This window comes from Cupriavidus gilardii (assembly GCF_013314895.1).
Lineage (GTDB): Bacteria > Pseudomonadota > Gammaproteobacteria > Burkholderiales > Burkholderiaceae > Cupriavidus > Cupriavidus gilardii_C.
In genome coordinates this window covers 50,611-147,363 of record NZ_JABTYE010000014.1, presented here as the reverse complement: position 1 = coordinate 147,363, position 96,753 = coordinate 50,611, and the positions used below count along the sequence as shown (strand labels likewise).

Below are 96,753 nucleotides of genomic sequence, written 5' to 3'. Positions count from 1 at the left end.
CCCACCGCCTCCGCCACCCCCTTCCCCTTGCGCAGCCGCGCGCGCAGGTCGCCGATCATCGGCCAGATCAGCACCAGGATGGCCAGCGTCATGATGGTGCCCACCAGCCCGTTGGACCAGAAGATATCGAGCGAGCCCGACGACACCAGCATGGTCTGGCGGAACGCATCCTCGGCGCGGTCGCCGAGCACCAGCGCCAGCACCAGCGGCGCCAGCGGATAGTCGAGCTTCTTCAGCACGTAGCCGATCACGCCGAAGCCGAGCATCAGCCAGACATCGAACAAAGCGTTATTGACCGTATAGGCGCCGATCGCGCAGACCACCAGGATCAGCGGCGCGATGATCGAGAACGGGATGCGCAGGATCGCCGCGAACAGCGGCACCGTCGACAGCACCACCAGCAGCCCGACGATATTGCCCAGGTACATGCTGGCGATCAGGCCCCAGACGAACGGCCCCTGCTCCTGGAACAGCAGAGGCCCCGGCTGCAGGCCCCAGATCATCAGCCCGCCCAGCAGCACCGCGGCGGTCGCCGAGCCCGGAATGCCGAGGGCCAGCATCGGCAGCAGCGCGCTGGTGCCGGCCGCGTGTGCCGCGGTCTCGGGCGCGACCACGCCCTCGATATTGCCCTTGCCGAACGAGTCCGGATCGCGAGCCATCCGTTTGGCGACGCCATAGCCCATGAACGAGGCCGCGGTCGCGCCGCCCGGCGTGATGCCGAGCCAGCAGCCGATCGCCGACGAGCGCAGGATCGTCATCCAGTAGCGCGGCAGCTCCGCCCACGTGCGCAGCACCACCTTCAGGTCGATGCGCGCCTGCTTGCCGCGAAAGGCCACGCCCTCCTCCATCGTCATCAGGATCTCGCTGATGCCGAACAGCCCGATCACCGCCACCAGGAAGTCGAAGCCGCGCAGCAGCTCCGTCGAGCCGAAGGTCATGCGCAGCGTGCCCGAGACCGTGTCCATGCCGACCGCGGCGAGCAGGAAGCCGACGCACATCGCGATCAGGATCTTGGGCTTCGCTTCCTTTCCCATGCCGACGAAGCTGCAGAAGGTCAGCAGATAGACCGCGAAATATTCGGGCGGCCCGAAGCGCAGCGCAAATTTGGCGACCAGCGGCGCCAGGCAGGTGATCAGGAGCACGCCGGCCATCGCGCCGAGGCACGAGCCGGTAAAGGCCGAGGTCAGCGCCCGGCCCGCTTCGCCGCGCTGCGCCAGCGGATAGCCGTCGAAAGTGGTGGCCACCGACCAGGCCTCGCCCGGGATATTGAACAGGATCGACGTGATGGCCCCGCCGAACAGCGCGCCCCAGTAGATGCACGACAGCATGATGATGGCCGAGGTCGGATCCATCGAGAACGTCAGCGGCAGCAGGATCGCGACGCCGTTGGGACCGCCCAGCCCGGGCAGCACGCCGACCACGATGCCGAGCAGGATGCCGACGAACATCAGGCCGACGTTCTGCCACGACAGCGCGACCGAAAAGCCGTGCATCAGCGCGTTGAATTCCTCCATGGTGCCCTCCTAGAAGCCGAGCGCCGCTTCGAGCGGCCCCTTCGGCAGCGGCACCCGGAACTGGATCTCGAAGATCCAGAACAGCACCAGATTGATCCCCGCGCCCAGCAGCACCGCGCGCCACCATTCGGCCTTGCCGACCGCCATCATGAAGCCGGCAATGAAGATCGCCGAAGCGACATAGATGCCGAGCCAGCCGATCAGTGCGACATAGACGGTCAGCGGCAGCAGAATCACGCAGACCTGGCGCAGCTGCTGCCAGCTGGCAAAGATCGCATCGGCCGGCGTGCGCCACGCCTGCCAGGCCACCGCCAGGCTGCACACCAGCACGATCGCGCCGACGCGCAGCGGAAAGTAGCCGGCCTCGGGGCCGTCGGCGGCCCAGCCCGCGCCGATGCGGTGGTTGCTCCAGATCACCACCGCGGCGCCCACCAGCAACAGCGCGGCCACCACCAGCTCGACTGCGCGCAGCGACACGCCGCGCTCGTCGCCATCACGGACAGCGTCGGCACCAGCGCCAGCACCGGCACCGGCACCGGCACCGGCTGCGGCCGCATGCTCTTCCTGTGTTTCCATCGAACCCTCTCCCAGTCGGTGCGCGCGGCCGTCCGCGTCGAGGCGGCCGCGCGTCGTTGGCGATGCCGGATCAGCGCGCGGCCATGAAGCCGGCTTCCTTCAGGATGTCGCGGTGCGCGTTCTCGTCCCTGGCGAGGAAGTCCTCGAGCGGCTTGCCGGCGAGGAATTCGCTCTTGAGCGCGTTGCGCTCGAGATATTCCTTCCACTCCGGCGTGGCGACGATCTTGCGCATCAGCTCGACGTAGTACTTCTGCTGGTCGGGCGTGATGCCGCCCGGCATCATGAACACGCGCAGCATCTGGTACTGGACGTCGAGCCCCTGCTCCTTGCAGGTCGGCACATCGCCCCAGCTTTGCGACTGGGTGACCTTGGTCGTGTAGCCCATGCGGGCGGGCGCGAACACGCACAGCGCGCGGTGCTCGCCGGCGCGCCATTGGCCGATCGACTCCGACGGGTTGTTGACGTTGGCGTCGATATGCTTGCCCGACAGCTGCGTGGCCGCTTCGCCGCCGCCCTTGTACGGTACGTAGATGAACTTTGCACCGGTCTTCTTCTGGATCAGCGTGGTGATGATCTGATCCTCGCGTTTGGAGCTGGTGCCGCCCATCTTGACCTTGCCGGCGTTGGCCTTGGCACCCTCGACGAATTCGGCGACGGTCTTGTACGGCGCCTCGGTATTGGTCCACAGCACGAACTCGTCCTGCGCCACCATCGCGATCGGCGTCAGGTCGCGCCAGCTGAACGGCAGGTGGCTGACCATCGGCACGGTGTACAGCGCCGACGAGGTCACCAGCAGCTTGTGCGGATTGCCCTGCGATGCCTTGGTGTCCATCAGGCCCTCGGCACCGCTGGCGCCGGCCTTGTTGACCACGATCACCGGCTGGCTCATCAGCTTGTGCTTGGCGATGATGCTCTGGATCGAGCGCGCCATCTGGTCGGACGCGCCGCCGGCGCTGAACGGCACGACGATCTCGACCGGCTTGGTCGGCTCCCATGCCCACGCCGCGGCCGGTGCGCCGCCGATCGCGAGCGCGAACGCGCCGAGCGCGCCGAACGCCGGCATCGAACGCTTGCCCTGCTTGCTGTGCTTGCTTTGCATTGCCTGTCTCCTCGTTGGAATGTCACATCGGTCCGCCGCGTGCCGGCCGTGGAGCGGCCTTCTGTGGTCTGCGCGGCGGACTGGTTGGTGGCCGACACGGCAACGGCGCCGGCCTGTCCTCCCTGCTTTATCGCTTCCCCCCTGCTACCCTCCTCGCCGACCGATTGCCGCCGCCCCTTCGCGGGGCGCCAGCGCCGCGGCAAGTACGCGCGCCACGTGCCACGCCTGCGCGTCGGCGCCGTCAAAGATCTGATGGCGGCAGCTGGTGCCGTCCGCAACCACGATCGCGTCGTCCGCGCGCGCCCGCACCGCCGGCAGCAGCGACTGCTCGGCCATCGCCACCGAGGCCGCGTAATGCTCCGCCTCGTAGCCGAAGCTGCCGGCCATGCCGCAGCACGACGACTCGACCGGCGAAACCTTCAGCTCGGGAATCCAGCCCAGCACCGTCTGTACCGGCGTGAAGGCGTCGAACGCCTTCTGATGGCAGTGGCCATGCACCAGCGCCTGGCGCTGCGGCAGCGGCTGCAACGCCAGCTGCTTCAGGCTCAGGCGCCCCGCCTGCCGCTCGCGCACCAGGAACTCCTCGAACAGGAAGGCGCTGGCCGCCAGGCGCGCCGCCTCGTCGCCATAGCCGTAGCCGAGGAACTCGTCCCGCAGCGACAGCAGGCACGACGGCTCGAGCCCGACGATCGGCACGCCGCGCGCGACGAACGGCTGCACCGTATCGAGCAGCCGCCGCGCCTCCTGGCGTGCCTGCTCGACCAGTCCTGCGGCGAGGAAGGTGCGGCCGCAGCAGAGCGGCCGCTCGCCGGACCGCATCAGCGGATGCACGGTATAGCCCGCGGCTTCGAGCACCGCCTGCGCGGCGCGCGCGTTCTCCGGCTCCATGTGGTTGTTAAAGGTGTCGACGAACAGCACCACCTCCCGATTTCCCCCGGCGGCCGGATCGACAGATGGATCGCCAAACGAAGCGGCCAGGGAAGCGGTATCCGTCGCAGCGCCGGCGCCGGCAGTGGCCGGGGTGGCATCGCCGCGGCCGGCACGCGCAATCGTCGACAAAAACGAACGCTGCCAGCGCGGCAGGCTGCGCTGCGGCGCGAAGCCCAGCGCGCGTTTGGCCCAGTCCGACAGCAGCGGAATCCGCTCGGCCAGCGCCATCAGCGCGGGCATGCGGCTGGCCAGCGGCGCATAGCGCGGCATGAACGCCACCAGCCGGTCGCGCAGCGTCAGGCCGTGGCGCTGCGCCCATGCGTGGCGCGCCTCGATCTTCATCCGCGCCATGTCCACGCCGGTCGGACAGTCGCGCTTGCAGCCCTTGCACGACACGCACAGATCCAGCACCGCCTTGACGTCCTCGCTGGCCAGCCCTTCCTCGCCGAGCTGACCGGACACGGCCAGCCGCAGCGTATTGGCGCGGCCGCGGGTGACATGCTGTTCGTCGCGCGTGACGCGGTAGCTCGGGCACATGGTGCCGGCGTCGAACTTGCGGCAGTGGCCGTTGTTGTTGCACATCTCGACCGCGGCGGCGAGCCCGCCGGTGCGATCGCCGCCGCTGCCCGGCGGCGTTTCCTCGCCGCTCAAAGGATCGCGGCTGACGTTCCAGGCCGACCAGTCCAGCGCCGGCTGCAGCGGCAGCCGCCGATAGCCGGGCGGGAAGCGGAACAGTTCGCGCGTGTCCATCTTCGGCGGGCGCACGATCTTGTCCGGATTGAAGCGATTGTCCGGATCGAACAGCGCCTTGATCTCGCCGAAGGCGGCGTGGATGCGCGGCCCGTATTGCCAGGCCACCCATTCGCCGCGGCACAGGCCGTCGCCGTGCTCGCCCGAATAGGCGCCCTTGTACTCGCGCACCAGCGCGGCGGCCTCCTCGGCGATCGCGCGCATCTTCTCCGCGCCGTCGCGGCGCATATCGAGGATCGGCCGCACGTGCAGCGTGCCGACACTGGCGTGCGCATACCAGGTGCCCTCGGTGCCGTGGCGGTGGAACACCTCGGTCAGCCGGCGGGTGTACTCGGCCAGATGCGGCAGCGGCACCGCGCAGTCCTCGATGAAGGAGACCGGCTTGCCGTCCCCCTTCATGCTCATCATGATGTTCAGGCCGGCCTTGCGCACTTCCCACAGCGCCTTCTGCGCGCCGGCGTCCGGCATCTTGACCACCGAGCCGGGCAGGCCCAGATCGCCCATCAGTTCGTCCAGCGCGTCGAGGTCGTTGCGCAGCGCCGTGGCATCCTCGCCGGCGAATTCGACCAGCAGGATTGCCTGCGGCTCGCCGCGCAGCGCCGACGCGATGACCGGGCGGAAGGCCGGGTTGGCCATCGACAGGTCGATCATCGTGCGGTCGACCAGTTCGACCGCGACCGGCGCCAGTCCGACGATATGCCGGGTCATTTCCATCGCCTGGTAGAAGGTCGGGAAATTGACCACGCCCAGCACCTTGTGCGCGGGCAACGGCGCGAGCTTCAGCGTGATCTGCCGGCTGTAGGCCAGCGTGCCTTCCGAGCCGACCAGCAGGTGCGACAGGTTGGCGTGGCCGTCGTCGGTATAGGCGCGCGGATTCTGGCAGTCGAACAGATCGATGTTGTAGCCGGCGACGCGGCGCAGCACCTTGGGCATGCGCTCGGCGATCTCGTCGCGCTCGCGCGTGGCGATCGCGCGCAGCTGCTGCAGCATGGCCTGCACGCGCGGATCGGTGGGCGCCTGCGCCAGCGAACCGAAATGGCACTGCGCGCCGTCGGCCAGCACCGCGTCGATGGCCAGCACGTTGTGCACCATGTTGCCGTAGGCGAGCGAGCGCGATCCGCAGGAGTTGTTGCCCGTCATGCCGCCGATCGTGCATTGCGCGCCGGTCGAGACATCGACCGGGAACCACAGCCCGTGCGGCTTGAGCCAGGCGTTCAGATGGTCGAGCACGATGCCCGGCTCCACCGTGACGGTGGCCGCGACCGGATCGAAGGCGATCACCTGGTTCAGCCACTTGCTGTTGTCGATCACCAGCGCTTCGCCAACCGTCTGGCCGCACTGGCTGGTGCCGGCGCCGCGCGCCAGCACCGGCGCATGCGCATCGCGCGCGATCTCCAGCGCCAGCAGCAGATCGCGCTGGTCGCGCGGCACCACCACGCCGACCGGCATGATCTGGTAGATCGACGCATCGGTCGCATAGCGGCCGCGGCTGGCGCGGTCGAACAGCACGTCGCCGCGCAACTCGCGCTTGAGCCGCGTCGCCAGCGGCGAGCCGGGCCCGCCCTCAGAGCGGACGAAGTGCAGCGGCTTGACGATCGGCGACGATGTCAAGGACGACGCCAACGATGGGGCCAATGATGGGGCCGACGTGGAGGCCAGGCGCGTGGACGGATCCGTCATCGCAGCTCCATCCGCTCAGGCGGCGGCCTTCAGCGCCGGCGTGTCGGCATGGGACGTCAGGTACTCCATCGCCGCCGCCACGCCGCTGCCCTGCAGCGGCACGCCCGCGAGCTTCAGCCCCATCTCGCAGCCGGACAGCGTCGCCATCAGCGTCAGCTCGTTGCAATCGCCAAGATGGCCGATCCGGAACATCTTGCCGCGCATCTTGCCCAGCGCCTGGCCCAGCGACATGTTGAAGCGTTCGTAGATCAGCTTGCGCACCGCGTCGGCGTCGACGCCCTCGGGCATCATCACGCCGGTCAGCACCGGGCTGTAGACCGCCGGATCGGCGCACTGGATCTCCAGGCCCCAGGCGCGCACCGCGCGGCGCGTGGCCTCGCCCAGGCGCTGATGGCGCGCGAAGACGTTGTCCAGCCCCTCCTCCAGGATCATGTCGATCGCCTCGGACAGGCCGTACAGCAGGTTGGTATTGGGCGTGTACGGCCAGTAGCCGTTCTTGTTGGCCTCGAGGATCTCGTCCCAGCGCCAGAAGCTGCGCGGCATGCGCGCCTCCTTGCTGGCGGCGATCGCCTTCGGCGACAGCGCGTTGAAGCTGATGCCCGGCGGCAGCATCAGGCCCTTCTGCGAGCCCGACACCGTCACGTCCACGCCCCACTCGTCATGCCGGTAGTCGGCCGAGGCCAGGCCCGAGATGGTATCGACCATCAGCAGCGCCGGATGGCCCGCCGCATCGATCGCGCGGCGCACCGCCGCGATGTCGGAGGTCACGCCGGTCGAGGTCTCGTTGTGGACCACGCAGACCGCGCGGATCCGATGGCCGCTGTCCTCGCGCAGGCGGGCCTCGATCATGTCGGGCTGCACGCCGCGGCGCCATCCCTCGATGCCGGGCAGGCCAAGAAATTCCGGCTGCAGGCCCAGGGACTGGGCCATCGACTTCCACAGCGTGGCGAAATGCCCGGTCTCGTACATCAGCACGGTGTCGCCGGGGCTCGTCACGTTCGACAGCGCGGCCTCCCAGGCACCGGTGCCCGAGGCCGGATAGATGATCACCGGGTGCTCGGTCTTGAAGATCTTGCGGATGTCCGCCAGCACCTTGCGCCCGAGCGCCCCGAATTCCGGCCCACGATGATCGATGGTCGGATAGCTGATCGCACGCAGGATGCGATCCGGTACCGGGCTCGGTCCCGGGATCTGCAGGAAGTGGCGGCCGGCGGGGTGGAAGTCGAGCGAGATCATGGACGGGTGTCTCCTTGTTGAATTTTGAATTCAAAATACTGTAGCAGCGGCTGTCGGCGATCCCAAGCGGAAATTGCCCGGCAACGGCGCTCGTTTACCCCGATTGCCCGGGCGGCGCGGGCTGCGGGACAGTTCCCGGCGACTGTGCGCTAGAATGGCCGCGACATCACGGACAAGGACTTTGAATGCAAAATTCCGCCGAAGGGGAACCGCTGCCCGACAGCGGCGCCACCCCGCTGCTGCCGCGGCTCGAGCGCCAGCGGCTGCACGACACCGTGGTCGAGCACCTGCGCAAGTTCATCACCGAGGGCGTGCTCAAGCCCGGCATGAAGCTCAACGAGCGCGAGCTGTGCGAGACGCTGGGAATCTCGCGCACGCCGCTGCGCGAGGCGTTCAAGGTGCTGGCCGCCGAGAACCTGATCGAGATCTCGCCTAACCGCGGCGCCAGCGTGTCGCGCATGACCGAGGCCGAGATCTGGGAGACCTTCGAACTGATGGCCGGCCTGGAAGCCTTCGCCGGCGAACTGGCCTGCGAACGCATCACGCCGGCCGAGCTGGCGCAGATCAAGGCGCTGCATTACGCGATGCTGGCCTGCCGCGCGCAGAACGACCTGTCCGGCTACTACAGCCGCAATCAGGAAATCCACGACCGCATCAATGCGGCCGCACGCAATGGCGTGCTGCGCCAGACCTATCTGTCGATCAATCGACGGCTCAAGGCGCTGCGCTTCCGCTCGAATCAGCAGACCGAGAAATGGGACCGCGCGGTGCACGACCACGAGGCGATGATCCAGGCGCTGGAAGCGCGCGACGGCAAGCGCCTCGCCGCGATCCTGCGTCAGCATCTGCTGGAGAAGCGCGAAGCGGTGATGCAGGGCGGGCGGGCTGTCGACCGGGCCGGCGAGAACAGCTCCGCTTCCGCGGCCTGACCGGGCTCCCGGCCGCCCTCCGGGCCCGCGTTCGCCGGGCCCGGCCTCGGGCTCGCGCGCCGGCACACCCTGCTCACCGTTCCCGCACCCGGCATGCGACTTGCAACCCTCCGCGATCCGTTGCGGGGCCTGCATCGACGGTCATGGCGGCCGTTCCGGATCCCGCGCACTTATATAATCCCGACCTGATAACAGGCATTACGCTTCCGTGATGATGCGGCGAGGCGCGCCGGCCATGCTGGCCCACGCCTTGCCGCTGTTCACTGCTGCTCGCTGCCGCCGCCCGTCGCACCGCTGCCCTGCGGTCTGCGCCGGTGCCGCGCAGTGCCGACGGACGAAGCTGCCACGACAACCAGAGCCGCCTCAGTGACATCCAATTTCCCCCCCAGGCTGGCGCTTGCCCATATCGTCAAGCGCTATCCCGGCGTGACCGCCAACGACGACGTCTCGCTGACCGTCGCTCCCGGCGAAATCCATGCCGTGCTCGGCGAGAACGGCGCCGGCAAGTCGACCCTGATGAAGATCATCTTCGGCGCGGTCAAACCCGACGCCGGCCAGATGCACTTCAACGGCGCGCCGGTCGTCATCGACAGTCCGCACGATGCCCGCGACCTGGGCATCGCGATGGTGTTCCAGCATTTCTCGCTGTTCGACACGCTGACCGTGACCGAGAACATCGCGCTCGGCCTGCCGGCGGCGCAGCGCGGCGGCACCTCGATAAAGGCGCTGGCCGAACGGATCCGCGAAACCGCCGCGCGCTACGGCCTGCCGCTCGAGCCCGAGCGCCATGTGCATACGCTGTCGGTCGGCGAGCGCCAGCGCGTCGAGATCGTGCGCGCGCTGCTGGCGCGGCCGCAATTGCTGATCCTCGACGAACCCACTTCCGTGCTGACGCCGCAGGCGGTGCAGACGTTGTTCGTCACGCTGCGCCAGCTGGCCGACGAAGGCACCAGCATCCTGTACATCAGCCACAAGCTCGACGAGATCCGCGCGCTGTGCCACCGCGCCACCGTGATGCGGATGGGCCGGGTCACGGGCCTGTGCGATCCGCGCCAGGAGAGCGCGGCCTCGCTGTCGCGCATGATGATCGGCGGCGAACCGCCGCGCGAGGCGCGCGTGGCCACGCCGCGGGGGCCGCTTCGTCTGGCCGTGCGCGAGCTGTCGCTGCCGCGCGCGCATGCCTTCGCCACCGCGCTCGAAGGGATTTCGCTGGATCTGCATGCCGGCGAGATCGTCGGCATCGCCGGCGTCTCGGGCAACGGCCAGCAGGAATTGCTGGCAGCGCTGTCCGGCGAGGACACCCGCGCCGCGCGCGATGCGATCGCGCTGGACGGCAAGCCGGTCGGCCGCCTCGATGCGCGCGCCCGCCGGCGCGCGGGCCTGGCCTTCGTGCCCGAGGAGCGGCTGGGCCGCGGCGCGGTGCCCGGCATGAGCCTGGCCGACAATACGCTGCTGTCGCATCAGGACCCGCCCTATGTACGGCGCGGCCTGGTGTCGCCGAAGGCAGCGGCGGGACTCGCGGCGGCGATCATCCAGCGCTTTCGCGTCAAGGCCGGCGGCCCGGACGCGATGGCGCGCAGCCTGTCCGGCGGCAATCTGCAGAAGTTCATCGTCGGCCGCGAGATCGAGAGCGGCCCCGGCGTGCTGATCGTCGCGCAGCCGACCTGGGGCGTCGACGTCGGCGCCGCCGCGCAGATCCACAACGAGCTGCTGGCGCTGAAGGCGACCGGCTGCGCGATCCTGGTCGTCTCCGAGGAGCTCGACGAGCTGTTCGCGATCTGCGACCGGCTGCACGTGATCGCCAAGGGGCGGCTGTCGCCATCGATGCCGGTGGAGGACGCCACACGGGAACAGGTCGGCCTATGGATGAGCGGGCTGTGGCCGGGCGGACCGGGCGGCCAGGACGAGGGCCGGCATGACGTCGCGGAGGCGCGCGTCCATGGCTAAATCGCTCGGCTTCGCCTTCCCCCTGTCGCTGTCGCCGCGCGGCCTGCCCTCGCGTCCGATGGCCTATGCCTCGCCCTTCATCGCACTGGCGCTGACGCTCGCCTTCGGCGCGCTGCTGTTCGTGCTGCTGGGCAAGGACCCGATGGCCGCGCTGAAGGTCTTTCTGGTCGATCCGGTCAAGGACAAGCGCGCGCTCGGCGAGGTGCTGCTCAAGACCGTGCCGCTGGTGCTGTGCGCGCTCGGGCTGTCGGTCTGCTACCGGGCCAACGTCTGGAACATCGGCGCCGAAGGGCAGCTGATCCTCGGCGGCATCTTCGCCGCGGCGACCGTATTGTGGTTCGATGTGCCCGGTCACAACGCCAACGGCGTGGCGGTGCTCGTGCTGGCCTCGCTCGCCGGCATCGCCGGCGGCATGCTGTGGGCCGGCATCACCGCGCTGCTGCGCGACCGCTTCAACGCCAACGAGATCCTGGTCTCGCTGATGCTGACCTATATCGCGCAGCAGCTGATTCTTTACGTGGTCAACGGCCCACTGAAGGATCCGCAGGGCATGAACTTCCCGCAGTCCAAGGTGTTCTCGTCGGAGTTCCTGCTGCCCAACCTGATGTCGGGCTCGCGGCTGCATGCGGGCTTCGTGGTGATGCTGGTGCTGGTGGCGGTGATGACGGTGTTCCTGTTCCGCAGCTTCGCCGGCTACCGGCTGCAGGTCGGCGGCACCGCCCCGTCCGCCGCGCGCTACGCGGGCTTCTCGGCGCGCGCCTCGCTGTGGATGGCGCTGCTGATCTCCGGCGGCTTCGCCGGGCTGGCCGGCGCCTTCGAAGTGGTGGGACCGATCGGCCAGCTGCTGCCGTCGATCTCGCCGGGCTACGGCTTTACCGCGATCATCGTCGCCTTCGTCGGCCGGCTGCATCCGGTGGGCGCGGTGTTCGGCGGCATCGTGATGTCGCTGTTCTATATCGGCGGCGAGATGGCGCAATCGCGCCTGGGCCTGCCGTCGGCCATCGGCTGGGTGTTCCAGGGGATGCTGCTGTTCTTCCTGCTCGCCTGCGACAGCCTGATCGACAACCGTCTGCGCTGGCGCGCGGCGGCGGCCCGATAGCCAACCGATATCCGCTCATGGAACAATTCGCTCCCCTTGTCGCCACCGCCATCAATGCCGGCACGCCGCTGCTGCTGGCGGCCCTCGGCCTCTTGATCAACGAACGCGCCGGCGTGCTGAACCTCGGTGCCGAAGGCATGATGCTGGTCGCAGCGGTGTTCGGCTTCATGGTCGGCTACCAGACCCAGTCGCCGCTGCTCGGCTTCGTCGCCGGCGCGCTGGCCGGCATGGCGATGGCCACGCTGTTCGCCTGGCTGGCGCTGGTGCTGGCCACAAACCAGGTCGCCACGGGCCTGGCGCTGTCGATCTTCGGCACCGGCCTGTCGGCCTTCATGGGCCAGCGCTTCGTCGGCTACGCGATGCCCGCGCAGGGCAGCAAGGTGCCGGGCCTGGCCGACCTGCCCTTCGTCGGCCCGGCCTTCTTCCAGCATCACTGGATGGTCTATGTCAGCGTGCTGCTGTGCGTGGCCATCATGTGGTTCCTGTTCCGCACGCGCGCCGGACTGACGCTGCGCGCGATCGGCGAATCGCCGGAGTCGGCGCACGCGCTCGGCTACCCGGTGCGCTGGATCCGCTTCGCCGCGCTGCTGTTCGGCGGCGGCTGCTGCGGGCTGGCCGGCGCCTATCTATCGCTGGTCTATACGCCGATGTGGGTCGAGAATCTGGTTGCCGGGCGCGGCTGGATCGCGCTGGCGCTGACCACCTTCGCCACCTGGCGGCCCGGCCGCGTCCTGGTGGGCGCCTGGCTGTTCGGCGGCGTGACGATCCTGCAGTTCTATCTGCAGGGCATCGGCGTCTCCGCGCCGTCGCAGATCCTGTCGATGCTGCCGTATGCGGCCACCATCGTGGTGCTGGCGCTGATCTCGCGCAATCCGGCGTGGATCCGCCTCAATATGCCGGCGTCGCTGGGGCGGCCGTTCCGCCCTGGCAACGCCTGACCCTTTTCCAGCAAGAGCCAACGCGCGTGTCAATGCGCGCATTCAACACAAGGAGAAATCGATGATCGTCACGCGCAGGAAGTCCCTCGCGACGCTGGCCGCCACCACGCTGCTGGCGGTGGCCACGCTGGCCGGCTGCGGCAAGAAGGAAGCCGAGCAGCCCGCGCCGGGCGCCGCCTCGGCTCCGGCCGCCGGCCAGGCGGGCGAGCCGCTGAAGGTCGCCTTCGTCTATATCGGACCGGTCGGCGACGCCGGCTGGACCTATGCGCACGACCGCGGCCGCAAGGCGGTCGAGGAGAAATTCGGCGACAAGGTCAAGACCACCTATGTCGAGAACATCCCCGAATCCGCCGCCGATGCCGAGCGCGTGTTCCGCGATCTGGCCAGCCAGGGCAACAAGCTGATCTTCGGCACCACCTTCGGCTACATGGAATCGATGCTGAAGGTCGCCAAGGAGTTTCCGGACGTCAGGTTCGAGCATGCGACCGGCTTCAAGACCGCCGACAACCTGGCGCAGTACGACGTGCGCACCTACGAGGGCGCGTATCTGGCCGGCGTGGTGGCCGGCAAGATGAGCAAGACCGGCAAGATGGGCGTGGTCGCCTCGGTGCCGATCCCCGAGGTGATCCGCAACATCGACTCGTTCGCACTGGGCGCGCGCAGCGTCAATCCGAGCGCGACGGTCAAGGTGGTCTGGGTCAACAAGTGGTTCGACCCGGGCAAGGAGCGCGAGGCCGCCACCACGCTGATCGGCCAGGGCGTCGACATGCTGATGCAGAACACCGATTCGGCCGCCGTGGTGCAAACGGCGCAGGAAAAGGGCGTGCATGCGTTCGGCTGGGATAGCGACATGAGCAAGTTCGGTCCCAAGGCCCACCTGGCCGCGTCGGTGATCTCGTGGGGCGTCTACTACAACAAGGTGGTCGGCGACGTGCTCAGCGGTACCTGGACCAACGGCACCACCTGGTGGGGTCTGAAGGAAAACATGATCGACCTGACCAGCTTCAACGCCGACGTGCCCGAGGACGTCAAGGCGCTGGTCGCCGAGCGCCGCCGCGGCATCATCGACGGCAGCGCGCCGATCTGGAAGGGCCCGCTCAAGGACAACACCGGCAAGGAGCAACTGGCGGCAGGCCAGGTGGCCGACGACAAGTTCCTGCACGGCATCAAGTTCTACGTCGAGGGTGTGGAGGGGCAGATCCCGGGTTGAACCCTTCGCCGGGAACTTGAACCGCGGCGCATCGGCCCAAGCTATCCTGTTGTCGTGCCGCGCATTTCAGTCGCGGGTGCACAGTGTGATGGAGGCCTCTCATGTGGAAACGATTCTCGGCGCTTTGGACGCTCGTGCGGCGGGACGGGCGCCTGCTCTGGTATGCGCTGCGGCACCCGGACGCGCCGGGCTGGCTCAAGCCGGCGGTGGTCGGCGTGGCGCTGTACGCGCTGTCGCCGATCGACCTGATCCCCGACGTGGTGGCCGGACTGGGCATCGTCGACGATCTGGTGCTGATCCCGCTGGCGGTCCATCTGATCCTGAAGCGACTGCCACCGCATATCCTGCGGCAAGCGCAAATGCGAACGCAATCGACGACGGTCAGGCCGCATTGACCGATGCCACATTGACCGCGCGGTAGCGGCAACGAAAAAGGGCGCCAGTTCGACTGGCGCCCTTTTCTTTTCTGCTCCGCCTGCAGTCTTACGGGATCAGCACCGTCGAGCCGGTGGTCTTGCGCGCTTCCAGCTCGCGATGGGCCTGCGCGACCTCGGCCAGCGGATAGCGCTGCCGCACCTCGATCCTGACCTTGCCGCTGCGCACGATGTCGAACAGCTCGGCCGCCATCGGCTCGAGCAGCTCGCGCTGCGTCACATACGTCATGATCGTCGGACGCGTCAGCTTCAGCGAGCCCTTGGCGCCCAGCACCGAGATATCGACCGGCGGCACCGGGCCCGAGGCGTTGCCAAAGCTGACCATGGTGCCGCGCGGCGCCAGGCAGTCCAGCGAATCGTTGAAGGTGTCCTTGCCGATCGAGTCGTAGACCACCGCCACGCCCTTGCCGCCGGTGATTTCCTTGACGCGGTCCAGGAACGATTCGCGCGTGTAGACGATGGTGTGGTCGCAGCCATGCGCGCGCGCCAGCGCGGCCTTGTCGTCGTTGCCGACGGTGCCGATCACGGTGGCGCCCAGCGCCTTCAGCCATTGCGACGCGATCAGGCCGATGCCGCCGGCCGCGGCGTGCAGCAGCACGGTGTCGCCGGGCTGCACCCGGTAGGTGTCGCGCACCAGGTACTGCACCGTCATGCCTTGCAGCATCATCGCGGCGGCCTGCTCGAACGAGATATCGTCCGGCAGCCTGACCACGATATCGGCCGGCATCACGCGCACCTGCGCATAGGCGCCGGTGGGTCGGCCGGCATAGGCGACGCGGTCGCCTTCGCGCAGATGCGTGACGCCCGGCCCGACCGCCTCGACCACACCGGCGCCTTCCATGCCGATCCCGCCCGGCAGCGGCTGCTTGTAGAGCCCGGTACGGAAGTAGACGTCGATATAGTTCAGGCCGACCGCCTCCTGCCGGATGCGGATCTCGCCGGGGCCGGGTTCGCCGACCTCGACGTCGACCCACTGCATCACTTCAGGACCGCCGTTCTCGAAGATGCGGATGGCTTTGCTCATGGTTCGGTTCTCCTTGGGATGATCGGATCGGGACTGCCGTTCAGGCCGCCGGCGCCGCGGTACGCCGCCGCATTTCGGCGATCAGCATGTCGGCGGTCGCCACATTGGTCGCGCACGGCACGTCGTGCACGTCGCAGGCGCGCACCAGCGCGTTGATATCGGGCTCGTGCGGCTGCGGCGTCATCGGGTCGCGCAGGAAGATCACCGCGGCGACGCGGCCCTCGGCCAGTTGCGCGCCGATCTGCAGGTCGCCGCCCCACGGGCCGGACAGCATGCGCGTGACCGTCAGTCTCACCTCGTCGATCAGCCGGCCGCCGGTGGTGCCGGTGGCCAGCAGTTCGCAGTGCACAAGGAAATCGCGATGGCGGCGGGCAAAGGCGACGATGTCGTCCTTCTTGCGGTCGTGCGCGATCAGCGCGATGCGGGGCGGAACCGCGGCGACGGGGATGGTGCTCATGCGCGCGCTCAGAAGGTGCCCGGGTAGGCGCCGCCGTCCAGCAGGATGTTCTGCGCGGTGATGTAGGCCGCCTGCTTGCTGCACAGGAACGCGCAAGTGGCGCCGAACTCGGCCGGGTCGCCGAAGCGGCGCGACGGGTTCTGCGCGGCGCGGCGTTGCGCGACCTCGTCGACGGTCAGGTTGGCCTTCTTCGCGGCCCCTTCCATGGTCTTGTACAGACGGTCGGTATTGAACGGCCCCGGCAGCAGGTTGTTGATGGTCACGCCATGCTGCGCGACCTCGCGGGCCACGCCGGCGACGAAGCCCGTCAGGCCGGAGCGTGCGCCGTTGGACAGCCCGAGCACATCGATCGGCGCCTTGACCGCGCCGCTGGTGATGTTGATGATGCGGCCCCACTTGCGCGCGATCATGCCGTCGACGGTGGCCTTGATCAGCTCGATCGGCGTCAGCATGTTGGCGTCGAGCGCGGCGATCCAGTCCTCGCGGTTCCAGTCGCGGAAATTGCCCGGCGGCGGGCCGCCCGCGTTGTTGACCAGGATGTCGAGATCGCCGAGCCTGGCCACGGCGTCGAGCGCCTGCTGGCGGCCTTCCGGCGTGGTGATGTCGGTGGCCACCGCGACCACGCGGCGGCCATGGCGCGCGCGCAGGTCGGCGGCGGCCTTCTCCAGCGCCTCGGCGCCGCGCGCGACGATCACCACGTCGACGCCCTCGGCCGCCAGCGCATCGGCGCAGGCAAAACCCAGGCCCTTGCTGGCGCCGCACACCAGCGCATGCTTGCCTCGCAATCCGAAATCCATGCTCCCTTCTCCTTGATTCGCCAGTTGTTCAAATCGATCGAGCCCGCGTTGCCGCCCGCTCAGGTCCGCGCAGCCTTGCTGCGCGACAGCAGATAGATGCCGCCCATCACCAGCGCGCTGCCTGCCAGCTGCACCAGCGTGATCGGCTCGCCCAGCAGCCAGAAGCCGAGGAACAGCGTCGACACCGGGCCGATCATGCCGGCCTGCGAGGCCATCGGCGCGCCGATGCGCGCCACCGCCATCATCGTCAGCGACACCGGCAGCACGGTGCAGAACACCGCGTTGATCGCGGACAGCCACATCACCGGCGCCGGCTGCAGCAGTTCGCCCCAGGGGCGTCCCAGCACCAGATATTGCACCACGCAGCAGGCGGTCGACACGCACATCGCATAGGCGACCAGCCGCAGCGACCCGATGCGCGCGACCAGCTCGCCGCTGGCGATCAGATAGACGGCATAGCTGACCGCGCTGCCGAGCACCAGCGCGGCGCCGAGCCAGACCTTGCTGCCGCTGACGTCCAGATCGTGGGCCAGCACCAGCAGGATGCCGGCGTAGGCCAGCAGCAGCGAGATCCACTGCTGGCGGCTGATATGGCGCTTGAAACCGAAGGCGGTGGCCAGCACCACGAAGGACGGCGTCAGGAACAGGATCAGCCGCTCCAGCCCCGCGGTGATGTATTGCAGGCCGAGGAAGTCGAGAAAGCTCGACAGGTAGTAGCCGATGAAGCCGAGCATCAGCACGCGGCCGCGATCGGCCCACGAAAGCGGTGGCAGCCGCATCGACTGCCACCAGCCGATCGCCATGAACAGCGGCACTGCGAACAGCATGCGCAACGTGATCACCATCACGGCGTCGACGTTGTAGCGGTACATCAGCTTGGCGACGATGGCCTTGCCGGAGAACAGCACGGCGCCGATGGCGGCGACGGCAAGCCCGGTGCGCTGCCGCGCGCCGGCGGAAGCGCTGGCGGGGCTGGCGAGGGATTTCTGGGAAGCGGGCACGGGTATGGTGCAAACGGCCTGTGCGCGCACGGTCGCCGACAGGCGGGCGCGACAAGGCACTACGTCGGAAAAAGGTCGGATTTGCCGCCGCGTCGGCAACGTTCGGGATTGCCGCCGGACAGACGCGAGGATTGTATGTCAAAAGGCGCAAAGACATCGGACGCCGGCCCGGCGCCGTCGCGCCCGCGCGGACGGCCGGGCGTCGATCCATGACGCCATCCATTACAATCCGGCACCACCGGGGCGATCCCCCGGATTCCGCCCTGCCCTCACCGCCAGCCGCTACCCGCCATGAAGCAAGATCCGCGTTTCCCCAATCTGTTCATCCTCGACCACCCGCTGATCCAGCACAAGCTGTCGCACATGCGCGACCGCGACACGTCGACGCGGACCTTTCGCGAGCTGCTGCGCGAAATCACGCTGCTGATGGGTTACGAGATCACCCGCAGCCTGCCGCTGACCACGCGCCATATCGAGACGCCGCTGGTCAGCATGGACGCACCGGTGATCGCCGGCAAGAAGCTGACCGTCGTGCCGGTGCTGCGCGCCGGCGTCGGCATGAGCGACGGCCTGGTCGAACTGATCCCGTCGGCGCGGATCGGCCATATCGGCGTCTATCGCGACGAGCATCATCGCCCGGTCGAATATCTGGTGCGGCTGCCCGCTCTGGAGGATCGCAGCTTCATCCTGTGCGACCCGATGGTCGCCACCGGCTATTCGGCGGCGCATGCGGTCGATGTGCTCAAGCGCCGCGGCGTCAAGGACGAGGCGATCACGTTCGTCGCCCTGGTGGCGGCGCCCGAAGGCGTCGAGGTCTTCCAGAAGGCCCATCCGAACGTGAAGCTGTACGTAGCCTCGCTCGACAGCCATCTGGACGAGCACGCCTACATCGTGCCGGGCCTGGGCGACGCCGGCGACCGCTTGTTCGGTACCAAGAACTGAGTCGGGGCGGGGCTTTCCCTCTCCCCCAACCCCTCTCCCGCAAGCGGGAGAGGGGAGCCTGCCTGCAGCCATTGAAACGCCGACGGACTTTCTCGACAACTTGACCCTGGCTGTCGGCGTTGATTCGCCGCCCGGGTTTCTCCCCTCGCCCGCTTGCGGGAGAGGGGCCGGGGGAGAGGGCGCCGTCCCTCGCTACCGGCGCTTGCGCCCCGACCCCAGCAGGCTGCCCAGCACGCCGCGGATCAGCTCGCGGCCGACCTGCGAGCCCACCGTGCGGGCCGCCGACTTGGCCATCGACTCCAGAATCGAATCGCCGCGGCCGGTCTTGCCGGTGCCGCGCGTCAGGCCGCCGAACAGATCGCCGGCCTCGTCGAGCCAGCCGCGTTCGCCGGCCGGCTGGCCCGCTGCCTGTCCTCCGTTCTGCCCGCCGCCGTTCTGCACGGCCGGCGCCTCGCCGCTCTGCGCGGCCCTGCCCTTCAGCCTTTCATAGGCCGATTCCCGATCGACCGCCTTTTCGTAGATGCCCGCCACCAGCGACGAGGCCAGCAGCTGCTTGCGCTCGGCCTCGTCGATCGGGCCGATGCGGCTGCCCGGCGCCAGCACCCACGCGCGCTGCGTGATGCCGGGCGTGCCCTTGGCGTCGAGCAGCGAGATCAGCGCCTCGCCCACCGCCAGCTCGCCGATCGCCTTCTCCACGTCCAGCTCCGGATTGGCGCGCATCGTGGTCGCCGCCACCTTGACCGCCTTCTGGTCGCGCGGCGTGAACGCGCGCAGCGCATGCTGGACGCGGTTGCCGAGCTGCCCCAGCACGGTGTCGGGAATATCGATCGGGTTCTGCGTGACGAAGTACACGCCGACGCCCTTCGAACGGATCAGCCGCACCACCTGCTCGATCTTCTCCAGCAGCGCCTTGGGCGCGTCGTTGAACAGCAGATGCGCCTCGTCGAAGAAGAACACGAGCTTGGGCTTGTCGAGGTCGCCGGCCTCGGGCAGCTTCTCGAACAGCTCGGACAGCAGCCACAGCAGGAAGGTCGCGTACAGCCGCGGCGCGTGCAACAGCTTGTCCGCGGCCAGGATATTGACCATGCCCAGACCCTTGTCGGTCTGCATGAAGTCGTCCAGGTTCAGCATCGGCTCGCCGAAGAACACATCGGCGCCCTGCGATTCGAGCGCGACCAGGCCGCGCTGGATCGCGCCGATCGACGCGGCCGAGATATTGCCGTACTCGGTGGTGAACTGGCCGGCGTTGTCGCCGACGTACTGCAGCATCGCGCGCAGGTCCTTCGCATCGAGCAGCAGCAGGCCGTTGGCGTCGGCGATGCGGAACACCAGGTTCAGCACGCCCTGCTGGGTGTCGTTGAGTTCCAGCATGCGCGACAGCAGCAGCGGGCCCATGTCCGACACGGTGGCGCGCACCGGATGCCCCTTCTCGCCGAACACGTCCCACAGCGTGGTCGGGCAGGCGCCCCAGACCGGCTCGGGCAGGCCCAGGTCGGCCAGCCGCTTGCCGAGCTTGTCGGACAGCTGGCCGGGCTGCGAGATTCCGGTCAGGTCGCCCTTGACGTCGGCCATGAAGACCGGCACGCCGAGCCGCGAGAAGCCCTGCGCCAGCGTCTGCAGCGTCACGGTCTTGCCGGTGCCGGTGGCACCGGTGATCAACCCGTGGCGGTTGCCCATCTGCGGCAGCAGGGCCAGTTCATGCTGGGCGTTCTTGGCGATAACGATGGGGTCGGCCATGCTGGGGGCTCCGGTGGATGATGAGGCGATGTGTCGATTCGCCGATGAGGCGAGGGTACGGGCGATGGTGCGGCGATAGGTTCGGCGCCAACAAGCCCGCCTCGCCCGGCGCGGCAAAGGCCGGGCCGGCGGTCTGGCGCACAGGGGCGCGTGATAAAATCCCGGGCTGATTATATCCAGCAGTGATTGCCAGCAGTCATGGCCTGCCGCTGATGATTCCATCACCCGGCGCGTGCATCGCAACCAGCCGCCTGGGCGTCGTCAAACGCCCGCCGGCCCGGCCGCCAGCCTTCGGCCATGCTGCCCTCGCCGCGCTGCACGCGCCTCGCGTACCTGTTCCGCCTCGGAGAGAAACATGGCCGGTCATTCCAAATGGGCCAATATCAAGCATAAGAAAGCCGCCGCCGACGCCAAGCGCGGCAAGATCTGGACCCGCCTGATCAAGGAAATCACCGTCGCCGCCAAGCTCGGCGGCGGCGATCCCGACTCCAATCCCCGCCTGCGGCTGGCCATGGACAAGGCCATGGACGCCAACATGCCGAAGGACAACATCCAGCGCGCGATCCAGCGCGGCGTGGGCGGTCTGGAAGGCGCCAGCTACGAGGAAATCCGCTACGAGGGCTACGGCCTGTCGGGCGCCGCGATCATCGTCGATTGCCTGACGGACAACCGCACCCGGACCGTCGCCGAAGTGCGCCACGCCTTCTCCAAGCATGGCGGCAACATGGGCACCGAAGGCTCGGTGGCCTTCATGTTCACGCACTGCGGCCAGTTCCTGTTCGCCCCGGGCACGCCCGAGGACAAGCTGATGGAAGCTGCGCTCGAGGCCGGCGCCGACGATGTCGTGACCCACGAGGACGGCGCGATCGAGGTCACCTGCCCGCCCAACGATTTCGGCACCGTCAAGACGGCACTCGAAGCGGCCGGCTTCAAGGCCGAGGTCGCCGACGTCGTGATGAAGCCGCAGAACGAAGTCAGCTTCTCGGGCGACGATGCCGTCAAGATGCAGAAGCTGCTCGACGCGCTGGAAAACCTCGACGACGTGCAGGAAGTCTTCACCAACGCGGTGATCGAGGACTGAGCCGGCGCATCCGCCCCTCCCCTCTCCCCGGCGGCCGTAGCCAATTCGATGCAGCGGCCGCCGTCCCCAAAGCTTTATCTTCTGGCAGTGGATCATGAAAGTATTGGTTGTCGGCTCGGGCGGACGTGAACACGCGCTGGCCTGGAAACTGGCCCAGTCGCCCAAGGTGCAGGTCGTCTACGTGGCGCCGGGCAACGGCGGCACTGCGCTGGACAAGCGGCTGCAGAACGTCCCCGTGACCGATCCGGCGGCGCTGGCCGAGTTCGCGCAAAGCGAGGGCGTGCATTTCACCGTGGTCGGTCCCGAGGCGCCGCTGGCGGCCGGCATCGTCGACGTGTTCCGCGCGCGCGGTCTGCGCATCTTCGGCCCAAGCCGCGCGGCCGCGCAGCTGGAGTCGTCGAAGGACTTCGCCAAGGCCTTCATGCACCGGCACCAGATTCCGACCGCCGCCTACCAGACCTTCAGCGACGCGGCGCAGGCACACGCCTATCTCGACGCACAGGGCGCGCCGATCGTGATCAAGGCCGATGGCCTCGCCGCCGGCAAGGGCGTGGTGGTCGCCACCACGCTGGAAGAAGCGCACGCCGCGGTCGACATGATGCTGGCCGACAACAAGCTCGGCGATGCCGGCGCGCGCGTCGTCATCGAGGAATTCCTCGAGGGCGAGGAAGCAAGCTTCATCGTGATGGTCGACGGCGCCAATGTGCTGGCGCTGGCCACCAGCCAGGACCACAAGCGCCTGCTCGACGGCGACGCCGGCCCCAATACCGGCGGCATGGGCGCCTATTCGCCGGCACCGGTGGTCACGCCCGCGCTGCATGCACGCGTGCTGCGCGAGATCATCATGCCGACCGTGCGCGGCATGGAGAAGGACGGCATCCCGTACACCGGCTTCCTGTACGCCGGCCTGATGATCGACCGCGACGGCAATCCGAAGACGCTCGAATTCAACTGCCGCATGGGCGATCCCGAGACGCAGCCGATCATGGCGCGGCTCAAGACGGATCTGTTCGACGTGATGGAGCATGCCGTCAACGGCCGGCTCGACGCGGTCGAGCTCGACTGGGACCGCCGCACGGCGCTGGGCGTGGTGATGGCCGCCCACGGCTACCCCGACTCGCCGCGCAAGGGCGACCTGATTACCGGCATCCCGGCCGAGACCGAGGACAGCGTGACCTTCCACGCCGGCACCACGCTGGCCGACGGCAAGCTGCTGACCAACGGCGGCCGCGTACTGTGCGTGGTGGGCCTGGCCGATACCGTCAAGGCGGCGCAGCGCGCGGCCTATGCGGCGGCCCAGCAGATCCACTTCGACGGCATGCAGTACCGCTCGGACATCGGCTATCGGGCGATCAAGCGCTGAGGTCTTCTGCCTTCTCCCGCTTGCGGGAGAGGGCCGGCGGAGAGGGCAAAGGCTTGCGCCATACCGACCGCGCCTCGAAACCACCCCTCTCCCCAGCCCTCTCCTTGGGGGGAGAGCGAGAACACCGCCGGAGCACGAACATCCCCGCGTGCCTACCCCGCCGCACCATGACGGGGCAGCGGCTACAATCCTGACCATGCTGATGATCGATTCCCAGGCAGTCCGCGCCTATCTGTTGGGTCTGCAAGACCGCATCACGGATGCCGTCGCCGCCATCGACGGGCAGCCGTTCGCCACCGATGCCTGGGAAAAGCCGCCCACCGAGCGACTGCGCGGCAGCGGCCGCACCCGCATCCTCGAAGGCGGTGCGGTGATGGAGCGCGCCGGCGTCGGCTTCTCGCACGTGCGCGGCGACGCGCTGCCGCCGTCGGCCAGCGCCAACCGGCCCGAACTGGCCGGGCGCGGCTTCGAGGCGATGGGCGTGTCGCTGGTGTTCCATCCGCGCAACCCCTACGTGCCCACGGTCCATATGAACGTGCGCTGCTTCCTGGCCGTCAAGGAAGGCGCCGAGCCGGTCTGGTGGTTCGGCGGCGGCATGGACCTGACGCCGTACTACGGCAATGCCGACGACTGCCGGCATTTCCACGCGACCTGCAAGACCGCGCTCGATCCCTTCGGCGCCGGGCTCTATCCGCGCTTCAAGCGCTGGTGCGACGAGTACTTCTTTCTGAAGCATCGGGGCGAGGCACGGGGCGTCGGCGGCGTGTTCTTCGACGACTTCTCCGAGCTCGGCTTCGACGGCAGCTTCGCGATGATGCGCGCGGTCGGCGACGGCTTTCTCGATGCCTACCTGCCGATCCTGCAGGCGCGCAAGGACACGCCCTACGGCGCGCGCGAACGGGACTTCCAGGCCTATCGCCGCGGCCGCTATGTCGAATTCAACCTGGTGTTCGACCGCGGCACGCTGTTCGGCCTGCAATCGGGCGGCCGCACCGAATCGATCCTGATGTCGATGCCGCCGCAGGCCGCCTGGCGCTACGACTGGCAGCCCGAGCCGGGTAGCGCCGAAGCCGCGCTGTACACCGACTTCCTGCCGGCGCGCGAGTGGGTCTGAACCGGGCCCGGACCTTGTCGATGAACTCCAACCGCCCCTACCGCCTCGGCATCCTCGGCGGCACCTTCGACCCGCCCCATGTCGGCCACCTGGCGCTGGCGCGGCTATGCATCGACCATCTGCAGCTCGACGAGCTGCTGTGGATTCCGACCGGCCAGTCATGGCAGAAAGGCAACGACGTGACCCCGGCCGCGGACCGGCTGGCGATGACGGAACTGGCCGCCTCGGCGCTGGCCGACGCGCCGGCGCGGGTTCACGCCAGCCGCATGGAGGTCGATCGCGCCGGCCCGAGCTACACCATCGACACGGTGCGCCACTTGCGCGAGCAGTACGGCCCCGAGGCCTCGCTGGCATGGCTGATGGGCGCTGACCAATTGCTGCGCCTGCACACCTGGCACGGCTGGGAGGACCTGCTCGACTACGTCCACCTGTGCGTCGCGACCCGGCCCGGCTTCGCGCTGGACCAGCTCGACGGCCCGGTGCGCGACGCGCTGGCCCAGCGCCGTGCCGACGCGCACCTGATACAATCCACGCCCTCCGGCCGGATGTGGATCGACCAGACGCTCGCCGTCGACCTCTCCTCCACCGCCCTGCGCCAGCGCCTTGCCGCCGGCCAGCGCGCGGATGACCAACTCCCCCCGGGCGTGGCACACTACATCGCCACCCACGGACTCTATCGCCAGGACTGAGCAGGACCGTGGAACCGGGCCGGCCCGTAGCACTGGCCCGGGACGCGGCTACGGCCACCGATCCCTCGCTGACAAAATACAAGGGCACCACCAAGGCACCATGGATATTCGCAAACTGCAACGCGCCATCGTCGATGGCCTCGAGGACGTCAAGGCACAGGACATCAAGGTGTTCGACACCTCGCACCTGACCGAACTGTTCGACCGCGTGGTGATCGCCAGCGGCACCTCGAACCGGCAGACCAAGGCGCTGGCCGCCTCGGTACGCGACACCGTCAAGGAAGCCGGCGGCCACATCATCGCGGTGGAAGGCATGGAGACCGGCGAATGGGTGCTGGTCGACTGCGGCGACGCGGTGGTGCATATCCTGCAGCCGCAGCTGCGCCAGTACTACAACCTCGAAGAGATCTGGGGCGACAAGCCGGTGCGGATCAAGCTCGGCGCGGGCGCCAAGGGCCTGGCCAAGGCCAGCGAGCCGGTGGACGAGGACGACGACGCCGAGGAAAAGGCGCCGCGCGCCCGCACGCGCCGCGCCGTCGGCGAACGCCCGGCCCTGGCCCGCCTGCCCGAAGGCATGAAGGAGCCGTCGCCGCCGATGGGCCACGAGGACACCGATCCGGACGCGATCGCGACGCAGCGCAAGCCGGTCGCTCGCACCCGCACCACCAGCGTCAGCGGCGCCGCGCCGGCGCGCAAGGCTCCAGCCCGCACGGGCACCGGCAGCGGTACCGGTGCCGCCCGCAAGACGGCCACCAAGACGGCCACCAAGACGACAAGGACGGCTGCCAAGACGGGAACCGGTACCGGCACCCGTACCGCGGCCAAGACCACCGCCACGCGCAGCGCCGCCGCCAAGACCGCGGCACCGCGCAAGCGCGCCACCCGCTCGGCCTGAGCCGGGCCCCATCCCGCAGCAGCGCGTCGCCGTGCAGTTGCTGATCGTCGCGGTCGGGCACAAGATGCCCGCCTGGATCGAGGCGGGCTTCGCCGAGTATGCCAAGCGCATGCCGCCGGAGCTGCGCATCGTGCTGCGCGAGATCAAGCCCGAGGCCCGCACCGCCAGCAACAACGCGGCGACCGTGATGCAGCGCGAGGCCGCGCGCATCGAGGCCGCGCTGCCGCGCCAGTGCCGCATCGTCGCGCTGGACGAACGCGGCCGCGACCTGACCACGATGCAGCTGGCCGAGCAGTTGACCGGCTGGCAGCGCGAGGGCGGCGATGTCGCCTTTCTGATCGGCGGTGCGGACGGCCTCGACCCTGCGCTGAAGGCCCGCGCGCAGACGCTGCTGCGGCTCTCCAGCCTGACGCTGCCGCACGGCATGGTGCGCGTGCTGCTGGCCGAGCAGCTGTACCGGGCCTGGACCGTCACGCAGAACCACCCTTACCATCGGGTCTGACCTGCCATCGCCCGCTGCCGGTCGGCGGCCCCGGTTCCTGCGTTCGTCCGAACCTCGTCCCTCCCTAGTACCACCGCGCTCCTCCGCGCCCGTGCCACCGTGCTCCACGACGTCCTCTACCTCGCCTCCCAAAGCCCTCGCCGCCGCGAGCTGCTTACCCAGCTCGGCGTGTCCTACCAGCTGCTGCTGCCCGACGACGACGAAGACGCCGAGGCGCTCGAAGCGGTGCTGCCCGGCGAAACGCCGGATGACTACGTGCAGCGCGTCTGCGCGCTGAAGGCGGAGGCCGCGCTGCGCCGCCGCGAACGCCGGGCGCTGCCCGACGCGCCGATCCTGACCTCGGACACCACGGTCTGTCTGGGCGGCCGCATCCTCGGCAAGCCCGAGCATGCCGACGACGCCGTCGCGATGCTGACGGCGTTGTCCGGCACCACGCATCGGGTGCTGACCGCGGTGACCGTGGTTTCGACGCTCGGCGCGCACCATGCGCTGTCGATCTCCGAGGTCAGCTTCCGCGCGATGCGCGAGGACGAGATCGCGCGCTACGTGGCCAGCGGCGAGCCGCTCGGCAAGGCCGGCGCCTACGGCATCCAGGGCCGCGCCGCCGAGTTCGTGCAGCGGATCGCGGGGAGCTATTCGGGTATCATGGGCCTGCCCCTGTTCGAGACGGCAGCGCTGTTGCGACAGGCCGGTCTGCGCTTCTGAAGCGCACCGCCACGCAACGCCGAGCAAGGCGCCGGTTCGCCCGCCGACCGCGCCGCACGGCATCCAGGGGACCAACCTGCTCCGCCGCGACGGACAACCGTCGGCGGAGCCAGCCAGCCGGCGACGGATCGCACACAACATGACCGAAGACATCCTCGTCAATATCACCCCGCAGGAAACGCGCGTGGCCATCGTGCAGCAGGCCGCGGTGCAGGAGCTTCATGTCGAGCGCACGCTGACGCGCGGACTGGTCGGCAATATCTATCTGGGCAAGGTGGTGCGCGTGCTGCCCGGCATGCAATCGGCCTTCATCGACATCGGTCTCGAGCGCGCGGCCTTCCTGCACGTCGCCGATATCTGGCACCGGCGCGAACCGGACCGCAACGGCAGTACGCAGCTGGCGATCGAGAAGACGCTGTTCGAGGGCCAGGCGCTGATGGTGCAGGTGATCAAGGACCCGATCGGCACCAAGGGGGCGCGGCTGTCGACTCAGGTCAGCATCGCCGGCCGCACGCTGGTCTATCTGCCGCAGGACCCCCATATCGGCATCTCGCAACGGATCGAAGGCGAGATCGATCGCGAAGCGCTGCGCGCCCGCGTGCAGGGGCTGGTGCCCGAGGACGAGCGCGGCGGCTTCATCGTGCGCACCATCGCCGAGGAGGCGACCGACGAGGAGCTGGGCAACGACATCGCCTACCTGCGCAAGATCTGGGGCGCGATCCGGCTCAACGCCACCACGCTGCCCGCGCCCAGCCTGCTCTATCAGGACCTGAGCCTGGCCCAGCGCGTGCTGCGCGATTTCGTCAACGACGCCACCGGCGTGATCCAGGTCGATTCGCGCGAGAACTACCAGAAGCTGGTCGAGTTCGCGCAGGAATACACGCCCGCGGTGCTGCCGCGGCTGTCGCACTACACCGGCGAGCGGCCGATCTTCGACCTGTTCAATATCGACGCGGAAATCGAGCGCGCGCTGTCGCGGCGCGTCGACCTGAAGTCGGGCGGGTATCTGATGATCGACCAGACCGAGGCGATGACGACGATCGACGTCAACACCGGCGGCTATGTCGGCGCCCGCAATTTCGACGACACCATCTTCAAGACCAATCTTGAAGCGGCACACACGATCGCGCGCCAGCTGCGGCTGCGCAATCTCGGCGGCATCATCATCATCGACTTCATCGACATGGAGAATGTCGAGCACCGCGATGCGGTGCTGTCGGAACTGAAGCGCGCGCTGTCGCGCGACCGCACCCGCATCACCGTCAACGGCTTTTCGCAGCTCGGGCTGGTCGAGATGACGCGCAAGCGCACGCGCGAATCGCTGGCGCACGTGCTGTGCGAGCAGTGCCCGGTCTGCCAGGGCAAGGGCCAGGTCAAGACGCCGCGCACCGTGTGCTACGAGATCCTGCGCGAGATCATGCGCGAATCGCGCCAGTTCAATCCGCGCGAGTTCCGCATCCTGGCCTCGCAGGAAGTGATCGACCTCTTCCTCGAAGAGGAAAGCCAGCATATGGCGATGCTTGGCGACTTCATCGGCAAGCCGATTTCGCTGCAGGTCGAATCGACCTTTCACCAGGAGCAGTACGACATCATCCTGATGTAGCCGGCGCGATGCGGATCGCCACTAGGGTCTGACCGCATGTCATTGCCGCCGCCATCCCCTATAACGAATGCAGGAATGGCACGGCAGGAGCGGACCATGACGGGGCGGCAAGCGAAGACGGCCGAACGGCCGTGGACAAGGCCAGGCGCGCCGTGGCTCGGCGCGATGCTGATCGCGATGGTGGGCCTGCACGGCTGCGCGCCCGTGCAGGAACTGGCGAAACGCGCGCCATCGTTGCCCCCGGCTGCGCCCGAGCGTCAGGTCACCCCCGCCCCTCCGCCACCGATTGCGGCCCGCGTGATCGAGCTGGCCGGCTATTGCAGCCGCACCGAGGACGACGGCTTTCGCGAGGAGGCGCGCGTGCGCGTGACCGCCAACGAGGTGCAGGCGCTGAACTGGAAGCTGTGGGTGCCGCGGCGCCGCGGCTCGTGCGCCTTCGATCTGAGCGAGTTCCGGCAGGTCCAGAAGGCCCCGCATATCGAACTGGTCGCGCGCGACGACAGCGGTTGCAAGCTGATGGTGTGGCAGGACCCGCGGCGCGTCACGCTGGCACATGCCAATTGCCAGAAGCGTTGCACGCCCGGGATCTACGAAGAAGCGTGGCCGGTGATGTTCGACCCGGCCAGCGGCATGTGCGCGCAGGTCAAGTAGGCCTGCCGCGCCATGTAGGAAACCGGCGCGGGCAGCCGCGCCGGCGCCCGGCGTTCAGCCGCGCTTGACCCAGACCACCAGACCGCCCGCGATGCCGAGCGTGCGGCGGTCCGGACGGTAATCCATGGTGCCGGGAAACTGCTGCGCGTCGCGCTGGCCAATGCGCCAGGCGCAGCCGTCCAGCAGCGCGATCGCCTCGGCCTCCGGCTTGCCGACCAGCGCGTCGTCGGCCATCTTGTCGGCGGCGCAGCCTTGCGGCGTGCCGGCACCGCCCATCGGCGGCGGCGGCGGTCCGGGCGGCGGTTCGCTGGCGCAGGCAGCCAGCAGGGTCACGCCGGTTGCCGCGCAGGCCAGCCGTCCCATGCCGTTCAGTCGGGGACGAAGCAGGGGAACCAGCCCGGAACGCAGCGCGGCAAGAAACGGGGAAAGAAGCGAGGAAAGAAGCGAGGAAAGAAGCGAGGAAAGAAACGATCGGTCGACGATCCGTGGCATGCAATCTCCTTGCAGGTCGGGGGCGGACGGCATCTGCCGCCCGCGGGCGAGACGGCCGGTCTCGCAACCGGACTACGGCTTGGCCTTCGGCACACGCCCCATCAGGAAGAACTCATCGTTGGGACGCATGCCGATGGTGTTGGCCATGCGGTTGGACAGGCCGAAAAAGGCGGTGATCGCGGCGATGTCCCAGGCGTCCTCGTCGGAGAAGCCGTGCGGGCGCAGCGCATCGAAATCGGCCTCGTCGATCTCGTGCGAGGCCTGGCAAACCTTCATCGCGAAATCGAGCATCGCCCGCTGGCGCGGCGGCAGGTCGGCCTTGCGATAGTTGACCGCGATCTGGTCGGCCAGCAGCGGCTTCTTCTCGTAGATGCGCAGGATCGCGCCGTGGGCGACCACGCAATAGAGGCACTGGTTGACGCCCGAGGTGGCGACCACGATCATTTCGCGCTCGCCCTTGGTCAGCCCGCCCTCCTTGTCCATCAGCGCGTCGTGATAGGCGAAGAAGGCGCGGAATTCGGCCGGCCGGTGCGCGAGCGCGAGAAATACATTGGGGACGAAGCCGGCCTTTTCCTGCACCGCCAGAATCCGCTCGCGGATATCGTCGGGCACCTGCTCGAGCGTCGGCACGGGGTAGCGGCTGATCGGCCTGTCGGCCGATGCAGTCGAGGACGGACTGGCTTGCTGCGATTCGCTCATCGATGTCTCCTCGGTAAGTTCCGGTCTATCCGGCTGCGGCATGGCCCCGCGCTGTGCGCGAGGCCTGCCACAGTATCGGCCAGCCACGGCGGCACGCCAAGCCTTGCCGGCCCGCGCCGCACCCGGGCGGCCGGCTTACTGCGTGGCGAACTGGATGCGGTGCAGCCCGGCGTACAGCCCGTTCGCGGCCAGCAGCTCGGCATGGGTGCCGTGCTCGGCGATGCGTCCCTGATCCAGCACCGCGATGCGGTCGGCGTTCTCGATGGTCGAGAGCCGGTGCGCGATCACCAGCGTGGTGCGGCCGACCATCAGCGATTCCAGCGCGGCCTGGACCTGGCGCTCGGACTCCGAATCCAGCGCCGAGGTGGCCTCGTCCAGAATCAGGATCGGCGCGTCCTTGTACAGCGCGCGGGCGATCGCCAGGCGCTGGCGCTGGCCGCCCGACAGCTTCATGCCGTTGTCGCCGATATTGGTCTGCAGGCCCTCCGGCAGCCCCTTGACCACGTCGGTCAGATAGGCGGCCTCCAGCGCGCGCTCGACCCGCGCCATGTCGATCTGGTCGGCCGAGTGCACCCCATAAGCCACGTTGGCGGCGACGGTGTCGTTGAACAGCACCACGTCCTGGCTGACGAAGGCGATCTGGCGGCGCAGATCCTTCAGCACCAGCGCGTCGAGCGGCTGGCCGTCGAGCAGGATGCGCCCTTCGGTCGGATCGAAGAAGCGCGGCACCAGATTGACCAGCGTGGTCTTGCCGCTGCCGGACGGACCGACCAGCGCCAGCACCTCGCCCGGGCTGACCCGCAGCGACACGTCCTGCAGCGCGGGGCGCCCGGCGTCGCCGTACCGGAAGCCGACGCGCTCGAACACCAGCTCGCCGCGCGCGCGGTCCAGCGGCAGTCCGCCCTGCTGCGGCTCCACCGGCTCGTCGATCAGGCGGAAGATCATTTCGGCGGCCGTCATGCCGCGCGTCAGCGGCTGGTTGATGTCGGTCAGATGCTTCAGCGGCGAGATCAGCAGCAGCATCGCCATCACGAAGCCCGTGAAGCCGCCGATCGTGGTCTGGTTGCCCTGCGCCTGCACCATCGCGATGGTGATGATCACCGACAGCGCCAGCGCCGCCAGGAACGCGGTGACCGGCTGGTTCAGCCCGCCCGCCACCGCCATCCGCATCGAATAGTTCTTCAGCCGTTCGGCCATCGCGCGAAAGCGCGCCAGCTCGTAGGTCTCGCCGCCGTGCAGCTTGACCACCTTGAAGCCGCCGGCCGCTTCCTCGACCACGTAGGCGGCGCTGTTGGTCAGCGTCTGGTGCTCGCGGTTGAGCTTGCGCAGCCGCCGGTTGATCTTCGACATCAGGTAGCCGATGACCGGCAGGATCACCGCGACGATCAGCGTCAGCCGCCAGTTCGTGTAGAACAGGTAGATCAACAGCGCGACCACCGTCAGCGAGTCGCGCACCAGCGTGATGAACACGCTGGTCAGGATCTGCAGCACCTGATTGACCTCGAAGATCACCGCGTTGATCAGCGATGCCGCGGTATTGCGATGGAAGAACATCGCCGGCACATGCAGCATCCGCTCGAACATCTGCAGCCGCATCTTGAGCAGCACGCGGTTGGAGATCAGGCTCAGCAGATAGCCCGAGGCGAACTGGGCCAGGCCCCGGATCAGCGCGACACCGGTCAGGATCGCCGGCACATGCCACAGCTTGCCGGCGTAATCGCCGCCGAAGCCCTTGTCCAGCAGATCGTTGACGACCTTGGGGATCACCCCTTCGCTGGCGGCCACGACGGCCATCGCAACGATGGCGGCGATGAAGATGCGCAACTCCGGGCGCAGGTAGGACCAGAGTCGGGCGGGCATGGTTTGCACACCTGGCGTCGATGGGCGGGACAAGAACACTCCTTCGGAATAATCAGAGGCGCCGGCGAGCCCGCACCCGAAATCGGAAACGGGCACCGGCAGGGCCGGCCTGGCATGAGCCGACCAGGGGCCCAGGCGCCAACAAGGGGGCCAACGAAGGGCCAACAAAATGGCCGGGGTACAATGGCGCCGCGCTCGACCGGGGCGATACCGTGCCGAATGCGGTCGGATCGCGGCTGGATCGCGTCATACAGCAGGCCATACGACCACGTCAATGAAACTCTCCGTCGTCATCATCACCCGCAACGAAGCCCACAATATCCAGGCCTGTCTGGAGAGCGTGAAGTGGTGTGACGAGGCGATTATAGTGGATTGCATGAGCGCGGACGCCACCCCGGCGATTGCCCGGGAGATGGGCGCGCGCGTGATCCAGACAGAAGACTGGCCGGGCTTCGGTCCGCAGAAGAACCGCGCGGTCGACGCCGCCACCGGCGACTGGATCCTCAGCATCGACGCCGACGAGCGCGTGAGCCCCGCGCTGCGCGACGAGATTCTCGCCGCGATCGCCAGCGACAGCGCCGACGGCTATGAAATGCCGCGGCTGTCGCAGTTCTGCGGCCGCTTCATCCGCCATGGCGGCTGGTATCCCGACTACGTGACGCGGCTGTTCCGCCGCGGCCGCGGCCGCTTCAGCGAGGCGCTGGTGCACGAGAGCCTGATCGTGCAGGGCCGGCTCGGCCGGCTGCGCGAGCCCCTGACGCACTACAGCTATCGCGATTACTCGGACGTGCTGCGCAAGATCGACAGCTATTCGTCGGCGGGCGCGCGCCAGGCCTTCAGCCGCGGCAAGCGCTCGACGCCGCTGGCCGCAGCGGGCCACGGGCTGTGGGCCTTCCTGCGGACCTGGCTGCTCCGCCGCAGCATTCTCGACGGCGCCGAAGGCTTCGGCGTCGCGCTGATGAACGCGCAGGCGAGCTATTACAAATATCTGAAGCTGTGGTACCTGGGCCGGCAGCAGCCCGGCGGCCAATGACCGCGGGGCGGCCCATGACTTCGGCTTTTGTCGCTTTGCTCCCGTTCCGATATCCGTGTCCATGAAGATCGGCATCTCCTGCAACCGCTTCGGCAAGGGCGGCGGCTTCGAACGCTATGCGCTCGATCTGGCCCGCGGCCTGATCGCGCGCGGCGAGCGCCCCGCGGTATTCGCGCGCCGCTTCGACGGCGACATCCCCGAGTACGGGCAGGTCGACCGGCATCTGGTGCGCGTGCGCTGGCTGCCGGGCAAGATGCGCGACACGGCGTTCTCCTGGGGCATGCGCGACGCGCATCGCCACTGCGATCTGCTGATCGGCTGCAACCGCGTGGTCGGCGCCGACCTGGCGATCTGCGGCGGCACCCATCGCGGCTACCTGCGCGCGTCCGGCCGCGCGCCGACCTTCTGGGACCGGCGCCAGATCGAGCTGGAATCGCGGCACTACGCCGCCGCGCGGCACGTGGTCGCGCATTCGCAATTGATGGCCGACGAGCTGGCCGAGCTGTATGGCGTGCCGGCCGAAAGGCTCGCCCTGCTCTACCCGCCGGTCGACACCGCGCGCTTCCGGCCGGTCGACGATGCCGCGCGCACGGCGCTGCGCCAGCGCTTCGGCTTCGGCGACACACCGGTCTTCCTGTTTCCGTCGTCGGACCATGCCCGCAAGGGGCTCGACGTGCTGGCCCGCGCGCTGGCCGACAGCGGCCTCGATGCGACGCTGGCCGTCGCCGGCCGGCCGGTCGGCAAGACGCTGCCGGGCGTGCGCGAACTGGGCTACTGCGCCAATATGGCCGAGCTCTATGCGGCGGCCGATTTCACCGTGCTGGCGTCCAGTTACGAGCCGTTCGGGCTGGTGGGGATCGAATCGGTGCTGTGCGGCACGCCGGTGCTGCTGGCCGACAATATCGCCTGCCTCGAGGTGATGGACGATGCAGTGGCGCGCCGCTTCCCGCGCAGCGACGTGGCCGCCATTGCCGCCGTCATGCGCGAGGCGGCGGCGTGGTCCAAGGACGGCGGCGCGCGCATTGCCGAGCCGCGCCGGCATTTGCGCTACAACCCCGAACCGGCCGCGCATCTCGATGCGCTGCTGCGGCTCGGCGGAGCGTGACCGCGCCGATACGTCCGCTCAGCGCGGCCGCGCTGCGGCAGCGGCAGCGGTAGAGGCAGCGGCAGCCGCTTCCAGCTGCCGCGTGCGGTTGGCGATGATGCCCAGCAGCGTCGCCGAGGTCAGCCCGAAGAAGGCGGTGTTCATCACCAGCGTGAAGACATCGATGGTCAGCCCGAACACCACGGTGCCCAGCGTCAGCACCAGGCCCATCGCGGCCGCGGTGGCGATGTCGGGATCGGGCGAATGGCGATGGCGCCAGAAATAGACGGTCGAACCGTAGTACAGCAGCAGCAGCACCGCCAGGCCCAGCAGCCCCATCTCGGCCAGTGTCGAGAACAGTTCGTTGTGCGCATGCGGATGGATGATTGCCGGCGAGGCCTCGCCGCGTTCGGCCAGTACCTGCAGGCTTTCCTTCAGCGTGCCCTTGCCGACGCCCAGCGCCGGTTCCCGTTCGAACAGCGTCCAGGCCGCCTGCCACAGCTGCAGCCGCAGGCCGATCGAGGTATCGGCATCGCCGTGCGCCAGCCGCTCGAAGTCCGAGGTGGCCGCCGCGATGCGGCTCTGCACCACCGGCGTGTTCAGCGCCGCCATCGCCCCCAGCGTCAGCGACGCCGCAAATACCAGCATCAGCCGGCGCGGGCGCATGCGCGCCAGGTCGAAGCGGCACAGCAGGACCCACAGCATCACCGGGATGGCGATCCAGCCGCCGCGGCTCTCCGACGCATAGGACGCGTAGCAGCCGGCGGCCAGACCGAGCAGGCGGAAGATCTGTTCCCAGCGCGGGCGGCCGCGTTCGGCCAGCGGAATCGCGCCCATGAAGCCCAGCACCAGCGCGGTGTCGCCGAACGGAATCGGATTGGTGAAGGGATTGCCGGCCCGCCCGGACATCACCCACTCCGCGGGCGAGAACAGGATCAGCACGGACCAGAAGCAGGCGCCCAGCGCGCCGATCACACAGCCCCATTGAAAGGGTCGCAGCCGCTCGGCCGGCACCGCGGCCAGCAGCAGGAAGATCGGCACGGACAGCAGCAGGCGCGACGGCGAATCGAAGGCACGCGACGGCACCTCGCCGGTCACCAGCGCCTGCAGGCCGATCGCCAGCGGATAGGCCGTCATCGCGACGACGTACCACTTGTAGCGCAGCAGCAGCTCGCGGCTGTGGCGGCGGTTCTCCGCCTGACTCAGCCACAGCAGGCTGAAGGCCAGCACGACGAAGAAGCAGTAGCCGGTGCCGCCCTGCAGGGTCAGCATCAGCACAGGGGACAGCGCCGCGGCACCCGCGGCGACACCGGTGGACAGACGATCAATGCTCATGGATGAAATACGAATCGGCGCCGGAACGGCGTTGGCGGGCACATTGGCCATGAGCCGGAAACAAGGGCAACGCTGGCTGCGGTGATCGCTCCGGGGCGCGCCAGCGGCGCATTATACCGTCGCCCCTTGCGAGCCCCTCCCGGCGAGGGGGGCCGGGGCGCCATGGTATCGTTCGGCCTTGCCCGAGGGGCGAAACGGCGAGCGGCAACGAGGGAGGAACCAGGATGAGCGGTACGGCGAATGGCAGCGATGTGCGGGAGGCGGCAGACACGGCCAATGCGCAGGACCGCGCGTGGCCGTCCGCAACCCTGCTGCTGATCACCTACAACCAGCAGCGCTTCATCGCCGACGCGATCGCCGGGGCGCTCGCTCAGGACTATCCGAGCCTGGAGATCATCGTGTCGGACGACGCCTCCACCGACGACACCTTCGCCGCCGCGCAGCGCGCCCTGCACGGCTATGCGGGCCCCCATCGCGTGATGCTGCGGCGCAATCCGGTCAACCTGGGCATCAGCGGGCATCTGAGCCAGCTGGTCGAGCTGTCGCATGGCGAGCTGATCTTCGTCGCCGCCGGCGACGATATCTCGCTGCCGACGCGCTGCCGCGAGGTCGCGCAGGCCTGGCTCGCGCACGGCAGCAAGCCGGACCTGATCGCCACCGATCTGATCGACATGGATGACCAGGGCGCCGACCACGGCACCATCGCGCACAGCGAGCTTGGCATCTATGACAGCCTGGAGCGCTGGATGGCCGAACCGCCGGTCGTGATCGGCGCCTCGCATACCTGGACCCGCCGTCAGTTCGAACGCTTCGGCCCGATCGCGCCGGGCATGATCTCGGAAGACCAGATCACCACGCTGCGCGCGGTGCTCGGCGGCGGCGCCATCACGCTGCGCCGGCCGCTGGTGCGCTATCGCCGCGGCGGCGTCTCCGGCAAGCGCAAATGGCGCACGCCGGCGGACTTCGTCAAGCGCATCCAGCTGACCAATCGCAGCGCGCTGGCCGAGACGCTGCAGTTCATCCAGGACGCCGAACTGGCCGGCGCCGGCGACGCGATGCGTCGTCACAAGGCCGCCAAGCTGGCGCGCGAGACGTTCACGCGCGATATCTTCGCCGCCACCAGCACCGGCGAACGGCTGCGGCTGCTGCTCGGTGCCCGCGGCGTGCGGCTGGGCCACCGGCTACGGATGTTCCTCTATGCGGCCTGCCCGGGCGTGTATGCACCGTTCTTTGCGCTGGGGAACATGGTGAAAGGGATGAAAGGCTGAGGGCTTCGGTACCCCCTCTCTCGCTTGCGGGAGTGGGAACCGATAGCGGGCGTTTTCTCGGACGCGGTCACCAGCAGCCAGCAACCCCCCGTCTTACTCGTACAACGTACTGACGCACTCCGGCGACAGCGCGGCCCGCAGCGCGGCCAGCGTGTCGTCCGACGGCACCACCTGCCACGCCTGGCCCAGCACCGCCTCGCAGACCGCGGCGGCGCTCGCGTACTGGATGCAGACCGGCAGGCCGGCGCTGCCCGCGGATTGGGCCAGATGCGGCGTCAGCAGCTCGCGCAGCATCGCGGTCGACGAATTGCCGTTCAGCGAGAGCTTCAGCGCGCGCGCATGGCGGATGCGCGCGGTCGTCAGGTCCATCACCGTTTCCGCGGTGAAGCGCACGCCGCCGGTGAAGGTGTCGTGGCGCGCATTGCCCTGCGCGATCAGCAGCTCGTCCTCACGGAACATGTGCCGATTGGCGTCGAACAGCTCGTTGAACACCGTCATTTCGATCTGCCCGGTGCCGTCGTCCAGCAGCACGATCAGCATCTTGCCGCGCTGCGTCATCTGGGTGCGGATGCCGGTGATCACGCCGGCGACCATCTTGCCGCGCACGTCGCGGCCATAGCCGCCGCCATTGCCCTGCACTTCCTTCTCCAGCGCCGCCAGCGTGCCCTTGACGAAGCGCCGCACCTCATCGCGATAGGCGTCGAACAGATGGCCGGAGAAGTAGTAGCCGAGCGCCTGCTTCTCTTCCTGCAGCATGCGCTTGGGGGTCCAGGCCGGCTCGTCGATCAGCTCCGGACGGTGCGCGTCGCCATCGTCGGCCATCAGGTCGAACAGCGACACCTGGTTGGCCGACTCGGCCTTCTGCTCGGCCGCCTCCATCGCGCGCGGCACCGAGGCCAGCAGCTGGGCGCGGTTCGGATGCAGTGTGTCGAACGCACCGGCGCGGATCAGCGCCTCGATGGTGCGGCGGTTGACCTGACGGCGGTCGACGCGTTCGCAGAAGTCGAACAGGTCCGTAAACGGCCGCTCCTCGCGCGCGCGCAGGATGTCCTCGATCGCGCCCTGGCCCGAGCCCTTGATGCCGCCCAGGCCGTAGCGGATCGTCTTCGCATCGGTGGGCGCGAAACGGTATTCGCTGGCGTTGACGTCCGGCGGCAGCACGCGCAGCCCGTTGGCGCGGCAATCCTCGTAGAGGATCTTGACCTTGTCGGTGTCGTCCATCGCCAGCGACATGTTGGCCGCCATGAATTCGGCCGGATGATGCGCCTTCAGCCAGGCCGTGTAGTACGCCAGCAAGGCATAGGCAGCTGCGTGCGACTTGTTGAAGCCGTAGCCGGCGAACTTCTCCATCAGATCGAAGATCTCGTCGGCCTTGTCGGCCGACAGCCCGTTCTTCGCGGCACCCTCGCGGAACAGCTCGCGATGCTTGGCCATTTCCTCGGGCTTCTTCTTGCCCATCGCGCGGCGCAGCAGGTCGGCGCCACCGAGCGAGTAGCCGCCGATGATCTGCGCCATCTGCATCACCTGCTCCTGATAGACCATGATGCCGTAGGTCTCTTTCAGGACGGGTTCGACGCGCGGGTCCGGATATTCCACCTTCTCGCGGCCGTGCTTGCGCGCGCAGAAGCTGGGGATCAGGTCCATCGGGCCCGGCCGGTACAGCGACACCAGCGCGATGATGTCCTCGAAGCGGTCGGGCTTGGCGTCCTTGAGCATGCCCTGCATGCCGCGGCTTTCCAGCTGGAACACCGCCACCGTGTTGGCGGACTTCAGGATGTCGAAGGCGGCCGGATCGTCGAGCGGGATCTGGCTGCAATTCCAGTCGGCCTTGCCCGGATCGAGCCGGCGGATATAGCGCTCGGCCCAGTCGAGGATCGTCAGCGTGGTCAGGCCCAGAAAGTCGAACTTGACCAGGCCGGCGGCCTCGACGTCGTCCTTGTCGTACTGGCTGACCACGCCGCTCATGCCGTCGTTCTGGCCGCCCTGCGTGTACAGCGGACAGAAGTCGGTCAGCTTGCCCGGTGCGATCAGCACGCCGCCGGCGTGCATGCCGACGTTGCGGGTCATGCCTTCGACGCGCTGCGCCAGTTCGAGCAGCTGGCGCACTTCCTCCTCGTTGTTCTCGCGCTCGGTCAGCAGCGGCTCTTCCTTCTTGGCCTCCTCGATCGTCACCAGCTTGCCCGGCTTGAACGGGATCAGCTTGGCCACGCCGTCGACGAAGTTGTAGCCCAGATCGAGCACGCGGCCGACGTCGCGCACTGCGGCCTTGGCCGCCATGGTGCCGAAGGTGGCGATCTGCGACACCGCGTCCTTGCCGTACTTCTCCTTGACGTACTGGATCACGCGATCGCGGCCGTGCTGGCAGAAGTCGATATCGAAGTCGGGCATCGACACCCGCTCCGGATTCAGGAAACGCTCGAACAGCAGCGCGTACTTCAGCGGATCGAGGTCGGTGATGCCGAGCGCGTAGGCGACCAGCGAGCCGGCGCCCGAACCGCGGCCCGGACCGACCGGCACGCCGTTGTTCTTGGCCCAGTTGATGAAGTCGGCCACGATCAGGAAGTAGCCGGGGAACCCCATCTTGATGATGATGCCGGTCTCGAACTCCAGCCGTGCGTAGTATTCGGGCCGCTTCGCCTCGCGCTCCGCCTCGTCGGGGAACAGCACCGCCAGACGGCGCTCGAGCCCCTCCTTCGACATGTGCACCAGATAGTCGTCCAGCGACATGCCATCCGGCGTCGGAAACAGCGGCAGGCGCGGCTTGCCGAGCTCGAGCGTCAGGTTGCAGCGGCGCGCGATCTGCACCGCGTTCTCGAGCGCCGACGGAATGTCGGCGAACAGCGCGCACATCTCGTCCTGCGTCTTGAAATACTGGTCGGTGGTAAAGCGGCGCGCGCGGCGCGGGTTGGCCAGCAGCTCGCCCTCGGCGATACAGACGCGCGCCTCGTGCGCGGTATGGTCGTCGGGGGTCATGAACTGGACCGGATGCGTCGCCACCACCGGCAGCTGCAGCGCGGCGGCCAGCTGCACCGCGCGTTGCACATAGGCCTCGGTGCCGGGATGGCCCGCGCGCTGCAGCTCGATGTAGTAGCGCTGCGGAAACACCGCGGCCCAATGCCGCGCGGCGCGCTGCGCGGCCGCATCGTTGCCGTTGGCCAGCGCCTGCCCGACGTCGCCGCCCATCGCGCCGGACAGCGCGATCAGGCCCGTCGACAGCGGCAGGCCATCTTCGCCGGCTTCCTCGAACCAGCCCGGCTCGAGTTCGGCGCGGCCGCGGTACTGGTTCGACAGCCAGGCGCGCGACAGCAGCACGCACAGGTTCAGATAGCCGCGCCGGTCCTGCACCAGCAACAGCATGCGCGCCGGCTTGTCGCGATCGTCGGCATTGGTCAGCCAGACGTCGGCGCCGACGATCGGCTTGACGCCACCGCCGCGCGCCTCCTTGTAGAAGCGGATCAGGCCGAAGGCGTTGGCGAGGTCGGTCAGCGCAAGCGCGCCCATGCCGTCGGCGGCGGCGGCCTTGACCGCATCCTCGAGGCGGACGATGCCGTCGACGATCGAGTATTCGGAATGGAGGCGGAGATGTACGAAGCGGGGCGAAGACATGGGCGCCATTGTACCGGCGCGAGGTGGTCGGCGGGCCGCCGGCGCGCGACGAATTCCGCAGGCGGATGCGCTTGTGCGGCTGCGCCGTGGTGGGGCGCGGTGCCGTCCGCCTGCCCGAACCGCTATAATTTCGCGTTTCCAATCAGGCAGTTAATGGCGGCAGCGCGACACGGTTCACGGACCGGTCCCGGCACTTGCCCTGGCACCGCACGGCACGACCGGCACGCCGCCACGCCATCCCTCCGCAGTCCATGCAGATCGTCAATATTTCCGCCTACAAGTTCGTCACCTTGAACGACATCGAGACGTTGCGCGCGGCCCTGCGCGAGCGCTGCGAGGCGGCCGGGCTCAAGGGCACCATCCTGCTCGCCCCCGAAGGGATCAACCTGTTCCTGGCGGGCAGCCGGGAAGGCATCGATGACGTGGTGGGCTGGCTGCGCGCCGATCCGCGCTTCGCCGATCTGGAGCCGAAGGAAAGCCTGTCGGAGACGCAGCCGTTCAAACGGATGCTGGTGCGGGTCAAGCGCGAGATCATCACGATGAAGATGCCGCTGATCCGTCCCGAGGAAGGCCGTGCGCCGTCGGTACGCCCCGCCGACCTGAAGCGCTGGCTCGACCAGGGCCATGACGACGAAGGCCGCCCGGTGGTGATGCTCGACACCCGCAATGCGTTCGAGGTCGCGGTCGGCACCTTCGAACAGGCGGTCGACTACGGGCTGCAGAAGTTCAGCGATTTCCCGGCGGTGGTGGCCCAGCACAAGGACGAGTTCGCCGGCAAGACGGTGGTGTCGTTCTGCACCGGCGGCATCCGCTGCGAGAAGGGCGCGATCCATATGCAGCAGGCCGGCATCGAGCGCGTCTATCAGCTCGAGGGCGGCATCCTGAAGTACTTCGAGGAGGTCGGCGGCAGCCACTATCGCGGCGACTGCTTCGTCTTCGACTACCGCACCGCACTCAATCCCGATCTGCAGCCGGCCGGGCCCAGGCAGTGCTTCGCCTGCCGCGCCGTCGTCACGCCGGAGGAGCAGCAAAGCCCGCACTATGTGGTCGGGGTCAGCTGCCCGCACTGCCACTCGGAGCGTGCCGCGAAGGGCGAGTCGATCGATGAAGGGAAAGCGGCACGGGCCTGATCGCCGCCGCACCCGCTAAGGACGGCAAGCGCGGCCGCGCTAGGCCGCCAGCAGGTGGTACAGGTTGCGCAGCATGCCGGCCGTCGCGCCCCAGATGAAGCGATGGCCGCCGCCTTCGCGCGGATACGGCATCGCATAGAACATCCGCTCGCCGTCGACCCAGCGGAAGAGCCGCCGCTGATGGTGCGACGGGTCCATCAGGAAGGCCAGCGGCACCTCGAACACGTCGGCCACCTCGCGCGCATCGGGGCGCAGCGCGAAGCCGTCGCGCACCAGCCCCACCACCGGGCTGACATGAAAGCCCGTGCCGGTGATGTAGTCCGGCAGCGCCCCCAGCACCTCGACGTAATCCCGGTCCAGCCCGATCTCTTCCTCCGTTTCGCGCAGCGCGGTGGCGACCCGATTGATGTCCTCTGGCTCCCAGCGGCCGCCCGGAAAGCTGATCTGGCCGGCGTGGGCGCTCAGGTTCGCGTTGCGCTGCGTCAGCAGCACGGTCAGGCCGTCGGCGCGCTGCACCAGCGGGATCAGCACCGCGGCGTCGCGCAGGCTCTGCTTGGGGTCATAGGCGCGCGACTCGTCGGTCAGCTCGGGCTGCCAGGCCGGCGGCGTCAGGAAGCGATGGCGGATGAAGTCGGGCCGCAGGCGCGGCTCGGACAGCGGGGAGTGCTGACTGTCGACCGAGACGATCGGCAGCGATTCGGGATCGAAGGCGGGGCGCATAGCGGCACAAGTATGACAGACCTCGCCGGGGCGCATCGGCGGCGCGGCCCGGCCGCGGCATCGGGACCATGCGGGACGCCATGCGGCCGCCATCAACGTCACCATCAGGGCCACCATGCAAAAAGGGCACCCGAAGGTGCCCTCGAAGACGGGGCGCGAACCCCGTCGATCGCTCCGGCCGGCGTGCCGACCGGGCGCTGCGTCTTACTCGGCAGCGACTGCGGCCTTGGAGGCCTTCGTGACGAGCTTTTCCTTGATGCGAGCGGACTTGCCCGAACGCTGGCGCAGATAGTACAGCTTGGCGCGGCGCACATCGCCGCGGCGCTTGACTTCGATGCCGGCGATCAGCGGCGAGTACAGCTGGAACGTACGCTCCACGCCCTCACCCGACGAGATCTTGCGCACGATGAAGGACGAATTCAGGCCACGGTTGCGCTTGGCGATCACCACGCCTTCGTAGGCCTGCACGCGCTTGCGGTTGCCTTCGACCACGTTCACGTTGACGACGACGGTGTCGCCCGGCGCGAATGCGGGGATGGTCTTGTTCGCGGTCAGACGCGCGATCTCTTCCTTCTCGATCTGCTCGATGATGTTCATCGTTTCTTCTCCTGTGCCATCGTGCCGGCGTTGCATGCCTCGCCTCATGGCGCGGCCCCGACAGAGGATGGGGTTTCAACTGGCGGAGGCTGGCCCCCGCCCTTCCTTCGCCGCCCACTCCGACAAGAAGTTCTCGTCGGCCTTGGTCAGCAAACCTTGACGGCGCGCGGACTCGATCAGGTCGGGCCGCTTGCGCGCCGTGTTGGCCAGCGCCTGACGGCGCCGCCATTTTTCGATCTCGGCATGATGGCCGCCGAGCAGTATCTCGGGGACCCGCATGCCTTCGTATTCCTCGGGCCGCGTGTAGTGCGGACAATCGAGCAGCCCGTTGACGAAGCTGTCCTGCACTGCCGACTGCGCGTCGCCCAGCACGCCGGGCAGCAGACGCACCACCGCGTCGATCAGCGCCATCGCCGGCAGTTCGCCGCCCGACAGCACGAAATCGCCGAGGCTGATTTCCTCGTCGACGCGGCGGTCGATCAGCCGCTGGTCGATCGCCTCGTAGCGGCCGCAGATCAGCACCAGACCGGGCCGCTGCGCCAGCTCGACCACCTTGGCGTGCGTCAGCGGCGCACCCTGCGGCGACATCAGCACCACGTGGGCGGCACCGGCACTGGCACCGGCGCCGGCCTGCGCCGCGACGGCGGCGTCGATGGCGTCCTCCAGCGGCTTGGCCAGCATCACCATGCCGGGCCCGCCCCCGTAGGGACGGTCGTCGATGGTGCGGTAGTTGTCCGTGGTGAAGTCCCGCGGATTCCAGCTGCGCAGCGTATAGCGCTGCTGCTTGGCGGCCCGGCTGGTAATGCCCCAGTCGGTCAGCGCGCGGAACATCTCCGGGAACAGCGTGATCACGTCGAACTGCATCCGTCTCACTCCTGTTCCGTTGCTCACCGTTGCCTGCCCTGCCTTGCTGCTGGCTGACAGCCCCTGCTGCTTTCGCAGCCGCTGCTAGTAGTCCAGCCCCCAGTCGACCACGATGCGCCTGGCGTCGATATCGACGTGGCGCAGATAGGCGTCGACGAAGGGAATCAGACGCTCGCCGGGCTTGCCGTCCGGCAGCGCATAGGCGACCTGCAGGATCTGGTGCGCGCCGTTGTCGATCAGTCCGGCGACTTCGCCCAGGGCTTCGCCCTGTTCGTTGATCACCGTGCAGCCGATCAGATCGACCCAGTAAAACTCGTTTTCCTCCGGCGGGGGGAAATCCTCGCGCCGGATCCAGACGCGGCGCCCCTTGAGCGCCTCCGCCAGATTGCGGTCCGCCACACCGGACGCCTGCGCCACCACCGTGCCGCTATGCTCGCGCGACTGGGCGATCTTCAGGCACAGCGGCCTCGACTCGCGGGCCGCGGACTGGGGCACCGGCCGCGAAGCGGGCGCCTCTGGCGGCAGCAGCCACCACCGCCGCGCGTGCAGCAAGCCGCCGGCGTCCTGCGCATGGGGCTGGACCTTGATCCAGCCTCGCACGCCGTAGGCCGAAGCCACATAGCCGACCTCGATCAGGTCTTCCGGCAGGGCTTGCGCGTACACCAGCGCGGCCGGGATCCGCACGTCGTGCGGCGTGCCGGTTCCTGTTCCGGCCCCCGTTCTCGACCCGGCAGCGCCAGGCGGAACGTTCAACGGCCGCCGTTGCGCGCCGCGCGCGGACGTGGTCACGGCAGACGACTGCTGGCGAAAATCAGGCAGCGGTCTTGGCGGCGCCCTTGACCAGACGGGCAACGGTCGGCGACAGTTGGGCGCCAACGCCTTGCCAGTAGGTCAGGCGGTCTTGCGCCAGGCGCAGACCCTCTTCGCCTTGCGAAGCCAGCGGGTTGTAGAAGCCGATACGCTCGATGAAACGACCGTCGCGACGGTTGCGCGAATCGGCTGCAACGATATTGAAGAACGGGCGCTTCTTGCTGCCGCCACGGGCCAGACGGATTACGACCATGAGTGAATTCCTCGAAAAACGGGGTGTTCGAACACGAAACGCAAGAGTATAGCCCAAATACTGAGGCCAAACAAACACTTAGGACGGCCGACGGCGGCGTGGGCCGATTGACGGCCGCGTCACGCCTCGGCATCGTGGCAAAAATACCAATCGCAGGAGGGGTCATGCGCTACGTCAGTCACTTTTCCACCGTCCTGGCGGGGCTTGCCGCCCTGCTGTCCCAAGCCGTCGCACCGAGCGCGCACGCGCAGTCGCTGGAGCAGATCCAGCTGCCGCCGGGCTTTCGCATCGAGCGGCTGACCGACGCCGTGCCGGAGGCGCGCGGCATGACCTTTTCTCCGGGGGGCACACTGTACGTCGGCAGCCGCGGCGCCGGCAAGGTCTACGCGGTGCAGGCGCCGTTGAGCGGCAAGCCGGTGGTCCACACCGTCGCCAGCGGGCTGACGCTGCCGATCGGCGTGGCTTGGCGCGACGGCGCGCTCTATACCTCGTCGGTGTCGCGCATTCTGCGGCTCGATGGCATCGAACAGCGCCTGTCCAATCCGCCCAAGCCGGTCGTCATCAACAACCAGCTTCCCAGCGAGACGCACCACGGCGGACGCTTCATCGCCTTCGGGCCCGACGGCTACCTGTACGTGCCGATCGGCGCGCCGTGCAATGTGTGCACGCGCGACGAGGGCCGCTACGCCAACGTGATGAAGATGAAGCCGGACGGCACGGACCTGCAGGTCGTGGCCAAGGGCGTGCGCAATACCGTCGGCTTCGACTGGCATCCGACCACGCGCGAACTGTGGTTCACCGACAACGGCCGCGACTGGCTCGGCGACGACCAGCCGCCCGACGAATTGAACCGCGCACCGCGCGCCGGCATGCATTTCGGCTTCCCGTACTGCCATGCCGGCAACCTCAGCGATCCCGAGTTCGGCAAGCAGCGTCCGTGCTCGTCGTTCGAGCCGCCGGTGGCACGGCTGGGCCCGCACGTGGCCGCGCTCGGCATGCGCTTCTACACCGGCACGCAGTTCCCCGCCGAATATCGCAACAACATCTTCATCGCCGAACACGGCAGCTGGAACCGCAGCGAGCGCATCGGATATCGCATCACGCGAGTGGTGCTCGACGACAGCGGCAAGGCGGTCAAACAGGAGGTGTTCGCGCAAGGCTGGCTGCAGGACGGCCAGCCCTGGGGCAGACCCGCCGATGTCGAGGTCGCGCCCGACGGTTCGTTGCTGGTCAGCGACGATATGGCCGGCGCGATCTACCGCATCCGCTATGCGCCATAGCGACCGGTCGCGGCCATCGACCTTCGTCCCGGCCGGTGCCCGCGCGGGCGCCGGCGAAGATGAGAACAGACCGCATTCGCAGGCGAAACAATCCGTTACACCGGTAACGGGATTGGCATAGGCGCCTGCTGGCAGCGCTGCGTACCATGATCCCAATCTTCTCGATAACGACAGCAAGCGAAGGCTCTGGGATTCCGCATGCTTTTCCGCTCTCTCCTGCGCGACGCCGCCGCAGCCACCCTGGTGGTGGGGTCGGTGCTCGGCCTTGCAGCCCTGAGCCATGCTCAGGGTGGCTGGGCGGGGCAACGCGCCGATATGCGGGACGGATTCGGCGCGCGCCTGCTGCCGGCCGGCATGGAGCGCATCGTGATGCGCGCGGAGAGCCCCGACCATGTGCGTGCGCAGATCGAGCGGATGGAAGCGCGAGCCCGCGCGGACAGCCGGCTCAACGGCCGTCCCAATCCACCTACTGACCGCGGCGCGCCGGAACGGACGCAGACCTCCGACCGCAGCGTACAGAACGTCGGCGGCGTGCCCGGCGACAACCGGCCGGCCAATGTCGGACCCGGCTGGCAAGGCTCCGGCCGCGAGACCACTCGTTAGTCCCGATATTTCCCACGCTTTATCCCGAGAGGGCGACCGCCGTGCAGGCGCTCGCCGGTGCCGCCGCGCGCGCCCGACGGCCTTCGCCGATGGCGATGGCCCGGTCGGGGCACGGTGGAACTTCGCCACCCTCGCAGAGGTCCAACAGCTTGTGGCGGCCGAAGCTGCGCCGTCACCTGGCTGCCGCCCGGCGCTGACCGGTGTTCAGCAGCGTGCCGTCGATCGCAGGCGGCAAACGCACACTGACATGCCCTCTCCTCCGTATCGTGTCGCGATGGGCGCGGCCTTCGTCCAACCAACCGACGAGGTTCGTATGCTATCCATGCTGACCGACCTGGCTCGACACGCGGGCCAGCTCACTCTGACCGTGTTATTCATGGGAATTCTTGCTGCCGTGCTGTACGGCGAAACCAATCTCGGCGTCCTGCTGGGCGTCGTGTCCAACGCGCCGCGCTGACGGCAATCGGACGCTGCTGCAAGACAGGACATCGCAGGTTTTGCACCAGCGCCCCGGGCCGGCGATCCAGTCGACGGATCGACCGGCCTTCAACCGGGTCATCGAAGCGGGCGGTGCGGCGTACAATGTGCGCTGCACTGCCCGCTTCAATCGTATGGCGGCCCGATGGCGCCGTCGTACCATGGATGCTGACCGCAGCGCCTCTGCGCAGATTGGCCTCCGCAGGCGTTCCCGTCTCCGTCTCCGTCTCCGTGTCAATGTCCACGCCCATGTCCACCGTTCCGTCCCCCGCCTCGCCCGCCTCCCCCGCTGCCGCCGGCATGGGCCGCGCACCGATGCGCAAGTCGAAGCTGCTGACCGTGGCGCTGGCCTTTCTGCTCGGCAGCCTCGGTGCACACCGCTTCTACCTCGGCGGCGCGCGCGATCGCTATGGCTGGCTGCACCTGCTGGCGACGCTGGCCGGCGCGCTGGGCATCGCTTCGATGGTGCTGCATGTCGGCGCGCCGGCGTTGAACTGGACCTTCGCGGTGGCCGGCGGCGCCTCGGTGATCAGCGCCTTTCTGGCGGCGATCGTCTACGGGCTGCGGCCCGACGAGCGTTGGGACGCGCGCTTCAATCCGGACGGCACACCGACGCGCTCCGGCTGGCCGGTCGTGATCCTGGTGATCCTGTCGCTGCTGATCGGCACCGGTCTGCTGATGGCCGGGCTTGCCATCAGCTTTCAGACGTTCTTCGAGTCCCAGGTGGAAGCGGCGCGCGAGCTGTCGCAATAAGGACGCCGGGCCGACGCGGGCACGCCCCCTCGGCCTTCCTGATCCACGTCAACCCCATTGCGGCGTTCGTCAACCATACTGAACCGGTTGTTATCGTGAGTCGCGCTGCAGCGCTTCGCGCAGCGTTCGCGACCGGCCAGTCGAATACCAGGAGTTGACATGAACGTTCCCAGCTATGAAGTGGGCCGGGTGGCCGCGTTGACCGTCAGACTGATGCGCGCGTCGGGCCTGTCGCACGACGACGCCGTGGCCGCGCTGGACCTGGCCGGCAGAATGATGGACGAGGACATGGCGCCGCGGTCCGCCGGTCCTGCTCCCATGCGGGCAGGCGGTGTGCGGCCGCCTGACACGGCAAACCCGGTCCGACCGGGGGGGCAATAAGCTAGGCCGCCGCGCCCAGCCAGTTGCGCACCGCGGGATGCACGGTCTCGCGCCAGCGCGCGCCGCTGAACAATCCATAGTGATCGCAGCGCTCGATCGTCAGCCGCTCGCGGCATCGCGTCGGCAGGCCGCTGCACAGCCCCTGCGCCGCATGCGTCTGTCCGGGTCCGGAAATATCGTCGCGGTCTCCCTCGATCGTCAGCAACCGGGTTCGCCGCAGACAGTCGGGACGCACCATCTCGCCGCCCACGCGCCACGCGCCCTTGGGCAGCAGCATCTGCTGGAACACCACGCGCAGCGTGTCGAAAAAGAACTCCGCGGTCATGTCGAGCACGGCGCCGTATTGGGCGACCGCGCGCTCGATTTCGCGCGCGGTATCGGCATCGGCCGCCTGGCGCCGGCATAGCCAGTCGTACATCAGCGTCGCGTGCCGGTCCGGCTGGGCGGCGACCAGCGCCGGATATTGCAGGAAGCCCGGATAGATGCGCCGCCCCGCGCCGGCGTAACCGCTCGGGACCACATCGATCGCGGTGGCCTCGAGCCACGGCAGCGACAGCGTGGCGGCGACGCGATCGAGCGTGGTCGGCCCGAGCCGCGCATCGATGGGCCCGCCGATCAGCGTCAGCGTCGCCGGTTCGGCGCCATCGGCTTGCGCAACGCGCGAGACCGCGGCCAGCGCCGGCACCGTCGCCTGACAGACCGCCAGCACATGCAGCCCGGCTGGATCGAGCAGCCGGATGAAGCGCTCCACCAGCAGCACATAGTCGTCGAGGCCAAAGGCGCCGGCTTCGCGCGGCACGTCGCGCGCATCGGCCCAGTCGGTGACGTACACGTCCGCATGCGGCAGCAGCGCCGCCACGGTGTCGCGCATCAGCACCGCGCGATGTCCCGCCAGCGGCGCGCACAGCAGCACGCGCGGCCGCGGCTTGCGGCGGGATCGCGGAGCGCAGTGGAATGCGCGCAAGGTGCAGAACGGCGTCGCCGACACGGTGCGTTCGCTCACCGGCGTGCGCACGCCGTCGACATCGATGTCATCGAATTCGAAACGGGCCGTGCCAAATGGCGCCAGCCAGGTCTGGAACCAGCGGTAGTAGTGCTCGAAACGGCGACGATGCGAGGCCGCGGCCAGCGGGTACGGTCCGGCGGCAAGCGCCTGCTGCGTCAGCTCGCCCCACATCACGACCGGATAGAAGGCTGCGCGGCCGCCCTGCTGCATCAGATGGATCATGGCTTCCCCAAGGCGACGCCGAGACGGGCGTGCGCGGCGGATCGAACAGCCATTATGGACAGCACGCCGGACTTGTACAAACCCGCCGATTCAGAACAGCGAACCTTGCGCATCGTCTTCCGGCTTGCGGCCACCGCGCGCGCGGCGCACCCCGGCCGGCGGGGCGGGCGGCACGAACTGCGAGGTGTCCAGATCGAAGCGGTGATAGCGGAAGCCCAGGCGATCGGCCGCCTTGTGGAAGCGCTGGCGCATCAGGTCCGCCCAGACGCCGGTGCCGCGCATCCGCGTGGAGAAATCGGAATCGTAGTCCTTGCCGCCGCGCATCTCGCGCACGCGATTCATCACGCGCTCGGCCCGATCGGGGAAATGCGCCTGCAGCCATTGCTGGAACAGCGGCGCGACCTCCCACGGCAGCCGCAGCACGATGTAGTTCGCATAGACCGCGCCGGCCTCGCGCGCGGCCTCGAGTACGCGCTCCAGATCCGGCTCGGTGATGAAGGGAATCACCGGCGCCACGCTGACCGCCACCGGAATGCCCGCCTCGGACAGCGTGCGGATGGTGCGCAGCCGCCGCGCTGGCGTGGCGGCACGCGGCTCGAGCGTGCGCGCGATCTCGGCATCGAGCGTGGTGATCGTGATCGCCGCCACCGCCAGGCGCCGGGCGGCCATCGGCGCCAGCAGATCGATGTCACGCTCGATCAGCGACGACTTGGTGATCAACGCCACCGGATGGTGGCATTCGTGCAGCACCTCCAGCACGCCGCGCGTGATGCGTTGAGTCCGCTCGATCGGCTGATAGGCGTCGGTGTTGACGCCCAGCGCGATCATCTCGCACTGATAGGACGGCCGCGACAGCGCCTCGCGCAGCCGCTCGGCGGCATTGGCCTTGGCGAACAGCTGCGTCTCGAAATCCAGGCCCGGCGACAGGTCCAGATAGGCGTGCGTCGGCCGCGCGAAGCAATAGATGCAGCCGTGCTCGCAGCCGCGATAGGGATTGAGCGAAACGCCGAACGGGATGTCGGGCGACGAATTCCGGCTCAGGATCGAGCGCGCCTGCTCCTGGGTAACGCGGGTGATCAGCCTGGGCGGCGCCGCTTGCGCGGCCGTGTCGTCGTTCCGCTCGCGCCGCGGGGCCTCGGCCGGCGCCAGGGCTTCGAGCTCGCCCCAGCCGTCGTAGAACGGCTCGCGGGCATCGCGCTCGAAGCGGCCCTGCAAATTGCTGACCGCGCCCCGCCCCTTCAGCGGGCGCGGCGGCGGCTGCAGTGGCGTGGAATCGTCCGGGAAGTCCTCCGCGGGCGACCGGTCGGATTCGCGCGGGCCGATGTGGCGTCCCTTGCGCTCGGTGTCCTTCATCTCATGCAGGCTGGCTCTTCTCGTCGACCGGGATGGCCAGCGTCTCCTTGATCTCTTCCATCACGACATAACTCTTGGACTGCGCCGCCCCGGGGAGTTGCAGCAGGATGTCGCCGAGCAGGCGGCGATATTCGCCGATTTCGCGGATGCGCGCCTTGATCAGGTAGTCGAAATCGCCGGACACCAGATGGCATTCCATCACCTCGGGGATGCGCAGCACCTCGCGCCGGAACTGCTCGAACATGTTGCCGGCCTTGTTGTTCAGCGTGATCTCGACGAAAACGAGCAGCGCGCTGCCCAGCAGGGCGGGATTCAGGCGGGCGTAGTAGCCCATGATGACACCGTCGCGCTCCATTCGCTTGACCCGCTCGATACACGGCGTGATGGTCAGCCCGACCGCCTCGGCGAGATCCTTCATCGAGATGCGGCCATCGGCCTGCAGCAGCGCCAGGATGCGGCGATCGAGGCGGTCCAGGCCGCGTACCGGCTGGCGGGTCGTTCTCATGATTTTTTCCTTTTTCCGGGAAATTTTCGGTAATTATGACTGGATTGATTCCAATACCATAGCGGATATACCTTCACACAAACGACATCCTGGTTGGGGTCCCATCGCAATGCGTGTTCTCGTTCTTGGCAGTGGCGTGATCGGCGTCACCAGCGCCTGGTATCTGGCCAGGGCCGGTCACGAGGTCACCGTGATCGACCGCGAAGCGGCGCCGGCGCTCGGCACCAGCTTTGCCAATGCCGGCCAGATCTCGCCCGGCTATGCGTCGCCGTGGGCGGCGCCCGGCGTGCCGCTGAAGGCCATCAAATGGATGTTCCAGCAGCATGCGCCGCTGTCGATCCGGCCCGACGGCACGCTGTACCAGCTGCAGTGGATGTGGCAGATGCTGATGAACTGCAGCGCCGACCGCTACGCCGTCAACAAGGAGCGGATGGTGCGGCTGGCCGAATACAGCCGCGACTGCATCCGCGCGCTGCGTGCCGAAACCGGCATCGCCTACGAGGGCCGGCAGCAGGGCACGCTGCAGGTCTTCCGCACCGACGAGCAGCTCGACGGCGCGGCCAAGGACATCGCCGTGCTGGAGGAAGCCGGCGTGCCCTATCAATTGCTGTCGCGCGAGGATCTCGCCGCGAGCGAACCGGCGCTGGCCGCGGTCAGCCACAAGCTGACCGGCGGGCTGCGCCTGCCCAACGACGAAACCGGCGACTGCCAGCTGTTTACCCAACGGCTGGCGGCGATGGCCGACGGTCTGGGCGTGCAGTTCCTGTACAACCGCTCCATCGACAGCCTGATGACGCAGGGCAGCGCCGTGACGGGCGCGATCGTCGGCGGCGAGCCGATCTTCGCCGATGCGGTGGTGGTGGCGCTGGGCAGCTGGTCGACCCCGTTCGTCAAGGAGTTCGTCAGGATTCCGGTCTATCCGCTGAAGGGGTTCTCGATCACCGTGCCGATGACCGACGCGGCGCGCAGCCCGGTGTCGACGGTGCTGGACGAGACCTACAAGGTGGCGATCACCCGCTTCGACGATCGCATCCGCGTCGGCGGCATGGCGCAGATCGTCGGCTACGACCGCTCGCTCGATCCGGCCAAGCGGCGCACGCTGGAACACGTGGTGACGGACCTGTTCCCCGGCGCCGGCGACGTGGCCCGTGCCTCGTTCTGGACCGGCCTGCGCCCGATGACGCCGGACGGCACCCCGATTGTCGGCCCGACCCCGGTCAAGGGCCTGTGGCTCAATACCGGCCACGGCACGCTGGGCTGGACCATGGCGTGCGGCTCCGGCAAGCTGCTCGCGGATCTGGTGTCCGGGGCTTCGCCGGCGATCCGTGCCGACGATCTGTCGGTGGCGCGCTATCTGCGCCAGACGCAGCGGCATCCGGCGCCGCGCCCCGCCACGGCGTAAGGCGCGCGCGGAGCGTCGCGCCAATAAAAAAGACGGCCAACCGGCCGTCTTTTTTTATTGCGCGTGCGGCAGTCAGAACTGTGCCTCGCTCAGCGCCATCGCCGCCGGCGCGCCCGCCACGATCGCATCGCGAATGCCGCCCGCCTGCGACAGCACATGCTCGGCGAAGAACTGCCCGGTGGCGATCTTGGCGTCGTAAAAGGCCGGATCCTCGGCACGCTTCGCGCCGGCGGCCAGCATCGCGCGGGCCAGCTGCCAGCCCGACAACACGATGCCGCACAGCTTCAGATAAGGCACGCTGCCGGCAAAGGCCGCATTGGGATCGCTCTTGCCATTGGCCACGATGAAGTCGATCGCCTGCTCCAGCGCGGCGCGGCCCTTGGCCAGTTGCGCCTGCATCGCGGCAAACGGTGCGCCGCCATGCGCGGCCAGCGCGGCCTCGGTCTGCGCAATCCGGGCGCAGATGCCGCGCGCTACCGCACCGCCATCGCGCACCGTCTTGCGGCCGACCAGATCGTTGGCCTGGATCGCCGTGGTGCCCTCGTAGATCGGCAGGATGCGCGCATCGCGATAGTGCTGCGCGGCGCCGGTCTCCTCGATGAAGCCCATGCCGCCGTGGACCTGCACGCCAAGGCTGGTCACGTCGATCGACAGCTCGGTGCTCCAGCCCTTGATGACCGGGACCAGGAACTCATAGAAGGCCTGGTTCTGGCCCCGTACCGCTTCGTCCGGATGCTGGTGGGCGGTGTCGCACGCCGCGGCGCCGACATAGGCCAGCGCACGCGCTCCTTCCGTCAGCGCCCGCATCGTCATCAACATGCGGCGCACATCCGGGTGATGGATGATGGTGACCGCCTGCCGCGCCGAGCCATCGACCGGCCGGCTCTGCACGCGCTCGCGCGCATAGGCGACGGCCTGCTGATAGGCGCGCTCGGACACCGCGATGCCCTGCATGCCGACCGAAAAGCGGGCCGCATTCATCATGATGAACATGTACTCGAGGCCGCGGTTCTCCTCGCCGACCAGCGTGCCGATGGCACCGCCGTGGTCGCCGAACTGCAGCACCGCGGTGGGGCTGGCCTTGATGCCCAGCTTGTGTTCGATCGACACGCAATGCACGTCGTTGCGCGCGCCCAGCGAGCCGTCGGCGTTGACCAGGAACTTCGGCACGATAAACAGCGAGATGCCCTTGACCCCTTCCGGCGCATTCGGCGTTCTGGCCAGCACCAGATGCACGATGTTCTCCGCCATGTCGTGCTCGCCGTAGGTGATGAAGATCTTGGTGCCGAACAGCTTGTAGGTACCGTCGCCCTGCGGTTCGGCGCGCGTGCGTACCGCGGCCAGATCCGATCCGGCCTGCGGCTCGGTCAGGTTCATCGTGCCGGTCCACTGGCCCGAGATCAGCTTCGGCAGAAAGGCCTGCCGTTGCGCGTCGCTGCCGGCGGTCAGCAGCGCCTCGATGGCGCCGTCGGTCAGCAGCGGGCACAGCGCGAACGACAGGTTGGCCGAGTTCAGCATCTCGTTGCAGGCAGTGGCGATCAGCTTGGGCAAACCCTGGCCGCCGAATTCCTGCGGATGCAGCACGCCCTGCCAGCCCCCTTCGCCGAACTGGCGGAAGGCCTCTTTGAAACCCGGCGTGGTGGTCACCGTGCCGTCCTTCCAGCTGCTCGGCTCGGTATCGCCAATGCGGTTCAGCGGCGCGATCACCTGTTCGGTGAATCTGGCCGCTTCCTCGAGCACCGCTTGCGCGGTATCGGGCGTGGCTTCCTCGAAGCCCGGCAATTGGCTGACGGCTTCAAGGCCGGCCAGTTCGTTGATCACGAACAGCATGTCCTTGAGCGGGGCGCGGTAGGTCATCGCAGTCTCCGTTATCGCAATGGGTCGCTACGTGTGATGGCGACCGTTCGATGCAGCGTATAAAAAAGCCGCTCGCGGGCGTGCCCGGAACGGCTTGTCTTGGCTTTTCTTTCTTGTTGTGATGGCCTGCTTCGGCCGGCCCTGGCACCGGGCGGTGCCGGGGCCGGCGTGCGATCAGCCCAGGGCCGCCACCAGCTCCGGCACCACGGTGTTCAGATCGCCCACCAGGCCGTAGTCGGCCACGGAGAAGATCGGTGCCTCGGCGTCCTTGTTGATCGCGACGATCACCTTGGAGTCCTTCATGCCGGCCAGATGCTGGATCGCGCCCGAGATACCGACGGCGATATACAGCTGCGGCGCGACGATCTTGCCGGTCTGGCCGACCTGGTAGTCGTTGGGCACGAAGCCGGCGTCGACGGCGGCGCGCGAGGCGCCCAGCGCGGCGCCCAGCTTGTCCGCCAGCGGCGTCAGCACCTTGGTGTAGTTCTCGCCCGAGCCCACGCCACGGCCGCCGGACACGATGATCTTGGCGGCGGTCAGTTCGGGACGGTCGCTCTTGGTGACTTCGCGCGACACGAATTGCGAGATGCCGGCATCGGCCGCGGCGGGCACGGTGTGGACCGAGGCCGAGCCGCCTTCCGCGGCGGCCGGATCGAACGCGGTGCCGCGCACGGTGATCACCTTGATCTTGTCCGAGGACTTGACCGTGGCGATCGCATTGCCGGCATAGATCGGACGCTCGAAGGTGTCCGGGCCGTCGACCTTGGTGATGTCCGACAGCTGCGCCACGTCGAGCTTGGCGGCGACGCGCGGCAGGATGTTCTTGCCGTACGCGGTGGCCGGGGCCAGGATGTGGCTGTAGTCGCTGGCGATCGCCAGCACCTGCTCGGCGACGTTCTCGGCCAGGCCTTCGCCGAAGTACGGCGCATCGGCCAGCAGCACCTTGGTGACGCCGGCGATTTTCGCGGCGGCCTCGGCGGCGGCCTGAGCGTTGGAGCCGGCCACCAGCACGTGGACGTCGCCGCCGCACTGGGCCGCGGCGGCCACGGTATTCAGGGTCGCGCCCTTGATCGATTGATTGTCGTGTTCAGCAATGACGAGTGCAGTCATGTTCGTATCTCCTGGAGCGCTTAGATGACCTTGGCTTCGTTCTTGAGCTTCTGCACCAGCGTCGCAACGTCCGGCACCATCACACCTGCGCTGCGCTTGGGCGGCTCGACGACCTTCAGCGTCTGCAGACGCGGCGCCACGTCGACGCCGAGGTCTTCCGGCTTCACGGTTTCCAGCGGCTTCTTCTTGGCCTTCATGATGTTCGGCAGCGTGACGTAGCGCGGCTCGTTCAGGCGCAGGTCGGTGGTCACCACCGCCGGCAGCTTGACCGACAGGGTTTCCAGGCCGCCGTCGACCTCACGCGTCACCGACGCCTTGCCATCCGCGATCACGACCTTCGAGGCGAAGGTGGCTTGCGGCAGGCCGGCCAGCGCGGCCACCATCTGGCCGGTCTGGTTGGAGTCGTCGTCGATCGCCTGCTTGCCCAGGATCACCAGTTGCGGCTGCTCCTTGTCGATCAGCGCCTTCAGCAGCTTGGCCACGGCCAGCGGCTGCAGCTCTTCGTTGCTTTCGACCAGGATGCCGCGGTCAGCGCCGATCGCCATCGCGGTGCGCAGCGTTTCCTGGCATTGCGCCACGCCGCAGGAGACCGCCACCACCTCGGTTGCCACGCCCGCTTCCTTCAGGCGGACCGCCTCTTCCACGGCGATCTCGTCGAACGGGTTCATGCTCATCTTCACGTTGGCCAGGTCGACGCCCGAGCCATCGGACTTCACACGGACCTTGACGTTGTAGTCAACCACGCGCTTGACTGCGACGAGTACTTTCATGCGCTCACTCCACTGATTGTCAGAAATTTGGTTCGCTCGCCATTATAACCATCGGGTCGGCGGCCCCCGGAATTTTCGAACGACCGTACTATTTTATCGGCAAAGAATTGCCGGGCATAGCCCGGCAACCGATTTGGTGCACCGTATTGTGCCGCAGAAACCCCATCGCGGCACAGAGGTGACGGCGGGTTTCGAGGTTTTGTTCGATACCCGGCCGCGACGTCGTTTTCCGGCGGCTTACCAGGCCGTGATCACCGATTCCTTGAACGTCTTGGTGACGTACTGCTTGATCTCCGGCGAGTGGTAGGCCTTGATCAGCTTGGCGACCCACGGCTTGTTCTTGTCGGCCTCGCGCACGGCGATCAGGTTGGCGTACGGACCCTTCGGGCCTTCCATCGCGATGGCGTCCTTGGTCGGCGACAGGCCGGCCGATTCCGCGTAGTTGCCGTTGATGGCGGCGGCGTCCAGATCGTCCAGCGAGCGCGGCAGCTGCGCGGCGTCCAGTTCGACGATGCGCAGTTTCTTCGGATTCGCGACGATGTCCAGCGGCGTGGCCTTCAGGCCGGCATCCGCACGCAGCTTGATCACGCCCTTGCTCTGCAGCAGCAGCAGGCCGCGACCGCCATTGGTCGGGTCGTTCGGCACGCCGACGCGGGCGCCCTGCTTGAGCTGGTCCAGCGATTTGATCTTCTTCGAGTAGACGCCCATCGGGAACGTGACGGTGTAGCCGACATTGGCGAACTTGTAGCCGCGGTCCTTCATCTGCGCCTCGAGATACGGCAGATGCTGATAGCTGTTGGCGTCGAGGTCGCCGGCGGCCAGCGCGGCGTTGGGCTGAATGTAGTCGCTGAATTCGACCACCTGGATATTGAGGCCATCCTTGGCGGCGACCTTCTTGACCTGTTCCATGATCTGGGCGTGCGGACCACCGGTGACGCCGATCTTGATCGGCTTGTCCTGCGCCACCGCGGCGGTGGCGAGGCTGGCACCGAGCGCGGCGCCGATGATCCATTGCAGCAGGCTACGACGTTGCATGTCTGACTTCCTTTGCGATGCGTTCTGGGTTGAATTCGGGATAAGGCAAAAACGATACGAAAACGTGGGCCGGCATGGCGCTCAGCGGTGGCTGATCCGGCGGACCAGCCAGTCGCCGAAACTCTGCACCGCCTGCACCAGCACGATCAGGATCAGCACCACCGCCACCATCACCTCGGTGATGTAGCGCTGATAGCCATAGCGGATGCCGAGGTCCCCCAGCCCGCCGCCGCCGATCGCGCCGGCCATGGCCGAATAACCGACCAGGCTGACGAAGGTGATGGTCAGGCCGGCGACGATGCCGGGCATGGCCTCGGGCAGCAGCACCTTCCAGACGATCTGCCCGGTGCTCGCGCCCATTGATTGCGCGGCCTCGACCAGGCCCTTGTCGACCTCGCGCAGCGCGCTTTCGACCAGTCGCGCGATGAACGGGATCGCCGCGATCGTCAGCGGCACCACGGCCGCCGCGGTGCCGATCGACGAGCCGGCCAGGAAGCGCGTGAACGGAATCACCACCACCAGCAGGATGATGAACGGAATCGAGCGCACCGCATTGACGACCACGCCGATCAAGCGGTTGAACAAGGGGTGCGCCAGCGGACCGCCACGGTCGGTCAGATGCAGCACCACGCCGAGCGGCACGCCAAGCAGCGCGCCGATGACGCCCGAAATGCCGACCATCACCAGGGTCTCGCCCAGCGAGGTCACAAACAGGTCGAACAGCTCAGACCACATGCTCGTACTCCTCCACCACCACGCCCTGCTCCTGCAGGAATGCCATTGCCGCCTTGACGTTGTCGGTCTCGCCGGTCGCCATGATGGCCAGCGAGCCGAAGGCCTGTCCCTGGATCTCGTCGATATGCCCGTGCAGGATGTTGAAGTCCAGCCCGTAGCGGCGGATCGCCTGCGCCAGCACCGGCTGGTCGACACCCTCGCCGGTAAAGGCGAGACGATAAACGTGATCGCGCCCGTTGCCGAGCCGGCTCTCGACGCGCTTGAGCACGCTGGCCGGCAGCTCCTGCGAGATCACGTCGCCGATCATCGCGCGCGTGACCGCGTGCTGCGGACGCAGGAACACGTCGATGACCTGGCCCTGCTCGACCACGCAGCCGGCGTCGAGCACCGCGACGCGGTCGCACACCTGTTTGATGACCTCCATCTGGTGCGTGATCATCACGATGGTCAGCCCCAGATCGCGGTTGATTCTCTTGAGCAGATCGAGGATGGAGCGCGTGGTTTCCGGGTCGAGCGCGGAGGTGGCCTCGTCCGACAGCAGCACCTTGGGCTTGCTGGCCAACGCCCGCGCAATGCCGACGCGCTGCTTCTGCCCGCCGCTGATCTGCGCCGGATAGCGGTCCTTCAGCGCCGACAGCCCGACCAGATCCAGCAGCGGCAGCACCGTCGCTGCGATCTCGTCGCGGCCCTTGCCGGCCAGTTCCAGCGGCAGCGCCACGTTGTCATAGACCGTGCGCGAGGACAGCAGGTTGAAATGCTGGAAGATCATGCCGATCTCGCGGCGCGCCCGCCGCAGCGCCGAGGCGTCCAGCGCGGTCAGATCCTGACCGGCGACGATCACGCGGCCCGCGGTCGGACGATTCAGCAGATTGATGGCGCGCACCAGCGTACTCTTGCCGGCGCCGCTGCGGCCGATGATGCCGAAGACTTCGCCTGGCGCGATGGACAGGCTGACATCCCGCAATGCGTGCACATCCCCGGTCGCACCGGGGAATCGCTGCGAGAGACCTTGCAGTTCGATCATGAGACAGAGCGAAAAGAAAACGGCAACAGCCGGGACGGGGTCTCCAGCGCTGCTGCCGCATTTATCGTTTTTTGGATGTAACGGGGTATTTTAAGCGATCCGCTTCTTACCAGAAACGACTTTTTGCCGATGTCTTTAGACGAAAAGGGAATAAGGCACCCGTCCCGAGTGCCGGTATGTCAACTCGAGCGCCAGGCCGGCGGCCGCTTGTCGATGAACGCCTGCACGCCCTCCAGCGCCGACTCGTCCATCATGTTGCAGGCCATGGTCTGCCCGGCCAGCTGATACGCGGCCTCCACGCCCATCTCCAGCTGGCGGTAGAACAGCCCCTTGCCGGCCGCGATCGCCGCCGCCGGCTTGGCGCAGATGCTGGCAGCCAGCTTCGCCACTTCGTCGTCCAGGTCGGCGGCCGGCACCACCCGGTTGACCAGGCCGCGCGCCTGCGCCTCCCGCGCGCCGATCATCTCGCCGGTCAGCAGCATTTCCATCGCGTGCTTGCGATGCAGATTGCGCGACAGCGCCACACCCGGCGTCGAGCAGAACAAGCCGAGGTTGACGCCCGACACGGCAAAGCGCGCGTCCTCGGCGGCGACGGCGAGATCGCACATCGCCACCAGCTGGCAGCCGGCCGCGGTGGCGATGCCGTGCACGCGCGCGATGACCGGCTGCGGCATGCGCTGGATCGCCAGCATCATGCGCGTGCAGCGGTCGAACAGGCGACGGTAGTAATCGTGCGATGGCTGGGCGCGCATCTCGCGCAGATCGTGGCCGGCGCAGAACGCCCGGCCGGCGCCGGCCAGCACTACCACGCGCACGGCGGGATCGGCGGCGATGCGGGTCAGCGCCTCGGTCACGGCGTCGATCAGCGCCTCGGACAGCGCGTTGAAGGCATCGGGACGCTGCAGGGTCAGGCGCAGCACGCCGGGGGCATCCTCGCTTTGCACCAGCAACGCCCCGGCGGCTTGCGCGTGTTCCGATTCGGCCATGATGGTCTCCTGTTGTCGTCCAGTCGTGCTGTCGTGCTGTCGTGCTGTCGTGCTGTCGTGCTGTCGCGGAACGGGTGCGCTAGCCCTACCGCTCCAGCAGCACCTTCAGATGCGCCAGCACGCTGCGCCCCAGCGCGCTGAGGTTGTAGCCGCCTTCCAGGCAGCTGACGATGCGCCCCTGCGCATGCTGCCGCGCCAGCGTCATCAGCTCCGCCGTGATCCACGCATAGTCCTGTTCCACCAGCCCCATCTGCCCGAGGTCGTCTTCGCGATGCGCATCGAAGCCGGCCGAGATGAACAGCATCTGCGGGCGGAACGCCTGCAGCCGCGGCATCCAGATCGTCTCGACCACCTCGCGCACCGCCATGCCGTTCGTATAGGCCGGCAGCGGAATATTCGCCATGTTGTTGGCCACGTGTTCGGTGCCGCTGTACGGGTAGAACGGATGCTGGAAAAAGCTGCACATCAGCACGCGCTCGTCACCGCGGAAGGCTGCCTCGGTGCCGTTGCCGTGATGCACGTCGAAGTCGATGATCGCCACGCGTTCGAGCCCGTGCGCGTCGAGCGCATGACGGGCAGCGATCGCGACATTGTTGTAGAAGCAGAAGCCCATCGCACGATCGGGCTCGGCGTGATGGCCCGGCGGCCGCACGCAGCAGAACGCGTTTTCGAGCTCGCCCGCGATCACCGCATCGGTGGCGGCCACGGCGGCGCCGGCTGCGTGCGTGGCCGCGACCAGCGTATGCGCGTTCATCGCGGTATCGGGATCGATCGCATGGTAGCCGCTGGCCGGACTGGCTTCGTGCAGTCCGTCGACATAGCCGGGCAGATGCACACGTTCGATCTGTTCGCGGCTGGCGGCGGGCGCCTCGCGGCGATCCAGCAAGCCGTCGATGCCGTGCGAGATCAGATGGTCTTCGATGGCGGTCAGGCGTTCCGGGCACTCGGGATGGAACTGCCCCATCTCGTGCAGCAGGAATTCGGGATGCGTGTAGTAGCCGGTCGGCATGGGATTTCAGCGCGTTTATCGAGGCGTTGTTGGGCGCGTGGCGGGCACCTGTCCCGGTGCGCCGCTGTCTCCATCCCCGTACGTTAGCACAGCGGATGCCGGGGCAACGCGGCGGCCGCCTTCGTCGCCGGCTCGTATCGCGCCGTGATGTTTCGTGCCAGACGCCTCCGCTATACTCGGTCCGACTTGCAAAGGACACCATGACCGAACACACGCGTACCCTGCGCCGCCCTCTGCTGGGCGCCGCGCTCTGCTCCGTGGCGCTTGGCCTGTGCGGCGCCACCCCCTCGCTGCTGGCGGCCGGCAAGCGCCGTGTCAGCTTCCAGGAAGAAGAAATCGATCCCGGCCGCTATCGCAACGGCAACAACCCGCAGGCGGCGGCCTTTATCGACGAGATGGTCGCGAAGCACGGCTTCTCGCGCGCGACCCTGAACGACTGGTTCGGCCAGGCCGTCTATTCGGCCACGGTGGCGCGCCTGATCATGCCGCCGACCACGCCGGGCCGCAAAAGCTGGCGGGCCTACCGCTCGCGCTTCATCGAGCCGATCCGCATCAACGCGGGCGTGCGCTTCTGGCAGCAGCACCGCGACACGCTGCGCCGTGCGGAAAGCGAGTTCGGCGTGCCGGCCTCGGTGATCGTCGGCATCATCGGCGTCGAGACGATCTACGGCCGCGACATGGGCAACTTCCGCGTGCTGGACTCGCTGTCGACGCTGGCCTTCGACTATCCCGATACGGCCAATCGCGCCAGCCGCTCGGCAATGTTCCGCGCGCAGCTGCAGGACTATCTGCTGTGGTGCCGCGATACCCGCACCGATGTGTTCTCGGTGCTGGGCTCTTACGCCGGCGCGATCGGCATTCCGCAGTTCATGCCGACCAGCCTGCGCGAATACGCGACCGACTTCGATCGGGACGGCCATATCGACCTGCGCAACAGCCCGGTCGACGCGATCGGCAGCGTCGGCCGCTTTCTGCAGCTGCATGGATGGGAGCCGGGCCGGCCGGTGGTATGGCGGATGGCGCAGGACGAAGGCAGCCGCGGCATCGCGGCGGCCGCGGCCGATGGCGAACCGTGGCCGACGCGGACACTGAATCAGCTGACGCGCGCGGGCCTGCGGCTCGACGAGCCGATCGACCTGGCGCGCGAAGGCGAAACCGGCGTGCTGGTGGTGGACCTGCCGACCCCCGATGCGCCGACCGACTACATGATCGGGCTGCGCAACTTCTATGTGCTGACGCGCTACAACCGCAGCTTCTTCTACGCGCTGGCGGTCTATCAGCTGGGCGAGGCGGTCAAGGCGGCGATGGTGTAAGCGATCGATCGGGTCAATCGGTCCGGCCGGCGCCGCCCGCGTTCGAGCAGGCGGTGCCGGTGTTCATCGACGGGGTTTTTTCACGCCGCCGCGGGTTCAGGCCGGGAATACGCCGGTCGACAGATAGCGGTCGCCGCGGTCGCAGACGACGAACACGATGGTCGCGTCGCGCACCTCTTCGGCGATCCGCAGCGCCACGCACAGCGCGCCGGCGGCCGAGATGCCGCAGAAGATGCCTTCTTCACGCGCCATGCGGCGAGCCATATGTTCGGCATCGGCCTGGCTGACCGGCTCGGTGCGGTCGATATAGCGTGCATCGTAGATCTTCGGCATATAGGCTTCCGGCCATTTGCGGATGCCCGGAATGCGCGAGCCTTCGGCCGGTTGCGCGCCGACGATCTGGATCGTCGGATTCTGTTCCTTCAGATAGCGCGACACGCCGGTGATAGTGCCGGTGGTGCCCATCGCCGAGACGAAATGCGTGACGCGGCCTTCGGTGTCGCGCCAGATTTCCGGACCGGTGGTCTCGTAGTGGGACTGCGGATTATCGGGATTGGCGAACTGATCGAGGATGATGCCTTTGCCGTCGCGCTCCATCGAATCGGCCAGATCGCGTGCGTATTCCATGCCGCCCTTGACCGGGGTCAGGATGATCTCGGCGCCGTAGGCCGCCATGCTCTGGCGGCGCTCCATGCTCAGATCCTCCGGCATGATCAGCACCATCTTGTAGCCCCGGATCGCGGCGGCCATCGCCAGCGCGATGCCGGTATTGCCGGAGGTCGCCTCGATCAGCGTGTCGCCGGGCTTGATGCGGCCGCGCGCTTCGGCGCGCGCGATCATCGACAGCGCCGGCCGGTCCTTGACCGAGCCGGCGGGATTGTTGCCTTCGAGCTTGCCCAGAATCACATTGCCGCGCTCGGCGTTGGCGGCTCCGGGAATACGCTGCAATTGCACCAGCGGCGTGTTGCCGATGGTGTCTTCGATCGTCTTGTAGGCCATGATGGGGCGAGTCCAAATGTCGGCGCCCATTGTAATGCAGTCGTCATGACCCTGCCGCCTGCGCGGCGGCAAGCGCTGCGCGGACGCGCGGAGCAGCACGGGGAGCGCAGGGCAGCCATCGCGCTGCCCCGCCGCCCACTTCATCAGACCCGCGTGCGGCCCTTGCCGAGCAGGTGGTACAGCAGGATCGCGCCGAAGGTGGCCGTGCCGATCCCGCCCAGCGTCATGCCGCCGAAGCGCAGCGTCAGGTCCCCGGCCGCCACCGTCAGCGTGGCGCCGACCGTGATCAGGTTGCGCGAATCGGAGAAGTCCACGCGGTTCTCGACCCAGATCCGGCCCGCGGTGGCGGCGATCAGGCCGAACACCACGATGGTCAGGCCGCCGATCACCGGGCCCGGAATGGTCAGGATCAGCGCACCGAACTTGGGCGAGAAGCCGAGCAGGATCGCGACCAGCGCCGCCACCACGAAGATCAGCGTCGAATAGATCCGCGTCACTGCCATCACGCCCATGTTCTCGGCGTAGGTGGTCACGCCGGTACCGCCGCCGGCGGCCGACAGCATCGTCGCCACGCCGTCGCCGATGAAGGCGCGGCCGATGTACGGGTCCAGATTGCGGCCCGTCATCACGCCGATCGCCTTGATATGGCCCAGGTTCTCGGCCACCAGCACGATCGCTACCGGCGCGATCAGCAGCATCGCATTCAATTCGAAGACCGGCGTGGTGAAGGCCGGCAGGCCGAACCAGCTGGCGCTGGCGACGCCGGAGAAGTCGATCGGCTTGCCCAGGCCGAACGCATTGGCGCACACCCAGTAGGCCAGATAGCCGATCAGGCCACCGATCAGCACCGGCAGCCGGCCGATCATGCCGGGCGCGCGCACCGCGACCAGCCCGACCGCGACCACGGTCAGCAGACCGATCCAGGTATCGAGCGCCGCGGCGCTGACCGCCTTGACCGCGACCGGCGCGAGATTGAGCCCGATCGCGGCGACGATCGCGCCGGTCACCACCGGCGGCATCAGCCGTTCGACCCAGCCATAGCCGGCGGCCTGCACCACCAGACCGATTACCGTATAAAGCAGACCGGCGGCGATGATGCCGCCCAACGCCAGCGGAATGTTCGGATTGGGGCCGCTGCCGGCATAGCCGGTGGCCGCGATCACGACGGCGATGAAGGCGAAGCTCGAACCGAGGTAGCTGGGCACGCGGCCGCGTACGCAGAGGAAGAAGATCAGCGTGCCGATGCCCGAGAACAGGATCGCGATATTGGGATTGAAGCCCATCAGGATCGGCGCGATTGCGGTCGAGCCGAACATCGCCACCACGTGCTGGATGCCGGCCAGCACGGTCTGCCCGGCGGGCAGCCGCTCATCCGGCGCGATCACGCCCTCGGTCTTCAGTGTCCAGCGCGGCAGGAATCCCGCCTCGTCGCCATTCGCCATCGTTCAGCTCCCGTTCTGAGGTGGCCGCTGGCGCGCCGCGCCCGGCCGTTATTGGTCATGTGTTGGTCCGCAGGGCCCGGCATGCGTGACCGGTGGCTCCCGGGTCGCGCATCGCGCCGCCGGCTCGCTTCGCTCTCCACGCTTCCCTCTTCATCGAGAGACGAACGAGGCGCCCTGCCGCAGCGCCCGCATCATACTCCCTGGCCCAGGCCCTGCGAAGCGCGGCGGGATCCGATTGGCGGCGCCGCGACATTGCCGGGCCGCTCAGGCGTTAGCACGAGCCATACCAGCACGGGCCGCCACCATAGAGCGACGGCGAGCGCCGGGCCGCTCAGTGCGCGGCCTTGTTGATCTTGCCGGAACCCTTGGCGGCCGGCGCGACTGCCGCCGCGGTCGGCGCGGCAGCGGCCTGCTTGCCGCCCTTTGCTGCGGGGAGCGCCGCACCCTTGCCGATGTTCAGCCCCTCGCCCTGCAGACGCACGACCGACTTCGGACCCAGCCCCTTGACCCGCTCGGCCAGATCGTTGGCATCCTTGAACGCGCCCTGCTTGCCGCGCTCCTCGACGATCCGGCGGGCCATCGCCGGTCCAATTCCCTTGACCGTGGTCAGCGCCGCCTCGTCCGCACTGTTGACATCGACAGCGGCCAGCGCGCCGCCAGCGAGCGCCATCGACAGGCCCAGGCAACATGCCAGCGCCAGCAAGATTTGCTTGATCATGAACAGGCTCCTTCTCCGGTGACCGGAGTTCGGCTTGGTTGGCGATGCCCGGACGGGCATGCCGCCCCGTCGCCGCGACGGGGTAGGCCGAGAATACGAGCCAGACAGGACGGCGGGGCGCCGTGCAACAAATGTTGACGCGCGTGGACGCGATTTGACGGGGAAGCGTGGCGCCGGTTTGCGGGGAAACGACAGTGGAGAAGCGGCCGCGGGTCAGGACCAGGCGGTCGCCCGGGCCTCAGCCTCCGCGCTGGAGCAGCCAGCGGCAATAACGCGCCACGCCTTCCTCCACCGTATAGAACGGCGCGGTATAGCCCGCACCGCGCAGCCGCGACACATCGGACTGCGTGAAGCACTGGTATTTGCCGCGCAGCGCATCGGGGAACTTGATGTATTCGATCAAGCCTTCCTGCTCCATCTCCTCGAGCGTCAGCGGCGGCTTGCCCTCCGCGCCGCGCAACGTGTTGACCACGGTGGTGGCGATGTCGTTGAACGGCTGGGCGCGCCCGGTGCCGAGATTGAAGATGCCGGACTTCTCGGGATGGTCGAGGAAGAACAGGTTGACCTTGACCACGTCCTCGACGGAGACGAAGTCGCGGCTGTGGCCGCCCGGGCCATAGCCGCCGTATTCGCCGAACAGCTTGACGGTGCCGTCGGCGCGGAACTGGTTGAAGTTATGGAAGGCCACCGACGCCATGCGTCCCTTGTGGCCCTCGCGCGGACCGTAGACGTTGAAGTAGCGAAAGCCCACGATCTGCGAGTGCGCGTTCGGCAGCGTGCGCCGCACCAGCTGGTCGAACAGGAATTTCGAGTAGCCGTAGACGTTCAGCGGCTTCTCGTATTCGCGGTCTTCCTTGAAGGTCTGCGAGGCGCCGTAGGTGGCGGCCGACGAGGCATAGAGAAACTGCACCCCCTGCTCCAGGCACGCCTGCATCAGCGCCTTGGTGTAGCGGTAGTTGTTCTCCATCATGTAGCGGCCGTCGGTCTCCATCGTGTCCGAACAGGCGCCCTCATGAAAGATCGCGCGGACCTTGCCGAATTCGCCGCGCGCGAAGCGGTCCAGGAAGTCGGTCTTGTCCAGATAGTCGGCGATCTCGCAATCGACCAGGTTATGGAACTTGTCGGCGCGGGTCAGGTTGTCGACCGCGATGACGTTGTTCTCGCCGCGCTCGTTCAGCCCCTTGACGAGGTTGCTGCCGATGAAACCGGCGGCGCCGGTGACGATGATGGTCATGGTGAATCCAGCCAGTGATAAGGGTGCGCGCGTCAGCCTTGCGCCGCGCCGAACAGTTCGGGATAGCTGACCACGGCCGTGCCCAGCTTGCCGACCACGATGCCGCCGGCACGATTGGCGTGCTGCACCGCTTCCTTCAGCGGAATGCCGGCGCCGAGCATGGTCGCCAGCGTTGCGATGACGGTATCGCCAGCGCCCGACACGTCGTAGACCTCGCGCGCCTGCGCGGAGACGTGCAGCACTTCGGCCTCGGTGTACAGCGTCATGCCTTCCTCGGAACGGGTCAGCAGCAGCGCTTCCAGCTGCAGCGCGCGGCGCAGGTTCTGCGCGCGGATGGTCAGGTCGGCCTCGGTCTTCCAGGCACCGACCACGTGGCGCATCTCCGCGCGGTTCGGCGTGATCAGCGTGGCGCCGCGGTAGCGCGAATAGTCGTCGCCCTTCGGGTCGACCAGCACCATCTTGCCGGCGGCGCGGCCGCCTTCGACCATGCGCGAGACGTGCGTCAGCCCGCCCTTGCCGTAGTCGGACAGCACCAGCACCTGGTAGTCGCCGATCAGCGCCTGAAAACGGTCCTGCACCGACAGCAGCACTTCGTGCGCCGGCGGGTTCTCGAAGTCGACGCGCAGCAGCTGCTGCTGGTGCGCCACCACGCGCAGCTTGATGGTCGTATTGACGCTGCGGTCGCGGTAGAGATACGGCTGGACGTGTTCCGCGGCCAGCAGGTTCTCCAGCATGGTGCCGGGTTCGTCGTCGCCGACCACCCCCAGCATGCCGACCGACGCGCCCAGCGCGGCGGCGTTGCGCGCCACGTTGGCAGCGCCGCCAAGCCGTTCCTCGCTGCGTTTGACCTGCACCACCGGCACCGGGGCCTCCGGCGAAATCCGTTCGACATCGCCGAACCAGTAGCGGTCCAGCATCATGTCGCCCACCACCAGGATGCGCGACTGCTGAATCTGTTCGCGAGAGATCGGGTTCCTGTTCATGAGCTTCCTTTTTGGCCGGCGCGCCGCCAGGCGGCCGCACAGGCATGTTGCGTCAGGCCGCCGCCGCGGGCCGGCCGATCGCGTGATATTCGATGCCGGCCTCCTGCATCGCGGCCGGCTCATACAGATTGCGCCCGTCGAACACGACCGGCGTCTTCAGGCGCCGCCGGATCTGCGCGAAGTCCGGGCTGCGGAACACCTTCCATTCGGTGACGATCGCCAGCGCGTCGGCGCCGTCGAGCGTCTCCATCTGCGCCTCGCAGAACGTCACGCGCTCGAAGCCGCCTTCGATCTCGGCCAGATCCTGCGCCAGCGCGCGCCGCGCCTCGTGCATCGCGACCGGATCGTGGACCCGCAGCGACGCGCCGCGCGACACCAGATCGCGCGCCAGCACCCGCGACGGCGCCTCGCGCATGTCGTCGGTATTCGGCTTGAACGCCAGGCCCCAGATCGCGAAGGTGCGCCCGCTCAGGTCCTCGCCGAAGCGCCGCACGACCTTGTCGCCGAGCACGCGCTTTTGCGCCTCGTTGACCGCTTCCACCGCTTCCAGCACGCGCATCGGCTTGCCGCTCGACGCGGCCGTGCGCATCAGCGCCTGCACGTCCTTCGGGAAGCACGAGCCGCCGTAGCCGGCGCCGGCATAGAGGAAACTGTAGCCGATCCGCGGATCGGAGCCGATTCCCAGGCGCACCAGCTCGATATCGGCGCCGACCTCGTCGGCCAGGTTGGCCAGTTCGTTCATGAACGAGATCCGCGTCGCCAGCATGGAGTTGGCGGCGTACTTGGTGAATTCCGCCGAGCGCACATCCATGTAGAAGGTGCGCTCGTGATTGCGGTTGAACGGCGCGTACAGCTGCCGCATGATCGCCTTCGCATGACGGCCGGCGGCATCGTTGTTGCAGCCAAGCACGATGCGGTCGGGCCGCATGAAGTCTTCCACTGCGGCGCCTTCCTTCAGGAATTCGGGATTGGAGACCACCGAGAACTGCAGGTCCTCGAGCCCGCGCGCGGCGAGTTCCTCGCGAATCGCCGCGGCGACGCGATCGCCGGTGCCGACCGGCACGGTCGACTTGTCGACCACGATCTTGAAACCGGTCATATGCCGGCCGATATTGCGCGCGGCAGCCAGCACATATTGCAGATCGGCCGAGCCGTCCTCGTCCGCCGGCGTGCCGACCGCGATGAACTGCACATCGGCATGGTCGACCGCGGCGGCGACGTCGGTGGAGAACACCAGCCGTCCGGCGTCGCGGTTGCGCTGGATCAGGTCCTTCAGCCCGGGCTCGTAGATCGGCACGCCGCCGTCGTTGAGCAGCGCGATCTTCTCTTCATCGACGTCGAGGCAGAACACATCGTTGCCGAGCTCGGCGAGACAGGCGCCGGTGACCAGGCCGACATAACCGCTGCCGATGATGGTGACTTTCATGAGGACGACTCCGTGAGACGGGGCGGATCAGGCTGGAAGAGGCTCAGCCGAGCGCTTCGGTGCGCCGCGGCGCGTAGGATTCCCAGCGGTTGCAGCCGGGACATTGCCAATAGAACAGGCGCGCGCGGAAGCCGCACTCGCGGCAGGTGTAGCGCGCGAGATTGCGGGTGCGCAGCTGCAGCAGGTCGCGGATCGCGGCGTCCTCCTGCGCGGTCGCGTTGGCGGCGGCAGTCGCCGCGTCGCCGGCAGCCGCTTCTGCGGCGGGCGCGCCGTTGCCTTCGCCGACGTCCGCCGTCGCAGGCTCGAGCGCGGCCAGGGCGGCGCGCGCATCGAAGTAGCGCGTCAGCGCCTGCAGCGACGGCTGGCGGCGCAGCTGTTCGCGCATCAGCGTCGCGGCAGCGGCCGGGCCGGCAAGTTCCAGTTCGGTGCGATAGGCGGTATCGAGCAGTTCGGCGGCGAGGCCGGTCTTGAGCAGGCCGCGCAGCCATTCCAGCGCCTTGCCCTGTTCGCCCAGGTCGCGATACGCCTTGACCACACGATCGGCGACCAGCGGCAGATAGCTGGCGTCCTGGCGTTCGATGCCGAGCCAGTGGCCCAGCGCCGCGCCGAGATCGCCGGACGTCATGGCGACGTCGCCCAGCAGGATCGGCGCGCGCACGTTCTTCGGATTCTCGCGCAGCGCCTGCTCGAGCCAGCCAATCGCCTCGTCGGGCTGCTTGCGCTGCAGCGCGTCCTGCGCCAGCTCGCAGCAGAACTGCGCGATCTGCGCGCTGTAGTCCTGCTGGGTCGCGCTCTGCAATTCGCGCGCGGCGTCGATGGCCTTGCGCCACTCCTTCTCGACCTCGTACAGCTCCAGCAGCACACGCTTGGCCGAGGCCGCATAGGGACCCGACATCAGCGCACGCAGCGCGTCCTCGGCGCGGTCCAGCAGGCCGGCGCGCAGATAATCCTGACCCAGTTCATACAGCGCGTGCTCGCGCTCGGTGTCGGGCAGATCGGGACGCGTGGCGAGGTTCTGATGCACGCGAATCGCACGTTCGGTCTCGCCGCGGCGGCGGAACAGCGCGCCCAGCGCGAAATGCAGTTCGGTCGTTTCCGGATCGAGCCGCGCGACTTCGATAAAGGCGTCGATGGCCTTGTCCGGCTGCTCGTTCAGCAGGAAATTCAGGCCCTTGAAATACGAGCGCGGCAACGCGCCCTGCTCGCTGATCGCCTGCCGCAAGTCGAGGCGGGCCGCCATCCAGCCGAGCCCGAACACGAGCGGAAGGGCGAGCAGCCACCAGGTTTCAAAATTCATTGCTTAGACTTTCGGGCCGATTACGTTGTAAGGCGCCACGGCGTTGGGAGATGACGCGCCGGCGCCGTCGTCGGCCGGCGTGCGTGCATTGCCGACCGCACGGCGCAGCCGGGCGATCTCCAGCCGCTGGCGCATCAGGCTCGGCGCCACCGAGATCAGCGCGGCCAGCGCGCCGAGCACGAAGAAGGCGAGCAGGATCAGGATCAGCGGCGCGCGCCAGACCGCATCGAAGAACAGCTGCAGCGACACATCGGCGGTATTGCGCAGGGCGAGCACGAACAGCAGCGCGAACAGGACGATACGGATAATCCAGGCGACAAGTTTCATGCGATTGACGAGGTGTCTGCGGCGGCGTGGCGGCGAAATGGCGAAGGTGCATCCGTGCGGTCGCCGGCTGTTGCCATGTCGAAACGTCGAAGCGTGGAAGCGTCGAAGCGGCAGGCCGGCCGCCGGCGGCGGCTCCCCGGCATTGTAGCGGAATCGATTGGCGCACACGGCGCGATCGGGGCCGCCGATGCGGGCGAATCGCCCGCTCCCTCGGGATACGGACAGGTCACTCAGACTCGCCCATCGGCACCGCGGTTCCGCGTTGTCCAACGCGGCGCGCATAAAAAAAGCGCTCCTTGCGGAGCGCTTTTCGATTTCCGTGGCCGGCTTCGTTGCCGAAGCCCGCTGGAATTCAGGACTGCGCCAGATTCAGGCCCGAGCCTTCCTGCTGGACGCCAGGCATCGCGGTGCCATGCGTCAACGGACCGCGTTCGCCGCCCAGCGGGACATGCCCGTTGGCGGCGGCGCTGCCGTTGCCGTTCAGGTTCAGCGCGGTGCCATCGACACCGTTGCCGCCGTTGCCGTTGCCATTGCCATTGACACCGTGCTCGCCGTTACCGCTGCCGTTGCCGGTCACCGGATTGCGGTCGACCCGCTCGCGCAACTCCTTGCCCGCCTTGAAGTGCGGCACCCGTTTCTCGGGCACCAGCACCCGCTCACCGGACTTGGGATTGCGCCCCACACGCGGTGGCCTGCGATTCAGGCCGAAGCTGCCGAACCCGCGGATCTCGATGCGATGGCCATCGGCCAGCGCATCGGACATCGCGTCGAGGATGGTTTTGACCGAGATGTCCGCATCCCGCAGCAGCAACTGCGGAAAGCGGGCAGCCAGCTTTTCGACGAGCTCGGACTTGGTCATGGCATCCGCGCGTGAGTTGGACGGTCGCGATCGACGCGATTACTGGTTGTCCTGGCCCAGCTTGGCCTTTAGCAGCGCGCCCAGGTTGGTCGTGCCAGCCGTGCCGGTGTCGGCCTGGAACTTCTGCATGGCTTCCTGCTGCTCAGCCGAGTCCTTGGCCTTGATCGACACGTTGATGTTGCGCGACTTGCGATCGATGTTGACGATCACCGCGGTCACCTGCTCGCCTTCCTTCAGCACGTTGCGGGCGTCCTCGACACGGTCGGCCGAGATTTCCGAGGCGCGCAGATAGCCTTCGACGTCGTCGGCCAGCTGGACCACGGCACCCTTCGGATCGACGGTCTTGATCGTCGCGGTGACGATCGAGCCCTTGTCGTTGGCCGAGATGAAGTTGTTGAACGGATCGCCCGACAGCTGCTTGATACCCAGCGAGATGCGTTCCTTGTCCACATCGATGCCCAGCACCACGGCCTCGACTTCGTCGCCCTTCTTGTACTTGCGCACGGCCTCTTCGCCGGACTCTTGCCACGACAGGTCGGACAGGTGCACCAGGCCGTCGATGCCGCCCGGCAGACCGATGAACACGCCGAAGTCGGTGATCGACTTGATCTGGCCGGTCAGCTTGTCGCCCTTCTTGTGGTTGCGGCTGAAGTCGTCCCACGGATTGGCCTTGCACTGCTTCATGCCCAGGCTGATACGACGCTTGTCTTCGTCGATATCCAGCACCATGACTTCGACTTCGTCGCCCAGCTGGACGACCTTGGACGGGGCCACGTTCTTGTTGGTCCAGTCCATTTCCGACACGTGCACCAGGCCTTCGATGCCGGCTTCGATCTCGACGAACGCGCCGTAGTCGGTCAAGTTGGTGACCTTGCCGAACAGGCGGGTGCCTTGCGGGTAGCGGCGCGAGATGCCGACCCACGGATCTTCGCCCAGCTGCTTGACGCCCAGCGAGACGCGGTTCTTTTCCTGGTCGAACTTGAGGATCTTGGCGGTGATTTCCTGGCCGACCGACAGCACTTCGCTCGGATGGCGAACGCGACGCCATGCCAGATCGGTGATGTGCAGCAGACCGTCGATGCCGCCCAGGTCGACGAACGCACCGTAGTCGGTGATGTTCTTGACGATGCCGTTGACGATGGCGCCTTCCTTCAGGGTTTCCATCAGCTTCTGGCGCTCTTCGCCCAGGGTCGCCTCGACAACGGCGCGGCGCGACAGCACCACGTTGTTGCGCTTGCGATCCAGCTTGATGACCTTGAATTCCAGGGTCTTGCCTTCGTACGGCGTGGTGTCCTTGATCGGACGGACATCGACCAGCGAACCCGGCAGGAACGCGCGGATGCCGTTGACCATCACGGTCAGGCCGCCCTTGACCTTGCCGGTCACGGTACCCGAGATGATTTCGCCGTCTTCCAGCGCCTTCTCGAGGTTCAGCCACGATGCCAGGCGCTTGGCCTTGTCGCGGGACAGAATGGTGTCGCCATAGCCGTTCTCGAGCGCGTCGATGGCCACGGAAACGTAGTCGCCGGCCTGCACTTCGAGTTCGCCCTGGTCGTTCAGGAACTCCTCCACCGGCACGAAGGCTTCAGACTTCAGGCCGGCGTTGACGACCACGAAATTGTGGTCGATCCGCACCACTTCGGCGGAAATCACTTCGCCAGCCTTCATATTGGAGCGGGCGACGGATTCCTCGAACAGTGCGGCAAAGGATTCGTTGTTTTGCAGGTCGGACATAAACGTAAGTTAGCAATCCGCAATACCTTGGCCGGCGCGACGATCACGCTCAGTCTGCCAGGGTAGCGGGGTCAGGTTGAACCATGCCGGCGGCCCGTTCCGCCTGCAAGCGCGTCAGTTGTCGCGTTCGCTGCGGCCGGCTGCCGGCGCCCCATGGCGCGGCGCGGTCACCCTTGGGTCAGCGGACCCAGTTCGGCGTGCCACGCCAGCACCTGCGCCACCGCCTGATCCACCGTCATGTCGGAGGTATCGAGCAGTCGCGCATCTTCCGCGGGACGAAGCGGTGCGGCGGCACGGGAACGGTCCCGCGCGTCGCGTGCTTCCAAATCACGCAAAAGGTTTTCGATACTAGCAGAAATTCCCTTATCAATCAATTGTTTATAGCGCCTGCGCGCGCGTGCCTCGACGCTTGCGGTCAGGAACACCTTCAGGCGCGCGTCCGGGAAGATCACGGTGCCCATGTCGCGGCCGTCGGCCACCAGCCCCGGCAGCTTGCGAAAGCCGCGCTGCAGTGCCGTCAACGCATCACGAACGGGCTGATGGACCGCCAGGGCCGACGCCCGGTTGCCGATCGCCTCCGCGCGGATGGCCAGACTGACCTCCTCGCCGGACAGCCAGACCCGGTCCGGGCCGAACTTCACATCGAGGCGGGCCGCCAGGTTTGCAAGGGCCGGCACGTCCGCCTCGTCGATACCGGCGCGTTCGCTGGCCAGCGCCACCAGACGGTACAGCGCCCCGCTGTCGAGTAGATGGAAGCCCAGCGCATCGGCGACCTTGTGCGCCACGGTTCCCTTGCCGGAGGCCGTTGGCCCGTCGATGGTGACGACTTCAGCGATAGTCATTTCTTATCAAAACGAAAGCAACGATCAATTTCTCGATCTAATTGAGAACCATTATCATTCTTCCATCGGTAGGGAGCGTCGATGCGCGGCTCCCGCAGACCAACGAGGCAATCTACCATGGCAAAAACCCTGTCGTTCGGCATCATGCACCTTGGCATCGCGTTCAGCGTGACCTATGCGCTGACGGGCAGCCTTGCCATCAGCGGTGCCGTCACCTTCATCGAACCGGCCGTCAACACGGTCGCCCACTACTTCTTCGACCGGTACTGGGAAAAGCGGGAGCGGCGCAAGGCAGCACAAGCCGAAACGCCCGCTCACGCCCAGCAGGACGCCGGAATGCCGATGGCGCCGGCACATTAGGCCGACAGCAGCGCTGGCCAAGGCTCAGCGCACCACCTGCCCGAACACCTCGAAATAGTCGGGAAACGTCTTCGCCACACAGCGCGGATCGTTGATGCGGATCGGCAACGGGCCGAAGGTCGCCAGCGAGAAGCACATCGCCATCCGGTGGTCATCATAGGTATCGATGCCGTCAGCAGGCGTGCGCCACTGTACCGGCGGTGCGATTCGCAGATAGTCGTGCCCTGCCTCGACGTCGGCACCGAGCTTGCGCAGCTCGGCCGCCATCGCATCGATGCGATCGGTCTCCTTGACGCGCCAGCTGCCGATATTTGTCAACGTGGTCGGACCGTCGGCGAACAGCGCGGCCACGGCCAGCGTCATTGCGGCGTCGGGAATATGGTTGCAGTCGAGCGTGATGCCGTGCAGCCGGCCGTCGTCGCGGTCGACGCCGCGCACCTCGATCCAGTTGGCACCCGCCATCACGTTGGCGCCCATCCGGTTCAGCGCATCGGCGAACTGCACGTCGCCCTGGATGCTGGCCAGTCCCACCCCTTCGACGCGCACCGGACCGCCTCCGATGGCGCCGGCGGCCAGGAAGTACGACGCCGACGAGGCATCGCCCTCGACGAAGATCTCGCCGGGCGAGCGATAGCGCGCCCGTGCCGGCAGCACGAAGCGCGACCAGCCGTCGCGGTGCACCTCGATGCCGAAGCGTGCCAGCAGATTCAGCGTGATCTCGATATAGGGCTTCGAAATCAGCTCGCCCACCACCTCGATCTCGATGCGCCCGCCCGGCGCGTCGGCCAGCGGCAGCGCCATCAGCAAGGCGGTCAGGAACTGGCTCGACACATCGCCGCGGACCTGGATCGGACCGTCGATGCGAATCTCGGACGGCTGCAGATGTAGCGGCGGATAGCCCTCGTTGCCGAGATAGTCGATGCGCGCGCCGACCTGGCGCAGGCCATCGACCAGATCGCCGATCGGCCGCTCATGCATGCGAGGCACGCCGGACAGCCGATAGTCGCCGCCCTGCAGCGCGAGCGCGGCGGTCAGGGGACGAATCGCCGTGCCGGCATTGCCCATGAACAGCTCGGCCGCCTTGACCGGAAACTTTCCGCCGACGCCGCTCACCAGATGGTCGCCGCCGTCCTTGCGCCATGCGACGCCGAGGGTCTTCAGCGCGTCGAGCATCACGCGCGTGTCATCGGAATCGAGCAGATCGCGCACCCGGGTCTCGCCCTCGCTCAGCGCGGCCAGCAGCAGCACGCGGTTGGAGATGCTCTTCGAGCCGGGAAGACGGACCGTGCCAGCGGCACGGGTGAAGGGGCCAAGCGTCAGATGTTCCATGGTCGGGCTACTCGGGCTACTCGGGCTACTCGGGCTACTCGGGCTACTCGGGCTACTCGGGCTACTCGGGCTACGGTCGGTACGGCATGCGCGGGGCGGCGGGGGCGGCGAACCAGCACCGGTTAGGCAAGGAATCACGACTCGACGTCGGCCGCCGCGGCACGCTCGGCGCCCCACTGCAGCCGCGCCTGGCTGGCACGCGCGAATACGCGTTCGAGCGCCTCGCCGTTGCCGGCCTCGATCTGCGCCCTCAGATGCGCCAGCACCGATTGATAGGTATTGAGTTCGCGCAGCAGCGCCTCGCGATTGGCCAGGCAGATGTCGCGCCACATCTCCGGCGACGACGCGGCGATCCGCGTGAAGTCGCGAAAACCGCCGCCGGCGCAAGCCAGCTTGAGCGCCGCGTCCTCGGCATTGGCCACCTGCGCGACCAGCGCATAGGACAGCAGATGCGGCAGATGGCTGACCGCGGCGAACACCGCGTCGTGCTGCACCGCGGACATGATTTCGCAGACGCCGCCAGCGGTCTCCCACATCGCGCGCACGGCGGCGACATCGGCCCGGCTGTTCTCCTGCAACGGGCACAGCACGACCTTCTTGCCGTCGTAGAGATCGTCGAGCGCAGCTTCCACGCCGTTCAGTTCGCGCCCCGCGATCGGATGGGCCGGCACGAACTGCGCGACCTTGTCGCCCAGCGCGGTCTTGGCCGCCATGATCACGTCGGACTTGGTGCTGCCCGCATCGGTGACGATGGTGCCGGGCTGCAGATGCGGCTCGAGCGCATGCAACAGCGCGAAGGTCTGCGCCACCGGCGCGCACAGCACGATCATGCTGGCACCCTGCGCGGCTTGCTCGAGCGACGCGGCGCGGTCGATCACGCCGAGCGCCAGTGCGCGTTCGAGCGAGGCTGGCGAACGGCCGACACCGACCACTTCGCCGACGACGCCGGCACGCTTCAAGGCTCGGGCCAGGGAACCGCCGATCAGGCCGACGCCGACGATCACGACACGGGAAAAATGCAGGGCACTCACGACAGTACGCCGAGATCGGCGGCGGAAAGGAGGAAAACCGGCATTGTAGCCGCTCGCCGCGCCGCGGCGGGCGCCAGCGGACTCGATATGGCAAAACAGGGCGCCGCGGCGCCCTGTCGGAAGGTGGACGGCGGCGGCGCTGCTGCGCCCCGCGGAAGCCTTACTGCAGCGCGCGCTCGAGCGCCGCGATAAAGGCCGCGTTCTCCTGCGGCAGGCCGATTGTCACGCGCAGCCACTGCGGCAGCCCGTAGTTGCCGACCGGACGCACGATCACGCCTTGCTTGAGCAATGCCAGATTGACGCGCGCGCCCGCCTCGTTGTCGTCGCCGACGCGGACCAGCACGAAGTTGCCGTACGAAGGCACATACTGCAGGCCGAGCCGGTCGAAGGCCGCCACCAGCTGCGCCTTGCCTTCGCGATTGAGCGTCGCGCTCTTGCGCAGGAAGGCGTCGTCGCCGAGCGCGGCCACCGCCGCCGCCTGAGCCAGGCTGTTGACGTTGAAGGGCTGGCGGATCCGATTGAGCAGATCGGTCAGCGCCGGCTGCGCGACCGCGTAGCCGACCCGCAGCCCGGCCAGGCCATAGGCCTTCGAGAAGGTCCGCGAGACCATCAGGTTCGGATACTTGCGCACCCACTGCACCGACTCGTACTGGTCCTCGGGGTCCAGATACTCGTTGTAGGCTTCGTCGAGCACCACCACCACATCGGCGGGCACGCGGGCGAGGAATGCCTCGATCTGCGCGGTAGGCAGGAAGGTGCCGGTCGGATTGTTCGGGTTGGCGATAAAGATCAGACGGGTATCGGGCGCGATCGCCGCGGCCATCGCCTCGAGATCGTGGCCATAGTCGCGCGCCGGCACCTCGATCGCACGCGCGCCGATTTCCTGCGTTGCCAGCGCGTAGACCGCGAACGAGTACTGCGCGTAGACGATCGACTCGCCCGGCTTGACCAGCGCATGCGCGGCCAGTTCGAGGATGTCGTTGCTGCCGTTGCCCAGCGTCAGCCAGTCGGCCGGCACGTCGTAGCGCGCCGACAGCGCGGCCTTCAGCTCGAAGCCATTGGAATCGGGATAGCGGCCGAGCTCGGCCACCGCGGCGGCCATCGCGGTCCTGGCCGACTCCGGCATGCCGAGCGGATTCTCGTTGGAGGCCAGCTTGACGATGCTGGCCTCGTCGAGGCCGAATTCGCGCGCGACCTCCGAGATCGGCCTGCCGGCCACGTAAGGGGAAATCGCCCGCACATATTCCGGACCGAACTGCCTGCCCTGCTCTGCCATATCGACTCCTGATTGCCTTGCCTGCGGCCCGCCGCGGGCCCCTGGTATTCCAGCTTCCCTGCCTGTGCGCCTACTTGCTCGACGGATACGAGCCCAGCACCTTGAAGTACGCCGCGTTGGCGCGCAGCTGCTGCAGCGCGCGCTCGACCGCGGCATCGCGCTGGTGGCCCTCGATATCGACGTAGAAGTAATACTCCCAGGCCCCGCTGCGCGCCGGCCGCGATTCGAAGCGGCACATCGACACGCCGTTGTCGGCCAGCGGCGCCAGCAGCTGGTAGACCGCCCCGGCCTTGTTCGGCACCGACAGGATCAGCGAGGTCTGGTCGCTGCCCGACGGCTCGGTCTCATAGCGGCCGATCACGGCGAAACGCGTGCGATTGTGCGGATCGTCCTGGATATGCGAGCGGATGATGTGCAGGTGATAGCGATTGGCCGCGGTCTCGGCGGCGATCGCCGCCACGGTCGGATCTTCGCTGGCCATCCGCGCCGCCTCGCCGTTGCTCGACACCGCCTGGCGCTCCAGGTGCGGATAGTTGGCGGTCAACCAGTGCTGGCACTGGGCCAGGGCCTGCGGATGGGCGCGCACCACGGTCACGCCCTTCATGTCCGGCGATGACGCCATCAGGTTGTGATGGACCTTCAGCGCGATCTCGCCGCTGATCTTCAGCGAGGTCTGCAGGAACAGGTCCAGCGTGCGCGACACCGCGCCCTCGGTGGAATTCTCGACCGGCACCACGCCGTACTCGACGGTGCCGGCCTCGACCGCGCGGAACACCTCGTCGATGCTCGGGCACGGCACGCCGGCGACCTCGTGGCCGAAGTGCGCGTACAGCGCCTGCTCCGAGAAGGTGCCGGCCGGGCCGAGGAAGGCCACTTCCAGCGGTTTTTCCAGGCCGCGGCAGGCAGACATCACCTCGCGCCAGATCGCCGCCACGCTGTCGCCGCGCAGCGGCCCGGGGTTGTTGCCCTGGACCTTGCGGATGACCTGCAGCTCGCGCTCCGGCCGGAACACCGGCGCGCCGAATTTCTTCTTGACCTCGCCAACGTCCAGCGCCAGCTGCGCGCGGCGGTTCAGCATCGCCAGCAGCTCGCGATCGACGGCGTCGATCTGCTCGCGCAGCGGCGCCAGCTCCACGGACAGCGCGCGCTCCTGCTCCTCGGTTGGCATGGTCGGCTGCTGGCCCTGGGCGGGGGCCGCAGCGCTTTTATCTTGGTTCGTCATGATGGAAATCCCGATTCGTCACCGCACGGCGCGCCAGTCCACACAGGACGGCGTTCCCGTCGATGGCGCCATTGCCGCCGCTCAGGCGGCGCTGCGCTCGAACTCGCGCATATAGTCGACCAGCGCGGTAACGCCCTCCAGCGGCATCGCGTTATACAGGCTGGCGCGCATGCCGCCCACCGACTTGTGGCCCTTGAGCTGGAGCAGCCCGTTGGCCCGCGCCCCGGCCAGAAAGGCCTCGTTGCGCGACTCGTCCGCCAGGAAGAACGGCACGTTCATACGCGAGCGGCAGCTCGGATCGATCTCGTTGCGATAGAAGTCGCTCTGATCGAGGAAGTCGTAGAGCGCGCGCGCCTTGGCGATATTGCGCTGCTCGATGCCATCCACGCCACCCTGCCGCTTCAGCCATTTGAACACCAGCCCGGCGATATAGATCGCGTAGGTCGGCGGCGTGTTGTACATCGAATTGTTGTCGTTGACGATGCGCCAGTTGAATGCCGACGGGCACAGCGGATGCGCGTGGCCAAGCAGGTCTTCGCGCACGATCACGATCGTCACGCCGGCCGGGCCGATGTTCTTTTGCGCGCCGCCATAAACGACCTGCACGCGCGACCAGTCGATCGGCCGCGACAGGATATGGCTGGAGGCATCGGCGACCACCACGCGGCCGTGGTTCTGGCCGATATCCGGAATCTGCTGGAATTCGACACCGACCACCGTTTCGTTGGTGCACAGGTGCACGTAGGCGGCATCGTCGGACAGCTGCCAGGTCGCCGGATCGGGAATGCGCGCGAAGCGCTGTTCCACGCTGCTGGCGGCAATATGGGTAGCGCCATAGCGGCGCGTTTCCTGCTCCGTCTTGACCGACCAGGTACCCGTCACGACGAAATCGGCCTTGGGCCGCTCGGGGTTCAGGCGCTGGATCAGGTTCAGCGGGACGATCGCGTTCTCGCCGATGGCGCCGCCCTGCAGGAACAGGATGCGGAATTCCTTCGGGATCTTCAGCAGTTCGCGCAGATCGGCCAATGCCTCGTTGTGGATCCCCTCGAACTCCTTGCTGCGGTGGCTCATCTCCATGACCGAGACACCGGTGCCGTGCCACGACAGCATTTCTTCGGCTGCCTGTTGCAGCACCTCGGCCGGCAGGGTCGCCGGTCCCGGGGAGAAGTTGTAGACACGTTCGGCCATGGCGCGCTGCATCATGGCGGCAAGGGCGGGATTCTGGGGATCGTTCATGAACGGAAAGAAAAATGGCTGCTTGGGAAGCCCAAGCAGCCATTATTACCTAAAGACGCATTTCGTTGGCATCCGGGCGTCGCGGGCGTGGCCCGTCGCGCCACGCGCGGATGCCGGCCGGTGGGCCGCGCCCCGGCTTACTTCGATGCCGCGGTGACTTCCTTCTCGGCCGCGTCGCGCATCGACTTGCCGACCTGCGGGCCATACTTCTGCATCATCGAACCCCAGATCTCCTGGGTCGCCTTGCCTTGATTGGCCATGAACTTCTGGCCGGTCGGCGACTTCAGGAAGGTGGTCAGGTCGCGGATTTCCTGCGCGGTGTAGTACTTGCCAAAGGCGTCATAGTGGGCCTTGATGGCGTCGTTCTTGAACGCGTCCGTGCCGAACTGCTTGCCGGCGCCGTCGACCATGCGCTGCACGGCGCCGTTCTTCTTCAGCTTCTCGACCGCGGCCTGCTTCTGCGCGTCGCTCAGCGTCTTGTTCTCGACCAGCACCTGTTCGAGCACCAGCGGCGCTTCCTGCTTGGCGCCAGCCTGCCAGTTCTCGGCCTGTCCCTTGACGGCCTGGTCGGCCTGCATCACGGACAGCAGTTCCTTGATCGCGGCGGTCTTGTCCGCGTCCTGCGCGCGCGCATGCTGCGCGACCATCAAGGCCGGAACAAAAGCAGCCAGCACAGCAATACGTCGAGTGGTTTTGAGCATTATGACTCCCTGATGAATTCGTCCGGTTTAGTCCGGTAGCGACTGGCCTAGTTCCAGCGGCCGCGCCATTGTTGCATCTGATTACGATTGAGCGCCATTGTCACCATTTGCGACATCATCGGCGCCATTGCCGGCACCATTGTCGTCGCCATTGGTGTCGGCATCGTTGCCGTCGCCGTTTTCGGCGCCATGATCGCCGCCGTTTTCACCGTTCTCGCCATTATCGGCATCGCTCTCCACGATGCGCTGCAGACCAGACAGCTTGGTGCCCTCGTCGACGTTGATCAGCGTGACGCCCTGGGTGGCACGGCCCATCTCGCGGATTTCGGCCACCCGGGTGCGGATCAGCACGCCCCCTGTCGTGATCAGCATGATCTCGTGCTCGGGCGCAACCAGCGCGGCGGCGACCACGCGGCCGTTGCGCTCGCTGGTCTGGATCGCGATCATGCCCTTGGTGCCGCGGCCGTGCCGGGTGTATTCCGTGATCGGCGTGCGCTTGCCGTAGCCATTCTCCGTCGCGGTCAGCACGCTGCCGACCGAGCCGGCGTCCTCGGCGTTCTCGGCCGGCGCGACCAGCATCGCAATGACGGTCTGGCCGTCGTCCAGGTTCATGCCGCGCACGCCGCGGGCCTGCCGGCCCATCGGGCGCACATCGTTCTCGTCGAAGCGCACCGCCTTGCCGGCGTCCGAGAACAGCATCACGTCGTGCTGGCCGTCGGTGATCGCGGCGCCGATCAGATAGTCGCCCTCGTCGAGGTCGACCGCGATGATGCCGGCCTTGCGAGGATTCGAGAATTCGGTCAGCGCGGTCTTCTTGACGGTACCGCGGGCGGTCGCCATGAAGATGAAATGCTCGGCGTCGAACTGGCGCACCGGCAGGATCACCGTGATCTTCTCGCCTTCCTGCAACGGGAACATATTGACGATCGGCCGACCGCGCGAGGTGCGCGAGCCTTGCGGCACTTCATAGACCTTCAGCCAGTACAGCCGGCCGCGGTTCGAGAAGCACAGGATGTAGTCGTGCGTGTTGGCAACGAACAGCGTATCGATCCAGTCGTCTTCCTTGGTCGCCATCGCCTGCTTGCCCCGGCCGCCGCGCTTCTGCGCGCGGTATTCGGAGATCGGCTGGCTCTTCATATAGCCGCTGTGCGACAGCGTGACCACCATGTCCTGCGGAGTGATCAGATCCTCGGTATCGAGCTCGGTGGCGTTCAGCTCGATGTGCGAACGGCGGTCGTCACCGAATTCGGCGCGGATCGCGGTCAGTTCGTCGGTGATGATGGTGGTAATGCGCTCGGGGCGGGCCAGGATGTCGAGCAGGTCCGTGATCGCGTCCATCACGTCGCGGTACTCCTGCACGATCTTGTCCTGCTCCAGCCCGGTCAGGCGCTGCAGACGCATCTGCAGGATTTCCTGAGCCTGCGAGTCGGACAGTCGGTACAGGCCGTCGTCCTGCATGCCGAACACCGGCGGCAGACCGTCCGGCCGGTAGGCCGCGCGGCCGCCCGGGGTATCGGTCTCGGCGCGCGCCAGCATCTCGCGCACCAGTTGCGAGTCCCACGACTTGGCCATCAGTTCCTGCTTGGCGATCGGCGGGGTCGGCGCGGCCTTGATGATCGCGATGAACTCGTCGATATTGGCCAGCGCGACCGCCAGGCCTTCCAGCACATGGCCGCGCTCGCGCGCCTTGCGCAGTTCGAACACGGTGCGGCGGGTGACCACCTCGCGCCGGTGCGACAGGAAGCACTCCAGCATCTGGCGCAGGTTCAGCAGGCGCGGCTGGCCGTCGACCAGCGCCACCATGTTCATGCCGAAGGTGTCCTGCAGCTGGGTGTTCTTATATAGGTTGTTCAGGACGACCTCAGGCACCTCGTTGCGCTTGAGTTCGATCACCACGCGCATGCCGGACTTGTCCGATTCGTCGCGGATGTCGGAGATGCCCTCGATCTTCTTCTCCGTGACCAGCTCGGCGATGCGCTCCAGCAGGGTGCGCTTGTTCACCTGGTAGGGCAGCTCGTCGATGATGATTGCCTGGCGCTGGCCGCGGTCGATATCCTCGAAGTGGGTACGTGCTCGCATCACCACCCGGCCACGGCCGGTACGGTAGCCTTCGCGCACGCCCTGGATGCCGTAGATGATGCCGGCGGTCGGAAAGTCGGGCGCCGGAATCAGCTCGATCAGCTCGTCGACCGTCGCCTGCGGGTTGCGCAGAAGGTGCAGACAGCCGTCGACCACTTCGTTCAGATTGTGCGGCGGGATATTGGTGGCCATGCCGACCGCAATACCCGACGAACCGTTGATCAGCAGATTCGGAATACGGGCCGGCAGGATTTGCGGCTCGTTTTCGGAGCCGTCGTAGTTCGGGACGAAATCGACGGTTTCCTTGTCGATGTCCAGCAGCATTTCATGCGCTATCTTCGACAGCCGGATTTCCGTATAACGCATGGCCGCGGCATTGTCGCCGTCGACCGAACCGAAATTGCCTTGGCCGTCGACCAGCATATAACGCAGCGAAAAATCCTGCGCCATGCGGACGATGGTGTCGTAGACCGCGGTATCGCCGTGCGGGTGATATTTACCAATCACATCGCCGACAATACGTGCCGATTTCTTGTAAGGGCGGTTCCAGTCGTTGTTCAGCTCGTGCATCGCAAACAGCACTCGCCGATGGACGGGCTTCAGGCCGTCCCGTACATCGGGAAGCGCGCGCCCGACGATAACGCTCATGGCGTAATCCAGGTACGAGCGACGCATTTCCTCTTCGAGGGAGACCGGAAGGGTTTCTTTGGCGAATTGATCCATTGCGGCGTGGCTTATGCGGTTGAAACGCCCGCAAGCGGCGGTCGGCACCGGATGATCCGGCGCTGCCAGCGCGGCGGGTAACATGGCATTCTAACATGCGCCGCACCGCCTCCCCTCGCCCCCGGGACCACCCTCCATGCAGGCCCTGACGATCTGCCTCGATGTCTCGAAACCCAAGCCGGACAAGGGTTTGCGGGCATCGCAAGAGGCCATGTTGCACAAACACCACAGGCCCCGAAGCCATGGATTGAATCGCATATATTTACTTCTTAGGAAACGAGCCTTGTGGCACAATTCCCCAGCGAAGAGCCAGACATTGTTCGAAGTGGAGCATTCGTCACCTCGAGCGAGAAGGTTATACTCCGAAGAATGTATGACTTGTTTTCGTCCATTTGCTCGCAGTAACCCTGCGGTGATCTCATCCTGAGAGGAGAAATATGAAAAAATTTGCCAAGCTCGCGCTCGTTGCAGCTACCGCAGTAATGGCCGCATCCGCTCAAGCCCAGACCGCGTCGGTCCCCTACGAAAAGAAGGCGGTGAACGACAACTGGGGTAACGGTACGAGCGAGTACGTGTGGAAGAATGGCACGAACGAGCTCTGCTGGCGCGATAGCTCCTGGACCCCGGCCACGGCCAATGCTCAGTGCGACGGCGCGCTGGCTCCGGCTGCTGCCCCGGCTCCGGCTCCGGCTCCGGTCGCTCCCCCGGTTGTCTCGAGCGAGAAGGTCACCTTCGCCGCTGACACGCTGTTCGACTTCGACAAGGCTGTGCTGAAGCCGGAAGGCCGCGCCAAGCTGGACGACCTGGTGTCGAAGCTGTCGGGCATCACCCTGGAAGTGATCATCGCCGTCGGCCACACCGACTCGTTCGGCACCGATCGTTACAACGATCGCCTGTCGATCCGCCGCGCCGAAGCCGTCAAGGCCTATCTGGTGAGCAAGGGCGTGGAAGCCAACCGCGTCTACACCGAAGGCAAGGGCGAGCGTCAGCTGAAGGTCGATCCGAAGTCGTGCAAGGGCAACCGCACCGCTCAGATCGCCTGCCAGCAGCCGAACCGCCGCGTGGAAGTCGAAGTGGTCGGTACCCGCAGCGCTCGCTGATCGGTCCCGCTCCACGGCGAAAAAGCCCAGCGCAAGCTGGGCTTTTTTTCGTCCTGCGTTTGGGATCAACGCCCCTGCTCCGCTCTCCTGTCCATTGGACACACCGCCGTCGGCTCGCCTCGCGGGGCGCATTTTGTTAGAGTTGCCCCAATTCCTAATGTCCCGCGCTCCGACGCGCGCGCCAGATTCATGACGCCGACTTCCCCCGTGATTCACCCCACCGTCGAGACCCACCAGATTGCGCGCAACGCCGATCTGAAGGAGATCGACAAGTTCAGCGAAATGGCCCACCGCTGGTGGGATCCGAACAGCGAATTCAAGCCGCTGCACGAGATCAACCCGCTGCGGCTGGGCTGGATCGACAGCATCGCCGATCTGCGCGGCAAGCAGGTGGTCGATATCGGCTGCGGCGGCGGCATCCTCTCCGAAAGCATGGCGCGCGCCGGTGCGACCGTGCGGGGCATCGACCTGTCGACCAAGGCACTGAAGGTCGCCGACCTGCACAGCCTGGAGTCGGGTGTTGCGGTGACCTACGAGGAGATCGCCGCGGAAGCGCTCGCAGCGCGCATGCCGGCCAGCTTCGATGTGGTCACCTGCATGGAGATGCTGGAGCACGTGCCCGACCCGGCGTCGATCGTGCGAGCCTGCGCCACCCTGGTCCGCCCCGGCGGCCACGTCTTCTTCTCGACCATCAACCGAAACCTGAAAGCCTATCTGCTGGCGGTGATCGGCGCCGAATACGTAATGAATATGTTGCCGCGCGGCACGCACGACTACGACAAGTTCATCAAACCCGCCGAACTGGCCCGCTACGCGCGACAGGCCGGTCTGGATCTGGTCGAGATGCGCGGCATGGTCTACCGGCCGCTGTCGCAGGTCTACGAGCTGAGCGCCGATACCGACGTCAACTACTTGATGGCCCTGCGCCGCGCCGCCTGAGCATGCCGACCTTCGACGCTGTTTTCTTCGATCTGGACGGCACGCTGGCCGATACCGCGCCCGATCTGGCCGCCGCCGCGAATCGACTGGTGGTCGAGCATGGCCGCCCACCGGTCGACTACGCGCTGCTGCGCCCGGTGGCTTCCCATGGCGCACGCGGGCTGATCGGCGCCGCCTTCGGCAAGACGCCCGACGACCCCGACTTCCCCGCACTGCGCGATGCCTTCCTGAACTACTACGAAGCCGACATCGCCGTGCAAACCCGCCTGTTCGACGGGATCGAAGAGGTTCTTGCGGCACTCGAATCCGCGGGCATCCCGTGGGGCATCGTCACCAACAAGATCGCCCGCTTCACCACGCCGCTGGTCGATGCCATCGGCCTGGCGCCGCGCGCGGCCGCAGTGGTCAGCGGCGACACGACGCCGTATCCGAAACCTCACCCCGCCCCGCTGCTGCACGCCGCGCAGATCAGCGGCGTCGATCCGCTGCGATGCGCCTACGTGGGCGACGACCTGCGCGACATCCAGGCCGGCAAGGCGGCCGGCATGGCCACGATCACGGCGGCCTACGGGTACTGTGGCGAGGGTGAGCCGCCCGAGCGTTGGGGCGGCGACCACCTGGTGCGGCATCCAAGCGAGTTGATTCCGCTGCTCACCGCTGGCGTTGCCGCACCCTAGGGAACCGGTGCGCACGCCCGGCGTCGAAAGCGAGTACAATCCGTTTTCCTTACTGGGGCCGACCTGGTTTCGACGTGGGTTGCAAAGCAGTAGAGGGCATACCGAGGACCCGTCACCTCGTAAATCAATGGGAACGCAATAACTGCTAACGACGAACGTTACGCACTGGCAGCCTAAGGGCCGCCGTCCTCGCACTGGCTCGCTGACGGGCTAGGGTCGCAAGACCACGCGAGGTCATTTACGTCAGATAAGCCCTGCGGGTGTCACGACCTCAGGGACGAAAACCAAGTGACTCGCCGTCGTAGAGCGTGTTCGTCCGCGATGCGACGGTTAAATCAAATGACAGAACTAAGTATGTAGAACTCTCTGTGGAGGATCTGCGGACGCGGGTTCGATTCCCGCCGGCTCCACCAGTATTCCACCCGACGACATCCGGCAGATGTCCTCAAACCCGCGACAGCGTCAGCTGCGCGGGTTTTTGTTTTCCAGTGTTGCGGACAGCAACCCTCCTGCCAGACCGGTGGCATCATCGCGGCAATCATCCTTTACTTTCCATCCAAGCCGAGCCAGCCGATGACCGCCTTCCAACCCGTCCCCCTCCAATACGCCAGCCGCCTGATCAACCACGGCCCGACGGTGCTGATCACCAGCAGCGACGGCTCCCGCCGCAACGTGATGGCCGCGGCGTGGTCGATGCCGGTCGAGTTCACGCCGCCGCGCATTGCGATCGTGATCGACAAGCGCACCTTCACGCGCGAGCTGGTCGCGGCCAGCGGCAGCTTTGGCATCTGCATCCCGGGCGCGGCCGCGATCGATATGACTTACGCGGTGGGCAGCGCCACCGGCCGCGACGTCGACAAGTTCGCGCAGTTCGGCATCGCCGCCATCACCGGCCCCGAGCTTGGACTGCCGCTGATCGAAGCGGGCTGCAGCGCGTGGATGGAGTGCCGGCTGATTCCGGAGGCGCATACCGAAGATGCCTACGACACCTGCTTCGGCGAGGTCGTGGCGGCGGCCGCGGATCCGCGCGTGTTCGCCAATGGCCGGTGGAAGTTCGATGCGGGCAACGAGGACCTGCACACGATCCATCATCTGGGCGGCGGCAACTTTGTACGCTCGTCCTCGACGATCGCTGCCAAGCCGATCGGCTGACTCAACCCCTGAGCCCAATGCGCACTGTGTCGTGATCGCCGCCAAGCCGATCGCCTGATCCAAACTCCGAGCCGAACGCGAGCGCGATCGTTCAGCGCTTCTTCCCTGCCCGCGACGGCCGCCGCGGCCCCGGCGCCCCCAACGGCAGCAACGACTTCGACGCCGCCTGCCGCACGGCGACCGTGATGGCATCCAGCGCCGGCGAGCGCAGCCGCCACCGGTGCCAGTACAAGGGCACGTCCAGATGGCGGCCTGGCGCGAATTCGGCCAGCGTCCCATGCGCCAGCGGCTCGCGCACGAAGGGCTCGGGCATCATTCCCCAGCCAAGCCCGCGCTGCGCAAAGGCGACGAAGCCGGCGGTCGACGGCACGTAGTGCGTCGGCGGTAGCGGCTGCTGGAAATCGAAGCCGATCAGCAGCGCGATAAAACGCGCCTGCAACGCGTCCTTGCGATTGAAGGCCAGCATCGGCGTGCGCGCCAGGCTGGCGGCGTCGACGCCGCCGGCAAACGCCTCGGCGATCAACGCCGGCGACGCCACGCCCAGATAGCGCATGATGCCGAGCGGTTCGACGGTGCAGCCCTGCACCGGCTCGGCGCTGGCGCTGACCGCGGCCATCACCACCCCCTCGCGCAGCAGCGTCGCCGAATGGTCCTGGTCCTCGACGCGCAGATCGAAGACCATCGCGGGCTCGGCCGGCAATGCATCGAAGCTCGCGGGAAACCAGCTGTCGAGCGAATCGGCATTGACGGCGAGCGGCACGCGCAGCGGCATCCCGTCCTTGCCCCGCAAGCCATTGCCATCGCCGAGCTCGGCCAGCGTCTCCGCTTCGAGCAGCGCCAGTTGCTCGGTATAGCGCGCCAGCGTGCGGCCGGCCGCGGTCGGCTGGCAGGGACTGCCCCGTTGCAGCAACACCTGGCCGAGCCGCTCTTCGAGCTGGCGCATGCGCTGGCTGATCGCCGATGGCGTGACATGCAGACGCCGGGCCGCGGCCTCGAAGCTTCCCTCCTGCAGCACGGCGGCGAAGGCGGCCAGTTGGCCGTTGTCGATCTTCATCATTAGCGTTTCTAATCCAGGAAAAGGAAGTTTAGTTTTTCTTTTGCTGACAGCAAAGCTATGGTGAGGGCCTTTCCCGCCCGACTCCAGTCCACCCCCGATGAAGATCGACATGCCCCTGATGGCCGGCTTCCTTTCCAGCCTGGCGCTGATCATCCCGATCGGCGCGCAGAACGCCTTCGTGCTGCGGCTTGGCATCCGGCGCCAGCATCGCCTGCCGGTCGCCCTGCTGTGCGCCACGTCCGATGCGCTGCTGATCGGCGTCGGCATTGCCGGCCTCGGCGCGCTGCTGCACGCGCATCCCGGCTGGCTGACGCTGACGCGCTATGGCGGCGCGGCCTTCCTCGCGATCTATGGTCTGATGGCCGCGCGGCGCGCGTTCGATGCAGGCAAGGTCGAACTGCAGGCCTCGGCGCCGCTGCCGCTGGCAACCGCGCTGATCACCTGCCTGGCCTTCACCTTCCTGAATCCGCACGTCTACCTCGATACCGTGGTGCTGCTCGGCGCGCTGGCCAGTCAGCATGGCAGCGATGGCCGCTGGACCTTCGGCGTCGGCGCGGCGCTGGCCAGCCTGTCGTGGTTCCTGGCGCTCGCTTATGGCGCCGGACTGCTGGCGCCGCTGTTCCGGCGCCCGGTGGCATGGCGCTGTCTGGACGGCGCCATCGCCGCGGTGATGCTCGGCCTCGCGTTGACGTTGGTGCTGGGCTAGCAAAAGCGGCCAGGTACGGCAACGGCGCCCCCCCGGCTTCAATGCGGCCGAATTCTGCATTGCACAAATTTGTGCGATGTAACACGGAACTGACTTTCGCTGCGGCCGGACGAAGAGTTGTTCCGCCGTACGGCACCGCGACCACGATGCACTGATGCAGTGCACTAACGTATCAACGCACGTGGCACCTGCGTGGCCGTCGTCTCCAACCGTCCGCATAGCAGGGAGCCACCATGGAAGTCGCCAAACGCCTGATGCTCGAGAACCGCGCCTGGGCCACCGAAGTGTTGTCACGCGATCCCGACCGCTTCAAGCGCCTGTCCGTGCGACAGTCGCCCGACGTGCTGTGGATCGGCTGCTCGGACAGCCGCGTGCCGGCGGAGCTGATCACCAATGCCGAGCCGGGCGATCTGTTCGTGCACCGGAACATCGCCAATCTGGTGTGCGAAGACGATCCCAATCTGATGAGCGTGCTGCAGTACGCGCTCGAGGTGCTGCGCGTGGGCAACGTCATCGTCTGCGGGCATCAGGGCTGCGGCGGCGTGCGTGCGTCGCTGGCGCGCGTGCCCGAGCTGCCCCACGTCGATGCGCGGCTTGACGAGATCCGGCAGGTCTATCGCGCGCATTGCCGCGAGCTCGATCGCCTCGATGGCGACGACGCCCGCACCGCGCGGCTGGTCGAACTGAACGCGATCGCGCAGGTGCGCAAGCTGGCCGAGATGCCGCTGGTACGCAAGGTGTGGGACAGCGGCCGAACGCTGCGCCTGCATGCGTGGATCTACTCGCTGGAAACCGGCCTGCTGGAGGAGCGGCTGTGCCTTGACGGCACGGAGGCGGTGGCTGGCCTCGAACCGCTGGCCGCCTGAACCGACCCCGCGTGATCTCACCGCGTGATCTCACCGCGTGATCTCACCGCGTGATCTCACCGCGTGAACCCACCTATAGCATCGAGCCCATGACCTCCGCGCCCCCTACCCCGACCGTCTCCAACGCGTCCTTGCGCGACGCCTATCTCCGCCACCTCGGCCGCGACATTCCGGCCGGCGTGGTGGTCTTCCTCGTTGCCCTGCCGCTGTGCCTGGGCATCGCGCTGGCCTCCGGCGCACCGTTGTTGTCTGGCCTGCTGGCCGGCGTGATCGGCGGCGTGGTGGTCGCCATGCTGAGCGGCTCACAGTTGAGCGTCAGCGGCCCGGCGGCCGGCCTGGTCGTGATCGTCGTTGGCGCGATCTCGACGCTCGGCAGCTTCTCCGCCTTCCTGGTCGCGGTGATGCTGGCCGGCGCGCTGCAGGTCGTGTTCGCGTGGCTGCGCGCCGGCGATATCGCCGCGCTGGTGCCGTCGGCCGTGATCAAGGGCATGCTCGCCGCGATCGGGCTGCTGCTGATCCTCAAGCAACTGCCGGTCGCGCTGGGCCTGCCCTCGTCCGCGCCGCTGGACAGCCGGCTCGTCGACGAGGCGGGCCTGGCCGAGGCCGCACAGCAGGCGCTCGGCATGGTGTCCGGCACCAATCTGACGGTGGCGGCGGTGGCGCTGGCAATCCTGGTGCTATGGGATACCGATTTCGTGCGCCAGCGCCGCGCGCTGCGCGCCCTGCCCGCGCCGCTGCTGGCGGTGCTGTGGGGCGTGCTGTACCAGCGCTTTGCGGCGCATGCGAGCCCGGATGCCGCGCTGGCGCCCGATCATCTGGTGCAGCTGCCAGCCATCGATGGTCCGGCCTCGCTGCTGGCCGAACTGGTGCGGCCGGATTTTTCGGCGCTGGCCAATCCCGATCTGTACGTGGTCGCGCTGACGTTGGCGATCGTTGCCAGCCTGGAGACGCTGTTGAGTCTGGAGGCGGTAGACAAGCTCGACCCGATGCGCCGCGTGGCGCCGCCCAATCGCGAGCTCTACGCGCAGGGCGTCGGCAACATGATGGCCGGCCTGCTCGGCGCGCTGCCATTGACGGCGGTGATCGTGCGCAGCTCGGCCAATATCAGCGCAGGCGGCCGCACCAAGGTGTCGGCGGTCGTGCATGGCGTGCTGCTGCTGGCCAGCGTGCTGTTCCTGTCCGATCTGCTGCGCTGGATTCCGCTCGCGGCCCTGTCCGCCATCCTGCTGCACGTGGGATACAAGCTGGCCAAGCCCGCGCTGTTCGTCGAGGCCTGGCGCAAGGGCCCGGCACAGGCCCTGCCGTTCGTCGTCACGATCGCGGCCATCCTGGCCACCGACCTGCTGTTCGGCATCGCCATCGGCATGGCGGTGGGGATCGCGTTCACGCTGCGCCATCACGCGCAGAGCGCGATCTCGCTGACGCGCTACGAGGATTGCTATCTGCTGCGGCTGCACAAGGACGTGTCCTTCTTCCACAAGGCGCAGCTGCGGCGCCATCTGGCGAAAGTCGAACCGGGCGGCAAGCTGATCATCGATGCGACCCGTTGCGAGCGCATCGACCACGATATCGAGGAAACGTTGACCGACTTCCAGCGGGCGGCGCGCGTCGCGGACATCGACGTCACGCTGCGCACGCCGGGGCCGGCGTCGCGCTTGCCGGCGGCATTGGCCGCCGCCGGCTCGTAGCGGCCGCCCGCCCAGCGAACGGGCGAGCAACCGGCGATCAGACAGCCTTGATCGGCTCGATCGCCATCTCCTTGAGCTTGAGCTCGACCGCCTTGCCCTTGCGCGCGCGCTTGCCGACATAGGGCAGCAGATTGGCGCCGGCCAGCTTCTGCGACGACGCCTTGCCGCCGCGGCCCTGCCCGGACACCATCAGTCCGGGCGCGCCCACCGCGGCGACCTGCTGCAGCGTCTCCTTCGGCTCGAGCTCCATCAGGATCACGCCGCGTCCGCCGCCGGACAGCACCTTGATCTCGTCGAGCGCGATCAGCAGCAGGCGGCCGTTGCCGGACAGGCAGGCCGCGTGCGTCGCCTCGTCGCCGATCGGCGCGGGCGCCAGCGGTGCATCGCCATCGTCGAGCGTCAGGAACGACTTGCCGCCCTTCTGCCGGCTGATCATGTCGCCGATCTTGCTCTGGAAGCCGTTGCCGTTGCGCGTGGCAATCAGCATGCGCTGATCGGCCGTGCCGGCGAAGGTATGCGCGATCTGCGTGCCGGCCTGCAGCTCGACCAGCGTGGTCAGCGGCACGCCGTCGCCGCGGCCGCCCGGCAGCCCTGCCACCGGCACCGAATAGACGCGGCCATTGGTGCCGAAGGCCAGCAGCACGTCGATGGTGCGGCATTCGAAGGTGCCGTACAGCGCGTCGCCGGCCTTGAACGTGAACTGCTGCGGTTCGTGGCCATGGCCCTGGCGCGTGCGCACCCAGCCCTTCTGCGATACCACCACGGTGACCGGTTCGTCGATCACGCGCACCTCGGCGGCGGCACGGCGCTCTTCCTGGATCAGCGTGCGGCGCGGGTCCTTGTCGGCGGGGCTGTACTGCCTGGCGTCGGCCTCGATCTCCTTGATGATGCGACGGCGCATCATCGTCTCGGACTTGAGCAGCACGTCCAGCTCGGCCTGCTCTTCGCGCAGGTCCTTCAGCTCCTGCTCGATGCGGATCGATTCGAGCCGCGCGAGCTGGCGCAGCCGGATTTCGAGGATGTCCTCGGCCTGCCGCTCGGACAGGCCGAAGGCCTGCATCAGCGCCGGCTTGGGCTCGTCGCCTTCGCGGATGATGCGGATCACCTCGTCGATATTGAGCAGCACCAGCATCCGGCCTTCGAGGATATGGATGCGGTCCTCGACCTTGGCCAGCCGATGCCGGCTGCGGCGGGTCACCGTCTCGAAGCGGAAGGCGATCCATTCGCGCAGGATCTCGATCAGGCCCTTCTGCCGCGGACGGCCGTCGGTGCCGATCATCACCAGGTTGATCGGCGCGCCCGATTCCAGGCTGGTATGCGCGAGCAGCGTCTGCGCAAATTCCTGTTGGTCGATGTTCTTGCTCTTGGGCTCGAACACCAGACGCACCGGCGCATCCTTGCCGGACTCGTCGCGCACCGCGTCGAGCACGCCCAGCATGGTCTGCTTGAGCTGCAGCTGCTCGGGCGTCAGCGACTTCTTGCCGGCGCGCACCTTCGGATTGGTCAGCTCCTCGATTTCCTCGAGCACCTTCTGCGCCGAGGTGCCGGGCGGCAGCTCGTTGACCACCAGTTGCCACTGGCCGCGCGCCATGTCCTCGATCACCCAGCGCGCGCGCACCTTCAGGCTGCCGCGGCCGTTCTCGTAGATCTGCGCGATCTCCGCCGCCGATGAGATGATCTGGCCGCCGCCGGGATAGTCCGGACCCGGCATCAGCGCCAGCAGCTCGGCCAGCGTGATGTTCGGATTGCGGATCATCGCCACCGTGGCGGCGGCGACCTCGCGCAGATTGTGCGGCGGGATTTCGGTGGCCATGCCGACCGCGATGCCCGACGCGCCATTGAGCAGCACGAACGGCAGCCGCGCCGGCAACAGCTTCGGCTCTTCCATCGAGCCGTCGTAGTTCGGCGTGAAGTCGACCGTGCCCTGGTCGATCTCGTCGAGCAGCAGCCGCGCGATCGGCGTCAGGCGCGCTTCGGTGTAGCGCATCGCCGCAGCGCCATCGCCGTCGCGCGAGCCGAAGTTGCCCTGGCCGTCGATCAGCGGATAGCGCAGCGAGAAGTCCTGCGCCAGCCGCACCAGCGCGTCGTAGGCCGACTGGTCGCCGTGCGGGTGGAATTTGCCCAGCACGTCGCCGACCACGCGCGCCGACTTGACCGGCTTGGCGTCGGCGCGCAGGCCCATCTCGTGCATCGCGAACAGGATGCGACGCTGCACCGGCTTCTGGCCGTCGGCCACTTCCGGCAGCGCGCGGCCCTTGACCACGCTGATCGCATAGTCGAGATAGGCCCGTTCGGCGTAATGGGCCAGCGTCAGCGAATCGGCCGGCTCGTCGGGTTGAAACGTAATGTCTTGTTGTTCCATGGATACTCAATACCTGCCGCCAGGGCCCTGAAGGGCCATCAGATGTCGGCCACGACTTCGTTGCCGCGTTCCTCGAGCCAATTGCGCCGCTGCGCGGCCTCGCCCTTGCCCATCAGCATGTTCATCACACCGACCGTCTTCGGCAGGTCGTATTCGCCCAGCGCCACCGGCAGCAGCCGGCGCGTGTCGGGGTTCATCGTGGTCTCCCACAGCTGCTCGGCGCTCATCTCGCCCAGGCCCTTGAAGCGCGAAATCTGCCACGCGCCTTCCTTGACGCCGTCCTTGATCAGCTTGTCCTGGATGGCCAGCAGTTCGCCGTCGTCGAGCGCGTACAGCTTCTGCGCCGGCTTCTTGCCGCGCGCGGGCGCGTCGACGCGATACAGCGGCGGGCGGGCGACATAGACGTTGCCCTGCTCGATCAGCTTGGGGAAATGGCGGAAGAACAGCGTCAGCAGCAGCACCTGGATATGCGCGCCGTCGACGTCGGCATCGGACAGGATGCAGATCTTGCCGTAGCGCAGGTTCGACAGATCGGGCTCGTCGTCCGGGCCGTGCGGGTCCACGCCGATCGCCACCGCGATATCGTGCACCTCGTTGTTGGCGAACAGGCGGTCGCGCTCGGTCTCCCAGGTGTTCAGCACCTTGCCGCGCAGCGGCAGGATGGCCTGGAATTCCTTGTCGCGGCCCATCTTGGCCGAGCCGCCGGCCGAGTCGCCCTCGACCAGGAACAGCTCGTTGCGCGACACGTCGGTCGATTCGCAATCGGTCAGCTTGCCGGGCAGCACGGCCACGCCGGAGCCCTTCTTCTTCTCGACCTTCTGCGCAGCGCGCGTGCGCGCCTGGGCCTGGCGAATCACCAGCTCGGCGAGCTTCTTGCCATAGTCGACATGGTGGTTCAGCCACAGCTCCAGCGCCGGGCGGCTGAAGGTGGAGACCAGCCGCACCGCGTCGCGGCTGTTCAGCCGTTCCTTGATCTGGCCCTGGAACTGCGGGTCCAGCACCTTGGCCGACAGCACGAACGAGGCGCGCGCGAACACGTCCTCGGACATCAGCTTGACGCCCTTGGGCAGCAGCGCGTGCATCTCGATAAAGCTCTTGACCGCCTGGAACAGCCCCTCGCGCAGGCCCGACTCGTGCGTGCCGCCGGCCGGCGTGGGGATCAGGTTCACATAGGACTCGCGCACCGGCGCGCCTTCCTCGGTCCAGGCCACCACCCACGACGCGCCCTCGCCCTCGGCGAAGCCTTCCTCGCCGGCATTGGCATCGGGATCGGCGAAATGCTCGCCCTCGAACATCGGGATCACCAGCTCGGCGCCGCTGCCTTGCGCCAGCGCCTCGACCAGATAGCCCTTCAGGCCCTGGTCGTACTGCCAGGTCTGCACGGTCGGCTCCTGGCCGCCGCTCTTTTCGATGATCAGCGTGACCTTGACACCGGGCAGCAGCACGGCCTTGCTGCGCAGCAGGCGCTGCAGCTCGGCCAGCGGAATCGTCGCCGAATCGAAGTACTTCGGGTCCGGCCAGACCTGCACGCGGGTGCCGTTCTTCTTCTCGCCGCGCTCGATCTTGCGCGTGGTCAGCGGGGAGGTCACGTCGCCGCCGGAGAACGTCAGCGTGGAGAAATTGCCGTCGCGCCAGACCGACACGTCCAGCCGGGTAGACAGCGCATTGGTCACCGACACGCCGACGCCGTGCAGGCCGCCGGAGAACGCATAGGCGCCGCCCTTGCCCTTGTCGAACTTGCCGCCCGCGTGCAGCCGGGTGAAGACGATCTCGACGACCGGCACCTTTTCCTCGGGATGGATGCCGACCGGAATGCCGCGGCCGTCGTCCTCGACGCTGACGCTGCCGTCGCGGTGCAGGGTGACGACGATCTCGCTGCCGAAGCCGCCCAGGGCCTCGTCGGAGGCGTTGTC

The 96,753-nt window shown here is 67.5% G+C and carries 87 protein-coding genes and 1 other RNA gene (1 of these 88 only partly in view); 36 read left to right on the top strand and 52 right to left on the bottom strand.

Translation table 11 applies throughout. The annotated features are described in order from the left end of the window. The 5 genes from HTY53_RS15500 to HTY53_RS15480 form a co-directional block, all read right to left on the bottom strand. Positions 1 to 1,514, bottom strand: a 1,514-nt coding sequence (locus tag HTY53_RS15500; RefSeq protein ID WP_174107491.1) for a tripartite tricarboxylate transporter permease, incomplete at its 3' end; no start/stop codon positions are given. Positions 1,515 to 1,523: 9 nt separating this feature from the next. Continuing rightward, a complete protein-coding gene (locus HTY53_RS15495) occupies positions 1,524 to 2,090 on the bottom strand; it encodes a tripartite tricarboxylate transporter TctB family protein (RefSeq protein ID WP_174107490.1) in 567 nt (188 codons plus the stop codon). A 70-nt stretch (positions 2,091 to 2,160) separates the two neighbouring features. After that, positions 2,161 to 3,189 carry a tripartite tricarboxylate transporter substrate binding protein gene (locus HTY53_RS15490; RefSeq protein WP_438820965.1) on the bottom strand — a complete coding sequence of 343 codons (1,029 nt, stop codon included), beginning with the start codon at positions 3,187 to 3,189 and terminating at the stop codon, positions 2,161 to 2,163. Between the two features lie 144 nt (positions 3,190 to 3,333). After that, a complete protein-coding gene (locus HTY53_RS15485; protein WP_254599968.1) occupies positions 3,334 to 6,480 on the bottom strand; it encodes an FAD-binding and (Fe-S)-binding domain-containing protein in 3,147 nt (1,048 codons plus the stop codon). Between the two features lie 84 nt (positions 6,481 to 6,564). Further along, a complete protein-coding gene (locus HTY53_RS15480; RefSeq protein WP_174107488.1) occupies positions 6,565 to 7,785 on the bottom strand; it encodes a pyridoxal-phosphate-dependent aminotransferase family protein in 1,221 nt (406 codons plus the stop codon). 185 nt (positions 7,786 to 7,970) lie between these two features. Here HTY53_RS15480 and HTY53_RS15475 point away from each other — a divergent pair, with 185 nt between their 5' ends. The 6 genes from HTY53_RS15475 (at position 7,971) to HTY53_RS15450 (ending at position 14,303) form a co-directional block, all read left to right on the top strand. Further along, a complete protein-coding gene (locus HTY53_RS15475; protein WP_174107487.1) occupies positions 7,971 to 8,714 on the top strand; it encodes a GntR family transcriptional regulator in 744 nt (247 codons plus the stop codon). A gap of 366 nt (positions 8,715 to 9,080) precedes the next feature. Then, positions 9,081 to 10,661: an ABC transporter ATP-binding protein gene (locus tag HTY53_RS15470; protein ID WP_174107486.1), complete on the top strand. Its 1,581-nt coding sequence runs from the start codon at positions 9,081 to 9,083 to the stop codon at positions 10,659 to 10,661. Then, positions 10,654 to 11,760: an ABC transporter permease gene (locus HTY53_RS15465; RefSeq protein ID WP_174107485.1), complete on the top strand. Its 1,107-nt coding sequence runs from the start codon at positions 10,654 to 10,656 to the stop codon at positions 11,758 to 11,760. The genes HTY53_RS15470 and HTY53_RS15465 overlap by 8 nt, the downstream gene beginning before the upstream one ends. Positions 11,761 to 11,777: 17 nt before the next feature. Next, on the top strand, positions 11,778 to 12,698 hold the full coding sequence (locus HTY53_RS15460) for an ABC transporter permease (RefSeq protein ID WP_174107484.1): 921 nt from the start codon (positions 11,778 to 11,780) through the stop codon (positions 12,696 to 12,698). Positions 12,699 to 12,759: 61 nt separating this feature from the next. Continuing rightward, entirely contained in the window at positions 12,760 to 13,908 is a 1,149-nt protein-coding gene (locus tag HTY53_RS15455) for a BMP family ABC transporter substrate-binding protein (RefSeq protein ID WP_174107483.1), read from the top strand. 101 nt (positions 13,909 to 14,009) lie between these two features. After that, positions 14,010 to 14,303: a YkvA family protein gene (locus HTY53_RS15450; protein WP_174107482.1), complete on the top strand. Its 294-nt coding sequence runs from the start codon at positions 14,010 to 14,012 to the stop codon at positions 14,301 to 14,303. Between the two features lie 88 nt (positions 14,304 to 14,391). Here the strand turns inward: HTY53_RS15450 and HTY53_RS15445 are convergent, their stop codons facing one another. Genes HTY53_RS15445 through HTY53_RS15430 form a run of 4 tightly spaced genes read right to left on the bottom strand, consistent with a single transcriptional unit; the run spans position 14,392 to position 17,621 of the window. After that, a complete protein-coding gene (locus tag HTY53_RS15445) occupies positions 14,392 to 15,366 on the bottom strand; it encodes a quinone oxidoreductase family protein (RefSeq protein WP_174107481.1) in 975 nt (324 codons plus the stop codon). A 40-nt stretch (positions 15,367 to 15,406) separates the two neighbouring features. Further along, entirely contained in the window at positions 15,407 to 15,823 is a 417-nt protein-coding gene (locus tag HTY53_RS15440; protein WP_174107480.1) for a methylglyoxal synthase, read from the bottom strand. Between the two features lie 8 nt (positions 15,824 to 15,831). After that, complete coding sequence (locus HTY53_RS15435; RefSeq protein WP_174107479.1) at positions 15,832 to 16,620, bottom strand: SDR family oxidoreductase; 789 nt, start codon at positions 16,618 to 16,620, stop codon at positions 15,832 to 15,834. A gap of 59 nt (positions 16,621 to 16,679) precedes the next feature. Then, positions 16,680 to 17,621 (bottom strand): DMT family transporter, encoded by a 942-nt coding sequence (locus HTY53_RS15430; protein ID WP_174107478.1) that lies wholly within the window; start codon positions 17,619 to 17,621, stop codon positions 16,680 to 16,682. A 291-nt stretch (positions 17,622 to 17,912) separates the two neighbouring features. Between HTY53_RS15430 and upp the strand changes: the two genes are divergently transcribed. Next, on the top strand, positions 17,913 to 18,563 hold the full coding sequence (upp, locus tag HTY53_RS15425) for a uracil phosphoribosyltransferase (RefSeq protein WP_174107477.1): 651 nt from the start codon (positions 17,913 to 17,915) through the stop codon (positions 18,561 to 18,563). A gap of 192 nt (positions 18,564 to 18,755) precedes the next feature. Here the strand turns inward: upp and HTY53_RS15420 are convergent, their stop codons facing one another. After that, on the bottom strand, positions 18,756 to 20,300 hold the full coding sequence (locus HTY53_RS15420) for a helicase HerA-like C-terminal domain-containing protein (RefSeq protein ID WP_174107476.1): 1,545 nt from the start codon (positions 20,298 to 20,300) through the stop codon (positions 18,756 to 18,758). Between the two features lie 355 nt (positions 20,301 to 20,655). On the opposite strand from HTY53_RS15420, the gene HTY53_RS15415 reads away from it, so the two are divergent. The 9 genes from HTY53_RS15415 (at position 20,656) to HTY53_RS15375 (ending at position 28,903) form a co-directional block, all read left to right on the top strand. Continuing rightward, positions 20,656 to 21,381 (top strand): YebC/PmpR family DNA-binding transcriptional regulator, encoded by a 726-nt coding sequence (locus tag HTY53_RS15415; protein ID WP_174107475.1) that lies wholly within the window; start codon positions 20,656 to 20,658, stop codon positions 21,379 to 21,381. Positions 21,382 to 21,475: 94 nt separating this feature from the next. After that, positions 21,476 to 22,744, top strand: a complete 1,269-nt coding sequence (gene purD / locus HTY53_RS15410; protein ID WP_174107474.1) for a phosphoribosylamine--glycine ligase — start codon at positions 21,476 to 21,478, stop codon at positions 22,742 to 22,744. Between the two features lie 202 nt (positions 22,745 to 22,946). Continuing rightward, complete coding sequence (gene hemF, locus HTY53_RS15405) at positions 22,947 to 23,858, top strand: oxygen-dependent coproporphyrinogen oxidase (RefSeq protein WP_174107501.1); 912 nt, start codon at positions 22,947 to 22,949, stop codon at positions 23,856 to 23,858. Positions 23,859 to 23,878: 20 nt separating this feature from the next. Next, positions 23,879 to 24,547, top strand: a complete 669-nt coding sequence (locus tag HTY53_RS15400; RefSeq protein ID WP_174107473.1) for a nicotinate-nucleotide adenylyltransferase — start codon at positions 23,879 to 23,881, stop codon at positions 24,545 to 24,547. 100 nt (positions 24,548 to 24,647) lie between these two features. Further along, complete coding sequence (gene rsfS / locus HTY53_RS15395) at positions 24,648 to 25,442, top strand: ribosome silencing factor (protein WP_174107472.1); 795 nt, start codon at positions 24,648 to 24,650, stop codon at positions 25,440 to 25,442. 31 nt (positions 25,443 to 25,473) lie between these two features. Further along, positions 25,474 to 25,944: a 23S rRNA (pseudouridine(1915)-N(3))-methyltransferase RlmH gene (gene rlmH / locus HTY53_RS15390; protein ID WP_150084135.1), complete on the top strand. Its 471-nt coding sequence runs from the start codon at positions 25,474 to 25,476 to the stop codon at positions 25,942 to 25,944. Positions 25,945 to 26,043: 99 nt separating this feature from the next. Next, positions 26,044 to 26,649 carry a Maf family protein gene (locus tag HTY53_RS15385; protein WP_174107471.1) on the top strand — a complete coding sequence of 202 codons (606 nt, stop codon included), beginning with the start codon at positions 26,044 to 26,046 and terminating at the stop codon, positions 26,647 to 26,649. Positions 26,650 to 26,788: 139 nt separating this feature from the next. After that, positions 26,789 to 28,252: a ribonuclease G gene (gene rng, locus HTY53_RS15380; RefSeq protein WP_174107470.1), complete on the top strand. Its 1,464-nt coding sequence runs from the start codon at positions 26,789 to 26,791 to the stop codon at positions 28,250 to 28,252. A 165-nt stretch (positions 28,253 to 28,417) separates the two neighbouring features. Next, positions 28,418 to 28,903: a hypothetical protein gene (locus HTY53_RS15375; protein ID WP_174107500.1), complete on the top strand. Its 486-nt coding sequence runs from the start codon at positions 28,418 to 28,420 to the stop codon at positions 28,901 to 28,903. Between the two features lie 54 nt (positions 28,904 to 28,957). Here the strand turns inward: HTY53_RS15375 and HTY53_RS15370 are convergent, their stop codons facing one another. The 3 genes from HTY53_RS15370 to msbA form a co-directional block, all read right to left on the bottom strand. Then, entirely contained in the window at positions 28,958 to 29,266 is a 309-nt protein-coding gene (locus HTY53_RS15370) for a hypothetical protein (RefSeq protein ID WP_174107499.1), read from the bottom strand. A gap of 201 nt (positions 29,267 to 29,467) precedes the next feature. Next, positions 29,468 to 30,094, bottom strand: coding sequence for a peroxidase-related enzyme (locus HTY53_RS15365; RefSeq protein WP_174107469.1), 627 nt, complete (start codon positions 30,092 to 30,094; stop codon positions 29,468 to 29,470). A 135-nt stretch (positions 30,095 to 30,229) separates the two neighbouring features. After that, positions 30,230 to 31,954, bottom strand: a complete 1,725-nt coding sequence (gene msbA / locus HTY53_RS15360) for a lipid A export permease/ATP-binding protein MsbA (protein ID WP_174107468.1) — start codon at positions 31,952 to 31,954, stop codon at positions 30,230 to 30,232. 274 nt (positions 31,955 to 32,228) lie between these two features. Here msbA and HTY53_RS15355 point away from each other — a divergent pair, with 274 nt between their 5' ends. Next, a complete protein-coding gene (locus tag HTY53_RS15355) occupies positions 32,229 to 32,987 on the top strand; it encodes a glycosyltransferase family 2 protein (RefSeq protein ID WP_174107467.1) in 759 nt (252 codons plus the stop codon). Between the two features lie 61 nt (positions 32,988 to 33,048). After that, on the top strand, positions 33,049 to 34,092 hold the full coding sequence (locus tag HTY53_RS15350) for a glycosyltransferase family 4 protein (RefSeq protein WP_174107466.1): 1,044 nt from the start codon (positions 33,049 to 33,051) through the stop codon (positions 34,090 to 34,092). A gap of 18 nt (positions 34,093 to 34,110) precedes the next feature. Here the strand turns inward: HTY53_RS15350 and HTY53_RS15345 are convergent, their stop codons facing one another. Continuing rightward, positions 34,111 to 35,406, bottom strand: coding sequence for an O-antigen ligase family protein (locus HTY53_RS15345; protein WP_174107465.1), 1,296 nt, complete (start codon positions 35,404 to 35,406; stop codon positions 34,111 to 34,113). Positions 35,407 to 35,630: 224 nt separating this feature from the next. Between HTY53_RS15345 and HTY53_RS15340 the strand changes: the two genes are divergently transcribed. Then, on the top strand, positions 35,631 to 36,674 hold the full coding sequence (locus HTY53_RS15340) for a glycosyltransferase (RefSeq protein ID WP_174107464.1): 1,044 nt from the start codon (positions 35,631 to 35,633) through the stop codon (positions 36,672 to 36,674). A gap of 93 nt (positions 36,675 to 36,767) precedes the next feature. Here the strand turns inward: HTY53_RS15340 and dnaE are convergent, their stop codons facing one another. Beyond that, positions 36,768 to 40,280, bottom strand: coding sequence for a DNA polymerase III subunit alpha (dnaE, locus tag HTY53_RS15335; protein ID WP_174107463.1), 3,513 nt, complete (start codon positions 40,278 to 40,280; stop codon positions 36,768 to 36,770). Positions 40,281 to 40,531: 251 nt separating this feature from the next. Here dnaE and HTY53_RS15330 point away from each other — a divergent pair, with 251 nt between their 5' ends. After that, positions 40,532 to 41,410, top strand: a complete 879-nt coding sequence (locus HTY53_RS15330) for a sulfurtransferase (RefSeq protein ID WP_174107462.1) — start codon at positions 40,532 to 40,534, stop codon at positions 41,408 to 41,410. 39 nt (positions 41,411 to 41,449) lie between these two features. Here the strand turns inward: HTY53_RS15330 and HTY53_RS15325 are convergent, their stop codons facing one another. From HTY53_RS15325 to rpsP, 5 genes are all read right to left on the bottom strand, one after another. Next, positions 41,450 to 42,130 carry a CoA pyrophosphatase gene (locus HTY53_RS15325; protein WP_174107461.1) on the bottom strand — a complete coding sequence of 227 codons (681 nt, stop codon included), beginning with the start codon at positions 42,128 to 42,130 and terminating at the stop codon, positions 41,450 to 41,452. Between the two features lie 204 nt (positions 42,131 to 42,334). Beyond that, a complete protein-coding gene (gene rplS / locus HTY53_RS15320; protein WP_006577006.1) occupies positions 42,335 to 42,727 on the bottom strand; it encodes a 50S ribosomal protein L19 in 393 nt (130 codons plus the stop codon). A gap of 75 nt (positions 42,728 to 42,802) precedes the next feature. After that, positions 42,803 to 43,591, bottom strand: coding sequence for a tRNA (guanosine(37)-N1)-methyltransferase TrmD (gene trmD, locus HTY53_RS15315; RefSeq protein WP_174107460.1), 789 nt, complete (start codon positions 43,589 to 43,591; stop codon positions 42,803 to 42,805). 84 nt (positions 43,592 to 43,675) lie between these two features. Further along, positions 43,676 to 44,410: a ribosome maturation factor RimM gene (gene rimM / locus HTY53_RS15310; RefSeq protein ID WP_217435634.1), complete on the bottom strand. Its 735-nt coding sequence runs from the start codon at positions 44,408 to 44,410 to the stop codon at positions 43,676 to 43,678. Beyond that, the gene (rpsP, locus tag HTY53_RS15305; protein ID WP_174107458.1) at positions 44,403 to 44,654 is read right to left on the bottom strand and encodes a 30S ribosomal protein S16; all 252 of its coding nucleotides are present in this window, start codon (positions 44,652 to 44,654) and stop codon (positions 44,403 to 44,405) included. The genes rimM and rpsP overlap by 8 nt, the downstream gene beginning before the upstream one ends. Positions 44,655 to 44,818: 164 nt before the next feature. Here rpsP and HTY53_RS15300 point away from each other — a divergent pair, with 164 nt between their 5' ends. The 5 genes from HTY53_RS15300 to HTY53_RS15285 all read left to right on the top strand — a co-directional run bounded on the left by HTY53_RS15300 (position 44,819) and on the right by HTY53_RS15285 (position 48,148). Further along, complete coding sequence (locus tag HTY53_RS15300; protein ID WP_174107457.1) at positions 44,819 to 45,934, top strand: PQQ-dependent sugar dehydrogenase; 1,116 nt, start codon at positions 44,819 to 44,821, stop codon at positions 45,932 to 45,934. Between the two features lie 198 nt (positions 45,935 to 46,132). Then, positions 46,133 to 46,537, top strand: a complete 405-nt coding sequence (locus HTY53_RS15295) for a hypothetical protein (protein ID WP_174107456.1) — start codon at positions 46,133 to 46,135, stop codon at positions 46,535 to 46,537. A 313-nt stretch (positions 46,538 to 46,850) separates the two neighbouring features. Beyond that, the gene (locus tag HTY53_RS24625) at positions 46,851 to 46,994 is read left to right on the top strand and encodes a hypothetical protein (protein ID WP_217435632.1); all 144 of its coding nucleotides are present in this window, start codon (positions 46,851 to 46,853) and stop codon (positions 46,992 to 46,994) included. Between the two features lie 320 nt (positions 46,995 to 47,314). Beyond that, positions 47,315 to 47,767, top strand: coding sequence for a TM2 domain-containing protein (locus HTY53_RS15290; RefSeq protein ID WP_174107498.1), 453 nt, complete (start codon positions 47,315 to 47,317; stop codon positions 47,765 to 47,767). 159 nt (positions 47,768 to 47,926) lie between these two features. Further along, the gene (locus HTY53_RS15285; RefSeq protein ID WP_174107455.1) at positions 47,927 to 48,148 is read left to right on the top strand and encodes a hypothetical protein; all 222 of its coding nucleotides are present in this window, start codon (positions 47,927 to 47,929) and stop codon (positions 48,146 to 48,148) included. A gap of 1 nt (position 48,149) precedes the next feature. Here HTY53_RS15285 and phaZ read toward each other — a convergent pair whose 3' ends face one another. The 3 genes from phaZ to HTY53_RS15270 all read right to left on the bottom strand — a co-directional run bounded on the left by phaZ (position 48,150) and on the right by HTY53_RS15270 (position 51,234). Next, positions 48,150 to 49,376, bottom strand: a complete 1,227-nt coding sequence (gene phaZ / locus HTY53_RS15280; RefSeq protein WP_174107454.1) for a polyhydroxyalkanoate depolymerase — start codon at positions 49,374 to 49,376, stop codon at positions 48,150 to 48,152. Positions 49,377 to 49,466: 90 nt separating this feature from the next. Further along, entirely contained in the window at positions 49,467 to 50,729 is a 1,263-nt protein-coding gene (locus HTY53_RS15275) for a PA0069 family radical SAM protein (protein ID WP_174107453.1), read from the bottom strand. 1 nt (position 50,730) lies between these two features. Continuing rightward, the gene (locus HTY53_RS15270) at positions 50,731 to 51,234 is read right to left on the bottom strand and encodes an Lrp/AsnC ligand binding domain-containing protein (RefSeq protein WP_149317904.1); all 504 of its coding nucleotides are present in this window, start codon (positions 51,232 to 51,234) and stop codon (positions 50,731 to 50,733) included. A gap of 109 nt (positions 51,235 to 51,343) precedes the next feature. Between HTY53_RS15270 and HTY53_RS15265 the strand changes: the two genes are divergently transcribed. Then, a complete protein-coding gene (locus HTY53_RS15265) occupies positions 51,344 to 52,636 on the top strand; it encodes a D-amino acid dehydrogenase (protein WP_174107452.1) in 1,293 nt (430 codons plus the stop codon). 72 nt (positions 52,637 to 52,708) lie between these two features. Here HTY53_RS15265 and HTY53_RS15260 read toward each other — a convergent pair whose 3' ends face one another. From HTY53_RS15260 to HTY53_RS15225, 8 genes are all read right to left on the bottom strand, one after another. After that, on the bottom strand, positions 52,709 to 54,493 hold the full coding sequence (locus HTY53_RS15260) for an acyl-CoA dehydrogenase (protein WP_174107451.1): 1,785 nt from the start codon (positions 54,491 to 54,493) through the stop codon (positions 52,709 to 52,711). 174 nt (positions 54,494 to 54,667) lie between these two features. Continuing rightward, a complete protein-coding gene (locus HTY53_RS15255; RefSeq protein WP_174107450.1) occupies positions 54,668 to 55,603 on the bottom strand; it encodes an electron transfer flavoprotein subunit alpha/FixB family protein in 936 nt (311 codons plus the stop codon). 20 nt (positions 55,604 to 55,623) lie between these two features. Beyond that, on the bottom strand, positions 55,624 to 56,373 hold the full coding sequence (locus HTY53_RS15250; protein WP_174107449.1) for an electron transfer flavoprotein subunit beta/FixA family protein: 750 nt from the start codon (positions 56,371 to 56,373) through the stop codon (positions 55,624 to 55,626). Between the two features lie 237 nt (positions 56,374 to 56,610). Beyond that, positions 56,611 to 57,408, bottom strand: coding sequence for a MetQ/NlpA family ABC transporter substrate-binding protein (locus HTY53_RS15245; RefSeq protein ID WP_174107448.1), 798 nt, complete (start codon positions 57,406 to 57,408; stop codon positions 56,611 to 56,613). A gap of 81 nt (positions 57,409 to 57,489) precedes the next feature. Continuing rightward, complete coding sequence (locus HTY53_RS15240; RefSeq protein ID WP_053821324.1) at positions 57,490 to 58,143, bottom strand: methionine ABC transporter permease; 654 nt, start codon at positions 58,141 to 58,143, stop codon at positions 57,490 to 57,492. After that, positions 58,133 to 59,167, bottom strand: a complete 1,035-nt coding sequence (locus HTY53_RS15235; protein ID WP_174107447.1) for a methionine ABC transporter ATP-binding protein — start codon at positions 59,165 to 59,167, stop codon at positions 58,133 to 58,135. The genes HTY53_RS15240 and HTY53_RS15235 overlap by 11 nt, the downstream gene beginning before the upstream one ends. A gap of 179 nt (positions 59,168 to 59,346) precedes the next feature. Then, complete coding sequence (locus HTY53_RS15230) at positions 59,347 to 60,153, bottom strand: enoyl-CoA hydratase (RefSeq protein ID WP_174107446.1); 807 nt, start codon at positions 60,151 to 60,153, stop codon at positions 59,347 to 59,349. A gap of 85 nt (positions 60,154 to 60,238) precedes the next feature. Continuing rightward, complete coding sequence (locus tag HTY53_RS15225; RefSeq protein ID WP_174107445.1) at positions 60,239 to 61,162, bottom strand: histone deacetylase family protein; 924 nt, start codon at positions 61,160 to 61,162, stop codon at positions 60,239 to 60,241. 200 nt (positions 61,163 to 61,362) lie between these two features. Here HTY53_RS15225 and mltB point away from each other — a divergent pair, with 200 nt between their 5' ends. Continuing rightward, complete coding sequence (gene mltB / locus HTY53_RS15220; protein ID WP_174107444.1) at positions 61,363 to 62,475, top strand: lytic murein transglycosylase B; 1,113 nt, start codon at positions 61,363 to 61,365, stop codon at positions 62,473 to 62,475. 96 nt (positions 62,476 to 62,571) lie between these two features. Here mltB and cysM read toward each other — a convergent pair whose 3' ends face one another. The 11 genes from cysM to cmk form a co-directional block, all read right to left on the bottom strand. Continuing rightward, positions 62,572 to 63,474 carry a cysteine synthase CysM gene (gene cysM, locus HTY53_RS15215; RefSeq protein ID WP_174107443.1) on the bottom strand — a complete coding sequence of 301 codons (903 nt, stop codon included), beginning with the start codon at positions 63,472 to 63,474 and terminating at the stop codon, positions 62,572 to 62,574. A gap of 143 nt (positions 63,475 to 63,617) precedes the next feature. Then, positions 63,618 to 64,916, bottom strand: a complete 1,299-nt coding sequence (locus HTY53_RS15210; protein ID WP_174107442.1) for a solute carrier family 23 protein — start codon at positions 64,914 to 64,916, stop codon at positions 63,618 to 63,620. Between the two features lie 331 nt (positions 64,917 to 65,247). Then, positions 65,248 to 65,634 (bottom strand): ComEA family DNA-binding protein, encoded by a 387-nt coding sequence (locus HTY53_RS15205; RefSeq protein WP_174107441.1) that lies wholly within the window; start codon positions 65,632 to 65,634, stop codon positions 65,248 to 65,250. 238 nt (positions 65,635 to 65,872) lie between these two features. Beyond that, entirely contained in the window at positions 65,873 to 66,868 is a 996-nt protein-coding gene (gene rfaD / locus HTY53_RS15200) for an ADP-glyceromanno-heptose 6-epimerase (protein WP_174107440.1), read from the bottom strand. Between the two features lie 32 nt (positions 66,869 to 66,900). Beyond that, a complete protein-coding gene (rfaE1, locus tag HTY53_RS15195) occupies positions 66,901 to 67,851 on the bottom strand; it encodes a D-glycero-beta-D-manno-heptose-7-phosphate kinase (RefSeq protein WP_174107439.1) in 951 nt (316 codons plus the stop codon). A 52-nt stretch (positions 67,852 to 67,903) separates the two neighbouring features. Then, a complete protein-coding gene (locus tag HTY53_RS15190; RefSeq protein WP_174107438.1) occupies positions 67,904 to 69,277 on the bottom strand; it encodes a UDP-glucose dehydrogenase family protein in 1,374 nt (457 codons plus the stop codon). Positions 69,278 to 69,320: 43 nt separating this feature from the next. Next, the gene (lapB, locus tag HTY53_RS15185) at positions 69,321 to 70,574 is read right to left on the bottom strand and encodes a lipopolysaccharide assembly protein LapB (protein WP_174107437.1); all 1,254 of its coding nucleotides are present in this window, start codon (positions 70,572 to 70,574) and stop codon (positions 69,321 to 69,323) included. A gap of 3 nt (positions 70,575 to 70,577) precedes the next feature. Then, positions 70,578 to 70,901 (bottom strand): LapA family protein, encoded by a 324-nt coding sequence (locus HTY53_RS15180; protein ID WP_174107436.1) that lies wholly within the window; start codon positions 70,899 to 70,901, stop codon positions 70,578 to 70,580. 352 nt (positions 70,902 to 71,253) lie between these two features. After that, the gene (locus HTY53_RS15175; RefSeq protein WP_174107435.1) at positions 71,254 to 71,760 is read right to left on the bottom strand and encodes an integration host factor subunit beta; all 507 of its coding nucleotides are present in this window, start codon (positions 71,758 to 71,760) and stop codon (positions 71,254 to 71,256) included. 39 nt (positions 71,761 to 71,799) lie between these two features. After that, positions 71,800 to 73,494 (bottom strand): 30S ribosomal protein S1, encoded by a 1,695-nt coding sequence (gene rpsA, locus HTY53_RS15170; RefSeq protein WP_174107434.1) that lies wholly within the window; start codon positions 73,492 to 73,494, stop codon positions 71,800 to 71,802. 167 nt (positions 73,495 to 73,661) lie between these two features. Continuing rightward, entirely contained in the window at positions 73,662 to 74,336 is a 675-nt protein-coding gene (gene cmk, locus HTY53_RS15165; RefSeq protein ID WP_174107433.1) for a (d)CMP kinase, read from the bottom strand. 117 nt (positions 74,337 to 74,453) lie between these two features. Here cmk and HTY53_RS15160 point away from each other — a divergent pair, with 117 nt between their 5' ends. Beyond that, positions 74,454 to 74,696, top strand: coding sequence for a DUF2061 domain-containing protein (locus tag HTY53_RS15160; protein WP_174107432.1), 243 nt, complete (start codon positions 74,454 to 74,456; stop codon positions 74,694 to 74,696). Between the two features lie 24 nt (positions 74,697 to 74,720). On the opposite strand, the gene aroA is transcribed toward HTY53_RS15160, so the two are convergent. The 7 genes from aroA to gyrA form a co-directional block, all read right to left on the bottom strand. Beyond that, positions 74,721 to 76,025, bottom strand: coding sequence for a 3-phosphoshikimate 1-carboxyvinyltransferase (aroA, locus tag HTY53_RS15155; RefSeq protein WP_174107431.1), 1,305 nt, complete (start codon positions 76,023 to 76,025; stop codon positions 74,721 to 74,723). Positions 76,026 to 76,159: 134 nt separating this feature from the next. After that, positions 76,160 to 77,056: a prephenate dehydrogenase gene (locus HTY53_RS15150; protein ID WP_174107430.1), complete on the bottom strand. Its 897-nt coding sequence runs from the start codon at positions 77,054 to 77,056 to the stop codon at positions 76,160 to 76,162. Between the two features lie 160 nt (positions 77,057 to 77,216). Beyond that, entirely contained in the window at positions 77,217 to 78,332 is a 1,116-nt protein-coding gene (gene hisC, locus HTY53_RS15145) for a histidinol-phosphate transaminase (RefSeq protein ID WP_174107429.1), read from the bottom strand. 70 nt (positions 78,333 to 78,402) lie between these two features. Continuing rightward, positions 78,403 to 79,554 carry a prephenate dehydratase gene (gene pheA / locus HTY53_RS15140; protein ID WP_174107428.1) on the bottom strand — a complete coding sequence of 384 codons (1,152 nt, stop codon included), beginning with the start codon at positions 79,552 to 79,554 and terminating at the stop codon, positions 78,403 to 78,405. Between the two features lie 81 nt (positions 79,555 to 79,635). Further along, positions 79,636 to 80,790 (bottom strand): 3-phosphoserine/phosphohydroxythreonine transaminase, encoded by a 1,155-nt coding sequence (gene serC, locus HTY53_RS15135; protein ID WP_174107427.1) that lies wholly within the window; start codon positions 80,788 to 80,790, stop codon positions 79,636 to 79,638. A gap of 137 nt (positions 80,791 to 80,927) precedes the next feature. After that, positions 80,928 to 81,491 carry a DUF2059 domain-containing protein gene (locus HTY53_RS15130; RefSeq protein WP_174107426.1) on the bottom strand — a complete coding sequence of 188 codons (564 nt, stop codon included), beginning with the start codon at positions 81,489 to 81,491 and terminating at the stop codon, positions 80,928 to 80,930. Positions 81,492 to 81,572: 81 nt separating this feature from the next. Then, complete coding sequence (gene gyrA / locus HTY53_RS15125; protein WP_174107425.1) at positions 81,573 to 84,293, bottom strand: DNA gyrase subunit A; 2,721 nt, start codon at positions 84,291 to 84,293, stop codon at positions 81,573 to 81,575. 437 nt (positions 84,294 to 84,730) lie between these two features. Between gyrA and ompA the strand changes: the two genes are divergently transcribed. The 5 genes from ompA (at position 84,731) to HTY53_RS15100 (ending at position 88,161) form a co-directional block, all read left to right on the top strand. Further along, a complete protein-coding gene (gene ompA / locus HTY53_RS15120) occupies positions 84,731 to 85,393 on the top strand; it encodes an outer membrane protein OmpA (RefSeq protein ID WP_023265125.1) in 663 nt (220 codons plus the stop codon). A 189-nt stretch (positions 85,394 to 85,582) separates the two neighbouring features. Further along, the gene (ubiG, locus tag HTY53_RS15115; RefSeq protein WP_174107424.1) at positions 85,583 to 86,332 is read left to right on the top strand and encodes a bifunctional 2-polyprenyl-6-hydroxyphenol methylase/3-demethylubiquinol 3-O-methyltransferase UbiG; all 750 of its coding nucleotides are present in this window, start codon (positions 85,583 to 85,585) and stop codon (positions 86,330 to 86,332) included. Between the two features lie 2 nt (positions 86,333 to 86,334). After that, entirely contained in the window at positions 86,335 to 87,009 is a 675-nt protein-coding gene (gene gph / locus HTY53_RS15110; RefSeq protein WP_174107423.1) for a phosphoglycolate phosphatase, read from the top strand. 54 nt (positions 87,010 to 87,063) lie between these two features. Continuing rightward, positions 87,064 to 87,422, top strand: a transfer-messenger RNA (tmRNA) gene (gene ssrA / locus HTY53_RS15105). A 160-nt stretch (positions 87,423 to 87,582) separates the two neighbouring features. Continuing rightward, positions 87,583 to 88,161, top strand: a complete 579-nt coding sequence (locus HTY53_RS15100) for a flavin reductase family protein (RefSeq protein WP_174107422.1) — start codon at positions 87,583 to 87,585, stop codon at positions 88,159 to 88,161. A 91-nt stretch (positions 88,162 to 88,252) separates the two neighbouring features. Here HTY53_RS15100 and HTY53_RS15095 read toward each other — a convergent pair whose 3' ends face one another. Then, on the bottom strand, positions 88,253 to 89,218 hold the full coding sequence (locus HTY53_RS15095) for a LysR family transcriptional regulator ArgP (protein WP_368041004.1): 966 nt from the start codon (positions 89,216 to 89,218) through the stop codon (positions 88,253 to 88,255). A 109-nt stretch (positions 89,219 to 89,327) separates the two neighbouring features. Here HTY53_RS15095 and HTY53_RS15090 point away from each other — a divergent pair, with 109 nt between their 5' ends. The 3 genes from HTY53_RS15090 to HTY53_RS15080 all read left to right on the top strand — a co-directional run bounded on the left by HTY53_RS15090 (position 89,328) and on the right by HTY53_RS15080 (position 92,478). After that, positions 89,328 to 89,924, top strand: coding sequence for a LysE/ArgO family amino acid transporter (locus tag HTY53_RS15090; RefSeq protein ID WP_174107421.1), 597 nt, complete (start codon positions 89,328 to 89,330; stop codon positions 89,922 to 89,924). 233 nt (positions 89,925 to 90,157) lie between these two features. Further along, positions 90,158 to 90,790, top strand: coding sequence for a carbonic anhydrase (locus HTY53_RS15085; protein ID WP_174107420.1), 633 nt, complete (start codon positions 90,158 to 90,160; stop codon positions 90,788 to 90,790). Between the two features lie 89 nt (positions 90,791 to 90,879). Next, positions 90,880 to 92,478, top strand: a complete 1,599-nt coding sequence (locus HTY53_RS15080; RefSeq protein ID WP_174107419.1) for a SulP family inorganic anion transporter — start codon at positions 90,880 to 90,882, stop codon at positions 92,476 to 92,478. A 37-nt stretch (positions 92,479 to 92,515) separates the two neighbouring features. Here the strand turns inward: HTY53_RS15080 and parC are convergent, their stop codons facing one another. Together parC and HTY53_RS15070 are read right to left on the bottom strand one after the other, a co-directional pair. Next, the gene (gene parC, locus HTY53_RS15075; RefSeq protein WP_174107418.1) at positions 92,516 to 94,840 is read right to left on the bottom strand and encodes a DNA topoisomerase IV subunit A; all 2,325 of its coding nucleotides are present in this window, start codon (positions 94,838 to 94,840) and stop codon (positions 92,516 to 92,518) included. 38 nt (positions 94,841 to 94,878) lie between these two features. Continuing rightward, positions 94,879 to 96,753, bottom strand: partial view of a DNA topoisomerase IV subunit B gene (locus tag HTY53_RS15070; protein ID WP_174107417.1) — the 3' portion only. It continues 129 nt past the right edge of the window; only the last 1,875 of its 2,004 coding nucleotides appear in the window; its start codon lies beyond the right edge, outside the window; the stop codon is at positions 94,879 to 94,881.

Coding starts and splice junctions, on each gene's coding strand:
- HTY53_RS15375 (WP_174107500.1), top strand. CDS start 28,418: ATGCTGATCGCGATGGTGGGCCTGCACGGCTGCGCGCCCGTGCAGGAA.
- gyrA (WP_174107425.1), bottom strand. CDS start 84,293: ATGGATCAATTCGCCAAAGAAACCCTTCCGGTCTCCCTCGAAGAGGAA.
- HTY53_RS15365 (WP_174107469.1), bottom strand. CDS start 30,094: ATGAGCGAATCGCAGCAAGCCAGTCCGTCCTCGACTGCATCGGCCGAC.
- HTY53_RS15275 (WP_174107453.1), bottom strand. CDS start 50,729: ATGAAGGACACCGAGCGCAAGGGACGCCACATCGGCCCGCGCGAATCC.
- HTY53_RS15340 (WP_174107464.1), top strand. CDS start 35,631: ATGAGCGGTACGGCGAATGGCAGCGATGTGCGGGAGGCGGCAGACACG.
- rng (WP_174107470.1), top strand. CDS start 26,789: ATGACCGAAGACATCCTCGTCAATATCACCCCGCAGGAAACGCGCGTG.
- HTY53_RS15225 (WP_174107445.1), bottom strand. CDS start 61,162: ATGCCGACCGGCTACTACACGCATCCCGAATTCCTGCTGCACGAGATG.
- lapB (WP_174107437.1), bottom strand. CDS start 70,574: ATGAATTTTGAAACCTGGTGGCTGCTCGCCCTTCCGCTCGTGTTCGGG.
- HTY53_RS15450 (WP_174107482.1), top strand. CDS start 14,010: ATGTGGAAACGATTCTCGGCGCTTTGGACGCTCGTGCGGCGGGACGGG.
- gph (WP_174107423.1), top strand. CDS start 86,335: ATGCCGACCTTCGACGCTGTTTTCTTCGATCTGGACGGCACGCTGGCC.
- HTY53_RS15190 (WP_174107438.1), bottom strand. CDS start 69,277: ATGAAAGTCACCATCATCGGCAGCGGTTATGTCGGCCTGGTCACCGGC.
- HTY53_RS15235 (WP_174107447.1), bottom strand. CDS start 59,167: ATGATCGAACTGCAAGGTCTCTCGCAGCGATTCCCCGGTGCGACCGGG.
- HTY53_RS15370 (WP_174107499.1), bottom strand. CDS start 29,266: ATGGGACGGCTGGCCTGCGCGGCAACCGGCGTGACCCTGCTGGCTGCC.
- HTY53_RS15465 (WP_174107485.1), top strand. CDS start 10,654: ATGGCTAAATCGCTCGGCTTCGCCTTCCCCCTGTCGCTGTCGCCGCGC.
- HTY53_RS15295 (WP_174107456.1), top strand. CDS start 46,133: ATGCTTTTCCGCTCTCTCCTGCGCGACGCCGCCGCAGCCACCCTGGTG.
- HTY53_RS15160 (WP_174107432.1), top strand. CDS start 74,454: ATGGCAAAAACCCTGTCGTTCGGCATCATGCACCTTGGCATCGCGTTC.
- HTY53_RS15255 (WP_174107450.1), bottom strand. CDS start 55,603: ATGACTGCACTCGTCATTGCTGAACACGACAATCAATCGATCAAGGGC.
- pheA (WP_174107428.1), bottom strand. CDS start 79,554: ATGACGAACCAAGATAAAAGCGCTGCGGCCCCCGCCCAGGGCCAGCAG.
- HTY53_RS15290 (WP_174107498.1), top strand. CDS start 47,315: ATGGGCCGCGCACCGATGCGCAAGTCGAAGCTGCTGACCGTGGCGCTG.
- HTY53_RS15245 (WP_174107448.1), bottom strand. CDS start 57,408: ATGCAACGTCGTAGCCTGCTGCAATGGATCATCGGCGCCGCGCTCGGT.
- rfaE1 (WP_174107439.1), bottom strand. CDS start 67,851: ATGAACAGGAACCCGATCTCTCGCGAACAGATTCAGCAGTCGCGCATC.
- HTY53_RS15285 (WP_174107455.1), top strand. CDS start 47,927: ATGAACGTTCCCAGCTATGAAGTGGGCCGGGTGGCCGCGTTGACCGTC.
- hemF (WP_174107501.1), top strand. CDS start 22,947: ATGATCGATTCCCAGGCAGTCCGCGCCTATCTGTTGGGTCTGCAAGAC.
- HTY53_RS15350 (WP_174107466.1), top strand. CDS start 33,049: ATGAAGATCGGCATCTCCTGCAACCGCTTCGGCAAGGGCGGCGGCTTC.
- mltB (WP_174107444.1), top strand. CDS start 61,363: ATGACCGAACACACGCGTACCCTGCGCCGCCCTCTGCTGGGCGCCGCG.
- HTY53_RS15180 (WP_174107436.1), bottom strand. CDS start 70,901: ATGAAACTTGTCGCCTGGATTATCCGTATCGTCCTGTTCGCGCTGCTG.
- HTY53_RS15240 (WP_053821324.1), bottom strand. CDS start 58,143: ATGTGGTCTGAGCTGTTCGACCTGTTTGTGACCTCGCTGGGCGAGACC.
- HTY53_RS15300 (WP_174107457.1), top strand. CDS start 44,819: ATGCGCTACGTCAGTCACTTTTCCACCGTCCTGGCGGGGCTTGCCGCC.
- cysM (WP_174107443.1), bottom strand. CDS start 63,474: ATGGCCTACAAGACGATCGAAGACACCATCGGCAACACGCCGCTGGTG.
- HTY53_RS15495 (WP_174107490.1), bottom strand. CDS start 2,090: ATGGAAACACAGGAAGAGCATGCGGCCGCAGCCGGTGCCGGTGCCGGT.
- HTY53_RS15175 (WP_174107435.1), bottom strand. CDS start 71,760: ATGACCAAGTCCGAGCTCGTCGAAAAGCTGGCTGCCCGCTTTCCGCAG.
- HTY53_RS15080 (WP_174107419.1), top strand. CDS start 90,880: ATGACCTCCGCGCCCCCTACCCCGACCGTCTCCAACGCGTCCTTGCGC.
- upp (WP_174107477.1), top strand. CDS start 17,913: ATGAAGCAAGATCCGCGTTTCCCCAATCTGTTCATCCTCGACCACCCG.
- HTY53_RS15330 (WP_174107462.1), top strand. CDS start 40,532: ATGCAGATCGTCAATATTTCCGCCTACAAGTTCGTCACCTTGAACGAC.
- HTY53_RS15250 (WP_174107449.1), bottom strand. CDS start 56,373: ATGAAAGTACTCGTCGCAGTCAAGCGCGTGGTTGACTACAACGTCAAG.
- msbA (WP_174107468.1), bottom strand. CDS start 31,954: ATGCCCGCCCGACTCTGGTCCTACCTGCGCCCGGAGTTGCGCATCTTC.
- HTY53_RS15230 (WP_174107446.1), bottom strand. CDS start 60,153: ATGGCCGAATCGGAACACGCGCAAGCCGCCGGGGCGTTGCTGGTGCAA.
- aroA (WP_174107431.1), bottom strand. CDS start 76,025: ATGGAACATCTGACGCTTGGCCCCTTCACCCGTGCCGCTGGCACGGTC.
- HTY53_RS15460 (WP_174107484.1), top strand. CDS start 11,778: ATGGAACAATTCGCTCCCCTTGTCGCCACCGCCATCAATGCCGGCACG.
- parC (WP_174107418.1), bottom strand. CDS start 94,840: ATGGAACAACAAGACATTACGTTTCAACCCGACGAGCCGGCCGATTCG.
- rplS (WP_006577006.1), bottom strand. CDS start 42,727: ATGAACATCATCGAGCAGATCGAGAAGGAAGAGATCGCGCGTCTGACC.
- HTY53_RS15095 (WP_368041004.1), bottom strand. CDS start 89,218: ATGATGAAGATCGACAACGGCCAACTGGCCGCCTTCGCCGCCGTGCTG.
- HTY53_RS15480 (WP_174107488.1), bottom strand. CDS start 7,785: ATGATCTCGCTCGACTTCCACCCCGCCGGCCGCCACTTCCTGCAGATC.
- HTY53_RS15400 (WP_174107473.1), top strand. CDS start 23,879: ATGAACTCCAACCGCCCCTACCGCCTCGGCATCCTCGGCGGCACCTTC.
- HTY53_RS15440 (WP_174107480.1), bottom strand. CDS start 15,823: ATGAGCACCATCCCCGTCGCCGCGGTTCCGCCCCGCATCGCGCTGATC.
- rsfS (WP_174107472.1), top strand. CDS start 24,648: ATGGATATTCGCAAACTGCAACGCGCCATCGTCGATGGCCTCGAGGAC.
- purD (WP_174107474.1), top strand. CDS start 21,476: ATGAAAGTATTGGTTGTCGGCTCGGGCGGACGTGAACACGCGCTGGCC.
- HTY53_RS15490 (WP_438820965.1), bottom strand. CDS start 3,189: ATGCAAAGCAAGCACAGCAAGCAGGGCAAGCGTTCGATGCCGGCGTTC.
- HTY53_RS15355 (WP_174107467.1), top strand. CDS start 32,229: ATGAAACTCTCCGTCGTCATCATCACCCGCAACGAAGCCCACAATATC.
- dnaE (WP_174107463.1), bottom strand. CDS start 40,280: ATGTCTTCGCCCCGCTTCGTACATCTCCGCCTCCATTCCGAATACTCG.
- HTY53_RS15270 (WP_149317904.1), bottom strand. CDS start 51,234: ATGAGAACGACCCGCCAGCCGGTACGCGGCCTGGACCGCCTCGATCGC.
- HTY53_RS15090 (WP_174107421.1), top strand. CDS start 89,328: ATGCCCCTGATGGCCGGCTTCCTTTCCAGCCTGGCGCTGATCATCCCG.
- rpsA (WP_174107434.1), bottom strand. CDS start 73,494: ATGTCCGACCTGCAAAACAACGAATCCTTTGCCGCACTGTTCGAGGAA.
- serC (WP_174107427.1), bottom strand. CDS start 80,790: ATGAACGATCCCCAGAATCCCGCCCTTGCCGCCATGATGCAGCGCGCC.
- HTY53_RS15455 (WP_174107483.1), top strand. CDS start 12,760: ATGATCGTCACGCGCAGGAAGTCCCTCGCGACGCTGGCCGCCACCACG.
- HTY53_RS15475 (WP_174107487.1), top strand. CDS start 7,971: ATGCAAAATTCCGCCGAAGGGGAACCGCTGCCCGACAGCGGCGCCACC.
- ubiG (WP_174107424.1), top strand. CDS start 85,583: ATGACGCCGACTTCCCCCGTGATTCACCCCACCGTCGAGACCCACCAG.
- HTY53_RS15130 (WP_174107426.1), bottom strand. CDS start 81,491: ATGCTCAAAACCACTCGACGTATTGCTGTGCTGGCTGCTTTTGTTCCG.
- phaZ (WP_174107454.1), bottom strand. CDS start 49,376: ATGATCCATCTGATGCAGCAGGGCGGCCGCGCAGCCTTCTATCCGGTC.
- HTY53_RS24625 (WP_217435632.1), top strand. CDS start 46,851: ATGCTATCCATGCTGACCGACCTGGCTCGACACGCGGGCCAGCTCACT.
- HTY53_RS15265 (WP_174107452.1), top strand. CDS start 51,344: ATGCGTGTTCTCGTTCTTGGCAGTGGCGTGATCGGCGTCACCAGCGCC.
- hisC (WP_174107429.1), bottom strand. CDS start 78,332: ATGGCAGAGCAGGGCAGGCAGTTCGGTCCGGAATATGTGCGGGCGATT.
- HTY53_RS15325 (WP_174107461.1), bottom strand. CDS start 42,130: ATGCGCCCCGCCTTCGATCCCGAATCGCTGCCGATCGTCTCGGTCGAC.
- cmk (WP_174107433.1), bottom strand. CDS start 74,336: ATGACTATCGCTGAAGTCGTCACCATCGACGGGCCAACGGCCTCCGGC.
- HTY53_RS15415 (WP_174107475.1), top strand. CDS start 20,656: ATGGCCGGTCATTCCAAATGGGCCAATATCAAGCATAAGAAAGCCGCC.
- rpsP (WP_174107458.1), bottom strand. CDS start 44,654: ATGGTCGTAATCCGTCTGGCCCGTGGCGGCAGCAAGAAGCGCCCGTTC.
- HTY53_RS15260 (WP_174107451.1), bottom strand. CDS start 54,493: ATGACCTACCGCGCCCCGCTCAAGGACATGCTGTTCGTGATCAACGAA.
- HTY53_RS15210 (WP_174107442.1), bottom strand. CDS start 64,916: ATGGCGAATGGCGACGAGGCGGGATTCCTGCCGCGCTGGACACTGAAG.
- HTY53_RS15420 (WP_174107476.1), bottom strand. CDS start 20,300: ATGGCCGACCCCATCGTTATCGCCAAGAACGCCCAGCATGAACTGGCC.
- ompA (WP_023265125.1), top strand. CDS start 84,731: ATGAAAAAATTTGCCAAGCTCGCGCTCGTTGCAGCTACCGCAGTAATG.
- HTY53_RS15100 (WP_174107422.1), top strand. CDS start 87,583: ATGACCGCCTTCCAACCCGTCCCCCTCCAATACGCCAGCCGCCTGATC.
- rfaD (WP_174107440.1), bottom strand. CDS start 66,868: ATGACCATCATCGTCACCGGCGCCGCCGGTTTCATCGGCAGCAACCTC.
- HTY53_RS15445 (WP_174107481.1), bottom strand. CDS start 15,366: ATGAGCAAAGCCATCCGCATCTTCGAGAACGGCGGTCCTGAAGTGATG.
- HTY53_RS15205 (WP_174107441.1), bottom strand. CDS start 65,634: ATGATCAAGCAAATCTTGCTGGCGCTGGCATGTTGCCTGGGCCTGTCG.
- HTY53_RS15435 (WP_174107479.1), bottom strand. CDS start 16,620: ATGGATTTCGGATTGCGAGGCAAGCATGCGCTGGTGTGCGGCGCCAGC.
- trmD (WP_174107460.1), bottom strand. CDS start 43,591: ATGCAGTTCGACGTGATCACGCTGTTCCCGGAGATGTTCCGCGCGCTG.
- HTY53_RS15085 (WP_174107420.1), top strand. CDS start 90,158: ATGGAAGTCGCCAAACGCCTGATGCTCGAGAACCGCGCCTGGGCCACC.
- HTY53_RS15345 (WP_174107465.1), bottom strand. CDS start 35,406: ATGAGCATTGATCGTCTGTCCACCGGTGTCGCCGCGGGTGCCGCGGCG.